At 56.6% G+C, this 103,396-nt stretch carries 103 protein-coding genes and 1 rRNA gene (1 of these 104 only partly in view); 71 read left to right on the top strand and 33 right to left on the bottom strand.

What is annotated here, in order from left to right; all coding sequences use genetic code 11:
- The first annotated feature begins 6 nt into the window (after window positions 1-6).
- The 3 genes from rrf (at window position 7) to APT89_RS12685 (ending at window position 2,161) form a co-directional block, all read left to right on the top strand.
- A 5S ribosomal RNA gene (rrf, locus tag APT89_RS12695) occupies window positions 7-122 on the top strand.
- Between the two features lie 127 nt (window positions 123-249).
- Window positions 250-702: a DUF4385 domain-containing protein gene (locus tag APT89_RS12690; RefSeq protein ID WP_041908646.1), complete on the top strand. Its 453-nt coding sequence runs from the start codon at window positions 250-252 to the stop codon at window positions 700-702.
- A gap of 151 nt (window positions 703-853) precedes the next feature.
- Complete coding sequence (locus tag APT89_RS12685; protein WP_060572553.1) at window positions 854-2,161, top strand: MFS transporter; 1,308 nt, start codon at window positions 854-856, stop codon at window positions 2,159-2,161.
- Here APT89_RS12685 and APT89_RS12680 read toward each other — a convergent pair.
- The 5 genes from APT89_RS12680 to trxC form a co-directional block, all read right to left on the bottom strand.
- Entirely contained in the window at window positions 2,158-2,481 is a 324-nt protein-coding gene (locus APT89_RS12680; protein ID WP_045260160.1) for a YfiM family lipoprotein, read from the bottom strand. The genes APT89_RS12685 and APT89_RS12680 overlap by 4 nt on opposite strands.
- 45 nt (window positions 2,482-2,526) lie before the next feature.
- Window positions 2,527-3,882 carry a CDP-diacylglycerol--serine O-phosphatidyltransferase gene (gene pssA, locus APT89_RS12675; RefSeq protein ID WP_023331103.1) on the bottom strand — a complete coding sequence of 452 codons (1,356 nt, stop codon included), beginning with the start codon at window positions 3,880-3,882 and terminating at the stop codon, window positions 2,527-2,529.
- A 110-nt stretch (window positions 3,883-3,992) separates the two neighbouring features.
- Window positions 3,993-6,656 carry a bifunctional acetate--CoA ligase family protein/GNAT family N-acetyltransferase gene (locus APT89_RS12670; RefSeq protein WP_060572551.1) on the bottom strand — a complete coding sequence of 888 codons (2,664 nt, stop codon included), beginning with the start codon at window positions 6,654-6,656 and terminating at the stop codon, window positions 3,993-3,995.
- 35 nt (window positions 6,657-6,691) lie between these two features.
- A complete protein-coding gene (tapT, locus tag APT89_RS12665; protein WP_041908656.1) occupies window positions 6,692-7,390 on the bottom strand; it encodes a tRNA-uridine aminocarboxypropyltransferase in 699 nt (232 codons plus the stop codon).
- Between the two features lie 69 nt (window positions 7,391-7,459).
- On the bottom strand, window positions 7,460-7,879 hold the full coding sequence (gene trxC / locus APT89_RS12660) for a thioredoxin TrxC (RefSeq protein ID WP_028014108.1): 420 nt from the start codon (window positions 7,877-7,879) through the stop codon (window positions 7,460-7,462).
- A gap of 204 nt (window positions 7,880-8,083) precedes the next feature.
- Here trxC and APT89_RS12655 point away from each other — a divergent pair, with 204 nt between their 5' ends.
- Entirely contained in the window at window positions 8,084-9,184 is a 1,101-nt protein-coding gene (locus tag APT89_RS12655) for a tRNA/rRNA methyltransferase (RefSeq protein WP_041908658.1), read from the top strand.
- A 39-nt stretch (window positions 9,185-9,223) separates the two neighbouring features.
- On the opposite strand, the gene ung is transcribed toward APT89_RS12655, so the two are convergent.
- Window positions 9,224-9,913: a uracil-DNA glycosylase gene (gene ung, locus APT89_RS12650; protein ID WP_023333064.1), complete on the bottom strand. Its 690-nt coding sequence runs from the start codon at window positions 9,911-9,913 to the stop codon at window positions 9,224-9,226.
- Between the two features lie 314 nt (window positions 9,914-10,227).
- Between ung and grcA the strand changes: the two genes are divergently transcribed.
- Window positions 10,228-10,611, top strand: coding sequence for an autonomous glycyl radical cofactor GrcA (gene grcA, locus APT89_RS12645; protein WP_006176733.1), 384 nt, complete (start codon window positions 10,228-10,230; stop codon window positions 10,609-10,611).
- Between the two features lie 52 nt (window positions 10,612-10,663).
- On the opposite strand, the gene srmB is transcribed toward grcA, so the two are convergent.
- Entirely contained in the window at window positions 10,664-11,992 is a 1,329-nt protein-coding gene (srmB, locus tag APT89_RS12640) for an ATP-dependent RNA helicase SrmB (protein ID WP_041908660.1), read from the bottom strand.
- Window positions 11,993-12,124: 132 nt separating this feature from the next.
- On the opposite strand from srmB, the gene trmN reads away from it, so the two are divergent.
- Entirely contained in the window at window positions 12,125-12,862 is a 738-nt protein-coding gene (gene trmN / locus APT89_RS12635) for a tRNA(1)(Val) (adenine(37)-N(6))-methyltransferase TrmN (RefSeq protein WP_028014104.1), read from the top strand.
- Here trmN and nadB read toward each other — a convergent pair.
- On the bottom strand, window positions 12,847-14,466 hold the full coding sequence (gene nadB / locus APT89_RS12630; RefSeq protein WP_045630975.1) for an L-aspartate oxidase: 1,620 nt from the start codon (window positions 14,464-14,466) through the stop codon (window positions 12,847-12,849). The genes trmN and nadB overlap by 16 nt on opposite strands.
- Before the next feature lie 343 nt (window positions 14,467-14,809).
- Between nadB and rseD the strand changes: the two genes are divergently transcribed.
- The 12 genes from rseD (at window position 14,810) to acpS (ending at window position 24,225) form a co-directional block, all read left to right on the top strand.
- Window positions 14,810-14,893 carry a rpoE leader peptide RseD gene (gene rseD / locus APT89_RS24795; RefSeq protein ID WP_231940818.1) on the top strand — a complete coding sequence of 28 codons (84 nt, stop codon included), beginning with the start codon at window positions 14,810-14,812 and terminating at the stop codon, window positions 14,891-14,893.
- Window positions 14,890-15,465, top strand: coding sequence for an RNA polymerase sigma factor RpoE (rpoE, locus tag APT89_RS12625; protein WP_028014102.1), 576 nt, complete (start codon window positions 14,890-14,892; stop codon window positions 15,463-15,465). The genes rseD and rpoE overlap by 4 nt, the downstream gene beginning before the upstream one ends.
- A 31-nt stretch (window positions 15,466-15,496) precedes the next feature.
- Window positions 15,497-16,147: an anti-sigma-E factor RseA gene (gene rseA / locus APT89_RS12620; protein WP_014832926.1), complete on the top strand. Its 651-nt coding sequence runs from the start codon at window positions 15,497-15,499 to the stop codon at window positions 16,145-16,147.
- Window positions 16,147-17,100 (top strand): sigma-E factor regulatory protein RseB, encoded by a 954-nt coding sequence (gene rseB / locus APT89_RS12615; protein WP_041908666.1) that lies wholly within the window; start codon window positions 16,147-16,149, stop codon window positions 17,098-17,100. The genes rseA and rseB overlap by 1 nt, the downstream gene beginning before the upstream one ends.
- A complete protein-coding gene (gene rseC, locus APT89_RS12610) occupies window positions 17,097-17,573 on the top strand; it encodes a SoxR-reducing system protein RseC (protein ID WP_041908668.1) in 477 nt (158 codons plus the stop codon). Before rseB ends, rseC begins: the two co-directional genes overlap by 4 nt.
- Before the next feature lie 185 nt (window positions 17,574-17,758).
- On the top strand, window positions 17,759-19,558 hold the full coding sequence (gene lepA, locus APT89_RS12605; RefSeq protein ID WP_028014099.1) for a translation elongation factor 4: 1,800 nt from the start codon (window positions 17,759-17,761) through the stop codon (window positions 19,556-19,558).
- Window positions 19,559-19,574: 16 nt separating this feature from the next.
- Window positions 19,575-20,549: a signal peptidase I gene (gene lepB, locus APT89_RS12600; protein ID WP_047364182.1), complete on the top strand. Its 975-nt coding sequence runs from the start codon at window positions 19,575-19,577 to the stop codon at window positions 20,547-20,549.
- A gap of 222 nt (window positions 20,550-20,771) precedes the next feature.
- The gene (rnc, locus tag APT89_RS12595) at window positions 20,772-21,452 is read left to right on the top strand and encodes a ribonuclease III (protein WP_003860711.1); all 681 of its coding nucleotides are present in this window, start codon (window positions 20,772-20,774) and stop codon (window positions 21,450-21,452) included.
- A complete protein-coding gene (gene era / locus APT89_RS12590) occupies window positions 21,449-22,354 on the top strand; it encodes a GTPase Era (protein WP_028014097.1) in 906 nt (301 codons plus the stop codon). Before rnc ends, era begins: the two co-directional genes overlap by 4 nt.
- An 18-nt stretch (window positions 22,355-22,372) precedes the next feature.
- Window positions 22,373-23,080 carry a DNA repair protein RecO gene (gene recO, locus APT89_RS12585; RefSeq protein ID WP_028014096.1) on the top strand — a complete coding sequence of 236 codons (708 nt, stop codon included), beginning with the start codon at window positions 22,373-22,375 and terminating at the stop codon, window positions 23,078-23,080.
- A 33-nt stretch (window positions 23,081-23,113) separates the two neighbouring features.
- Window positions 23,114-23,845, top strand: coding sequence for a pyridoxine 5'-phosphate synthase (gene pdxJ, locus APT89_RS12580; protein WP_041908673.1), 732 nt, complete (start codon window positions 23,114-23,116; stop codon window positions 23,843-23,845).
- Window positions 23,845-24,225, top strand: coding sequence for a holo-ACP synthase (gene acpS / locus APT89_RS12575; RefSeq protein WP_060572549.1), 381 nt, complete (start codon window positions 23,845-23,847; stop codon window positions 24,223-24,225). The genes pdxJ and acpS overlap by 1 nt, the downstream gene beginning before the upstream one ends.
- On the opposite strand, the gene APT89_RS12570 is transcribed toward acpS, so the two are convergent.
- A complete protein-coding gene (locus APT89_RS12570; protein ID WP_028014093.1) occupies window positions 24,222-24,482 on the bottom strand; it encodes a YfhL family 4Fe-4S dicluster ferredoxin in 261 nt (86 codons plus the stop codon). The genes acpS and APT89_RS12570 overlap by 4 nt on opposite strands.
- A gap of 46 nt (window positions 24,483-24,528) precedes the next feature.
- Window positions 24,529-25,377: a MurR/RpiR family transcriptional regulator gene (locus tag APT89_RS12565; RefSeq protein ID WP_028014092.1), complete on the bottom strand. Its 849-nt coding sequence runs from the start codon at window positions 25,375-25,377 to the stop codon at window positions 24,529-24,531.
- A 118-nt stretch (window positions 25,378-25,495) separates the two neighbouring features.
- Between APT89_RS12565 and murQ the strand changes: the two genes are divergently transcribed.
- The 4 genes from murQ to tadA are packed head-to-tail and all read left to right on the top strand — an operon-like array spanning window position 25,496 to window position 28,965.
- Window positions 25,496-26,389: an N-acetylmuramic acid 6-phosphate etherase gene (murQ, locus tag APT89_RS12560; RefSeq protein WP_041908675.1), complete on the top strand. Its 894-nt coding sequence runs from the start codon at window positions 25,496-25,498 to the stop codon at window positions 26,387-26,389.
- A gap of 11 nt (window positions 26,390-26,400) precedes the next feature.
- A complete protein-coding gene (locus APT89_RS12555) occupies window positions 26,401-27,762 on the top strand; it encodes a PTS transporter subunit EIIC (protein WP_041908677.1) in 1,362 nt (453 codons plus the stop codon).
- A gap of 3 nt (window positions 27,763-27,765) precedes the next feature.
- On the top strand, window positions 27,766-28,401 hold the full coding sequence (yfhb, locus tag APT89_RS12550) for a phosphatidylglycerophosphatase C (RefSeq protein WP_028014089.1): 636 nt from the start codon (window positions 27,766-27,768) through the stop codon (window positions 28,399-28,401).
- Between the two features lie 24 nt (window positions 28,402-28,425).
- Window positions 28,426-28,965, top strand: coding sequence for a tRNA adenosine(34) deaminase TadA (tadA, locus tag APT89_RS12545; protein WP_032644904.1), 540 nt, complete (start codon window positions 28,426-28,428; stop codon window positions 28,963-28,965).
- Here tadA and mltF read toward each other — a convergent pair.
- Entirely contained in the window at window positions 28,853-30,403 is a 1,551-nt protein-coding gene (gene mltF, locus APT89_RS12540) for a membrane-bound lytic murein transglycosylase MltF (RefSeq protein WP_060572547.1), read from the bottom strand. The two genes, tadA and mltF, sit on opposite strands and share 113 nt — an antisense overlap.
- 267 nt (window positions 30,404-30,670) lie before the next feature.
- Between mltF and purL the strand changes: the two genes are divergently transcribed.
- From purL to glnB, 5 genes are all read left to right on the top strand, one after another.
- Window positions 30,671-34,558: a phosphoribosylformylglycinamidine synthase gene (gene purL / locus APT89_RS12535; protein ID WP_045630983.1), complete on the top strand. Its 3,888-nt coding sequence runs from the start codon at window positions 30,671-30,673 to the stop codon at window positions 34,556-34,558.
- Between the two features lie 533 nt (window positions 34,559-35,091).
- The gene (gene qseE, locus APT89_RS12530; RefSeq protein ID WP_120266918.1) at window positions 35,092-36,516 is read left to right on the top strand and encodes a two component system sensor histidine kinase QseE/GlrK; all 1,425 of its coding nucleotides are present in this window, start codon (window positions 35,092-35,094) and stop codon (window positions 36,514-36,516) included.
- A 4-nt stretch (window positions 36,517-36,520) separates the two neighbouring features.
- Entirely contained in the window at window positions 36,521-37,258 is a 738-nt protein-coding gene (gene qseG, locus APT89_RS12525; protein WP_028014085.1) for a two-component system QseEF-associated lipoprotein QseG, read from the top strand.
- Entirely contained in the window at window positions 37,245-38,582 is a 1,338-nt protein-coding gene (gene glrR / locus APT89_RS12520; RefSeq protein WP_028014084.1) for a two-component system response regulator GlrR, read from the top strand. Before qseG ends, glrR begins: the two co-directional genes overlap by 14 nt.
- A gap of 65 nt (window positions 38,583-38,647) precedes the next feature.
- Window positions 38,648-38,986: a nitrogen regulatory protein P-II gene (glnB, locus tag APT89_RS12515; protein WP_003860685.1), complete on the top strand. Its 339-nt coding sequence runs from the start codon at window positions 38,648-38,650 to the stop codon at window positions 38,984-38,986.
- 51 nt (window positions 38,987-39,037) lie between these two features.
- Here the strand turns inward: glnB and hmpA are convergent, their stop codons facing one another.
- Window positions 39,038-40,228, bottom strand: coding sequence for an NO-inducible flavohemoprotein (gene hmpA / locus APT89_RS12510; protein WP_041908691.1), 1,191 nt, complete (start codon window positions 40,226-40,228; stop codon window positions 39,038-39,040).
- 303 nt (window positions 40,229-40,531) lie between these two features.
- Between hmpA and glyA the strand changes: the two genes are divergently transcribed.
- Window positions 40,532-41,785, top strand: a complete 1,254-nt coding sequence (gene glyA / locus APT89_RS12505; protein WP_025757663.1) for a serine hydroxymethyltransferase — start codon at window positions 40,532-40,534, stop codon at window positions 41,783-41,785.
- Window positions 41,786-41,839: 54 nt separating this feature from the next.
- Here glyA and APT89_RS12500 read toward each other — a convergent pair whose 3' ends face one another.
- Entirely contained in the window at window positions 41,840-42,262 is a 423-nt protein-coding gene (locus tag APT89_RS12500; protein ID WP_028014082.1) for a DoxX family protein, read from the bottom strand.
- A 172-nt stretch (window positions 42,263-42,434) separates the two neighbouring features.
- Between APT89_RS12500 and APT89_RS12495 the strand changes: the two genes are divergently transcribed.
- Window positions 42,435-43,574 (top strand): 3-phenylpropionate MFS transporter, encoded by a 1,140-nt coding sequence (locus APT89_RS12495; RefSeq protein ID WP_028014081.1) that lies wholly within the window; start codon window positions 42,435-42,437, stop codon window positions 43,572-43,574.
- On the opposite strand, the gene csiE is transcribed toward APT89_RS12495, so the two are convergent.
- Window positions 43,575-44,852 carry a stationary phase inducible protein CsiE gene (csiE, locus tag APT89_RS12490; RefSeq protein ID WP_041908697.1) on the bottom strand — a complete coding sequence of 426 codons (1,278 nt, stop codon included), beginning with the start codon at window positions 44,850-44,852 and terminating at the stop codon, window positions 43,575-43,577.
- A 125-nt stretch (window positions 44,853-44,977) separates the two neighbouring features.
- Here csiE and APT89_RS12485 point away from each other — a divergent pair, with 125 nt between their 5' ends.
- Window positions 44,978-45,616, top strand: coding sequence for a DUF1007 family protein (locus APT89_RS12485; protein WP_060572545.1), 639 nt, complete (start codon window positions 44,978-44,980; stop codon window positions 45,614-45,616).
- Window positions 45,607-46,599, top strand: coding sequence for a nickel/cobalt transporter (locus APT89_RS12480; protein ID WP_060572543.1), 993 nt, complete (start codon window positions 45,607-45,609; stop codon window positions 46,597-46,599). Before APT89_RS12485 ends, APT89_RS12480 begins: the two co-directional genes overlap by 10 nt.
- 5 nt (window positions 46,600-46,604) lie before the next feature.
- On the opposite strand, the gene suhB is transcribed toward APT89_RS12480, so the two are convergent.
- Window positions 46,605-47,408: an inositol-1-monophosphatase gene (gene suhB, locus APT89_RS12475; RefSeq protein ID WP_028014077.1), complete on the bottom strand. Its 804-nt coding sequence runs from the start codon at window positions 47,406-47,408 to the stop codon at window positions 46,605-46,607.
- A 132-nt stretch (window positions 47,409-47,540) separates the two neighbouring features.
- Here suhB and trmJ point away from each other — a divergent pair, with 132 nt between their 5' ends.
- The 11 genes from trmJ (at window position 47,541) to sseB (ending at window position 56,263) form a co-directional block, all read left to right on the top strand.
- Window positions 47,541-48,266 (top strand): tRNA (cytosine(32)/uridine(32)-2'-O)-methyltransferase TrmJ, encoded by a 726-nt coding sequence (trmJ, locus tag APT89_RS12470; protein ID WP_028014076.1) that lies wholly within the window; start codon window positions 47,541-47,543, stop codon window positions 48,264-48,266.
- Between the two features lie 216 nt (window positions 48,267-48,482).
- A complete protein-coding gene (iscR, locus tag APT89_RS12465; RefSeq protein ID WP_008502158.1) occupies window positions 48,483-48,974 on the top strand; it encodes a Fe-S cluster assembly transcriptional regulator IscR in 492 nt (163 codons plus the stop codon).
- Window positions 48,975-49,091: 117 nt separating this feature from the next.
- Window positions 49,092-50,306, top strand: coding sequence for a cysteine desulfurase (gene iscS, locus APT89_RS12460; protein ID WP_003860663.1), 1,215 nt, complete (start codon window positions 49,092-49,094; stop codon window positions 50,304-50,306).
- Between the two features lie 24 nt (window positions 50,307-50,330).
- Complete coding sequence (gene iscU / locus APT89_RS12455; protein WP_003860661.1) at window positions 50,331-50,717, top strand: Fe-S cluster assembly scaffold IscU; 387 nt, start codon at window positions 50,331-50,333, stop codon at window positions 50,715-50,717.
- 13 nt (window positions 50,718-50,730) lie between these two features.
- A complete protein-coding gene (gene iscA / locus APT89_RS12450) occupies window positions 50,731-51,054 on the top strand; it encodes an iron-sulfur cluster assembly protein IscA (RefSeq protein WP_003860659.1) in 324 nt (107 codons plus the stop codon).
- A 76-nt stretch (window positions 51,055-51,130) separates the two neighbouring features.
- Window positions 51,131-51,646 (top strand): co-chaperone HscB, encoded by a 516-nt coding sequence (gene hscB, locus APT89_RS12445; protein WP_045260178.1) that lies wholly within the window; start codon window positions 51,131-51,133, stop codon window positions 51,644-51,646.
- A 14-nt stretch (window positions 51,647-51,660) separates the two neighbouring features.
- On the top strand, window positions 51,661-53,511 hold the full coding sequence (gene hscA / locus APT89_RS12440) for a Fe-S protein assembly chaperone HscA (protein WP_047364172.1): 1,851 nt from the start codon (window positions 51,661-51,663) through the stop codon (window positions 53,509-53,511).
- A 1-nt stretch (window position 53,512) separates the two neighbouring features.
- On the top strand, window positions 53,513-53,848 hold the full coding sequence (gene fdx, locus APT89_RS12435; RefSeq protein WP_003860652.1) for an ISC system 2Fe-2S type ferredoxin: 336 nt from the start codon (window positions 53,513-53,515) through the stop codon (window positions 53,846-53,848).
- A 1-nt stretch (window position 53,849) separates the two neighbouring features.
- The gene (iscX, locus tag APT89_RS12430) at window positions 53,850-54,050 is read left to right on the top strand and encodes a Fe-S cluster assembly protein IscX (RefSeq protein WP_059354130.1); all 201 of its coding nucleotides are present in this window, start codon (window positions 53,850-53,852) and stop codon (window positions 54,048-54,050) included.
- A 53-nt stretch (window positions 54,051-54,103) separates the two neighbouring features.
- Entirely contained in the window at window positions 54,104-55,390 is a 1,287-nt protein-coding gene (gene pepB, locus APT89_RS12425) for an aminopeptidase PepB (RefSeq protein WP_060572542.1), read from the top strand.
- Window positions 55,391-55,486: 96 nt separating this feature from the next.
- The gene (gene sseB, locus APT89_RS12420) at window positions 55,487-56,263 is read left to right on the top strand and encodes an enhanced serine sensitivity protein SseB (protein ID WP_032648693.1); all 777 of its coding nucleotides are present in this window, start codon (window positions 55,487-55,489) and stop codon (window positions 56,261-56,263) included.
- Between the two features lie 17 nt (window positions 56,264-56,280).
- Here sseB and APT89_RS12415 read toward each other — a convergent pair whose 3' ends face one another.
- From APT89_RS12415 to APT89_RS12400, 4 genes are all read right to left on the bottom strand, one after another.
- Window positions 56,281-57,051: a MurR/RpiR family transcriptional regulator gene (locus APT89_RS12415; protein WP_028014071.1), complete on the bottom strand. Its 771-nt coding sequence runs from the start codon at window positions 57,049-57,051 to the stop codon at window positions 56,281-56,283.
- On the bottom strand, window positions 57,051-57,896 hold the full coding sequence (gene sseA / locus APT89_RS12410) for a 3-mercaptopyruvate sulfurtransferase (RefSeq protein ID WP_028014070.1): 846 nt from the start codon (window positions 57,894-57,896) through the stop codon (window positions 57,051-57,053). Before sseA ends, APT89_RS12415 begins: the two co-directional genes overlap by 1 nt.
- Window positions 57,897-57,986: 90 nt before the next feature.
- Complete coding sequence (locus tag APT89_RS12405; RefSeq protein WP_060572539.1) at window positions 57,987-59,354, bottom strand: 6-phospho-alpha-glucosidase; 1,368 nt, start codon at window positions 59,352-59,354, stop codon at window positions 57,987-57,989.
- A gap of 12 nt (window positions 59,355-59,366) precedes the next feature.
- Window positions 59,367-60,911 (bottom strand): PTS transporter subunit EIIC, encoded by a 1,545-nt coding sequence (locus APT89_RS12400; protein ID WP_041908714.1) that lies wholly within the window; start codon window positions 60,909-60,911, stop codon window positions 59,367-59,369.
- Window positions 60,912-61,198: 287 nt separating this feature from the next.
- Here APT89_RS12400 and APT89_RS12395 point away from each other — a divergent pair, with 287 nt between their 5' ends.
- The 17 genes from APT89_RS12395 to APT89_RS12315 all read left to right on the top strand — a co-directional run bounded on the left by APT89_RS12395 (window position 61,199) and on the right by APT89_RS12315 (window position 85,515).
- Window positions 61,199-66,151, top strand: a complete 4,953-nt coding sequence (locus tag APT89_RS12395; protein WP_060572537.1) for an alpha-2-macroglobulin family protein — start codon at window positions 61,199-61,201, stop codon at window positions 66,149-66,151.
- 1 nt (window position 66,152) lies between these two features.
- Window positions 66,153-68,480 (top strand): peptidoglycan glycosyltransferase PbpC, encoded by a 2,328-nt coding sequence (gene pbpC, locus APT89_RS12390; RefSeq protein ID WP_060572535.1) that lies wholly within the window; start codon window positions 66,153-66,155, stop codon window positions 68,478-68,480.
- Between the two features lie 88 nt (window positions 68,481-68,568).
- A complete protein-coding gene (locus APT89_RS12385; protein WP_060572533.1) occupies window positions 68,569-70,947 on the top strand; it encodes a DMSO/selenate family reductase complex A subunit in 2,379 nt (792 codons plus the stop codon).
- Window positions 70,944-71,573, top strand: a complete 630-nt coding sequence (locus APT89_RS12380) for a DMSO/selenate family reductase complex B subunit (protein WP_003860631.1) — start codon at window positions 70,944-70,946, stop codon at window positions 71,571-71,573. The genes APT89_RS12385 and APT89_RS12380 overlap by 4 nt, the downstream gene beginning before the upstream one ends.
- Window positions 71,566-72,354 carry a dimethyl sulfoxide reductase anchor subunit family protein gene (locus APT89_RS12375; RefSeq protein ID WP_060572531.1) on the top strand — a complete coding sequence of 263 codons (789 nt, stop codon included), beginning with the start codon at window positions 71,566-71,568 and terminating at the stop codon, window positions 72,352-72,354. The genes APT89_RS12380 and APT89_RS12375 overlap by 8 nt, the downstream gene beginning before the upstream one ends.
- On the top strand, window positions 72,354-73,229 hold the full coding sequence (locus tag APT89_RS12370) for a 4Fe-4S dicluster domain-containing protein (protein WP_028014063.1): 876 nt from the start codon (window positions 72,354-72,356) through the stop codon (window positions 73,227-73,229). The genes APT89_RS12375 and APT89_RS12370 overlap by 1 nt, the downstream gene beginning before the upstream one ends.
- Before the next feature lie 123 nt (window positions 73,230-73,352).
- Window positions 73,353-73,784, top strand: coding sequence for a nucleoside-diphosphate kinase (gene ndk, locus APT89_RS12365; RefSeq protein WP_003860625.1), 432 nt, complete (start codon window positions 73,353-73,355; stop codon window positions 73,782-73,784).
- Between the two features lie 147 nt (window positions 73,785-73,931).
- On the top strand, window positions 73,932-75,098 hold the full coding sequence (locus APT89_RS12360; protein ID WP_060572529.1) for a bifunctional tRNA (adenosine(37)-C2)-methyltransferase TrmG/ribosomal RNA large subunit methyltransferase RlmN: 1,167 nt from the start codon (window positions 73,932-73,934) through the stop codon (window positions 75,096-75,098).
- A 291-nt stretch (window positions 75,099-75,389) separates the two neighbouring features.
- Window positions 75,390-76,397: a cytoskeleton protein RodZ gene (gene rodZ, locus APT89_RS12355; RefSeq protein ID WP_045260189.1), complete on the top strand. Its 1,008-nt coding sequence runs from the start codon at window positions 75,390-75,392 to the stop codon at window positions 76,395-76,397.
- A gap of 26 nt (window positions 76,398-76,423) precedes the next feature.
- Window positions 76,424-77,542 (top strand): flavodoxin-dependent (E)-4-hydroxy-3-methylbut-2-enyl-diphosphate synthase, encoded by a 1,119-nt coding sequence (ispG, locus tag APT89_RS12350; RefSeq protein ID WP_025757688.1) that lies wholly within the window; start codon window positions 76,424-76,426, stop codon window positions 77,540-77,542.
- Between the two features lie 80 nt (window positions 77,543-77,622).
- Window positions 77,623-78,897, top strand: coding sequence for a histidine--tRNA ligase (hisS, locus tag APT89_RS12345; RefSeq protein WP_028014060.1), 1,275 nt, complete (start codon window positions 77,623-77,625; stop codon window positions 78,895-78,897).
- A 13-nt stretch (window positions 78,898-78,910) separates the two neighbouring features.
- Window positions 78,911-79,531 carry a YfgM family protein gene (locus APT89_RS12340; protein WP_028014059.1) on the top strand — a complete coding sequence of 207 codons (621 nt, stop codon included), beginning with the start codon at window positions 78,911-78,913 and terminating at the stop codon, window positions 79,529-79,531.
- A 10-nt stretch (window positions 79,532-79,541) separates the two neighbouring features.
- Window positions 79,542-80,720, top strand: coding sequence for an outer membrane protein assembly factor BamB (gene bamB, locus APT89_RS12335; RefSeq protein ID WP_028014058.1), 1,179 nt, complete (start codon window positions 79,542-79,544; stop codon window positions 80,718-80,720).
- Window positions 80,721-80,832: 112 nt separating this feature from the next.
- Window positions 80,833-82,308: a ribosome biogenesis GTPase Der gene (der, locus tag APT89_RS12330; protein WP_028014057.1), complete on the top strand. Its 1,476-nt coding sequence runs from the start codon at window positions 80,833-80,835 to the stop codon at window positions 82,306-82,308.
- Between the two features lie 300 nt (window positions 82,309-82,608).
- A complete protein-coding gene (locus APT89_RS12325; protein WP_045630992.1) occupies window positions 82,609-84,153 on the top strand; it encodes a peptide MFS transporter in 1,545 nt (514 codons plus the stop codon).
- A 58-nt stretch (window positions 84,154-84,211) separates the two neighbouring features.
- Window positions 84,212-85,246 (top strand): hypothetical protein, encoded by a 1,035-nt coding sequence (locus APT89_RS12320; RefSeq protein WP_060572527.1) that lies wholly within the window; start codon window positions 84,212-84,214, stop codon window positions 85,244-85,246.
- A 47-nt stretch (window positions 85,247-85,293) separates the two neighbouring features.
- Entirely contained in the window at window positions 85,294-85,515 is a 222-nt protein-coding gene (locus tag APT89_RS12315) for a zinc ribbon domain-containing protein (RefSeq protein WP_045630994.1), read from the top strand.
- On the opposite strand, the gene APT89_RS12310 is transcribed toward APT89_RS12315, so the two are convergent.
- The 3 genes from APT89_RS12310 to xseA are packed head-to-tail and all read right to left on the bottom strand — an operon-like array spanning window position 85,512 to window position 88,314.
- Window positions 85,512-85,862 carry a protealysin inhibitor emfourin gene (locus tag APT89_RS12310; RefSeq protein ID WP_028014053.1) on the bottom strand — a complete coding sequence of 117 codons (351 nt, stop codon included), beginning with the start codon at window positions 85,860-85,862 and terminating at the stop codon, window positions 85,512-85,514. The genes APT89_RS12315 and APT89_RS12310 overlap by 4 nt on opposite strands.
- On the bottom strand, window positions 85,863-86,882 hold the full coding sequence (locus APT89_RS12305) for a M4 family metallopeptidase (protein ID WP_028014052.1): 1,020 nt from the start codon (window positions 86,880-86,882) through the stop codon (window positions 85,863-85,865).
- A gap of 58 nt (window positions 86,883-86,940) precedes the next feature.
- Window positions 86,941-88,314 carry an exodeoxyribonuclease VII large subunit gene (gene xseA, locus APT89_RS12300; protein ID WP_060572524.1) on the bottom strand — a complete coding sequence of 458 codons (1,374 nt, stop codon included), beginning with the start codon at window positions 88,312-88,314 and terminating at the stop codon, window positions 86,941-86,943.
- 158 nt (window positions 88,315-88,472) lie between these two features.
- Between xseA and guaB the strand changes: the two genes are divergently transcribed.
- From guaB to APT89_RS12285, 3 genes are all read left to right on the top strand, one after another.
- Window positions 88,473-89,939 (top strand): IMP dehydrogenase, encoded by a 1,467-nt coding sequence (gene guaB, locus APT89_RS12295; RefSeq protein ID WP_014884799.1) that lies wholly within the window; start codon window positions 88,473-88,475, stop codon window positions 89,937-89,939.
- 69 nt (window positions 89,940-90,008) lie between these two features.
- Entirely contained in the window at window positions 90,009-91,586 is a 1,578-nt protein-coding gene (gene guaA, locus APT89_RS12290) for a glutamine-hydrolyzing GMP synthase (protein WP_003860599.1), read from the top strand.
- 192 nt (window positions 91,587-91,778) lie between these two features.
- Window positions 91,779-93,032, top strand: coding sequence for a tyrosine-type recombinase/integrase (locus tag APT89_RS12285; RefSeq protein WP_060572522.1), 1,254 nt, complete (start codon window positions 91,779-91,781; stop codon window positions 93,030-93,032).
- On the opposite strand, the gene APT89_RS12280 is transcribed toward APT89_RS12285, so the two are convergent.
- From APT89_RS12280 to APT89_RS12240, 11 genes are all read right to left on the bottom strand, one after another.
- Window positions 93,029-93,622, bottom strand: coding sequence for an MT-A70 family methyltransferase (locus tag APT89_RS12280; protein ID WP_060572520.1), 594 nt, complete (start codon window positions 93,620-93,622; stop codon window positions 93,029-93,031). The genes APT89_RS12285 and APT89_RS12280 overlap by 4 nt on opposite strands.
- Complete coding sequence (locus tag APT89_RS12275) at window positions 93,619-94,101, bottom strand: class I SAM-dependent methyltransferase (protein WP_060572518.1); 483 nt, start codon at window positions 94,099-94,101, stop codon at window positions 93,619-93,621. The genes APT89_RS12280 and APT89_RS12275 overlap by 4 nt, the downstream gene beginning before the upstream one ends.
- Entirely contained in the window at window positions 94,098-94,256 is a 159-nt protein-coding gene (locus tag APT89_RS23415) for a DUF1317 family protein (RefSeq protein WP_066019140.1), read from the bottom strand. The genes APT89_RS12275 and APT89_RS23415 overlap by 4 nt, the downstream gene beginning before the upstream one ends.
- Window positions 94,249-94,545, bottom strand: a complete 297-nt coding sequence (locus APT89_RS12270) for a PerC family transcriptional regulator (RefSeq protein WP_032634921.1) — start codon at window positions 94,543-94,545, stop codon at window positions 94,249-94,251. The genes APT89_RS23415 and APT89_RS12270 overlap by 8 nt, the downstream gene beginning before the upstream one ends.
- A 109-nt stretch (window positions 94,546-94,654) precedes the next feature.
- Complete coding sequence (locus tag APT89_RS12265) at window positions 94,655-94,903, bottom strand: helix-turn-helix transcriptional regulator (protein ID WP_032634922.1); 249 nt, start codon at window positions 94,901-94,903, stop codon at window positions 94,655-94,657.
- Window positions 94,904-94,952: 49 nt separating this feature from the next.
- The gene (locus APT89_RS12260) at window positions 94,953-95,834 is read right to left on the bottom strand and encodes a RecT family recombinase (protein WP_060572516.1); all 882 of its coding nucleotides are present in this window, start codon (window positions 95,832-95,834) and stop codon (window positions 94,953-94,955) included.
- Complete coding sequence (locus APT89_RS12255; RefSeq protein WP_060572514.1) at window positions 95,831-96,652, bottom strand: PD-(D/E)XK nuclease-like domain-containing protein; 822 nt, start codon at window positions 96,650-96,652, stop codon at window positions 95,831-95,833. The genes APT89_RS12260 and APT89_RS12255 overlap by 4 nt, the downstream gene beginning before the upstream one ends.
- A complete protein-coding gene (locus APT89_RS12250) occupies window positions 96,649-96,948 on the bottom strand; it encodes a hypothetical protein (RefSeq protein ID WP_060572512.1) in 300 nt (99 codons plus the stop codon). The genes APT89_RS12255 and APT89_RS12250 overlap by 4 nt, the downstream gene beginning before the upstream one ends.
- A gap of 7 nt (window positions 96,949-96,955) precedes the next feature.
- Entirely contained in the window at window positions 96,956-98,023 is a 1,068-nt protein-coding gene (locus APT89_RS12245) for a hypothetical protein (protein ID WP_060572510.1), read from the bottom strand.
- On the bottom strand, window positions 98,020-98,169 hold the full coding sequence (locus tag APT89_RS24455) for a hypothetical protein (RefSeq protein WP_192841526.1): 150 nt from the start codon (window positions 98,167-98,169) through the stop codon (window positions 98,020-98,022). Before APT89_RS24455 ends, APT89_RS12245 begins: the two co-directional genes overlap by 4 nt.
- 151 nt (window positions 98,170-98,320) lie before the next feature.
- Window positions 98,321-98,911, bottom strand: coding sequence for a helix-turn-helix domain-containing protein (locus APT89_RS12240; protein ID WP_060572507.1), 591 nt, complete (start codon window positions 98,909-98,911; stop codon window positions 98,321-98,323).
- A gap of 154 nt (window positions 98,912-99,065) precedes the next feature.
- Between APT89_RS12240 and APT89_RS12235 the strand changes: the two genes are divergently transcribed.
- From APT89_RS12235 to APT89_RS24715, 9 genes are all read left to right on the top strand, one after another.
- The gene (locus APT89_RS12235; protein ID WP_032634928.1) at window positions 99,066-99,296 is read left to right on the top strand and encodes a hypothetical protein; all 231 of its coding nucleotides are present in this window, start codon (window positions 99,066-99,068) and stop codon (window positions 99,294-99,296) included.
- A 149-nt stretch (window positions 99,297-99,445) separates the two neighbouring features.
- Window positions 99,446-99,655, top strand: a complete 210-nt coding sequence (locus APT89_RS12230; protein WP_032634929.1) for a hypothetical protein — start codon at window positions 99,446-99,448, stop codon at window positions 99,653-99,655.
- Window positions 99,655-100,422 (top strand): DnaT-like ssDNA-binding domain-containing protein, encoded by a 768-nt coding sequence (locus APT89_RS12225; protein ID WP_060572505.1) that lies wholly within the window; start codon window positions 99,655-99,657, stop codon window positions 100,420-100,422. The genes APT89_RS12230 and APT89_RS12225 overlap by 1 nt, the downstream gene beginning before the upstream one ends.
- A complete protein-coding gene (locus APT89_RS12220) occupies window positions 100,419-101,204 on the top strand; it encodes a replication protein P (RefSeq protein WP_060572503.1) in 786 nt (261 codons plus the stop codon). Before APT89_RS12225 ends, APT89_RS12220 begins: the two co-directional genes overlap by 4 nt.
- Window positions 101,205-101,320: 116 nt before the next feature.
- Window positions 101,321-101,785, top strand: coding sequence for a crossover junction endodeoxyribonuclease RuvC (locus APT89_RS12215; protein WP_060572501.1), 465 nt, complete (start codon window positions 101,321-101,323; stop codon window positions 101,783-101,785).
- Window positions 101,786-101,841: 56 nt separating this feature from the next.
- Window positions 101,842-102,261 carry a hypothetical protein gene (locus APT89_RS24605; protein ID WP_239689086.1) on the top strand — a complete coding sequence of 140 codons (420 nt, stop codon included), beginning with the start codon at window positions 101,842-101,844 and terminating at the stop codon, window positions 102,259-102,261.
- Window positions 102,258-102,452, top strand: a complete 195-nt coding sequence (locus tag APT89_RS12205) for a hypothetical protein (protein WP_060572499.1) — start codon at window positions 102,258-102,260, stop codon at window positions 102,450-102,452. The genes APT89_RS24605 and APT89_RS12205 overlap by 4 nt, the downstream gene beginning before the upstream one ends.
- Window positions 102,449-103,228, top strand: a complete 780-nt coding sequence (locus APT89_RS24600) for an ead/Ea22-like family protein (protein WP_060572497.1) — start codon at window positions 102,449-102,451, stop codon at window positions 103,226-103,228. Before APT89_RS12205 ends, APT89_RS24600 begins: the two co-directional genes overlap by 4 nt.
- A gap of 129 nt (window positions 103,229-103,357) precedes the next feature.
- A protein-coding gene (locus APT89_RS24715; RefSeq protein ID WP_275077726.1) for a hypothetical protein crosses the window boundary here: on the top strand, window positions 103,358-103,396 show its 5' portion. Its footprint extends 84 nt past the window's final position; the window shows 39 of its 123 coding nt (coding positions 1-39); it begins with the start codon at window positions 103,358-103,360; its stop codon lies off the right edge, out of view.

Raw genomic sequence — 103,396 nt, 5'->3', positions numbered from 1 at the left:
AATTTGCCTGGCGGCTTTAGCGCGGTGGTCCCACCTGACCCCATGCCGAACTCAGAAGTGAAACGCCGTAGCGCCGATGGTAGTGTGGGGTCTCCCCATGTGAGAGTAGGGAACTGCCAGGCATCAATCAAGAAGAACCCCGTACCGTAAGGTGCGGGGTTTTTTGCTTTGTGCGCCGGAAAATACCGGGTGGCGGCACCGCCTGACCGTGCCTACAATTGTTAAAACGATTTTAACAATGGTGCCGCTTTGACACGTCCCTTTGATTACCAAAAAGATTTTGCCAACATTAATTTCCGTGACCATGCAGAGCTGTATCAGGTGGGGCGGGGAGAGCAGGGTGTGCTCATGGTGGAACCCTACAAAAGCGAGATCCTTCCGCACTGGCGATACAAAGATGCTGAAGTGGCAGCGCGATCGGCAAAAGAAATTTACGCCCTGTTTGAAGAATATCGTCAGCAAAACGACTTTGTGGGTATGGATATGGCGCGTAAATTCATTCAGATGGGCTATACGCGCGCCAGGCGATACGCCAATCATAAAGGCGGTAAAAAGTACGATGAGAAGCGCCAGGTAAAACCGCTGGATTGCGATCCCGTAAAGGCCGAAGCCGCCGCGGTCTTCAAAAAGTGGTGGGATAAAATTCGTGCAGATGAAGATTATTTGCAGCGAAAAAAGGCGCATCAGCAGAAGTGGGGATAATTACTACGTCCGCTAATAATTCGAGACCTGATCGAGTTCACAAAACGTAATGAAACATATTAGAAACATTTTATTTACCTAACGATTCGTTTTAAATCCGGTTTTACTGTTTGTGGGCAATGGCCCGCAATGTGAGACAGGGGATTTTAAAATGACAGAAACCGTAGCCAGTGCAGATACGGATAACACCAATTTGGCAGGTAAGGATAGCCGTCGTCGGGTTTGGGCAATCGTTGGGGCCTCCTCGGGGAACCTCGTAGAGTGGTTTGACTTTTACGTCTATTCATTCTGTTCACTCTACTTTGCGCATATCTTTTTCCCGTCCGGGAATACCACCACTCAGCTTCTGCAAACCGCAGGCGTTTTTGCCGCCGGGTTCCTGATGCGCCCTATCGGTGGATGGCTGTTCGGCAGGATCGCAGACAGAAAAGGGCGCAAGACCTCCATGCTCATCTCCGTATGCATGATGTGCGTCGGCTCGCTGGTGATTGCCTGCCTGCCCGGATATGACACTATCGGAACATGGGCACCCGCGTTGCTGCTGCTGGCACGTCTGTTCCAGGGGCTGTCGGTCGGTGGGGAATACGGCACCAGTGCGACATACATGAGCGAAGTGGCGGTTGAAGGCCGAAAAGGTTTCTATGCATCATTCCAGTATGTGACCCTCATTGGCGGACAGCTGCTGGCGTTACTGGTTGTGGTGATCCTGCAACAAATCCTTAGCGATGAAGATTTGCACGCCTGGGGCTGGCGCATCCCGTTTGCTATGGGCGCTGCCCTGGCGGTTGTCGCCCTGTGGCTACGCCGTCAGCTTGATGAAACCTCTCAACAGGAGGTCAGGGCGCTGAAAGAGGCGGGCTCGATGAAGGGGCTCTGGCGAAACCGCAAAGCATTTTTGATGGTGTTAGGTTTTACCGCCGCGGGCTCGCTAAGTTTCTATACCTTTACCACCTACATGCAAAAATATCTGGTTAACACCACGGGCATGCATGCAAACGTTGCGAGCGTCGTTATGACGGTGGCGTTACTCGTCTTTATGCTTATCCAGCCGATTGTCGGCGCGCTGTCGGACAAAATAGGTCGCCGCACCTCCATGCTGATCTTTGGCGGCATGCTCACCCTGGGTACCGTTCCGCTTTTGACTGCGCTACAGCAGACAACGTCGCCGTATGCCGCTTTCGCGCTGATCATGGTGGCACTCATTATTATCAGTTTTTACACGGCAATCAGCGGCATTTTGAAAGCGGAAATGTTTCCCGCACAGGTGAGGGCGCTGGGTGTTGGCCTCTCTTATGCGGTCGCGAATGCCCTGTTTGGCGGTTCGGCGGAGTATGTCGCGCTATCGCTTAAGTCGTGGGGCAGTGAAACGACCTTCTTCTGGTATGTCACCGTAATGGGAGCGCTGGCGTTTATTGTCTCGCTGATGCTGCATCGCAAAGGAAAAGGTATCCGCCTTTAATAATGTGCCATCTGCCAGACGGCGTAGCCGGTTGTTGCGCCGGCTACATCCCAGGCGAAATCTTTCCAGCTCCAGCCGCTCCCTGCGGGGCGGCTATCCCATAGTTCTTTTGATGCCCCAAGGCCCACTGAGAACATCAACCCTATCGCCGCGCTACGGTCCCGGCTGTATCCCTGATGCTGCGCGTACTCATTACCGGCTGCAGACAGCATAGCGGAAGCGAGGAAGTGTTGTGCTTTGTCCTGACCGGACCAGCTATCATTGGCCATATGACTGCAGCCAGTCAGAAAGAAAGCGCTCAGTAACAGAGGAATACGCATCAACGGGCTCCATAAAAAAGCCCTGCGGGTAACAGGGCCTGGACATTACAGAATTCGGCTGATAAGTCGGTCAATACGGATACGACGCAAGCGGCGAATCAGCTTGCGAACTTTCACCGGATAATCGGCAATGCTCTGCAGCTCGCGGTAATGATTAACCACCGTGGTGTGCGTGCGAATCAACTCCAGTTCACGCTCACGCTGTGCGGCTAACTCATGCTGCGGGTCATGGATCAGGATCGCGTTTTCCAGATCCAGTCTCCACGCGCGCGGGTTCAGGTTATTACCGGTCAGCAGCATCCACTCATCGTCGACCCACATACCTTTCAGATGGTAACTGTTGTCTTCATCTTTCCACAGACGCACAACCAACTGGTCAGTGTTTACGTAATACTGTAAACGGCTCAGGAAGCGGCGCAGGTTAATTTCATAAAGATAAGGCAGCGCACCGATGATTTTGAACGGCTGATCTTCAGGAATGAAGAAGTCGTTCGCCGTTTTATCCCCGACGATAATTTCCACTTTTTTACCATCGCGCAGCAGCTGAATGATATTACGCACCAGTACGGCAGGAAGGTTAAAGTACGGCGTGCAGATGGTGAGCTTTTGCTCCGCGCACGGCATCAGATGGAAGATCGTTTTATTCAGCAGGCTTGATTTGCCAAGCCCAACCAGCGGAGTAACGGATAACTCTTCGTTGTTTGCGTCGCCCTGAAAATGGTAAACAGCATCGCGGAGCTCCTGGCGGAAGGCGCGAACATCGTTTTTGATTTCCGGGCTCTTAGGGCGCTCGGGATCGTCAAGGCGATTAACGCCACGGCCATGTACCAGGTTTTTATCAACCCAGTTAAACATGATATCGGCCATCTGAGGATTACGGATCAGATGGTAGCGGTCATAGCGATATTTATCGAGCTGATGAAGATAGACATCATTGAGGCTTGCGCCGCTGTAAAGCACGCTGTCATCGATGATGAATCCTTTAAAATGAAGGACGCCGAGCGCTTCGCGGGTATTCACCGGGACGCCATAAACAGGTACATCGACGCCAGGATTTTCCTGCGCCGTGCGGCAATACCAGTCTGCATTGGTGTTTGAAGCGGCCGCGCCAATACGGCCACGCTGGGCGCGATGCCAGTCAACCAGCACGCGAACATCCAGTTCCGGACGCTGACGTTTGGCTTCATAGAGCGCGTTCAGGATCGCACGCCCGCCTTCATCTTGTTCAAGATACAGGGCCACAATGCAAATGCGTCGCGTGGCACTGGCAATCTTTTCCAGAAGCGTCTCCCGAAAATGAGCGGGAGCGTAAAAGAACTCTACATCATCAACTGACTGAGAAATCTTCGGTAGTTGAGCAAGGTGTTGTTGATGTTTATTACGCTTAAATTTTGACAACATCACAGTGCGTTTCTTCTCTGTTCATTGAAGGGTTGTCTGTACCATGCAAACAACATAAGCGGACAATGATACCACCAGTCCCGTCCAAAGTGGGTAACATTTCCAGTAGCTTACTCGGGTTTGTCTGCTGGTGTCAGGCCGAGGGATAAGGCGACAATACCTTCGTCCAGCTGAATATCAACGTCAAATCCGAGTTTTCGCGCCAGGGTCACCATACCGCGATTGTTCGGCATAGTAATGCTATTCAGGCGTAACAATCCGTGATCTCGCGTATAACTGATGAGTTTTTCCAGCAGTCGTCTGCCCAGACCCAGGCCTTTAAGATCGGAGCGCACCAGCACAGCAAATTCCGCGTCAATGTTATCCGGATCGGAAATTGCGCGCGTCACGCCGAGGATCTCATCGCCCCGATCGGAACGTCGAACGGCGACAAACGCCATCTCTCGATCGTAGTCGATCTGGGTCATATTGGCTAAATCATCGTGGGTAAATTCGTTGATTTCGCTAAAGTAGCGATAATAGAGATCTTCTTTCGTAACCTGAGAAATAAAGGCACGCAGCTGCGGTTCATCTTCCGGCAGAATAGGGCGGAACAGGGCGCGTTCCCCATTCTTCATCTCGACCCACTCCTCCAGCTGCAGAGGATACGGACGGATCGCCAGGCGGCTCTCTCTGTCCCCTTCAAATGGCGCGATATCCAGCGTTACGTCCAGCGCCGTAAACTCAGTGCCGGAGGCGAGCAGCGGATGGATATCCAGCCGCTGGATCTCCGCACAATCTACAACCAGGTTAGACACCTGCACCAGGAATTGACTCAACCCGGCAATATCGAGCGGACGCAGGGCGCTGCGGCCACGGATCTTTTTGCTTTTAATCGCCTGAATGATCAGATAGCGCGCCAGATTCATGTTCAGCGGCGGTAGCGCCACCGCGGCCTGTTCCTCTGGACGCCACTCAACGCCGCCTTCCCCCAACATAATGAGCGGGCCGAAGACAGGATCGTGTTCAACCACCACCCGCAGTTCCTGGGCGCCCGCGCGGTGAGCCATGCTTTGCACCAGCAGTCCGTGGATCCGGGCCTGCGGCCAGGCCATTTTGACGCGATCGAAAATGGCATCGGCTGCCTGCTGCACCTCCGTTGCCGTACGCAGGTACAACATGACCCCCTGAACGTCAGACTTATGCGGGATATCGGGGGAACGAAGCTTAAGGGCGACCGGGTAGCCAATCTGTTCGGCTATATGTACGGCCTCAGCGCTGTCGCTGGCGATCCAGGTTGGCAGAGTTTGCATCCCGTAGCTGCCCAGTATGGGCTGCACTTCATGCGTATCAAGCGAGGTCGCGCCTTCTTCAATGGCCTGCTGTAACAGCCGATGAACGTCGACGGTGTTCGCCGTCAGGTTTCCGGGCAAGGCAGGTGTCTCACGCAGCTGTTTCTGGTTGCGGCGATATTCCACCATATGCATAAATGCCGTGATGGTGCCTTCCGGCGTGCGGTAGGTTGGCAGTCCGGCTTCACTGAACAAGCGTCGCGCCTCCTGAGAGGAAAACTCACCGCACCAGTTGGTCAGCAGGGTGACATATTTGCCGCGCGGATGATTTCGTACCGCCTCAATCAGCGCCCGCGCGCTTTCACTGCCCGGCGCGGCCGCGCTGGGGGAGTGGATAATCATCAGCGCATCGAAATCCTGGCTGTCCAGCAAAATGGAGATTGCCCTGATATAGCGATCGCTGCTGGCATCATCGCGCAAATCAAGCGGATTGCCGGGCGTCACGCTTGCCGGAAGCGCCTCTCTGAGGCGTTGCAGCGTCTCTTCACCCAGCGTGGCCAGCTTGCCGTTACGCAGCCAAAGCTCATCCAGCGCCAGCGCGGCAGGGGCCGCGCCATTGCTGACAATCATTAACTTCTCGCCGCGCAGCGGACGCATGTGGCTCAACGTCTCAACGGCGGAAAAAAGCTCGTGTGTATCCTGCACCCGCAGCAACCCCGCGCGCTGAATGGCAGCATCCCAGGCCGGATCCATACCGGAATGAGACTGCAGCAGACGCTGTGCCGCAGGGCTGCGACCGCTTTTGATAACGAGGATCGGTTTATTGCGCGATGCGCTACGCGAAGCGGAAACAAAACGACGGGCGTCGCTCAGGTGCTCAAGATAAAGGAGGATTGCGCTGGTTTTGCTGTCTCGCGCCAGGAAATCCAGCAGTTCGTCAACGTCAATATCCAGGCTGTCGCCCAGAGCAATGAAGTAGGAGAATCCCATTTCACGCTGCTGCGCCCAGTCAAGGATGGTGTTTGAGACCGCAGCCGACTGCGAGATAAACGCCAGCTTGCCTTTACGGATCGGCACCGGGGAGAAGCTGGCGTTCAGCCCCTGCCAGGGCGCGAGCAGACCCAGGCTGTTCGGCCCGAGAATGCGCATCTGATAGCGGCTGGCACAGGCCAGCAGTTCGGGCTGCTGTTCAGGCGGAGACGAGAGAATAATGCAGGTTTTACATCCTTTCTTGCCGAGTGACTCCAGCAGTTCCGGATTGCGTTTGGCGTTTGTACACAGAACGGCGAGATCCGGTACGAAAGGCAGGCTCTCCACGTCCGGCCAGGCAAGCACGCCCTGAACGGCCTTATAAGACGGCGTGACGGGCATAACGGGACCGTTAAATCCTCCGGCCAGCAGGTTGCGCATCATCAGATAGCCTGCACGATCCGGTTTCATTGATGCGCCGATGACGGCAATGGATTTAGGACGGAGTAGCGCTTCTAACCCTCTCTGGCTCATGCAGGCCTCCTGTGAATGCAAGCGACCTGATGATTTTAAACGCTTTCTGTCTCCGTTGCTGTGATGCTGCCCTTATGAACGGTTTTTCCCGCCAGATAGCGCTCCCGGAAGCATGAGAAATGGTTGCTCAGGGCGCCAGCTGCAGCGGTATCTCCTGCTAAATCCAGTAGCGCAATGGCGACTTCGGCAGTGCAGTATTGCCCGTCAGCATGCGCTTCGCGCAGGCGGTAGGCCGAGACGCGGGAAAGATCGACAGAAATAACCGGCAGAGCGTCGAGGTAAGGGCTTTTGCGAAACATTTTCCGCGCTTCGGTCCAGGTACCGTCCAGCATAATAAACAGCGGTGGTTTGCCAGATGGCGGCGCGGTAAGGACCTGACGCTGTTCTCCCGCATAAGATGCCGGGAAAACCACCATCGGCTGGTAGTCCGGGCTTGCCACCTGGTCGAGCAGAGCCTGAGGTGGCTCAGTGCGCGACCACTGAAACGCGGCGGTATCCGGCAGAATATCGGCAATAAGACGCCCCGTATTACTGGGCTTCATCGGCTCGGTATCGAACATGACCAGACAAAAGCGGCTCTCCGCAGTACTTGGGGCCAGCGTCTCGCACAGACACACCTTCAGCGGCAGCAGGCAGCGCTGACAGCGACGTATGCGATTGCCACGAGCAAGAAAGGGGCGAGTCGCGCGCGCAAGGCGTTCGGCGCGTAATTTAAGGACAGCGTTATCAGTCATGGGCGAAATGGAGGAAAAACCCTATTTTCGCAGAGGCGGGAACGGGGCACAAGGTGTGCCCCGGGAATGTTACAGCGATTCGTTTAACCAGCTATCAAAAGGTGCTTTTGGAACCGCACCGTTGAGCATATCGATCACTTCACCATTTTTGAAAATCATGATGGTCGGGATACTGCGAATACGAAAACGTGCGCTTAGCTCGCGTTCGGCCTCGGTATTAACCTTAACGAACCGCATTTTTCCGCTGCGCTCTTCGGCCACATCTTCGAAGATTGGCGCGAAGCTGCGGCACGGACCGCACCATGGCGCCCAGAAATCGACCACCACCGGGAGATCGTCCTTGAGGAGTTTGTCCAGCGTAGCACCCGTCGCGTTAATGACATCGCCATCAAACAATTCATGGCCACAACGTCCGCATTTCGCACCGTCATCCATCCGATCGTCCGGAATGCGGTTTAAAGCCTGACAGTTGGCACATACGGTATTCATAACTAACCTCTGATAGAGCCGTGGGACAGCGGCAGAACGCCGATAATGTTTCTGATATGTTACATATTATCAGTGAGCCTGTATGAAACGACAATGCGTTTTATTCAATGGGAACAATAGTCACAGGCTTTTGTACGAAATTATGGCTATGCGCTGGCACATCGGGTAATCTGCGCGCTTCGCGCAGCGCTGGTGGAGAAAAGCATGAACGACGAAATGAAAAACAAAAGCGGCAAGGTCAAAGTGATGTATGTCCGCAGTGATGATGACTCTGATAAACGCACCCAAAATCCGCGTACCGGAAAAGGTGGCGGGCGTCCAGCGTCCTCTCGTGCAGACGGTGGCCGTCGCCCCGCCCGCGATGACAGAAATAACCGCGGTGATGACCGCAAACGTGATGACCGCAAGCGTGACGATCGCAAGCGCGATGACCGTCCGCGTGATGACTTCTCACGTGATAACGCCTCTCCGTGGCGCACCGTTTCTCGCGCCCCTGGCGATGAGACGCCGGAAAAAGCCGATCACGGCGGTATCAGCGGTAAAAGCTTTATCGACCCGGAAGTGCTGCGTCGTCAGCGCGCGGAAGAGACCCGCGTATATGGCGAGAACGCCTGCCAGGCGCTGTTCCAGAGCCGTCCTGAGTGTATCGTCCGTGCCTGGTTTATCCAGAGCGTGACCCCGCGCTTTAAAGAAGCGCTGCGCTGGATGGCGGCGAACCGCAAAGCCTACCATGTGGTTGATGATGCTGAACTGACAAAAGCGTCCGGTACCGAGCACCACGGCGGCGTCTGCTTCCTGATTAAAAAACGTAACGGCACGACAGTTCAGCAGTGGGTCAGCCAGGCAGATGCCGATGACTGCGTGCTGGCGCTGGAAGACGTGGGCAACCCGCACAACCTGGGCGCAATGATGCGCAGCTGCGCGCATTTTGGCGTGAAGGGCGTGCTGCTGCAGGATGCCGCGCTGCTGGAATCCGGCGCCGCGATCCGTACTGCGGAAGGCGGAGCCGAGCACGTACAGCCGATCACCGGCGACAGCGTTCTGGATGCCCTCGAGCAGTTCCGTAAAGCGGGCTATTCCATCGTGACCACATCCAGCCATGCCGGTACGCCGCTGTTTAAAGCGACGCTGCCGCGCAAGATGGTGCTGGTGTTGGGTCAGGAACGTGATGGTCTGTCTGATGCGGCGCTCTCCAGTTCGGATCTGAGCGTCTCCATCGACGGGACGGGCAATGTGGAAAGTCTGAACGTATCCGTTGCGACCGGCGTGCTGCTGGCCGAGTGGTGGCGTCAGAATAAGGCATAAGCCTCTTATGTGCCGGGCCTGACCCGGTACATTCAAACCCTACTCGCTCTCTGCCGGTAACACAGGCATCCAGTCAATTGGCGTTTCGCCACGTTTTTCCAGCCATTCATTTGCCAGAACAAAATGATTACTGCCAAAGAAACCGCGATGGGCAGAAAGCGGTGACGGGTGCGGTGCCTTCAACACGTGATGACGCTGACGATCGATAATTGCCCCTTTCTTCTGCGCGTGAGAACCCCAGAGTAAAAACACGACCCCTTCACGATGCTCGTTGATAAGGCTGATAACTTTATCGGTAAAAGTTTCCCACCCAAGGCTGGCGTGCGAGTGCGCCTGGCCCGCCCGTACGGTGAGCACCGTGTTCAATAACAGCACGCCCTGGCGCGCCCAGCTTTCCAGATAACCGTGGTTGGGGCGGGTAAACCCGGGCACGGTTCCCTCAAGCTCTTTATACATGTTGAGCAGAGAAGGGGGGATCGCCACGCCTGGGCGTACGGAAAATGCCAACCCGTGCGCCTGCCCAGGGCCGTGATAGGGATCCTGGCCCAGAATGACGACTTTCACATCGCTCAACTCGGTATAGCGAAACGCGTTGAATACATCTTTTTGCGGCGGATAAATCGTTTGCCCGGACTGACGCTCAGCGGCAACGGTACTGAGCGTATTGATAAAATAAGGCTGCTGCTTTTCTTCTGCCAGCACGTCATGCCAGGTTAAAGGTGTCGTCATGTCGCTCTCCTGCGAATCTCAATCTGTCACTAGCTTACCTGTTTAACGCTTGTGAGCAAAATTAGGCGCTGAAATGCGTGCTAAGTCGTTAAATTTATTTTGAAATGATGCAGATTAAGTTGAGCTGATGGAGGTGTGAAATTGATCTAAAGCAATAAATTCAAACCACACACTTTATGTGGTTGGTGTTTTTGTTGATTTAAATCAATAAATCGCCGTGGTGTGAATGATATATATACACACAAGAAACAATGGTTTTACCAATTGGCCGCGTAAGGCCAGCATCAGTTAATGTAGCCTAAGGGAGGCAACACATGATTACAGGTATCCAGATTACCAAAGCGGCAAATGACGATCTGCTCAACTCTTTCTGGCTGCTGGACAGCGAGAAAAATGAAGCGCGCTGTGTGGTTGCGAAAGCGGGTTTTGCTGAAGATGAAATCGTGCCGGTGAATAAACTGGGCGAAATCGAATACCGCGAAATCCCAATGGAAGTGCAGCCGGAAGTGCGCGTTGAAGGGGGTCAGCACCTGAACGTTAACGTGCTGCGCCGCGAAACGCTTATGGATGCCGTTGAGCACCCGGAAAAATACCCACAGCTGACTATCCGCGTGTCTGGTTATGCGGTTCGCTTTAACTCACTGACTCCAGAACAGCAGCGCGACGTTATCGCCCGTACCTTTACTGAAAGCCTGTAAGGCTTCAGCCACGGGGGGGAACAAAAAAGCCGGGGATTACCCCGGCTTTTTCTTACTCTTCAGTCTTCGTTTCCTGCGCGGCAGCGCTTGGCTTACGACGCTTACCAATGTTTTTGGTATCGCGGTGGCGCTGCTTCACGCGCGGCTTCTCTTTTTCTTTCTCTTTTCTCTCAGCACGTTTCGCGAGCGCTTTCTTGGACGGTTTACCCGTCATTTTTTCACTCGGCGCACGTGTGGTTGGGCGCAAGCCATCAATAACGCGCGCTTTCAGCGGCTCGTCAACATAGCGGCCAATTTTCTGCAGCAGCAGGTAGTCATGCGCTTCAACCAGTGAAATTGCAATCCCTTTGCGGCCCGCGCGACCGGTACGGCCAATGCGGTGCAGGTAGGTATCTCCGCTGCGCGGCATATCGAAGTTAATGACATGGCTCACGTCAGGGATGTCGATCCCGCGGGCGGCAACGTCTGTTGCGACCAGCACGTTAACGCGGCCATCGGTCAGGCGCTTAATGCCTTCGGTACGCTTGATCTGCGCCATCTCACCTTCAAGATAGCAGTTGTTGATCCCGGCGTTGCGCAGCATTTCAGCCAGCTCGTGCACGCGCTCGCGCTTACGCACAAACACGATAGTGCGGGTTGCGTCTTCCTGCTTCAGCAGGTGCTTGAGCAGCTCAACCTTATGCTCAAGGTTGTCCGCACGGTAATACCACTGATGGATTTTTTTACGCTCTCGCGTGGATGGCGTCGCAGAGACTTCCACCGGATCTTCCAGCAGACGCTCTGCGAAGTCTTTAATCGCATCCCCTTCAAGGGTGGCAGAGAACAGCATCGTCTGGTTACGCCAGCGCGTTTCACCTGCAATATGCTCGATATCCTGCGCAAAGCCCATGTCCAGCATGCGGTCCGCTTCGTCGAGGATCAGCGTTTCTACCGCGCGGCAGTCGAAGTTCTCTTCTTTAATATACTGCAGCAGGCGGCCCGTCGTCGCGACGACGATGTCCTGGTTTTCGCTGAACACTTCGGCGTGGTTCATATACGCAACGCCGCCGGTGATGGTGGCGATATCCAGATGCGTATTCGCCGCGAGTTCACGCGCGTGATCGGCAACCTGCATGGCCAGCTCGCGCGTAGGCGTCAGGATCAAAATACGCGGCGGGCCAGATTTTTTACGTGGAAAGTCGAGCAGGTGCTGCAACACAGGCAGCAAATAGGCTGCTGTCTTCCCCGTGCCGGTTGGCGCAGAACCGAGCACATCGCGGCCCTCAAGCGCAGGCGGAATGGCCGCTGCCTGAATGGCGGTCGGGCGTGTAAAGCCTTTGCTCTCAAGAGCATTGAGCAGGCTTTCATCGAGTTCAAGTTCGGAAAAAGTCGTTACAGTCATGTTCTACCTCTGTGTGGGGCGCTGATTATAGACGTTACGGCTGTAATCTTCATCTGTTTGTATGGATATCGCTTTGCGGCCACTTCGCTTTCCCCTATGCTACTCCAGTTTCACTTAGAAGGTTGCCCTGACATGTCTCAACTCAAAGCGCAGCTGCGCCGCGATGGTTTTACGTTTAAACAATTTTTTGTCGCTCACGATCGCTGTGCCATGAAAGTCGGTACAGACGGCATTTTACTGGGAGCATGGGCACCTGTCGCAGGTGTTAAGCGTATTCTTGATATCGGTACCGGCAGCGGGCTGGTGGCCTTGATGCTGGCGCAGCGTACTGAAGAGCATGTCACTATTGATGCCGTTGAGCTGGATGCGCAGGCCGCAGGGCAGGCGGGTGAAAACGCGGCCGAGTCACCCTGGGCTGACCGGATAACCGTTAAGTGTGCGGACGTGCTGGCCTGGGCGCCAGAGCAGACGGCGCGTTACGATCTGATTGTCAGCAACCCCCCTTACTACGAGCCCGGCGTGGAGTGCGGTACACCGGAACGTGAACAGGCGCGCTATACCGGTTCACTCGATCACAAAGCGCTGCTCGTCAACGCGGCTGAACTTATCTCAGAAGAGGGCTTTTTCTGCGTGGTGCTGCCAGAAAGTACGGGCAACACGTTTATCGCTACCGCGCAGGAGATCGGCTGGACGTTACGTTTGCGAACTGACATCTCTGATACGGAAGGCCGATTGCCGCACCGCGTGCTGCTGGCGCTTTCGCCAAAAGAGGGTGAGTGTTTTAATGACCGTATGGTGATCCGTGGGCCAGACCAGCGTTATTCCGAAGATTACACGGCTCTGACCCAGGCGTTTTATTTGTTTATGTAAACCTGCGGGGCGAGTATCGACGGGCCGGACTCAGCAAGCCGATCCGGGTAGTCGAGTGTGTAGTGCAAACCGCGGCTCTCTTTACGCATCATCGCGCAGCGAACAATCAGCTCGGCAACCTGCACCAGATTGCGCAGCTCCAGCAGATTATTGGAGACGCGGAAATGGGCATAATATTCATCAATTTCCTGCTGCAGCATCGTAATGCGGCGCAACGCGCGTTCCAGACGTTTCGTGGTGCGCACAATCCCAACGTAGTCCCACATAAACAACCGTAGCTCGTGCCAGTTGTGCTGAATCACTACCAGCTCGTCCGGGTTCTCCACGCGGCTTTCATCCCAGGCCGGTAAACGCTCTGTTTCACGGGCGTAAGGCATGCGCTTCGTGATGTCCTCCGCCGCTGACCAGCCGTACACCAGACATTCAAGCAGCGAGTTAGACGCCATACGGTTCGCGCCGTGTAGCCCGGTATAGCTGACCTCACCAATAGCATACAGACCGTCTACATCAGTGCGTCCGTGATCGTCAACCATCACGCCGCCGCAGGTATAGTGGGCGGCTGGCACAATGGGCACCGGATCGCGTGTTAAATCAATGCCAAGATTGAGCAGCTTTTCGTAAATCATCGGGAAGTGCTGGCGAATGAATTCTGCCGGCTTATGGCTGATATCGAGATACATGCAGTCCACGCCAAGGCGCTTCATTTCGTGGTCGATGGCGCGGGCAACTATATCACGCGGCGCCAGTTCACCGCGGGCGTCAAAGTCCGGCATAAAGCGGGTACCGTCAGGGCGTTTCAGATAAGCCCCTTCGCCGCGCAGGGCTTCCGTCAGCAGGAAATTTCGCGCCTGAGGGTGGAACAAGGCAGTGGGGTGAAACTGATTAAATTCGAGATTCGCCACGCGGCAGCCGGCGCGCCAGGCCATAGCGATACCGTCCCCGGAAGCGATATCCGGATTCGTGGTGTACTGATACACCTTAGAGGCGCCACCTGTAGCCAACACCACAGCCTTCGCCTGACAGGTTTCCACCTTCTCTTTATTACGGTTCCAGACCCACGCTCCCACCACGCGACGCGTGCCGGGCAGGCCTATCTTGTCGGAAATGATCAGATCAACCGCGTTGCTCCGCTCAAGGACCCGGATGTTAGGATGGTTCAGCGCTTTGCTGACCAGCGTGGTTTCCACTTCTTTTCCGGTAGCATCCGCGGCGTGCAGGATGCGGCGGTGGCTATGGCCGCCTTCACGCGTTAAGTGGTAGCTCTCTTCACCGTTGGGCTGAACCTGAGTATCGAATAAAACACCCTGATCGATAAGCCACTGAACGCAATGGCGGGCATTGCTGGCCACAAACTCTGCCGCGTGTGCATCCACGATCCCGGCCCCGGCAATCAGCGTATCTTCCACATGTGATGCAATGCTGTCGGTCTCGTCAAATACCGCGGCAATGCCGCCCTGAGCATAAAATGTGGAGCCTTCACTTATCGGGCCTTTGCTCAGAACGATAACGTTCTGATGTTCAGCCAGGCGCAGCGCCAGAGAGAGACCGGCAGCGCCGCTGCCGATGATCAATACATCACAATGAAGTTCAGGTGTTGTGTTCATGATTGTTGTTTAATTTACTAAACAGTGTTGGGGCAGAATAGCACCTGAATGCGAGATATCGCACGTTTTTTTTAATGAAAGTTGCAATGACTAAACGCACTGACAGGGGTAAACGAAGGGTAAATAAATGAAATTATTTTGCGAAGCAGATCGTTAGCGTCAGATTTTGTGGTGAAATAAAGCCTGTGTTGCGTTACTCTTCTGGCGGGAAAAAGATGTTTCTTGTCAGAAAGTGGTGCGTATCGTGAACAGACTTATAATGAGAGAAAATGAACGGTCTGCGGCGCGATGAACAAAAACAAAGGCGTTACGGAACTTATTGAAGATCAGACACTCTAAGCTGGTGCTTGCTCAAAGTGCGGTAGTTATAGAGTGGCGTTTCGATAACGCGTGGAATTTAGGTTTGGGGAGACATTACCTCGGATGAGCGAGCAGTTAACGGACCAGGTCCTGGTTGAACGGGTCCAGAAGGGAGATCAGAAAGCCTTTAACCTACTGGTGGTGCGCTACCAGCATAAGGTGGCGAGTCTGGTTTCCCGCTATGTACCGTCAGGTGATGTACCTGATGTGGTGCAAGAGTCTTTTATTAAGGCCTATCGCGCGCTGGAATCTTTCCGGGGAGATAGTGCTTTTTATACCTGGCTGTACCGTATTGCTGTCAATACGGCAAAGAATTACCTGGTTGCTCAGGGTCGTCGTCCGCCGTCCAGTGATGTAGACGCTATCGACGCCGAAAACTTCGAAAGTGGCGGTGCGCTGAAAGAAATTTCGAACCCTGAGAACTTAATGTTGTCAGAAGAACTGAGACAAATTGTTTTTCGCACGATCGAGTCACTCCCGGAAGATTTACGCATGGCAATTACGTTACGGGAGCTTGATGGTCTGAGCTATGAAGAGATAGCCGCTATCATGGATTGTCCGGTCGGCACGGTTCGTTCACGAATTTTCCGTGCGCGAGAAGCTATTGATAATAAAGTTCAACCGCTTATCAGGCGTTGACGATAGCGGGATACTGGAAAAGGTATTAGGCATGCAGAAAGAAAAACTTTCCGCTTTAATGGATGGTGAGACGCTGGATAGTGAGCTGCTCAACGAGCTGTCTCATTCTCCCGAAATGCAAGAGACCTGGGAGAGTTACCATCTCATCCGTGACACGCTGCGCGGTGATACCGGAGAGGTTCTCCATTTCGATATCTCAGCCCGCGTGATGGCGGCCATCGAGAATGAGCCTGTTCATCAGACCACTCCGCTGATTCCTGAAGCGCAACCCGCACCGCACCAGTGGCAGAAAATGCCGTTCTGGCAAAAAGTGCGTCCGTGGGCCAGCCAGCTCACCCAAATGGGGGTGGCTGCATGCGTATCGCTTGCAGTTATCGTTGGCGTCCAGCACTATAATACTCAGTCTGAAACTAATCAGCAGCCAGAAGCGCCAGTGTTTAACACACTGCCGATGATGGGCAAAGCCAGCCCGGTAAGTCTGGGCGTACCGGCTGATGCCTCCGCCAGCGGCGGTCAGCAACAGCAGGTTCAGGAGCAGCGCCGTCGCATTAATGCGATGTTGCAGGATTATGAGTTGCAGCGTCGTCTGCACTCTGAACAGCTTCAGTTTGAGCAGGCCCAAACTCAGCAAGCTGCTGTGCAGGTGCCCGGAAACCAAACTTTAGGAACGCAATCGCAGTAATGAAGCAACTTTGGTTCGCCATGTCTCTGATGGCGGGTAGCCTGTTCTTCTCTGCTAACGCCTCGGCTGATGTTTCATCCGGGGCGTTGTTGCAGCAAATGAATCTGGCCAGCCAGTCACTCAATTACGAGTTGGCATTTATCAGCATCAACAAGCAGGGCGTCGAGTCGTTACGCTATCGCCATGCCCGTCTTGATAACCAGCCGCTCGCCCAGCTTTTACAGATGGATGGCCCGCGTCGGGAAGTTGTCCAGCGTGGCAACGAAATCAGCTATTTCGAGCCCGGTCTGGAGCCTTTCACGCTGAATGGCGACTATATCGTTGATTCTCTACCGTCGCTTATCTATACCGACTTCAAACGACTTGCCCCTTACTATGATTTTATTTCGGTAGGGCGTACCCGTATTGCAGACAGGCTGTGTGAAGTGATCCGCGTGGTTGCGCGCGATGGCACACGCTACAGCTATATCGTCTGGATTGATGCGGAAACCAAGCTGCCGATGCGCGTGGATCTGCTCGACCGCGACGGCGAGACGCTTGAACAGTTCCGCGTCATCTCCTTCAGCGTGAACAATCAGGTTGGCAACAGCATGCAGAATCTGGCGAAGGCCAGCCTGCCGCCGCTGCTTTCTGTTCCTGCAGGGGACTCCGCTAATTTCAACTGGGTTCCTTCCTGGATACCGCAAGGCTTTAGCGAAGTGTCCAGCAGCCGTCGTCAGTTGCCCACCATTGATACGCCGGTTGAATCACGCCTCTATTCCGATGGCTTGTTCAGCTTCTCGGTGAATATCAACCGCGCAACGGCAAACAGCGCTGAACAAATGCTTCGTACCGGGCGTCGTACGGTCAGCACCACGGTTCGCGATAACGCAGAAATCACGATTGTGGGGGAATTACCTCCGCAGACGGCGAAGCGCATTTCAGACAGCATTAAATTCAGGGCCGCACAATGATTAAAGAGTGGGCGACCGTCGTCTCGTGGCAGAATGGTATTGCGCTGGTCAGCTGTGATGTTAAAGCCTCATGCAATAGCTGCGCATCCCGAGCCGGTTGTGGCAGTCGCGTGCTGAATAAGTTAGGGCCACAGACATCGCATACGATCTCCGTGCCGAGCGAACAGCCGCTGGTGGCGGGTCAGAAGGTGGAACTGGGCATTATGGAAGGCAGTCTGCTGAGTTCCGCGATGCTGGTCTATCTTTCCCCGCTGGTGGGGCTGTTTGTCATGGGCGGCCTTTTTCAGATGCTGTTTGGTACCGACGTGGCCGCCATGTGCGGTGCTGCTTTGGGTGGCGTAGGGGGATTCTGGCTTGCCAAAGGCATCTCACCGAAGCTCGCCGCGCGCGATGAGTGGCAGCCCGTTATTCTGAGCGTTGCGCTGGCGCCTGACCAACTTCGCGTCGAGACGCTCTCTTCTGAGGCCCGGTGATCCACCGGGCTTTATCATTATTTACATCTCAAAAAAGAAAACGCCATTTCTTCGCGCTATGCTTGGCTCTAAGTGCATTTCCAGGTTGCGGGTATGTAGTGTAGAATGCTGCGTTTTCGCACTGAAAAACGTCAGGCTAAGAACAGCGGCCTCCAGGAATTCGTAAGGCATAATTATTTAACTATATGAAGAACATACGTAACTTTTCGATCATTGCTCACATTGACCACGGTAAGTCGACGCTGTCTGACCGTATTATCCAGATTTGCGGTGGCCTGTCTGATCGTGAAATGGCAGCCCAGGTACTGGACTCCATGGACCTGGAACGCGAACGCGGTATCACCATCAAAGCGCAGAGCGTGACGCTCGACTATAAAGCTTCTGATGGCGAAACCTATCAACTGAACTTTATCGACACCCCAGGCCACGTTGACTTCTCCTATGAAGTATCACGCTCGCTGGCGGCCTGTGAAGGTGCGCTGCTGGTGGTCGATGCCGGGCAGGGTGTTGAAGCCCAGACCCTGGCGAACTGCTACACCGCGATGGAAATGGATCTGGAAGTTGTGCCGGTTCTGAACAAAATCGACCTGCCAGCCGCCGATCCTGAGCGCGTGGCGGAAGAGATTGAAGACATTGTCGGCATTGACGCGACCGACGCCGTACGCTGCTCCGCGAAAACCGGTGTGGGTGTGACCGACGTGCTGGAACGCCTGGTACGTGATATTCCGGCCCCGGAAGGCGACCCGGATGGTCCATTGCAGGCGCTGATCATCGACTCCTGGTTCGATAACTACCTGGGCGTGGTCTCACTGGTGCGTATCAAAAACGGCACCATGCGTAAAGGCGACAAAATCAAGGTTATGAGTACCGGACAGGTCTACAACGCAGACCGTCTGGGTATCTTCACGCCAAAACAGGTTGACCGTACCGAGCTGAAATGCGGCGAGGTGGGCTGGCTGGTCTGCGCGATTAAAGACATCCTCGGCGCGCCAGTGGGCGATACCCTGACCGGCGCGCGTAACCCGGCAGACAAAGCGCTGCCTGGCTTCAAAAAGGTGAAACCGCAGGTTTACGCGGGTCTGTTCCCGGTCAGTTCTGACGATTACGAAAACTTCCGCGATGCGCTCGGCAAGCTGAGCCTGAACGATGCCTCCCTGTTCTATGAGCCAGAAAGTTCAACGGCGCTGGGCTTCGGCTTCCGCTGCGGCTTCCTCGGCCTGCTGCACATGGAGATTATTCAGGAGCGTCTGGAGCGTGAATACGATCTGGATCTGATCACCACCGCACCAACGGTAGTCTACGAAGTAGAAACCACCTCGAAAGAAGTGATCTACGTCGACAGCCCGTCCAAGCTGCCGCCGCTGAACAACATTCACGAGCTGCGCGAGCCTATTGCAGAATGTCACATGCTGCTGCCGCAGGAGTTCCTGGGGAACGTTATTACGCTCTGTATTGAGAAGCGTGGCGTGCAGACTAACATGGTTTACCACGGTAACCAGGTGGCGCTGACCTATGAAATCCCTATGGCGGAAGTGGTACTCGACTTCTTCGACCGTCTGAAGTCTACCTCCCGTGGCTATGCGTCACTGGATTACAACTTCAAACGTTTCCAGGCCTCCAACATGGTGCGCGTGGACGTGCTGATCAACGGCGAGCGTGTGGATGCGCTGGCGCTGATCACCCACAACGACAATGCGCCGTACCGTGGCCGCGAGCTGGTTGAGAAGATGAAAGATCTGATCCCGCGTCAGCAGTTTGACATTGCGATTCAGGCGGCCATCGGTAACCACATCATTGCCCGCTCAACCGTGAAGCAGCTGCGTAAAAACGTTCTGGCGAAGTGCTATGGCGGTGACGTCAGCCGTAAGAAAAAGCTGCTGCAGAAGCAGAAAGAAGGTAAGAAGCGTATGAAGCAGGTCGGTAACGTTGAGCTGCCGCAGGAAGCATTCCTTGCCATTCTTCATGTCGGTAAAGACGGCAAATAACCTTTAAGGAGTTGGCATGGCGAACATGTTTGCCCTGATCCTGGTCATCGCTACGCTGGTGACAGGCCTGCTGTGGTGCCTGGATAAGTTTATCTTCGCCCCAAAACGCCGTGAACGTCAGGCTGCCGCGCAGGCAGCGACTGGCGATGCGCTTGACGCGAAAACCCTGAAGAAAGTTGGCCCGAAACCGGGCTGGCTGGAAACGGGCGCGTCGGTGTTCCCGGTGCTGGCGATTGTGCTGGTGGTACGTTCGTTTATTTATGAGCCGTTCCAGATCCCATCGGGATCAATGATGCCAACGCTGCTGATCGGTGATTTTATTCTGGTTGAGAAGTTTGCCTACGGCATTAAAGATCCGATTTACCAGAAAACGCTGATCGAAACGGGGCATCCGAAACGTGGCGACATCGTGGTGTTTAAATATCCGGACGATCCGCGTCTGGATTACATTAAGCGCGCGGTGGGTCTGCCGGGTGATAAAGTGACCTACGATCCGGTTGCGAAGGAAGTCACCGTTCAGCCGGGCTGCAGCTCCGGTACCGCGTGTGAAAACGCGCTGCCAATCACCTACTCAAACGTTGAGCCAAGTGATTTCGTGCAGACTTTCGCCCGTCGTAACGGCGGTGAAGCGACCAGCGGGTTCTTCCAGGTGCCAAAAGGTGAAACCAAAGAGAACGGCATTCGTCTGGTTGAGCGCAAAGAGACGCTGGGCGATGTCACTCACCGCATTCTGACCGTGCCAATCGCGCAGGACCAGGTGGGGATGTATTACAAACAGCCGGGTCAGCAGCTGGCCAGCTGGATCGTACCGCCGGGACACTACTTCATGATGGGCGATAACCGCGATAACTCCGCGGACAGCCGTTACTGGGGCTTTGTGCCGGAAGCGAATCTGGTGGGTAAAGCAACCGCGATCTGGATGAGTTTTGAGAAGCAGGAAGGCGAGTGGCCGACCGGCGTGCGCCTGAATCGTATTGGCGGAATCCATTAATTCTCAGGAAAAGAACACGTAGCCGCGTTATTTCGCGGCTACGTGAATTATTTCCTCGATAAATCTCTTTGAACTAACGACATCCCCTGTCGTTGTGTATAGAATATTCCCCCGAAGTTTAAGGTTGGCCCTGCAAGGGTGCCACGGCACACGAAACCGCGTTGGTTTTCTCAGGTCGGTTTCGTGTGCTGCATTTTTGACGCATTCATTTATTGGTATCGCATGAACCCCATCGTAATTAATCGGCTTCAACGGAAGCTGGGCTACACTTTTCATCATCAGGAGTTGTTGCAACAGGCATTAACCCATCGCAGTGCCAGCAGCAAACATAATGAGCGTCTCGAGTTTCTGGGTGACTCTATTTTAAGTTTCGTGATTGCGAATGCGCTTTATCATCGTTTCCCGCGCGTGGACGAAGGTGATATGAGCCGCATGCGCGCCACGCTGGTGCGCGGCAACACCCTCGCTGAAATCGCGCGCGAATTTGAACTGGGCGAATGTCTGCGTCTTGGGCCGGGTGAACTGAAAAGCGGCGGCTTCCGTCGTGAATCTATTCTTGCCGATACGGTCGAAGCATTAATTGGTGGCGTGTTCCTGGACAGCGATATCCAGACCGTAGAAAAGCTGATCCTTAACTGGTATCAGACCCGTCTGGACGAAATTAGCCCGGGCGATAAACAAAAAGATCCGAAAACGCGCCTGCAGGAATATTTGCAGGGCCGTCATCTGCCGCTGCCATCCTATCTGGTGGTGCAGGTGCGTGGCGAAGCGCACGATCAGGAATTTACCATCCATTGCCAGGTCAGTGGCCTGAGTGAACCGGTGGTGGGCACAGGTTCAAGCCGCCGTAAGGCTGAACAGGCTGCCGCCGAACAGGCGTTAAAAATGCTGGAGCTGGAATGAGCGAAGAAAAAACCTATTGCGGATTTATTGCCATCGTCGGACGTCCGAACGTCGGCAAATCCACCCTGCTGAATAATCTGCTTGGGCAGAAGATTTCCATCACCTCGCGTAAGGCGCAGACCACGCGTCACCGCATTGTCGGCATCCATACTGAAGGCGCGTATCAGGCAATCTACGTCGATACCCCTGGCCTGCACATGGAAGAGAAGCGTGCCATTAACCGTCTGATGAACAAGGCGGCGAGCAGCTCCATCGGCGACGTAGAGCTGGTGATTTTCGTAGTGGAAGGCACCCGCTGGACGCCGGACGACGAAATGGTACTGAACAAGCTGCGTGACGGCAAAACGCCGGTGATCCTCGCGGTCAACAAAGTTGACAACGTGCAGGAAAAAGCTGACCTGCTGCCGCACCTGCAGTGGCTGGGCAGCCAGATGAACTTCCTGGATATCGTTCCGCTGTCTGCTGAGACCGGCCTGAACGTCGATACCATCGCAGGCATCGTACGTAAGCACTTGCCAGAAGCGATTCACCACTTCCCGGAAGATTACATCACCGATCGCTCTCAGCGCTTTATGGCGTCTGAAATCATCCGTGAAAAGCTGATGCGTTTCCTGGGCGCCGAGCTGCCGTACTCTGTGACGGTGGAGATCGAGCGTTTCCAGAGCAACGAGCGCGGTGGCTACGACATTAACGGCCTGATCCTCGTCGAGCGTGAAGGGCAGAAGAAGATGGTGATCGGCAACAAAGGCGCCAAGATCAAAACCATCGGTATCGAAGCCCGTAAGGACATGCAGGAGATGTTCGAAGCGCCAGTTCATCTGGAACTGTGGGTGAAGGTGAAATCTGGCTGGGCCGATGATGAGCGTGCTCTGCGCAGCCTCGGTTACGGCGAAGATCAGTAACTCAAGACGACGAGTATAATGGAAGGTTGGCAGCGCGCCTTCGTTCTCCATAGTCGTCCCTGGAGCGAAACCAGCCTGATGCTGGACGTCTTCACGGAAGAGTCGGGCCGCGTGCGCCTTGTTGCGAAAGGCGCACGTTCCAAACGTTCTAATCTGAAGGGTGCCCTACAGCCTTTTACGCCGCTGCTGGTTCGCTTTGGCGGGCGAGGGGAAGTCAAAACCTTGCGCAGCGCTGAAGCCGTCTCTCTGGCGCTTCCCCTTTCTGGCATCACGCTCTACAGCGGTCTGTATGTCAACGAGCTCATCTCCCGCGTCCTTGAACATGAGACTCGCTTCTCGGAACTTTTCTTCGATTATCTGCACTGTATCCAGGCACTGGCGGGTGCGACCGGCACGCCCGAACCCGCCCTGCGTCGTTTCGAACTGGCGCTGCTGGGCCACCTCGGGTACGGCGTGGATTTTCTGCACTGCGCAGGCAGCGGTGATGAGGTGGAAGACACCATGACCTACCGCTACCGCGAAGAAAAAGGCTTTATTGCCAGCGTCGTCGTTGATAACAGTACTTTTACCGGACGCCAGCTCAGAGCACTTTATGAACGCGAGTTTCCGGACGCCGACACCCTGCGCGCAGCAAAACGCTTTACCCGGATTGCCCTCAAGCCGTATCTTGGCGGCAAGCCCTTAAAGAGCCGCGAATTATTCAGGCAGTTTATGCCCAAACGTTAGACCACAGCATCAGAAAGAAAACCGAGGATTGTCATGGCTGAATTACTGTTAGGCGTCAACATCGACCACATCGCCACCCTGCGCAACGCGCGCGGTACGGCGTATCCCGATCCGGTTCAGGCAGCGTTTATCGCTGAACAGGCTGGTGCAGACGGCATTACCGTTCACCTGCGTGAAGACCGCCGCCACATTACCGACCGCGACGTGCGCATTCTTCGTCAGACGCTGGACACCCGTATGAATCTGGAGATGGCGGTCACCGAAGAGATGCTGACCATTGCCTGCGAGACCAAACCGCACTTCTGCTGCCTGGTGCCGGAAAAACGCCAGGAAGTGACCACCGAAGGCGGGCTGGACGTGGCGGGGCAGCAGGACAAAATGCGCGATGCCTGCAAGCGCCTGGCGGATGCCGGTATCCTGGTTTCTCTGTTTATCGACGCCGATTTCGCGCAGATTAAAGCTGCAGCCGACGTGGGCGCGCCGTATATCGAAATTCACACCGGCTGCTATGCCGATGCTAAAAACGATGCCGAGCAGGCCAAAGAGCTGGAACGTATCGCCAAAGCGGCCACCTACGCCGCGAGCCTGGGACTGAAGGTTAATGCCGGTCACGGCCTGACCTACCACAACGTGAAGGCCATTGCCGCCCTGCCGGAAATGCACGAGCTGAACATCGGCCACGCCATTATTGGTCGCGCGGTGATGAGCGGCCTGAAAGAGGCGGTTTCAGAGATGAAACGCCTGATGCTGGAAGCGCGTCAGTAATGGCCATTCTGGGCTTAGGCACCGATATCGTCGAAATAGCCCGCATTGAAGCGGTGATTGCCCGGAGCGGCGATCGCCTCGCAAGACGTGTACTGAGCGATAACGAATGGGCCATCTGGGAGGCGCACCAGCAGCCGGTGCGTTTTCTGGCAAAGCGCTTTGCGGTAAAAGAGGCGGCAGCCAAAGCGTTCGGGACCGGCATTCGTAACGGCCTGGCATTTAACCAGTTCGAAGTTTTTAATGATGAGCTGGGCAAACCGAGCCTGCGTCTGTGGGGTGAAGCGCAAAAGCTGGCGGAGAGGCTGGGGGTGAATTATATGCACGTGACGATCGCAGATGAACGCCACTATGCCAGCGCGACGGTGATTATCGAAAGCTAAATTTTGTCCGCGTGGTGCATCAGGACAAATTTATCCCACAGCTGCTCTTCGCTCTCGACGTGTGTCGGATCCTTCAGAATAGTGTTGGGGATCGGGCACACCTTCTGGCAGGTCGGTGTCTCATAGTGGCCGACGCATTCCGTGCAGCGGTCGCTGTTAATCTCGTAAATGCTGTCGCCCATCGAAATCGCCTGGTTCGGGCATTCGGGTTCGCACATATCGCAATTGATGCATTTTTTGGTAATTAACAGCGCCATCAGGAAATTCTCAGAAACAACACAAACTGGGCGGGCATTATACGCGTCAAACCAGTTTCTTTACCAGTTCTTCGCTGTGACGAATGCGCTCAGGCGCGCGCTCCAGATCCTGCTGTACCAGCGCCATAAACAGCAGGTCCGTCAGCATCATTTGTGCGCTGGTGGACGAAATTGCCGCGCTGCGCGTGGCCTGCTCTTCGGCAATGGTATACAAACAGCGCGTTGCCCGCTGCTGCAGCGCATTTGGCGTAAAGCCGGTGATCGCCAGAATTTTGCCGCCGACGCGCAGGGCTTCGTCGGTCGCCATGTTGATCTCGCGGCGCTCGCCGGAGTAGGAGATGGCCAGCAGCAGATCGTCAGGATCCATCGCCTGCACGGTCGCCAGCAGGGCGTGCATATCCTGCTCGACGATGGCGTTAAAACCGATTTTAGTCAGCTTCCAGCCAAAATTACGCGCCACCAGACCGGACGCGCCAATACCGGTCAAAATAATACGCCGCGCCGCCCGCAGCATCGCCACGCTTTCCAGTAATTTCTCTTCGGTATTCACGTCCAGCGTGGCGTGCATGGCCGCCACGTTCTCCTTGATCAGCTTTTCCCCAACCAGACGCATCGGGTCATCGCCGCGGATCTGGTTATGCACCGGCATGGACTGCGGATTCGGGTTACTCACCAGCGCTTCGCTGATTGCCAGCTTAAGAGCGGGAAAACCCTTAAACCCGATCTTCTGGGCAAATTTCACCACGCTTGACTGGCTCACTCCAGCTTCGCTTGCCAGCTGCTGTGAGCTGAGGTGGCGGGCGCGATCGGGCTGAGAAAGCAGAAAATCCGCCAGCTTTTTGTCGCTTTGAGCAAAGCCGGCGTAGCGCTGGCGAATGCGAATTAAACAGTTCATGAGTACTCCCGGCGGAAATGTGATTGTCTGCGCAAAAACGAATTCTGCTCGCCTGAATGAATTTTATATTCCATTATAGTGTGATTATTATGAATTAAAAATTCTTGAGGTACAAAAAATGAATCTTGGCTCACTTGTTTCTGAAACGCGTAACCCGCAAACCATGGATCTGGATGCGCTCTCCACCCTGGAGCTGGTTAACCGCTTTAATCAACAGGATACGCTGGTCGCGCAGGCAGTTAAAGAGACATTGCCAGAGGTGGCGAAAGCGGTCGATGCGGCGGCGGAAGCTCTTAAGGCCGGTGGTCGCATTATCTATATGGGGGCCGGTACCAGCGGGCGTCTCGGGGTGCTGGATGCCTCGGAATGTCCGCCCACCTTTGGCGTTCCGCACGGCCTGGTGGTTGGCCTGATTGCTGGTGGTCCCGGCGCGCTGCTGAAGGCCGTTGAAGGGGCGGAGGACAACAAACAGCTGGGTGAGGATGACCTGAAGGATCTGAACCTGACGGCGAACGATCTGGTGGTCGGCCTGGCGGCATCCGGGCGCACGCCGTACGTCATTGGCGGCCTGGAATACGCCAACCGGACCGGCTGCACGACGGTCGCCATCTCCTGCAACCCCGGCTCGCCGATTGCGCAGGTGGCCGCTATCGCCATCTCTCCGGTCGTTGGGCCGGAAGCGCTCACCGGCTCCACGCGCCTGAAATCCGGGACCGCGCAAAAGCTGGTGCTCAATATGATCTCCACCGGTGCGATGGTGAAGTTCGGCAAGGTCTACCAGAACCTGATGGTCGATATGCAGGCCACCAACGTCAAGCTGGTGGACAGAGCCTGCCGCATGGTGATGGAGGCGACAGGCGCGGGCCGTGAAGAGGCAGAAGCGGTGCTCAGGCAGACCGATCACGACGTAAAACCAGCCATTTTGATGATCTTAAGCGGGCTGGACGCGGCGGCTGCGCGAGCCAGACTTGATGCGCACAACGGCTTCTTACGGGCGGCTTTAGAAAACTAGCAGAGGCGTTTATGGACAAAACAGCAGCGCTCGCCAGCGATATCCTGCAGGGGATAGGCGGGGAGAAAAATATTCAGCGTCTGGAAAACTGCATGACGCGCGTGCGCGTCGAGGTGCATAACGACGACCAGCTTGACGTGCCGGGCCTGAAGAAGCTGTCCGGCGTCAGCGGCTACGTAAAACAGGGGCAGCAACACCAGCTGATCGTCGGGCCGGGCAAGGCGGCGCAGGTTGTCGATGCCATGCGCGCGCTAATGGTCGGCGGTGCAAGCGTGACGGTTGACGACGCTGAACGCACCAAAGCGCAGGCGAAGGCCAAATACAAAGCTCCCATGAGCGATGCGCTGCGACAGCTGGCAAACGTCTTTATCCCGCTGATCCCGGCGTTTATAGCTTCCGGCTTGATCACCGGGATCATCAACATCCTTAAGCGGCCAGATATCGTCGGGGATTTTGCCACGCAGTATCCGAACCTGCTGGGCATTCTCGGGATCTTCGGCAGCGCGGTGTTTGCCATTATGAACATCCTGGTCGGGGTCAATACCGCGAAGGTGTTTGGCGGCTCGCTGGCCATGGGCGGCGTAATGGCAGGGATCTTGTCCAGCCCGCAGCTGGCGCAAATCACGCTGTTTGGCGAGGCGCTCCAGCCTGGTCGCGGCGGGGTGATTGCCGTGCTGCTGGTGGTTATTCTTATGTGCTGGATCGAGAAAAAGCTACGCGCGGTTCTGCCTGGCTCGATTGAGCTTATCCTCAACCCGCTGCTAACCACGTTAATTACCGGTAGCGTCGCGATTGTGGTCCTTCAGCCACTCGGCGGGTGGATCTCTGACGCCATCGCCCACGGCGCGTCTCTGGCTATCGACCGCGGCGGCCTGCTGGTGGGGGCGGTGCTGTCAGGTACCTTCCTGCCGCTGGTGCTGACCGGCCTGCATCAGGGGCTGGTGCCGATCCACGTCGAGCTGGTGCAGGCGCACGGTTATAACGCGCTGCTGCCTATTCTCTCGATGGCGGGCGTCGGGCAGGTGGGGGCAGCGATTGCCGTCCTGATGAAAACCCGCAACGCGCGCCTGAAAAAAGTGATTAAAGGGGCGCTGCCGGTCGGGCTGCTCGGCATTGGCGAGCCGCTGATATTCGGCGTCACGCTGCCGCTGGGTAAACCGTTCCTTGCGGCCTGTCTGGGGGGCGCGGTAGGCGGGGCACTCATCAGCTACTGGAAAGTCGCCACCGTTATCACCTTTGGTCTCTCCGGTTTACCGCTGGCATTAACCATCGTGACCGGAAAAGTCATGCTCTATCTGTTAGGCTATTTAGTAGCGGTGATCGCCGGGTTCCTGTTTACCTGGCTGTTAGGATTCAACGACCCAGAGGAGTAAGGTTTGGCCAATCACGAGCGTCGCGTTGTCTTTTTCGATCTGGATGGAACGCTGCATCAGCAGGATATGTTTGGTACGTTTATGCGCTACCTGCTGCGGCGTCAGCCTCTGAACGCGCTGCTCGTCTTACCGCTCTTACCCCTCATTGGCATCGCGCTGCTGGTAAAAGGCCGGGCGGCGCGCTGGCCGATGAGCCTGCTGCTGTGGGGATGTACGTTTGGCCACAGCGAAGCGCGGCTCAAACAGCTCGAAAAGGAGTTCGCTCTCTGGTTCCGCGGCCACGTTGCCGCGTTTCCCGTGGTGCAGGCGCGCCTGACGAGCTATCTTGACGCCAACGATGCCGATATCTGGCTGATTACCGGCTCCCCGCAGACGCTGGTGGAGCAGGTCTACTTTGATACCCCCTGGCTGCCGCGCGTAAACCTTATCGCCACGCAAATCTCCCGCGGCTACGGCGGCTGGGTCCTGACGATGCGCTGTCTGGGGCATGAAAAAGTGGTCCAGCTGGAAAAACGCATCGGCACGCCGCTGCGTCTTTACAGCGGCTACAGCGACAGCAAGCAGGACAACCCGCTGCTCTATTTTTGCCAGCACCGCTGGCGCGTTACTCCCCTCGGTGAACTTCAGCAACTCGAATAGTCTTATCTGTAAGGGCTGTGTATAATGCCGCCCGCTTTTCGACTGGAGTATCAATCCTTGTCCACCTCAGAACACAATCATGAATACTGGATGCGCCACGCGCTGGCGCTGGCTCAACGGGCCTGGGACGAGGGCGAAGTGCCCGTGGGCGCGGTGCTGGTTCATAACAACCGGGTGATTGGGGAAGGGTGGAACCGTCCTATTGGCCGCCACGATCCTACCGCGCACGCCGAAATTATGGCGCTTCGTCAGGGCGGGCTGGTGCTGCAAAACTATCGTCTGCTTGATACCACCCTGTACGTCACCCTTGAACCCTGCGTGATGTGCTCAGGGGCGATGGTGCACAGCCGAATCGGTACCCTGGTGTTTGGAGCGCGGGATGAAAAAACCGGTGCGGCCGGTTCACTAATGGACGTGCTGGGTCATCCAGGAATGAATCATCAGGTGCAGACTATCGGTGGGGTACTTGCACCAGAGTGTTCGGGGCTATTAAGCGATTTCTTTCGAATGCGCCGTCAGCAGAAAAAGCAACAAAAGGCAGAATTGAAGCTGTCGGATGATTAAGCTCGCCCGGCGCCACAACCGGATAACTTTCCGCCAGCTGTTTTGCCTCTGTTGCCTCTTTCTCTTTCTCCAGCAGATAGCCGACCAGGCTAATCTGATACTTACGTATATTTTCCACGTAGGCGTAGGCTTCATGTCCGCGCGCGTAGCCATACGTCAGCTTGTTGTACCATGGCTTCTGGCTCAGCAGCGGCAGGCGCTGTTTTACGTCTGACCAGCTATCCGGGTTTCCCTTCGTTTTCGCCGTCAGAGCCCGCGCGTCAAGCATGTGCGCGTAGCCCATGTTGTAGGCCGCCAGCGCAAACCAGATCCGTTCCTCATCCGGCACGGTTTCCGGGACTTTAGCCATCATATCCTGCAGGTAGCGCGCCCCGCCGCTGATGCTCTGTTCCGCATCGGTACGGTCGTTAACGCCCAGGCTCAGCGCGGTATTTTTGGTTAACATCATCAGTCCGCGTACGCCCGTTGGCGACGTGGCCTGGGTGTCCCAGTGGGACTCCTGGTACGAGATAGCCGCCAGCAGTTTCCAGTCAATCTCCTGGGCATATTTTTCGAAAAGCGGCTGCAGGTCAGGCAGGACGCTGTCAACCGCGCGCAGGAAGCTGCGGGTGTCAACGTAGTCAAAGTCATCCCCGTGGCCGAGGTACTTCTCCTCAAGTCGCGCCAGCGTGCCGTCTTCATTGATGGTGTTATAAAAATCCAGCATGGCCGCCGAGAGGGTCTGGTCATCGTCCAGATGGGTAAACCAGGTCACCGGCTGTTCGTCCGTCACGTCCAGCGCCACGGCGATTTCAGGATGCACCCGCTGGAACAGGCTGATCGCCACCGAATCGGCGATGGTGTAGGGCAGTTTCTGATCTTTGACCTGCTCCAGCAGCTCCGTTGTGCCGAGTTTAGGGTCAACCGTCCAGCTCAGATCCGGGTATTTTTTCTCCTTTAACTCACGCAGGTCGTCAATCACTACGTGGCCGGGAGCAATCATCAGCTGTTGCGCGTTGATCGAGGCAAGCGTACGCGGGCGCAGGCTCCCGACGCGATAAACCAGTTGCTGGGAAACGGAGTAGTAGGTCGGGCCCGGCTGGTAGTTCTTGCTGCGCTCGCTGTTATAGACCAGCCCGGCAGCGAGGATATCGGCGTTGTTGTTGTCCAGGTCGTCAAACAGCTGGTTGATGTTCTGGCGGACGGTAATTTTAAGCTTCACGCCCAGATAATCGGCAAACTGCTGCGCCAGCTCATAATCCAGACCAATAATTTTGCCGTTGATGTCGCTGTAAATCAGCGGAGAGTTGAGGGTACTGACGCGCAGTTCCCCCCGCTCCTGAATGGCGGCGATACGATTTTCGGCTTTGCCGAACCAGGGGATGGAAGGCCAGAGGGCCACTGCCAGCAGCAACGTTACAATGCCGATGAGCAGATAATTAATCTTTAATTTTTTCAATTAGTTAATTCTCTGCGACGCCGGTTGCCTCAGTCTGCTGTAGCCATGTTAATCATAAGGTTTGTCATTGAATGAGCGGCATTTTGCGTAAACTTGCGCCACTTAGCAACCAATTAGAGAGACAGGTCACATCTATTGTTAAACGCTGAAGTCGATTTTATTTCGACGCAAACGGTTTCGTCGGCGCTCAGGATTCTCTATAATGACGCCCGTTTTCCCCCCTTGCGCACACTGTAAGCGCCCCGGCGCTTCGAAGACGAGAGACTTATGATGGAAATTCTGCGTGGTTCGCCTGCACTGTCTGCCTTCCGTATTACCAAACTGCTGGCACGTTTTCAGGCGGCCGACCTTCCGGTAAGCAATATTTACGCTGAGTATGTCCATTTTGCTGACCTGAATGCCCCCCTGAATGCAGAGGAGCGCGTACAGCTGGAACGCCTGCTCAAGTATGGCCCAAATCTGAGCAGCCATACGCCAACCGGCAAACTGATCCTTGCGACGCCGCGTCCGGGCACCATCTCCCCCTGGTCTTCCAAAGCCACCGACATCGCCCACAACTGTGGCCTGAGCCAGATTAACCGTCTGGAGCGCGGCGTAGCGTACTACGTCGAAGCCTCTACCCTGAGCGACGCGCAGTGGCAGGCGGTTGCGGCTGAATTGCACGACCGCATGATGGAGAGCGTGTTTGCCTCTCTTGATGACGCACAGAAGCTTTTCTCCCATCATCAGCCTGCGCCGGTACAGAGCGTGGACCTGCTGGGGCAGGGCCGTCAGGCGCTGATTGACGCCAACCTGCGTCTCGGCCTGGCGCTGGCAGAAGACGAAATTGACTACCTGCAGGACGCGTTCGTTAAGCTCAACCGCAACCCGAACGACATCGAACTCTACATGTTCGCGCAGGCCAACTCTGAGCACTGCCGCCATAAGATTTTCAATGCCGACTGGATTATCGACGGCGAACAGCAGCCGAAGTCGCTGTTCAAAATGATCAAAAACACCATGGAACAAACCCCTGACCACGTGCTGTCTGCCTATAAAGACAACGCTGCGGTGATGGAAGGTTCCGAGGTGGGCCGCTTCTTCGCCGATCGCGAAGCAGGGCGCTATGACTTCCATCAGGAGCCTGCGCATATTCTGATGAAAGTGGAAACCCACAACCACCCGACGGCCATTTCTCCGTGGCCGGGTGCGGCGACCGGCTCCGGCGGCGAAATCCGTGACGAAGGGGCGACCGGTCGTGGGGCGAAACCCAAAGCGGGTCTGGTCGGTTTCTCCGTCTCCAACCTGCGCATCCCTGGCTTTGAACAGCCGTGGGAAGAAGATTTCGGCAAGCCAGAGCGCATCGTGACCGCGCTGGATATCATGACCGAAGGCCCGCTGGGCGGCGCGGCGTTTAACAACGAATTTGGTCGTCCGGCGCTGAACGGTTACTTCCGTACCTACGAAGAGAAGGTGGACAGCCACAACGGCGAAGAGCTGCGCGGCTACCACAAACCGATCATGCTGGCAGGCGGGATCGGCAACATCCGTGCCGATCACGTGCAGAAAGGCGAGATCGTCGTCGGCGCGAAGCTGATCGTGCTGGGCGGCCCGGCGATGAACATCGGTCTGGGCGGCGGCGCGGCCTCCTCTATGGCCTCCGGCCAGTCTGATGCGGATCTCGACTTCGCGTCCGTGCAGCGTGACAACCCTGAGATGGAGCGTCGCTGCCAGGAAGTGATCGACCGCTGCTGGCAGCTGGGCGATGCCAACCCGATTCTGTTCATCCACGACGTGGGCGCGGGCGGTCTGTCCAACGCCATGCCGGAGCTGGTGAGCGACGGCGGTCGCGGTGGCCGTTTCAACCTGCGCGATATCCTGAGCGATGAGCCGGGCATGAGCCCGCTCGAAATCTGGTGTAACGAATCCCAGGAGCGCTACGTGCTGGCGGTTGCGGCCGACCAGCTGCCGCTGTTTGACGAGCTGTGCCGCCGCGAACGCGCGCCGTATGCCGTCATCGGTGAAGCGACCGAAGAGCAGCACCTGACTCTCAGCGACACCCATTTCGACAACCAGCCTATCGATCTGCCGCTGGACGTGCTGCTCGGTAAAACGCCGAAGATGACCCGCGACGTAACAACCCGTAAAGCGGCGGGCAAAGCGCTGGATCGCCAGGGCATTACCGTGGCGGAAGCGGTCAACCGCGTGCTGCACCTGCCGGCGGTGGCAGAGAAAACCTTCCTGGTGACCATTGGCGACCGTACCGTTACCGGTATGGTGTCGCGCGATCAGATGGTTGGCCCGTGGCAGATCCCGGTGGCGAACTGCGCCGTGACCACCGCGAGCCTCGACAGCTACTACGGCGAAGCGATGGCACTGGGCGAACGCACCCCGGTGGCGCTGCTGGACTTCGCCGCCTCTGCACGACTGGCGGTCGGTGAAGCGCTGACCAATATCGCGGCGACGCAGATTGGCGACATCAAACGTATCAAACTTTCCGCGAACTGGATGGCGGCAGCCGGTCACCCTGGTGAAGACGCTGGCCTGTATGAAGCCGTGAAAGCGGTGGGTGAGGAGCTGTGTCCAGCCCTCGGCCTGACCATTCCGGTGGGCAAAGACTCCATGTCGATGAAAACCCGCTGGCAGGAGGGTAATGAGCAGCGCGAGATGACGTCTCCGCTGTCGCTGGTGATCACCGCGTTTGCCCGCGTGGAAGACGTGCGCCATACCGTTACGCCGCAGCTGGCGACCGAAGATAACGCCCTGCTGTTGATTGATCTGGGTAAGGGCCACAACGCGCTGGGCGCCACCGCACTGGCGCAGGTTTACCGTCAACTTGGCGACAAGCCAGCCGACGTGCGCGACGTGGCGCAGCTAAAAGGCTTCTACGACGCAATTCAGGCGCTGGTGGCACAGCGCAAGCTGCTGGCCTACCACGACCGTTCCGACGGCGGCCTGCTGGTGACCCTGGCAGAGATGGCCTTCACCGGCCACTGCGGCGTTGAAGCGAACATTGCCACGCTTGGCGAAGACCGCCTGGCGGCGCTGTTTAACGAAGAGCTGGGTGCGGTGATTCAGGTTCGCGCCGCAGACCGCGAGGCGGTGGAAGCGATTCTGGCGAAGCACGGTCTGGCAGACTGCGTCCACTATCTCGGGAAAGCCGTTCAGGGCGACCGCTTCGTCATTGAGGCCGACGGTCACGCCGTGTTCAGCGAAAGCCGCTCACGGCTTCGCATGTGGTGGGCAGAAACCACCTGGCAGATGCAGCGCCTGCGCGATAACCCGGAATGCGCCGATCAGGAGCATAACGCGAAAGCGAATGACCAGGATCCTGGCCTGAACGTGAAGCTCTCCTTCGACATCAACGAAGACATCGCTGCGCCGTACATTGCGACCGGCGCGCGTCCGAAAGTGGCGGTGCTGCGCGAGCAGGGCGTTAACTCCCACGTTGAGATGGCGGCAGCCTTCCACCGCGCGGGCTTTGACGCTATCGACGTCCACATGAGCGACCTGCTGGCCGGGCGTACCGGTCTGGAAGATTTCCATGCGCTGGTGGCGTGCGGCGGTTTCTCCTACGGCGACGTGCTGGGCGCAGGCGAAGGCTGGGCGAAGTCCATTCTGTTTAACAGCCGCGTGCGCGACGAGTTCGAGACCTTCTTCCATCGTCCGCAAACCCTGGCGCTGGGCGTGTGCAACGGCTGCCAAATGATGTCTAACCTGCGCGAGCTGATCCCGGGCAGCGAAGCCTGGCCACGCTTTGTGCGCAACCAGTCCGACCGCTTCGAAGCGCGCTTCAGTCTGGTTGAAGTGACTCAGAGCCCGTCTCTGCTGCTGCAGGGGATGGTTGGCTCTCAGATGCCAATCGCCGTTTCCCACGGCGAAGGTCAGGTAGAAGTGCGCGATGCGGCCCATCTGGCGCAGCTCGAGAGCAAAGGCCTGGTGGCGCTGCGCTTTGTCGATAACTTCGGCAAGGTCACGGAAACCTATCCGGCGAACCCGAACGGCTCCGTCAATGGTATTACGGCGGTGACCAGCGAAAGCGGTCGCGCGACCATCATGATGCCGCACCCTGAACGCGTGTTCCGTACCGTGAGCAACTCCTGGCACCCGGAAAACTGGGGCGAGGACAGCCCGTGGATGCGTATCTTCCGCAACGCGCGTAAACAGCTGGGTTAAGATGTAAAGCAGGTACTTTATAGGCCCGGTGAGCGTAGCGCCACCGGGTTTTTTTATGCGTGTCGCAAAATTGCGACAAAGAGGGTATAGGGCTGTCTCCAATTGGAGACACTTAACTTATTGATTTATATATGGCAGGACAGGTTCCCGTTAAGGTGTTGCTTAATAGCGACACTTAGCCTGGAAATCATTCAGCGCACAACAAATAGATTAAAACAATAAAAGATATATATTTCAATGTGTTAATATTTTGTTTTGCATTCTGGCATGGGTGTTGCATAATATTGACCAGTGGCTCATTCACCTTCTTATGTCAGCCCCTTCGGGACGTGCTACATAAACTTCGAATGACGCACAAAAAGGTGCCTGCCGTCCAACTACTGATCATAGCGATGCTTTATCAGGCCAGGGCGAAACGTCGAGTTAGGCACCGCCTTATTCCATAACAAAGCCGGGTTTTTACCCGGCTTTGTTGTATCTGAAGGGCAGACTCAGTTACGCTCTCCGTAAACCCCCATGAAGAGAGTAATGCGTTGAAACGCTGGCCCGTTTTTCCCCGCTCCCTGCGACAGCTCGTGATGATGGCCTTTCTGCTGATCCTGCTGCCGCTGCTGATCCTCGCCTGGCAGGCATGGCAGAGCCTCAACGCGCTGAGTGCCCAGGCGGCGCTGACGAACCGCACCACGCTTATCGATGCCAGACGCAGTGAAGCGATGACCAACGCCGCGCTGGAGATGGAGCGTAGCTATCGTCAGTACTGCGTGCTCGACGATCGGACGCTGGAGAAGGTGTACCAGAGCCAGCGCAAGCGCTACAGCGAAATGCTGGATGCCCACGCGGGCGTGCTGCCGGACGACAGGCTGTATCAGGCGTTACGTCAGGATCTGAACGATCTCGCGCAGCTGCAGTGCCAGAACAGCGGCCCGGATGCGGCTGCCGCCGCGCGCCTTGAGGCATTCGCCGCCGCCAATACCGAAATGGTGCAGTCAACGCGCACGGTCATTTTCTCTCGCGGCCAGCAGCTGCAGCAGGAGATTGCCGAGCGCGGCCAGTTCTTCGGCTGGCAGGCGCTGGTGCTGTTCCTGGTGAGCCTCGGGCTGGTGCTGCTCTTTACCCGCATGATCATCGGCCCGGTAAAGGGTATTCAGCGTATGATCAACCGCCTGGGGGAGGGGAAATCGCTCGGGGATACGGTTGCCTTTAAAGGCCCGCGCGAGCTGCGATCCGTCGGTCAGCGCATTATCTGGCTATCCGAGCGCCTGGCGTGGCTGGAATCCCAGCGTCATCAGTTCCTGCGCCATATTTCCCATGAGCTGAAAACCCCACTGGCCAGCATGCGTGAAGGAACGGAACTGCTGGCGGACGAGGTGGCAGGGCCGCTTACGCCGGAGCAGAAAGAGATTGTCGAAATTCTAGACGCCAGCAGCCGCAACCTGCAAAAGCTGATCGAGCAGCTTCTGGATTACAACCGCAAGCTGGCTGACGGGACGGTGGTACTGGAAGAGGTGGAGATTGAGCCACTGGTGGATATGGTGATCTCCGCCCATAGCTTGCCGGCAAGAGCTAAAATGATGCATACCGGGGTGGAGCTGAAGGCGCCGACCTGCCTGGCTGAACCCATGCTATTAATGAGCGTTCTGGATAATCTTTACTCCAATGCGGTGCACTATGGTACTGAATCCGGTAACATTTATATCCGAAGTTATACGAAGGGCTCCCGGGTGTTTATTGACGTCGCAAACACCGGCACCCCGATCCCCGATGACGAAAAAACCATGATCTTCGAACCCTTTTTCCAGGGGAGTCATCAGCGGAAAGGCGCGGTAAAAGGAAGCGGTCTGGGATTAAGCATTGCCCGGGACTGCATACGACGCATGCAGGGTGAGCTAAACATTGCCACGGACGAACGTTCAGATGTTTGCTTCCGTATTGAACTGCCCCTGAGCCGGAAAAATTAATAAAATGAATCTATATCTGGTGAGTATGTCACACGTCTTTTTCCGCGCCATACGCGCGGTGTTTTCCAGCAAAGCGGGTCGCCTGAGTCTACCCTGTTTAGTTCTGGCGGGGTGCGTTTCCCATGCGCCGCAAAGTGCGATAAGCGGTAAACAGGAAGACAAATGGCCCGATAACCAGCTGGCGGATTTCCTCTCTACCCGCTGTGAGGATATCTGGAATCTGTCAGGGCATGATGTCGAAAATAACCCGCTGTTCTGGCTGCGCGGAATAGACTGCGCCCAGCGGCTTGCGCCGGTAGACGCCCGCATGAAGGCGGCGATGCTGGATGAAGACACCTGGCAGGACGCTTTCAAGCGTGGGATTTTACTGGCCGATGCGAAAATTACCCCCGTTGAACGTCGGGCCAACGTGACCCGTCTGGACACGTTTGTGATCAATCTTCCCGCACAGGTGCGCCCGGTATACCAGCTCTGGCGGGATGGGCAGACGTTACAGCTGCAGCTGTCTGAAGAGCGCTCCCGCTACAGCAAGTTACAGCAGTCAACCGACAGCGAGCTGGATACGCTGCGCCAACAGCAACAGCATTTACGTACTCAGCTGGATACCACGACGCGAAAGCTGGAAAACCTGACCGATATCGAAAGACAGCTCTCGTCGCGTAAATATCAGCCCGGTAGTTCATCTGCTGCACCGGACAGCGATATGCCGAAACAAGAGGATGTGAAGCATGACGAGCCGTAAACCAGCCCATCTCTTACTGGTGGATGACGATCCCGGCCTGTTAAAGCTGCTGGGGATGCGTCTGGTGAGTGAAGGCTACACCGTGGTGACCGCGGAAAGCGGGCAGGAGGGGCTTAAAGTCCTCAGCCGCGAAAAGATTGACCTGGTGATCAGCGACCTGCGGATGGACGAAATGGATGGCATGCAGCTGTTCGCCGAAATCCAGAAGCAGCAGCCTGGCATGCCGGTCATTATCCTGACGGCGCACGGGTCAATCCCGGATGCCGTCGCCGCAACCCAGCAGGGCGTGTTCAGCTTCCTCACCAAGCCGGTAGATAAAGACGCGCTCTACAAAGCTATCGACAGTGCGCTGGAGCACGCCGCGCCCTCCGGAGACGACGCATGGCGTGAATCTATCGTCACCCGCAGCCCGATAATGCTGCGTCTGCTTGAGCAGGCGCGAATGGTCGCACAGTCAGACGTCAGCGTGTTGATTAACGGCCAGAGCGGAACCGGGAAAGAGATCCTGGCGCAGGCGATCCACAACGCCAGCCCGCGCAGTAAAAATGCCTTTATCGCCATTAACTGCGGTGCCCTGCCAGAGCAGCTTCTTGAGTCTGAACTTTTTGGCCATGCCCGCGGCGCATTTACCGGCGCGGTAAGCAGCCGGGAAGGGCTGTTCCAGGCCGCGGAAGGCGGCACGCTGTTCCTCGACGAAATTGGCGACATGCCTGCGCCGCTGCAGGTCAAACTGTTGCGCGTACTTCAGGAGCGCAAAGTGCGCCCGTTGGGCAGCAACCGCGATATTGATATTAACGTGCGAATCATTTCCGCCACCCACCGCGACTTGCCCAAAGTGATGGCCCGCAACGAGTTCCGTGAAGATCTCTACTACCGTCTGAACGTGGTGAACCTGAAGATCCCGGCGCTGGCGGAGCGTGCGGAAGATATTCCGCTGCTGGCGAATCACCTCCTGCGCCAGGCGGCAGATCGGCATAAACCGTTCGTGCGCGCCTTTTCGACTGATGCGATGAAACGGCTGATGGCCGCCAGCTGGCCGGGTAACGTGCGCCAGCTGGTGAACGTGATTGAGCAGTGCGTGGCGCTGACGTCCTCGCCCGTTATCAGCGACGCGCTGGTTGAACAGGCGCTGGAAGGGGAGAACACGGCCTTGCCGACGTTTGCGGAAGCGCGTAACCAGTTCGAGCTGAACTATCTGCGCAAGCTGCTGCAGATCACCAAAGGCAACGTGACCCACGCGGCGCGGATGGCCGGACGCAACCGCACCGAGTTCTATAAGCTGCTCTCACGCCACGAGCTGGAAGCAAACGATTTTAAAGAGTAATGCCGTATGGTACTGTGAGCAATCGATTACGAGGCAGCTTACAGGCAAGAGTTTAAGGACCCACCATGAAAAAGATTGATGCGATTATTAAACCTTTCAAACTGGATGATGTACGTGAAGCGCTGGCGGAAGTAGGCATCACCGGGATGACCGTGACGGAAGTGAAAGGTTTTGGTCGTCAGAAGGGCCACACCGAGCTTTATCGTGGCGCAGAGTACATGGTCGACTTTCTGCCGAAAGTGAAAATTGAAATCGTGGTCAGCGACGATATCGTCGATACCTGCGTGGATACCATTATCCGCACGGCGCAGACGGGCAAAATTGGCGACGGGAAAATCTTCGTCTTTGACGTGGCGCGCGTGATCCGTATCCGTACCGGCGAAGAAGACGACGCCGCGATTTAACCATTTGCCACCCGGCGAAAAAAAAGCCCCTCAAACGAGGGGCTTTTTGCGTTACAGCACCTTATGCGGCCCGAAACATTCGTAATGAATGTTGTCTTTATTCACGCCCAGCTCAACCAGCTGCTTCGCGGCATACTGCATAAACGCCACGGGTCCACAGACGTAGAACTGCATTTCCGGCGCGCTAAACGCCCCTTCCATCTGGCTTAAATTCATCAGTCCTTCGCTGTCAAAGCGTGCGGCAGTGCGGTCTGCCTCCGTCGGCAGGCGATACCAGGTATGCGCGGTGAAACGCGGCAGGGTCGCTCCCAGCGCTTTCACTTCATCCGCAAAGGCGTGCACGTCGCCGTTCTCCGCTGCGTGGAACCAGTTAACCTGCGCGCTGTGGTTGGCTTTCGCCAGCGTATCCAGCATCGCCAGCATTGGCGTTTGGCCTACGCCCGCGGAGATCAGCGTGACCGGGGTATTGGTTTCAATGGCCATAAAGAAGTCGCCCGCCGGCGCGGCCAGATGAACCACGTCGCCCACGCTCGCTTCGTTATGCAGCCAGTTGGATACCTGACCGCCGTCCTCGCGCTTCACCGCAATGCGGTAGCCTTTACCGTTTGGTTTGCGGGTCAGAGAGTACTGGCGGATCTCCTGGTGCGGGAAGCCTTCAGGCTTCAGCCATACGCCCAGATACTGGCCCGGCTGGTAATCGGCCACCGGCTGGCCGTCAACCGGCTCAAATTCAAAACTGGTGATAAGCGCGCTGCGCGGCGTTTTCTCGACGATACGGAAGGCGCGCGTTCCTTCCCAGCCGCCGTTCTTGCTGGCGTTTTCGCTGTAGATCTGCGCTTCACGGTTGATAAACACGTTTGCCAGCACGCCGTAGGCTTTACCCCAGGCGTCCAGCACCTCCTGGCCCGGGCTGAACATTTCGTCCAGCGTTGCCAGCAGGTGAGTGCCGACGATGTTGTACTGCTCGGGTTGGATCTGGAAGCTGGTGTGCTTCTGCGCGATTTTTTCCACCGCAGGCAGCAACGCCGCCAGGTTTTCGATATTGCTGGCGTAGGCCGCGATGGCGTTGAAAAGCGCTTCACGCTGATCGCCGTTACGCTGGTTGCTCATATTGAAAATCTCTTTGAGCTCCGGATTGTGCGTGAACATGCGATCGTAGAAATGGGCGGTAAGTTTAGGGCCGGTTTCCACCAGCAGGGGAATGGTGGCTTTAACGGTAGCGATGGTTTGAGCGTCGAGCATGGCAGCTTCCTTCTGATATTACCTAATGATGTATTTTAAATGCATCTTATAAAAAATACCCATGCTTTGTAAATGGTTCTTTGCAAGATGAAAAATACGCATCACAAACCTGAAAAGAAATCCGCTGGAAATAGTGAGATCTTTATTCCTCAAACCCTTGCGTGGCGTGAAGGAAAACGTTTGCGTAAAATCGTTTGTCAAGACCTGTTATCACAGAACTATTCAGTTATACTGTTGCCCGTCGTCCAACAGGACTGCCTTTTCAGGCCAAAATTTACTTGTTAGCTGAGTCAGGAGATGCGGATGTTAAAGCGTGAAATGAACATTGCCGATTATGATGCCGAACTGTGGCAGGCTATGGAGCAGGAAAAAGTACGTCAGGAAGAGCACATCGAACTGATCGCCTCCGAAAACTACACCAGCCCGCGCGTGATGCAGGCGCAGGGCTCTCAGCTGACCAACAAATACGCTGAAGGTTACCCGGGCAAGCGCTACTACGGCGGTTGCGAATACGTTGATATCGTCGAGCAGCTGGCGATCGACCGTGCGAAAGCACTCTTCGGCGCTGACTACGCGAACGTTCAGCCGCACTCCGGCTCTCAGGCTAACTTCGCTGTTTACACCGCGCTGCTGCAGCCGGGCGATACCGTTCTGGGTATGAACCTGGCGCAGGGCGGCCACCTGACTCACGGCTCCCCGGTTAACTTCTCCGGCAAACTGTACAACATCATTCCTTACGGTATTGATGAGTCCGGTAAAATTGACTACGAAGACATGGCTAAGCAGGCTAAAGAGCACAAGCCGAAGATGATCATCGGTGGCTTCTCTGCTTACTCCGGTATCGTTGACTGGGCAAAAATGCGTGAAATCGCAGACAGCATCGGCGCGTACCTGTTCGTTGACATGGCGCACGTTGCGGGCCTTATCGCCGCAGGCGTTTACCCGAACCCGGTTCCTCACGCTCACGTTGTGACCACCACTACTCACAAAACCCTGGCGGGTCCACGCGGTGGCCTGATCCTGGCGAAAGGCGGTGACGAAGAGCTGTACAAAAAACTGAACTCTGCTGTGTTCCCAAGCGCGCAGGGCGGCCCGCTGATGCACGTTATCGCCGCAAAAGCGGTCGCGCTGAAAGAAGCGATGGAGCCAGAGTTCAAGGTGTATCAGCAGCAGGTTGCTAAGAACGCCAAAGCGATGGTGGAAGTGTTCCTGAACCGTGGCTACAAAGTGGTATCCGGCGGGACTGAAAACCACCTGTTCCTGCTGGACCTGGTTGATAAGAACCTGACCGGTAAAGAAGCTGACGCTGCCCTGGGCCGCGCCAACATCACCGTGAACAAAAACAGCGTGCCAAACGATCCGAAGAGCCCGTTCGTGACCTCCGGTATCCGTATCGGTTCTCCGGCCGTGACGCGTCGCGGCTTTAAAGAAGCGGAAGTGAAAGAGCTGGCTGGCTGGATGTGTGACGTTCTGGACAACATCAATGACGAAGCGGTTATCGAGCGCGTCAAAGGTAAAGTTCTGGATATCTGCGCACGCTTCCCGGTATACGCATAATTCCTCTGCTTTGCAGAAATAAAAAAGGCCGCGCTTGCGGCCTTTTTTTATGGCTTAACGTCGGTCCAGGGAAATGGCCCCCGGTCCCACAATCGCCAGCAAAATAAACGCGCCAGCAATACTGACGTTCTTGTAGAAATTAATCATATTCGGCACAACCGCATCTCCGGTCATATCCCAGTAGTGGTGACCGATAATCGCCGTGCCCAGCGTATAGAAGACAAAGAGCACCGCGAGGGGGCGGGTGAAAAAGCCGAGCACGATCAGGATAGCGGCGGGAACCTCCATTACTACGGCGATAATGGCCGCCAGCATCGGCATGGGGGCGCCGAGCGACGTCATATACTGAACGGTGCCGCTAAAACCCGTCAGCTTGGGATAGCCAAAAATAATAAACAGGACAACGATGGCAATTCGGGCAATCAATAGCAGGAAGGAGCGTGAGGAGCCGAAATCGAAATAACGTAAGCTGTTCATGGCAAACGACCTCTTCAGGCGATGTCTTTTAAACGTAATACAATTTTGCCGCTCACGCCATACGCCGACCGGCTGTCCATGACGTTAATTTATCGTTAATTTATAGCGCGCTAACGACTTGCTAAAGTGCAGGATAAACGCCAGACTATCGCCTCCATTTCGGGAGGGATTCATGGTCTTGCATTCCACGCGCTGGCTGGCGCTCAGCTACTTCACCTACTTCTTTAGCTACGGTATTTTTCTGCCTTTCTGGAGCGTCTGGCTTAAGGGAATTGGTTTGACGCCAGAAACCATTGGCATCCTGCTGGGCGCGGGGCTGGTGGCGCGTTTCCTCGGAAGCCTGCTGATTGCCCCCCGCGTCAGCGATCCCTCCTTATTGATTAAAGCGGTGCGCATTCTGGCCCTGCTGACGCTGGTCTTCGCGGCCTGCTTCTGGGTCAGCCACCAGTTTGCCTGGCTGATGGTGGTGATGGTTGGCTTTAATCTGTTCTTCTCCCCGCTGGTGCCGCTGACGGATGCGCTGGCGAACACCTGGCAAAAGCAGATCACCATGGATTATGGCCGTGTGCGCCTCTGGGGATCGATTGCCTTCGTGATCGGCTCTGCGCTGGTGGGGAAACTGGTCAGCCTTTACGACTACCGCGCGATTCTGGCGCTGCTGAGTATCGGTATTGCCTCGATGCTGCTGGGCATGCTGCTGCGCCCGTCGGTGATGCCGCAAGGGGAGAGTCGCCATCAGGAGAGCGCCGGCTGGCCCGCCTGGCGGAGCCTGGTGGCCCAGAGCTGGCGTTTTCTGGCGTGCGTCTGTCTGCTTCAGGGGGCGCATGCGGCGTACTATGGCTTCAGCGCCATCTACTGGCAGGGGGCGGGCTACTCGGCCTCAGCGGTCGGTTACCTGTGGTCGCTGGGGGTGGTGGCAGAAGTCATTATTTTCGCCCTCAGCAAAAAGCTGTTCCGCCGCTTCGGCGCGCGCGATCTGCTGCTGCTTTCCGCGGTCTGCGGCGTGGCGCGCTGGGGGATTATGGGCTGGACGACCGAACTGCCGTGGCTGATTATGGCGCAGATCCTTCACTGCGGCACCTTCACCGTGTGCCACCTGGCGGCGATGCGCTATATCGCGGCGCGCGAGGGCGGGGACGTGATCCGTCTGCAGGCGGTCTACTCTGCGGTGGCGATGGGCGGCAGCATTGCGGTGATGACGGTCTTTGCGGGCTTTCTGTATCAGCATCTGGGACACGGCGTGTTCTGGGTCATGGCGCTGGTGGCGCTCCCGGCGATGTTTGTTCGACCGAAAGTGGCCGCGCGCGCCTGATTACGATTCCAGCATGGCGCGAATATGTTCCTGCTGCTGCGCGTTAAGCGATTCAACCGCGTGGATCAGCGGCGGCGAGAACAGCGGCAGCACGGTAGGATAGGGGGTGACAACCAGCGCGGCTTCGCGCGGTGCCCCCTCTTTCTGGAACGCCTGCAGCGTCAGATAGCGAATGTTGAGCGGCAGCAGGGTTAATTCGCGCAGCTGCTGTTCAATCACCTCCTCACAGGATTTATCCTCCCCGGTCAGCAGCACTACCTGTTTTTCATGCAGATCGGTCTCCTGCATCAGCCAGGCGCCGAAAATAACCGCTACCAGCGCCATCTCTTCATCGGAGAACCGCAGCCCAAATTCGGCTTCCAGCTCAAAGAGTGCCTCTTTCGTGGTGCGTAACAGCCGGGGATAGAGACGGTGAATTTCCTCAGGCAGGCTATTGTCGATGCCGATCTCAAACAGCGAGCGGTCCAGCGCCTGAGCCAGATGGATATACAGCTGATCGGTCAGCCCCTGCTCATCGCTGAAGTTCATCCCGGTCTGGGAGCGGAAACGGGCCACCATGCGCACAATGGCGCGGCGGAGGCGCTGATCCTGCTGGTGTTTATCAAGCACCGGATCGGGCGTGCGGAGCATCATAAACAGCAGCGCCAGAAACAGCTGCTCGTCCACGTGCGCGCCCTGCGGCACGCGCCGCTTCCAGTGACGAACAATCTCCTGCGCCGTAAAATACTCTCCCCGCGACTGGGTCCAGCTGCGCTGCGCGTGGGAAAACTGCGGCGTATTCCCTAAGTGGTGCTGGATGAGGCAGTATTGCAAGTAGAGCTGTAAGAACTGGACGTCCCGGCATTCAAACTGACGCTGCAGCTTGCGTGAGCAGAAGCCGATCAGCGCCCGCAGATTAGCATCGTCGTAGAGCGGCCGCGCGATGCCGTGCTGTTTAAGCGCAGTTTTTAAGGCTGGGGTAAACTGGTGCGAGACAAACTGCGGACAAAGGCGGAGCGCCCTGCGCAGCCAGTGCAGCAGACATAAACGCTGATTCAGGGCAGTGCCTTCAATTCGGTAGCTACCGTCATGGTGCGTGACGATATCCAGCCGGTGATAGCGCTGGATTTCATCGCGCGTCTCGGCTATATCTTGCCGTGCCATGACCTCGTCCACGCCGTTGGCAGCGATTATGCTCTGTGCGGTGACGGCAGCATCGGGCAGGTAAAGCATCAAAAGCACCTGGCAGCGGCGCTGCGAACTGGAAAGCACAGATGGAATTTCAAGCGTCGTCATCATCTGTCGGGTATCCAGTGTGAATGTTTGATAAGAATAGCTAAAGGATGGGCGCTGAAAAGCGCGCCGGCAGGCCTTTCAGTCAGGATTGCTGGGGAACATCACAGAATTTTTGACGTGAGGAATTGATGCAGACAGTTAAACAAAATGCGATGGCGTTATTTTTGGCGGTTATCACCTTTACCGCCAGCGCACATCCTCACAGTTTTATCAGCCTGAAAACCGAGCTGGTCACCGACGGCACGCAGCTGAGCGGCCTGAAAATGCGCTGGACGATGGATGAAATCACCTCGGCGGATCTGCTTTATGATGCGGGTAACGCGAAGCCCGGCGACGAAATCTGGAAAAAGCTGGCGGCAGAAGTGATGGCCAACGTGCTCGGGCAGCACTACTTCACCGAGTTCTGGCATAACGGACAAAAGGTGAAGTTCCTCGATCGCCCGACAGAATACGGCATGTCCCGCGACGGACATCAGGCGGTGCTGACGTTCGTGCTTCCACTGGCGCATCCGCAGCCGCTGGCAGGACAAACCTATACGTTTTCTACCTTTGATCCAACGTACTACGTCGATATGAGCTACGCCGAGGACAGCGACGTGCAGCTTCCTGCGTCGTTGCAAAAAACCTGCAACATTACGGTTCACACCCCGAAGCCCAGCGAAGAGACGCTGAATTTTGCTGTCTCTCTTGATAAAGAGGATGCCCCACCGGAGGACATGGAACTGGGTAAACAGTTTGCGCAGAAGGTAACGTTACAATGTCAGTGATATCCTCTCCGGTACGAAAGCCGCGCCGCTGGCTGCACCTCTGGCCGCTGGCGCTTTTTCTACTGCTCGCCGTTTGCGGTTCGCTCTGGCTGTGGCAGGCCTGGCCGCAGGTGATGATGAAAAGCATCATCTGGCAGCGTGAGGTCAACCAGCAGATGAGCGGGCTGCTGAAGGCGGTGGCGGAGAACCCGACCAAAGCGGGCGGTTCTCTGCTGGCGTTCAGCTTTATCTATGGCGTGCTGCACGCGCTGGGGCCGGGGCACGGCAAAATCGTCATCACCACCTGGCTTGCCACCCATCCGTCGAAGCTGAAATCAAGCATTGGCCTGACGCTGGCCTCTTCGCTGCTTCAGGGGGGCGTGGCGATTGCGCTGGTGGTGGTTGTGCTTTCGCTATTACAGCTTCCCGCGCGCAAGCTGCACCTGAGCAGCTTCTGGCTGGAGAAGGGCAGCTATGCGCTGGTCGGCGTGCTGGGGCTGATCCTCTGCTGGCGGGCACTGAAAAAGCTGCGCGCGCTGCTGCAAAAGCCCAAATTCAAAACCTTTACGCCGCACCACGTTCATGATGAACACTGCGGCTGCGGGCATCAGCATCTGCCGACGCAGGAACAATTACAGAGCGGTGACGACTGGCGCGCGCGGCTGATGATAGTTCTCTCTATGGGGATGCGCCCGTGCTCGGGGGCAATCATGGTGCTGCTGTTCAGTAAAGTGATTGGGGTGTTCGGCTGGGGCATGCTCTCGGCGCTGGCGATGGCGGCAGGAACCTCTCTCACCATTTCGTCTTTGGCGTTGCTGGTTCACAGCTTCCGTCAGCTTGCGGTAAAACTCAGCGGCAATAAAACGCCGGTACTGTGGCGGCAGGTAGGATGGACAACGCTCGCGCTGGCGGGGGGAGTGATTCTGCTGGTGGCGGCGGTAACGATGTGGATGAGCGCGGCGCCGTTTAGCACCCTCTCCCCTTTGGGGAGAGGGCTGAGATGAGGAGATTAACGCTTCAGCGCATCGCTCAGCTCGTCACGCATGTTGGCCAGCATGGCTTTAACAACGCGTGGGTTACCCGCAACGATGTTGCCGGTGGTCATGTAGTTGTGGCCGCCGGTGAAGTCGCAAACAATCGCGCCTGCTTCACGTGCGATCAGCTCGCCCGCAGCGAAGTCCCACGGCTTCAGTGACAGTTCGAAGTAACCGTCAACGCGGCCGGTTGCCACGTAGGCCAGATCCAGCGCAGCAGAGCCGGTGCGACGGAAGTCCGCGCATTCGGTGAACAGCTTGCCCAGGATATTCATATAGGTGGTTGCGTGCTGCTTCGCCTTGAATGGGAAGCCGGTCGCCAGGATGGTGCCGTCCAGATCGCGTGCATTGCTGCAGCGCAGACGGTAGCCGTTCAGCTGTGCGCCCTGACCGCGGGTCGCGGTGAACAGTTCGTTACGCATTGGATCGTAAACAACGGCGACTTCAGTACGGCCTTTAATGCGTACTGCGATTGACACAGAGAAGTGTGGCAGGCGTTTAACGAAGTTGGTGGTGCCATCCAGTGGATCGATAACCCATTGAACATCCTGATCGGTACCTTCATGTTCACCGCTTTCTTCGGTGATGATGGTGTGCTGCGGGTAAGATTTGCGGATCGTTTCGATAATGATCGCTTCTGCGGCTTTATCGACGTTAGTCACGAAATCATTGCTGCCTTTCTGGCTGGTTTCTACGGAGTCTGGCGTTTCGTAGTGTTTGGCAATTACATTACCCGCCTTGCGCGCTGCGCGCACGGCGATGGTCAGCATCGGATGCATCGGTCTCTCTCACTGGATGTTAAAGAACAGGAAAATCGGCGCAGAGTATAGCAGCGGGATCGGATTATGTCTCCCGTTTATGATAATATGCCCGAATATTCTTCAGACACTGAACCCAGACATCTAAAAATTATGCTGCAAAACATTCGAATCGTGCTGGTCGAAACATCGCACACCGGCAACATGGGCTCCGTTGCCCGCGCTATGAAAACCATGGGCTTAACGAACCTGTGGCTGGTTAATCCGCTGGTGAAACCAGACTCTCAGGCTATCGCCCTGGCGGCAGGGGCCAGCGACGTGATCGGCAACGCGCAGATCGTTGATACCCTCGACGAAGCGCTGGCCGGCTGCAGCCTCGTTGTCGGCACCAGCGCGCGTTCACGCACGCTGCCGTGGCCGATGCTGGATCCGCGCGAATGCGGCCTGAAAAGCGTCTCAGAAGCAGAGCAGGCACCGGTTGCGCTGGTGTTTGGCCGCGAGCGCGTTGGCCTGACCAACGACGAACTGCAGAAGTGCCACTACCACGTGGCAATTGCCGCCAACCCGGAATACAGCTCGCTGAACCTGGCAATGGCGGTGCAGGTAATCGCCTACGAAGTGCGCATGGCGTGGCTGGCGACGCAGGAGAAGCAGGCAGAACCGAAAGAAGAGACGGCCTACCCGCTGGTGGACGACCTTGAGCGTTTCTACGGTCACCTGGAGCAGACGCTGCTCGCTACCGGCTTCATCCGTGAAGGCCACCCTGGCCAGGTAATGAACAAGCTGCGCCGCATGTTTACCCGCGCGCGTCCGGAAAGCCAGGAGCTGAACATCCTGCGCGGAATCCTGGCGTCGATTGAACAGAAGAATAAAGAGTAGTGCCGATTTCCCCCTCTCCTCGTGGGAGAGGGTTGGGGTGAGGGCATCAGGCCGCACCTATATTATGAAGGCACAGAAGGTTAAATACCTGACTAAAACAGTCAAGTAAATAGTTGACCATTTTAGTCAGGAATGTCAGACTTGGCCCTGCTATGCAATACCCCCATTTTACAATAAAAAACCCCGGGCAGGGGCGAGTTTGAGGTTAAGTAAGACATGAGACTGACATCTAAAGGGCGTTATGCCGTGACCGCGATGCTGGACGTTGCGCTCAACTCCGAAGCGGGCCCGGTTCCGTTGGCTGATATTTCTGAACGACAAGGGATCTCCCTCTCTTACCTGGAACAGCTGTTCTCCAGACTGCGTAAAAATGGACTGGTGTCCAGCGTTCGTGGCCCGGGCGGCGGTTATCTGCTGGGTAAAGACGCGGGCAGTATTGCGGTTGGCGAAGTGATTAGCGCGGTGGATGAATCCGTTGACGCAACCCGTTGCCAGGGTAAAGGCGGCTGCCAGGGCGGCGATAAGTGCCTGACCCACGCGCTGTGGCGCGATCTGAGCGACCGTCTGACCGGCTTCCTGAACAACATCACCCTCGGTGAACTGGTCAATAACCAGGAAGTTCTGGACGTATCAGGTCGTCAGCACAGCCATGATTCACAACGCAGCACCCGCGCGCAGGACGCTATCGACGTCAAATTACGCGCGTAATAAAACGATAAGTATTTCAGAATCAGGCCGGGGTGGTCACACCCCGCGTACTCGGTCGTACATCCAGCCGGTTGCCTGATTCCTTGCATTGAAGCGATGTACGGAGTTTATAGAGCAATGAAATTACCGATTTATCTCGACTACTCCGCAACCACGCCGGTGGACCCGCGTGTTGCCGAGAAAATGATGCAGTGTCTGACCCTGGACGGAAACTTTGGTAACCCAGCTTCCCGTTCACACCGTTTTGGCTGGCATGCTGAAGAGGCGGTGGATATCGCCCGTAATCAGATTGCTGACCTGGTGGGTGCCGACCCGCGTGAGATTGTTTTCACCTCCGGTGCGACCGAATCCGACAACCTGGCGATCAAAGGTGCAGCCAACTTTTATCAGAAAAAAGGCAAGCACATCATCACCAGCAAAACCGAACACAAAGCCGTGCTGGACACCTGCCGCCAGCTGGAGCGTGAAGGTTTCGAAGTGACCTATCTGGCGCCGCAGAGCAACGGCATTATTGACCTGAAAGAGCTCGAAGCGGCGATGCGTGACGACACCATCCTGGTCTCCATCATGCACGTTAATAACGAAATCGGCGTCGTTCAGGACATCGCCACCATCGGCGAAATGTGCCGCGCGCGCGGTATCATCTACCACGTGGACGCGACCCAGAGCGTGGGCAAACTGCCTATCGACCTGAGCCAGCTGAAAGTAGACCTGATGTCCTTCTCCGGCCACAAAATCTATGGCCCGAAAGGGATCGGCGCGCTGTACGTTCGTCGTAAGCCACGTATCCGCATCGAAGCACAGATGCACGGCGGCGGTCACGAGCGCGGCATGCGTTCCGGTACGCTGCCTGTTCACCAGATCGTGGGCATGGGCGAAGCGTACCGCATTGCGAAAGAAGAGATGGAAACCGAGATGGCGCGCCTGCGCACGCTGCGTAACCGTCTGTGGGACGGCGTGAAAGATATGGAAGAAGTGTATCTGAACGGCGATCTCGAGCAGGGCGCGCCGAACATCCTCAACGTCAGCTTCAACTATGTTGAAGGCGAATCGCTGATCATGGCGCTGAAAGACCTGGCCGTTTCTTCCGGTTCTGCCTGTACGTCTGCAAGCCTGGAGCCATCCTACGTGCTGCGCGCGCTGGGTATGACTGACGAGCTGGCACACAGCTCTATCCGTTTCTCTTTAGGTCGTTTCACTACCGAAGAAGAGATTGACTACACCATCAAGCTGGTTCGTAACTCCATTGGCCGTCTGCGCGACCTTTCTCCACTGTGGGAAATGTTCAAGCAGGGCGTGGATCTGAACAGCATTGAATGGTCACATCACTAATCGGTATATAAGGAGAATTCAATCATGGCATACAGCGAAAAAGTTATCGATCATTACGAGAACCCGCGCAACGTTGGCTCTTTTGACAACAGCGATGAATCTGTCGGTAGCGGCATGGTTGGTGCGCCGGCGTGTGGCGACGTAATGAAGTTGCAGATTAAAGTCAACAATGAAGGTATCATTGAAGACGCGCGCTTCAAGACCTACGGCTGCGGTTCTGCAATTGCGTCCAGCTCCCTGGTCACCGAGTGGGTGAAGGGCAAGTCTCTGGACGAAGCACAGGCAATTAAGAACACGGATATTGCTGAAGAACTCGAACTGCCGCCGGTGAAAATTCACTGTTCAATTCTGGCAGAAGACGCGATCAAAGCCGCCATTGCGGATTACAAAAGCAAACGTGAAGCAAAATAATTGAGGTTTGAGTATGTCGATTACCCTTAGCGACAGCGCTGCCGCGCGAGTAAGCTCTTTTCTGGCGAACCGTGGTAAAGGCTTTGGCCTGCGACTGGGCGTACGTACCTCCGGCTGTTCTGGTATGGCTTACGTACTGGAGTTTGTTGACGAGCCGGCGTCTGATGACACCGTGTTTGAAGACAAGGGCGTGAAGGTGGTGGTCGATGGCAAAAGCCTGCAATTTCTCAACGGCACTCAGCTGGACTTCGTAAAAGAAGGCCTGAACGAAGGGTTCAAATTCACGAACCCGAACGTCAAAGACGAGTGTGGTTGCGGCGAAAGCTTCCACGTTTAACCGCGCGTCATCCGAAACCCCACCGTGGCTTTGCTGCGCGTGGGGTTTGTTCTAACAGGCTACCCCTGAGATTGTTATGGATTACTTCACTCTCTTCGGACTACCCGCTCAATACCCGATCGATCTTCAGGCGCTGACGGTCCGTTTTCAGGATCTGCAGCGTCAGTATCATCCGGATAAATTCGCCAGCGGGACGCAGGCAGAGCAGCTGGCTGCGGTATCGCACTCCGCGACCATCAACCAGGCCTGGCAGACGCTGCGCCATCCGCTGGCGCGTGCAGAATATCTGCTCTCGCTCCACGGCTTCGATCTGGCGAGCGAACAGCACACCGTGCGCGACACCGCGTTTCTGATGGAACAGCTGGAGCTGCGCGAAGAGCTGGATGAGATTGAACAGGCCAAAGACGAAGCGCGTCTGGAACGTTTTATCACGCGCGTGAAGGGCATGTTCGATACCCGCCATCAGCAGATGGTGGAGCAACTGAACAACGAGACCTGGGACGTGGCGGCAGACACTGTGCGCAAACTCCGTTTTCTCGATAAACTGCGAAGCAGCGCTGAACAACTCGAAGAAAAGCTGCTCGATTTTTAATTTCGGAAGCAATTATGGCCTTATTACAAATTAGTGAGCCTGGCTTAAGCGCCGCACCGCACCAGCGTCGTCTGGCGGTCGGTATTGACCTGGGCACCACCAATTCCCTCGTGGCGACCGTGCGCAGCGGCCAGGCGGAAACGCTGGCCGACGAGCAGGGCCGCCATCTGCTGCCTTCCGTGGTCCACTACCAGCAGCAGGGTCACGCGGTCGGCTATGACGCCCGCGCCAACGCCGCGCGCGATCCGGCCAACACCATCAGCTCCGTAAAGCGCATGATGGGCCGCTCGCTGGCCGATATCCAGACCCGCTACCCGCACCTGCCGTATCAGCTGCAGGCCAGTGAAAACGGTCTGCCGATGATTGCCACGGCGGCCGGCCTGCTGAACCCAATTCGCGTGTCTGCTGACATCCTCAAAGCGCTGGCGGCGCGCGCGACGGCGACGCTCGGCGGCGATCTGGACGGCGTAGTGATCACCGTTCCGGCCTATTTTGACGACGCACAGCGTCAGGGCACCAAAGACGCTGCGCGTCTGGCGGGCCTGCACGTGCTGCGCCTGCTGAACGAACCGACGGCGGCGGCGATTGCCTACGGCCTCGACTCCGGTCAGGAAGGGGTGATTGCGGTTTACGACCTCGGCGGCGGTACCTTTGATATTTCTATCCTGCGCCTGAGCCGCGGCGTGTTTGAAGTGCTGGCGACCGGCGGGGATTCCGCGCTCGGCGGCGATGATTTCGACCATCTGCTGGCGGACTACTTCCGCGAGCAGGCGGGCATCAGCGATCGCAGCGATGCGCGCGTTCAGCGCGAACTGCTGGATGCGGCCATCGACGCCAAAATTGCGCTGAGCGATGCGCAGTCGGTCAGCGTTAATGTCGCAGGCTGGCAGGGTGAAATCACCCGCGACCAGTTCAGCGAGCTGATTGCGCCTCTGGTTAAACGCACCCTGCTGGCCTGCCGTCGCGCATTGAAGGATGCGGGCGTGGAGGCTGACGAGGTGCTGGAAGTGGTCATGGTGGGCGGCTCAACGCGCGTGCCGCTGGTGCGCGAGCGCGTGGGCGAATTCTTTGGCCGCACGCCGCTGACCTCCATCGACCCGGACAAAGTGGTTGCCGTCGGTGCCGCTATCCAGGCCGATATTCTGGTTGGCAACAAGCCGGACAGTGAAATGCTGCTGCTGGACGTCATCCCGCTGTCTCTCGGTTTAGAAACCATGGGCGGCCTGGTGGAGAAAGTGATCCCGCGTAACACCACCATTCCGGTGGCGCGTGCGCAGGAGTTCACCACCTTCAAAGACGGCCAGACCGCGATGTCCATCCACGTGATGCAGGGCGAGCGCGAACTGGTGCAGGACTGCCGCTCTCTGGCGCGCTTTGCGCTGCGCGGTATCCCGGCGCTGCCGGCGGGCGGGGCGCACATTCGCGTCACCTTCCAGGTGGATGCGGACGGCCTGCTGAGCGTCACGGCGATGGAAAAATCCACCGGCGTGGAGTCGTCTATCCAGGTGAAGCCGTCCTACGGTCTGACCGATGGCGAAATCGCCTCCATGATCCAGGATTCAATGAGCTACGCCGAGCAGGATGTGAAGGCGCGTATGCTGGCTGAACAGAAAGTTGAAGCCGCACGTGTGCTGGAAAGTCTGAACGGGGCGCTCGCTGCCGATGCCGCGCTGTTAAGCGCCGCCGAGCGTCAGGTGATTGACGAGGCTGCCGCGCGCTTACGCGCAGTCGCCGAAGGCAATGACGCTGACGCAATAGAAGAAGCCATTAAAAACGTTGATAAACAAACCCAGGACTTCGCTGCTCGCCGCATGGACAAATCTGTCCGCGTCGCGCTGAAAGGCCAGTCCGTGGACGAGGTTTAATATGCCAAAGATTGTTATTTTGCCTCATGCGGACCTCTGTCCGGATGGTGCTGTTCTGGAAGCGAAGACCGGTGAAACCATTCTCGATGTTGCCCTGCGTGCAGGTATCGAAGTGGAACACGCCTGTGAAAAATCCTGTGCCTGCACCACCTGCCACTGCATCGTGCGTGAAGGTTTCGACTCTCTCGCCGAGAGCACCGAAGACGAAGACGACATGCTGGATAAAGCATGGGGTCTGGAGCCAGACAGCCGCCTGAGCTGCCAGGCCGCGGTGACCGATGAAGATCTGGTCGTGGAATTCCCACGCTACACCATCAACCACGCACGCGAGCATTAATATGGGACTGAAGTGGACAGACAGCCGTGAAATCGGCGAAGCGCTCTACGACGCGAACCCGGATCTCGATCCCAAAACCGTACGATTCACCGACATGCACCAGTGGATCTGCAATTTAGAGGATTTCGACGACGATCCAAACGCATCCAATGAAAAAATTCTGGAGGCGATTCTGTTAGTCTGGTTAGATGAAGCAGAGTAAATCACTTAACGGGCTGCCTTCAGGCGGCCCGTTTGCTAATAAGGATAAATAAAATGACCGAAGCGATGAAGATTACGCTCTCTACGCAGCCCGCCGACGCGCGCTGGGGCGAGAAAGCCAGCTACAGCATCAACAACGACGGTATCACCCTGCACCTGACGGGCAAAGATGATTTAGGTCTGATCCAGCGCGCCGCGCGTAAAATTGACGGCCTGGGCATTAAGCATGTCTCGCTGGAAGGCGAAGGTTGGGATACTGACCGCAGCTGGGCGTTCTGGGCGGGCTACAAAGGCCCGAAAGGCACCCGCAAAATTGAGTGGGCGAACCTCAACGAAGCCGGTCAAAAAGAGCTGGAAAGCCGCCTGAAAATTATCGACTGGGTGCGCGACACCATTAACGCCCCGGCGGAGGAGTTAGGCCCTGAGCAACTGGCGCAGCGTGCGGTTGACCTGCTGTGCGGCGTGGCGGGGGATAACATGTCCTACCGCATCACCAAAGGTGAAGATCTGCGCGAGCAGAACTACATGGGCATTCATACCGTGGGCCGTGGCTCCGAACGTCCTCCGGTCCTGCTGGCGCTGGATTACAACCCAACCGGCGATAAAGAAGCGCCTGTCTTTGCCTGCCTGGTCGGTAAAGGTATCACCTTCGACACCGGCGGCTACAGCCTGAAGCAGAGCGCATTCATGGATTCCATGAAGTCCGACATGGGCGGCGCGGCAACCATCACCGGCGCGCTGGCATTCGCCATCACCCGCGGTCTGAACAAGCGCGTGAAGCTCTACCTGTGCTGCGCGGACAACATGGTGAGCGGCAACGCCTTCAAGCTGGGCGACATCATTCGCTACCGCAACGGTAAAAATGTCGAAGTGATGAACACCGATGCCGAAGGCCGTCTGGTGCTGGCCGATGGCCTGATCGACGCCTCTGCCCAGAAGCCAGAGCTGATTATCGACATGGCGACCCTGACCGGCGCGGCGAAAACCGCTCTGGGCAACGACTACCACGCGCTGTTCAGCTTTGACGACAAGCTGGCCGCTCGCCTGCTGGCAAGCGCGGCTGCGGAAAACGAACCGTTCTGGCGTCTGCCGCTGGCCGAGTTCCACCGCAGCCAGCTGCCGTCTAACTTTGCCGAGCTGAATAACACCGCGAGCGCGGCGTACCCGGCGGGTGCAAGTACCGCAGCAGGCTTCCTGTCGCACTTCGTTGAGAACTATCACGAAGGCTGGCTGCACATCGACTGCTCCGCAACCTACCGTAAGGCGGCAGTTGAGCAGTGGTCCGCGGGTGCGACCGGTCTGGGCGTGCGTACCGTGGCGAACCTGCTGACGGCTGAGTGATCTTTTTTGCCCGGCGGCGCTGCGCTTGCACGGGCCTGTGGTTTTGTAGGCCGGGTAAGCAAAGCGCCACCCGGCGTTTATTGAAGTAGCCAAACTATGTCAGATACCAAAAACGAATTAGAAACCCTGCTGGAACAGGCGGCGACCGAGCCCGCCCACCGTCCAGCATTTTTCCGCACGCTACTGGAATCCACCGTCTGGGTACCGGGCACCGCGGCGGAAGGTGAGCAGGTTGTCGAAGACAGCGCGCTGGATCTGCTGCACTGGGAGAAAGATGACGGCACGTCGGTTATCCCGTTCTTCACTTCATTGGAAGCGTTGCAGGAAGCGGTAGAAGATGAACAGGCGTTCGTGGTGATGCCGGTGCGCACGCTGTTCGAAATGACGCTGGGCCAGACGCTGTTCCTTAACGCTAAGCTGCCAACCGGGAAAGAGTTCACCCCGCGCGAGATCAGCCACCTGATTGGTGAAGAGGGCAATCCGCTCAGCACGCAGGAAGTGCTGGAAGGGGGCGAAACGCTGCTACTGTCTGAGGTGGCCGAGCCGCCTGCGCAGATGATCGATTCCCTGACAACGCTGTTCAAAACGCTCAAGCCCGTCAGGCGCGCGTTTCTCTGCTCCATTAAAGAGCGCGCGGACGAAAAGCCGGTGCTGTTGATCGGTATTGAAGCCGATGGCGATTTCGACGAGATCGTTCAGGCGGCGGGAAGCGTGGCCACCGACACGCTGCCGGGCGATGAGCCGATCGATATCTGTCAGGTGAAAAACGGTGAGAAGGGCATCAGCCATTTTATTACCGAGCACATCACGCCGTTCTATGAGCGTCGCTGGGGCGGCTTCCTGCGCGATCTCAAGACCAACCGCATCATCTGATTACGGCGGGGTGAATGTCACCCCGTTGCCTCCAGCAGCAGTAAATCCATCAGCAGCACCAGATTCGACTCAAAGGACGTCACGCCCGCGGCTTCGGCAGCGAAGTGCACCGCCTCGTCATACAGCGCAAAGTGCACGTCCGCCATGCCCGCCAGCGTATTGGCCGAGGCGCGGGTAAAGGCGACGACCGTCATGCCGACGTTTTTGGCAATCCGCGCCTTATCCAGCACCTGTTCCGTTTCGCCGCTGCGGGAGACGGCAATAAATACCTGATAACGCGCAGCGTTGCTGAGAAAAATGTTTCGGCTGTCCCCCGGCCCGGAGATGAACGCCGTTTTGCCCAACACCTGCAGCTTCTTGGTCAGGTATTCGGCAAAGAGATAGGAAAACCCGGCCCCGTAGAGAAAAAAGCTCTCTTTCTGCCGCAGCAGGTCGGCGAACTGCTGGCGCTTCTCCTGCGTGATCCACTGGAAGGTGTGCTGATAGTTAGCGATAAACTGATTAAACAGCGCCGGGAGCTCAGGAAGGGATTGCGCCTGAGCGGCAATATGCGGCGTGTCGGAGAGCAACTGCTTGCAGTGCCAGATAAACTCACTAAAGCCGCTAAACCCCAGCTTCTGACACAGCCGCATAATGGTGGCGGTAGAAACAAACGTCGCCTGCGCCAGTTCGCGCACCGTGATGTTGCCCACCAGCAGCGGATGCTCCGTCAGGTGGGCGAGGACGCGATACTCCGCGCGGGTCAGGGACGCCCCGCGCGTTAACAGCGTGGCCAGGCGGTTATCCATTATTTCGCCGGTTCAACTGGCAGATCGTCACGCGCCCCCCATTCGCTCCAGGCGCCGTCGTAGAGCGTAACGTCGTTGACGCCGAGGGTGGCGAGCGCCAGGATCACCACGCAGGCCGTCACGCCGGAGCCGCAGCTGGCAATAATCGGGCGATGTAAATCCACGCCCGCGCGGTCAAATATGGCACGCAGCTCGTCGGTAGTTTTCAGCTCGCCCTCAAACACCAGGTCGCCCCACGGCACGTTCAGCGCACCTGGAATATGGCCTCGTCTCAGCCCTGGACGTGGTTCATCCGCTTCAGCGTTAAAGCGTGGTGCAGGGCGCGCATCGACGATTTGCGCCGTCTTTTCATGGCTCGCGACCAGTACGTCGGTGAGGCGCTTCACCACGTTAGCGTCGAACGTCGCGTCGAACTCGCCTTCCGGCAGCGTCACGTCGCCCTGCTGGAGCGGCAGCTCGTCACGCTTCCAGCCCGCCAGACCGCCCGCCAGAATCGAGACTTTTTCCACGCCAAACTGTTTCAGCATCCACCAAGCGCGCGGCGCGGAGAACAGATTGCCTTCATCGTAAACAACAAGATGTTTGTCTTTGCTGACGCCCAGCTCGCGCATCGCCACGGAAAACGCTTCCGGGCGCGGCAGCATGTGCGGCAGGGGAGAGGTATGATCGGAGAGGGCTTCGATATCAAAAAATACCGCGCCAGGCAGATGCCCTGCGCGGTATTCACCGGGAACGTCACGATGTTCCTGGCCCGGCGGGGCCATACGCGCGTCAATAATCTGGACTTCCGGATCGTCGCCGTGCTCAATCAGCCAGTCGGCGGCTACAAAATATGAGGTGGACATGGGTTGCCTCCATTCTTTTCCGTAAAAAAGGATTGTCGGTGTTTTTTCTGACACCGACAAGCAAACCACGTTCAACTCGCGAGCAAGCCCCTATTTTTTCACCGTTTCGCCGTCCTGCCAGGCTTTTTGCAGCGCAGGCCAGTAGTCGCGGTTGGCTTCTATCATCTCATCCAGAATCGCTTTTGCGTGCTCCATGGTGGGCACGGTGCGGTTGAGGGTGAACGCCTGAAGCGCTTTCTCATAGCTGCCTTCGATGGTCGCCTCTACGAGCAGTTGTTCAGACGCCAGCTGCTGTTGCAGCAGGGTCTGGTGGAACAGCGGTACCAGCCCCACGCGCACAGGCTCCGGCCCTTCGGAGGTGATATAGGCGGGTACTTCCACCACCGCATCATAAGGCAGGTTGGTAATCGCCCCGCGGTTCTCCACCATTACCAGATGGCGTTGGCGCAGGTTAAAGGCCAGCGAGCAGGCGACATCGACGATAAACTCGCCGTGAACGCCCACGTGGAAGGCATCCGGTAAAATCCCGGTGTGCTTGTATTCTTCGGCTGCGGCGAACAGCTTTTTCTCGCGCCCGTCCATCACTTCATTGGCGCGGGTATAGTCCGGGTTCTGATGCTCCACAATCTGGTTCGGCATCAGGTAATACTGCAGGTACGGGTTCGGCAGGTACTCCGGGAAGTTATCCATAATCGGCTTGATGTTGCGCCAGGTTTTAACCCACGAAGGATCCGAGTGCTGCGGATCGGTTTTTGCGGCATCTTCCGTCAGCAGGCCAAACTTCGCGATATGTTTACGCAGCTCCGGTAATTTGTCCTCGCCGTCCACCAGCACGCGGGTAAACCAGCCGAAGTGGTTCAGGCCAAAGTAGTCCACCTCCAGTTTGCGACGATCGACACCCAGAATGGCCCCCATATTACGCATCGCCGCGACCGGCATATCGCAGATGTTCAGCACGCGAGCATTTGGTCGCAGGCGTCGCACGCCCTCCGCGACGATCGCCGCCGGGTTGGAGTAGTTCACGATCCAGGCTTTCTCATGCGCGTAGCGATCCACCAGATCGATAAGCTCGACCATCGGCAGGATCGTGCGCAGTCCGTAGGCCAGCCCGCCGGGGCCGCAGGTCTCCTGGCCGACGACGCCGTGACGCAGCGGGATCTTCTCATCCTGCTCGCGCATTTTGTACTGGCCGACGCGCATTTGGGCGAAAACGAAATGCGCGCCGCTGAAAGCCACTTCCGGGTCACTGGTGACGGTAAATTTGATGCTCTGACTGTGGTCGCGAATCACTTTCTCAACCACCGGCGCAATGGTGTTCTGACGCGCCTCGTCAATGTCATAGAGGCGGATTTCGGCCAGCGGGAAATCCTGCAGGCGCACCATCAGGCTTTTCACAATTCCCGGCGTGTAAGTGCTGCCGCCGCCGGCAATCGACAGAATGAATGGGGGTGTAAACATCTTTAGCTCCTTTCAGAGAAACGTCTCAACGGCTTCTCGCATTTTTTTGACGTGCAGCCCGTAGACCACCTGAACGTTGTTACCTTGTTTGATAACCCCTTTCGCGCCGGTCGCCTTCAGGCGCGGCTCGTCGATGATGGCAACATCCTTCACCGTGACGCGTAAGCGGGTGTAGCAGTTATCCACAACCTCAATATTTTCCCGGCCGCCCAGGCCCACCACGATGGACTCGCCCAGCCCGTCGTTATTGCCTTTCGCCTGGTACTCCTGCTTGCTGTAGAGGCGTGTCTCCTGATCTTCATCCTCACGGCCCGGCGTTTTCATGTTGAAACGCAGGATCAGGAAGCGGAACACCACGAAGTAGAGGGCAAACATGATCAGCCCAACCACGATGTACATCGGCCAGTTGGATTTCTCGGTGCCGAGCGGCAGGTTGTAGAGAATGAAATCGATAATCCCGTTGGCGCCGATGGCATGAACGCCCAGCAGCGAGAACAGCATCATGCCAATACCGGTCAGGACCGCATGCACCACGAACAGCAGCGGGGCGACGAACAGGAAGGAGAATTCAATCGGTTCGGTCACGCCGACCAGCAGCGAGGTCAGCGCCGCCGGGATCAGAATGGCTTTCGCAACGGCTTTACGCTCCGGCTTCGCGGTCATGTACATCGCCAGCGCGGCGGCGGGCAGGCCGAACATCTTGCTGATGCCGCGCGCGTCCCACACTACCGTGCTGCTGAGCTGCTTCACGTCCGGGCAGGCCATCTCGGCGAAGTAGATATTGCGCGCCCCCTGATAAGCCGTGCCGCACACCTCCTGCGTGCCCCCCAGTTCGGTATACAGGAACGGCGTATAAACCAGATGGTGCAGGCCGGTCGGCACCAGAATGCGCTCAAGGAAACCGTAGATCGCCACCCCGAACGGGCCGGAGCCTTTAATTGCCAGCGCCAGGGCGCTAATGCCGTGCTGGGCAAACGGCCAGAGTTCGCTCATTACCACGCCGAGCAGCATAGAGACGGGCAACATGACAATGGCGACAAAACAGTGGCCGGAGTAAATCGCCATCGCGCCGTTAAACTGTACGCCGGAGTATTTGTTGTACAGATAACCGGAGAGTGCCCCGGTCAGGATCCCGGCGAAAACGCCCATCTCCAGCACCTGAACGCCCAGCACCATGCTTTGCCCCGCAGCTTTCATCTGCTCAGCAGGGGCCAGCTCGCCCTGCAGCTGCAGCGTCACGTTCATGGCGTTGATAAACACCACGAAAGTCACCAGACCAATCAGCGCCGCGTAGCCTTTATCGCGCGTCGCCAGACCAATCGGGATCCCGACGGCAAACACCAGCGCCAGGTTGACCAGCACCGACACGGCAGATTTGGCGATCAGCTGGCCGATACTCTGGATAAGCGGATGACCAAGGAACGGCAGGTATTCGGCCAGGTTACCGTTGCCCAGCACATTGCCAAAGGCGATAAACAGACCGACAATCGGTAAGATAAGTACCGGTCCGTATAATGATTTTCCGAAATTTTGTAGGGCGTTCACGGCTCGTTTCATGGCTTTCTCTCTTTTTGAACCGCGCACTCGGGGTGCGTCATGGTCATAAAACTAGCAGGCTCTGAGCGAACATATCCAGCTATCTTCTTGTTTTAAAAACAAATGACGTAAAAGGTAACATGTGACGTTATGCGTTGTGATCGCGGTTCCATCCCGGTGTAGCGGCGTGATGCCATTCTGCGAGGCGCTTTCCAGATTCTTAAATTGGACTTTTTGTATTAACGAAACTTGCGGATAATACTTATCCGGACGACGACCAACAGGCCCCCTCAGGCCAGGGACACAGGATGAAACCGTTTCGCTTAGCCGCGATCTCTCTCGCGCTGCTCACCACCTTTACGCTTGTCGGCTGTGATAACAGCGACGATAAACCTCAGGCTGCGGCTCCCGCAGCATCCACCGCATCAACACCGAAAGCCGCGGAAAAGCCCGACGCTGAAAAGCTGGCTAAAATGGCCGCCCAGAGTCAGGGAAAAGCGCTGACTCTGCTTGATGCGTCTGAGGTGCAACTGGACGGCGCCGCTACGCTGGTGCTGACCTTCTCTGTCCCGCTGGATCCGGAACAGGATTTCGCGAAGACGGTTCACGTCGTGGATAAGAAAAGCGGCAAAGTTGACGGGGCGTGGGAACTTGCGCCTAACCTGAAAGAGCTGCGCCTGCGCCATCTGGAGCCAAACCGTAATCTGGTTATCACCGTGGATCGTGGCCTGGTGGCGCTGAACAAAGCGACCTTTGGCATTGATTATGAAAAAGCCCTGACCACGCGAGATATAGAGCCGTCGGTCGGTTTCGCCAGCCGCGGCTCGCTGCTGCCGGGCAAAGTGGTGGAAGGGCTGCCGGTGATGGCGCTTAACGTCAACAATGTGGACGTCAATTTCTACCGCGTGAAGCCGGAATCGCTGGCCTCGTTTGTCAGCCAGTGGGAGTACCGCAACTCGCTGACCAACTGGGAATCTGACAATCTGCTGAAGATGGCGGAACTGGTCTATACCGGTCGTTTTGACCTCAACCCGGCGCGCAACACGCGTGAAAAACTGCTCCTGCCGCTTAAAGATATCAAGCCGCTTCAGCAGTCCGGCGTTTATATCGCCGTCATGAACCAGGCAGGGCACTACAACTACAGCAATGCCGCAACGCTCTTTACCCTGAGCGATATCGGTTTGTCTGCTCACCGCTATCATAACCGGCTGGACATTTTCACCCAGAGCCTGGAAAACGGTGCGGCGCAGTCCGGCGTCACCGTCACGCTGCTGAATGACAAAGGTCAGACGCTCGCCGAAGCCAGCAGCGACGCCGACGGCCATGCGAAGCTTGAAACAGACAAAGAAGCCGCGCTGATCCTCGCCAGCAAAGACGGCCAGACTACGCTGCTCGATCTCAAGCTCCCAGCGCTCGACCTGGCAGAGTTCGACATCGCCGGTAGCCCCGGCTTCAGCAAGCAATTCTTTATGTTTGGCCCACGCGATCTTTATCGTCCGGGTGAAACGGTGATCCTTAACGGCCTGCTGCGCGACAGCGACGGAAAACCGCTTCCCGATCAGCCCGTGAAGCTTGACGTGCTGCGCCCGGACGGCCAGGTGGCACGCACGATCGTTGTTCAGCCTGAGAACGGCCTCTACCGCTTCAACTACCCGCTGGATAGCGGCGCGCAGACCGGCATGTGGCATATTCGCGCCAATACGGGCGATAACCAGCAGCGCCTGTGGGATTTCCACGTCGAAGATTTTATGCCCGAGCGTATGGCGCTCAATCTGACGGGACAAAAAGCACCGGTTTCCCCACAGGCTGAGGTGGACTTCAACATCGTGGGCTATTACCTGTATGGCGCTCCGGCCAACGGCAATTCTCTTCAGGGCCAGCTTTTCCTGCGTCCGCTGCGTGAGGCCGTTGCTGCGCTGCCCGGCTTCCAGTTTGGTGATATTGCGGAAGAAAACCTGAGCCGCAGTCTGGATGAAGTGCAGCTTACGCTGGATGAGCAGGGGCACGGGCAGGTCACCATCGAAAGCCAGTGGAAAGAGGTACACTCGCCTCTGCAGCTGATCCTGCAGGCGAGCCTGCTGGAATCAGGCGGCCGTCCGGTGACGCGCCGCGCGGAGCAGGCTATCTGGCCGGCGGCGCAACTGCCGGGTATCCGTCCGCAGTTCGCCAGTAAGGCGGTCTACGACTACCGTACCGATACCACCGTCAACCAACCGATCGTCGACGAGAACGGTAACGCCAACTTTGACATCGTCTATGCCGATGCCAGCGGCGCGAAAAAAGCGGTATCCGGTTTGCAGGTACGCCTGATCCGTGAACGCCGCGACTATTTCTGGAACTGGTCCGAGAGCGAAGGCTGGCAGTCTCAGTTTGATCAAAAAGATCTGATTGAGGGCGAGCAGGAGCTTAGCCTTAAGGCCGATGAAACCGGCAAAGTCACCTTCCCGGTGGAGTGGGGCTCATACCGTCTGGAAGTGAAAGCGCCTGATGATGTGGTCAGCAGCGTGCGCTTCTGGGCAGGTTACAGCTGGCAGGATAACAGCGACGGCACGGGTGCGGCGCGCCCTGACCGCGTGACCCTGAAACTGGATAAACCGGCCTATCAGCCAGGCGATACCATCCAGCTGCACATTGCAGCGCCAGCCGCAGGCAAGGGCTATGCGATGATCGAGTCCAGCGAAGGGCCGCTGTGGTGGAAAGAGATCGACGTACCGGCAAACGGGCTCGATCTTTCCATTCCGGTGGATAAAGCCTGGAAACGTCACGATCTCTATCTCAGTACACTGGTGGTGCGTCCTGGCGATAAATCCAAATCCGCCACGCCGAAGCGCGCGGTTGGTCTGCTGCATCTGCCGATGGGCGACGAAAATCGCCGCCTGAACATTGCGCTGGATAACCCGCAAAAAATGCGTCCAAACCAGACGCTCTCTGTGAAGGTGAAGGCCAGCGTGAAAGAGGGGGCGGTTCCGCAGAAAGTGAACGTGCTGGTGTCGGCGGTGGACAGCGGCGTGCTGAACATTACCGATTACGTTACGCCAGATCCATGGCAAGCCTTCTTCGGCCAGAAGCGTTACGGCGCGGATATCTATGATATCTACGGCCAGGTCATTGAAGGGCAGGGCCGCATGGCCGCGCTGCGTTTCGGTGGTGACGGCGATGAACTCAAGCGCGGCGGTAAACCGCCGGTGAACCACGTCACCATTATTGCCCAGCAGGCTCAGCCGGTTACGCTGGATGCCAACGGAGAAGGCACCGTTACGCTGCCGATTGGTGATTTCAACGGCGAACTGCGTCTGATGGCGCAGGCGTGGACGGAAGATGATTTCGGCAGCAGCGAAAGCAAGGTTGTGGTGGCCGCGCCGGTTATTACCGAGCTTAATACTCCGCGCTTCCTGGCAAGTGGAGATACCTCACGGCTGACGCTGGATCTCACTAACCTGACCGACAAACCGCAATCGCTGAACGTCGCCCTGAGCGCGACAGGCAAACTGTCACTGGAAGGTGTACAGCCGCAGCCGGTTCAGTTGCCGCCGGGCGCGCGCAGTACCCTGTTTATTCCGGTGCGTGCGCTGGAGGGTTATGGCGACGGTGAGGTGACGGCACAGGTTACCGGCCTGGAGCTTCCGGGCGAAACCTTTGCCCCGCAGCAGAAAAGCTGGAAAATCGGCATTCGTCCGGCGTTCCCGGCGCAGACGGTCAATACCGGTGCCATGCTGAATCCCGGCGAGTCTTGGACCGCACCGGCGCAGCACAGCAACGGTTTCTCTCCCGCCACTCTGCAGGGACAACTGCTGCTGAGCGGCAAACCACCGCTCAACCTGGCGCGCTATATTCGTGAACTGCAGGCGTATCCGTATGGCTGCCTGGAGCAGACCACCAGCGGCCTGTTCCCGTCACTCTATACTAACGCCGCGCAGCTTACCGCGCTTGGTATAAAAGGAGATACCGATGACCAGCGCCGTGCTGCCATTGATATCGGGATCTCCCGTCTGCTGCAGATGCAGCGTGATGATGGCGGTTTTGCCTTGTGGGATAAAAACGGGCCTGAAGAGTACTGGCTGACCGCCTATGTGACTGACTTCCTGGTGCGCGCGGGCGAGCAGGGTTATAGCGTACCTGCCGATGCGGTGAACAACGCCAACAACCGACTGCTGCGCTATCTGCAGGATCCGGGCATGATGTCTATCCGCTACAGCGACGACACCCAGGCCAGCAAATTTGCCGTGCAGGCGTATGCCTCGCTGGTGCTGGCGCGTCAGCAAAAAGCCCCGCTGGGCGCGCTGCGTGAAATCTGGGATCGCCACGCTCAGGCCGCCTCCGGGCTGCCGCTGATGCAGCTGGGTATGGCGCTCAAACTGATGGGCGACGCGCCGCGCAGCCAGCAGGCGCTGGATCTGGCGCTCAAAACGCCGCGCAACGACAGCAAAACATGGATGGCCGATTACGGCAGCCCGCTTCGCGATAACGCGCTGATGCTCTCCCTTCTGGAGGAGTATAAATTGCTGCCGGATGCGCAAAATACGCTGCTGATTGCTCTTTCTGAACAGGCATTCAGCCAGCGCTGGCTATCCACCCAGGAGAGCAATGCGCTGTTCCTGGCCGGACGTTCGCTGCAAACCCTGTCAGGCGCATGGCAGGCGAAAACCTCCCTGTCTGATACCGCATCAGGCGGCGATAAGGCGCAGGTACAAAACGTAAGCGGCGACCAGCTTGGTGCGCTTCAGGTAACCAATACCGGCACGGCACCGCTGTGGGTGCGTCTGGACAGCACCGGCTATCCGGAATATGCGCCTCAGCCAAGTTCCAACGTGCTGCAGGTTGAACGTCATATCCTGGCAACGGACGGCAGCAGCAAATCGCTCTCTTCGCTGAAGAGCGGTGAGCTGGTGCTGGTCTGGCTTGAAGTGAAAGCCAGCCAGAACGTGCCGGATGCGCTGGTTGTGGATCTCCTCCCGGCTGGTCTGGAGCTGGAAAACCAGAACCTGGCGAGCAGCAGCGCAAGCCTGCAGGACAGCGGCAGCGAAGTGCAGAACCTGCTCAGCCAGATGCAGCAGGCGGACATTCAGCACATGGAGTTCCGCGACGACCGCTTTGTGGCCGCCGTGCCGGTAAACGAAGGTCAGCCGGTTACGCTGGTTTATCTGGCCCGTGCCGTAACGCCGGGCACCTACCAGGTGCCGGTTCCGATGGTGGAGTCTATGTACGTTCCGCAGTGGCGGGCAACGGGTGCGGCCAGCGGCCCGCTGATTGTTGTTCCGTAATATGTTGATAGCGCGTCTGACACGCTCCCGCTGGCTTTGGCTGGCGGGAGCGCTTCTCGTTTTAGGGGGGCTGATTGTCGCCGCCGACCGCCTGTGGCCGCTGCCTCTGAAAGAGGTTAACCCCGCACGAGTTGTGGTGGACGAGAAGGGCGCGCCGCTCTGGCGTTTTGCCGACAGCGAAGGCATCTGGCGCTACCCGGTGACCATTGAAGAGGTTTCTCCCCGTTATCTTGAGGCTCTGATCCAGTACGAAGATCGCTGGTTCTGGGAGCATCCGGGCGTAAACCCGCTCTCTGTTCTGCGCGCCGCCTGGCAGGATCTCAGCTCCGGAAGAGTGGTTTCGGGAGGAAGCACGCTTACCATGCAGGTGGCACGCCTGCTGGATCCGCATCCGCGCACCTTTGGCGGCAAAATTCGCCAGCTCTGGCGGGCGATGCAGCTGGAATGGCACCTCTCTAAGCGTGACATTCTTACGCTCTATCTCAATCGTGCTCCGTTTGGTGGCACGCTGCAGGGCGTGGGAGCAGCAAGCTGGACCTACCTTGGGAAACCCCCGTCGCAGCTGAGCTACTCCGACGCGGCGTTGCTGGCGGTACTGCCGCAGGCACCCAGCCGTCTGCGCCCGGATCGCTGGCCCGAGCGGGCCGAAGCGGCACGCAACAAAGTGCTCGATCGCATGATGATTCAGGGCGTCTGGTCAGCAAAGCAGGTGAAGGAGTCCCGTGAAGAGCCGGTATGGCTGGCTCCCCGGCAGATGCCGCAGCTGGCGCCGCTCTTTGCACGCATAATGCTCGGCAAAAGCCGCGACACAAAGATTGTCACTACGCTGGATGCCGGACTGCAACGGCAGCTGGAAGAGCTGGCGATGAACTGGAAATCCCGCCTGCCGGCACGCAGTTCGCTGGCGATGATCGTGGTCGATCATACCGACATGAAGGTGCGCGGCTGGGTCGGCTCGGTGGATATCAACGATGACACGCGTTTCAGCCATGTGGATATGGTTAACGCGATCCGATCCCCGGGCTCGGTATTGAAACCGTTTATCTACGGTATGGCGCTGGATGATGGCCTGATCCATCCCGCCTCGCTGCTTCAGGACGTGCCCAGAAAAACCGGTGATTATCGCCCGGGAAATTTTGACAGCGGGTTCCACGGGCCGGTCAGCATGAGTGAAGCGCTGGTGCGCTCGCTCAACCTGCCAGCCGTCCAGGTGCTGGAAGCCTACGGTCCCAAACGGTTTGCCGGGATGCTGAGTAACGCAGGCCTGCCGCTGATCCTGCCTGCCGGAGCGCAGCCGAATCTGTCGCTGATCCTGGGTGGCGCAGGCGCGAGGCTGGCGGATATCGCCGCCGCGTACAGCGCCTTTGCAAGGCATGGCAAGGCGGGCCGGCTGCGCTTACAGCCGGGCGACCCGCTAACTGAACGCCCGCTGTTATCGCCAGGTTCGGCGTGGATTATTCGCCGTATTCTGGCGAATGAAGCGCAGCCGCTGCCGGACAGTGCGCTGCCGCAAATTGCGCCGCTGGCGTGGAAAACGGGCACCAGCTATGGCTACCGCGATGCCTGGGCCATCGGTCTGAATGCCCGGTATGTAATAGGTATCTGGACAGGGCGACCTGACGGCACGCCGGTAGCGGGGCAGTTTGGTTTTGCCAGCGCGGTTCCGCTATTAAACCAGGTGAATAACCTGCTTCAGTCACGCTCGACAATAGACGAGGCCCGCCTGCCGCGCGATCCGCGCCCGGAAAGCGTTGGGCGGGGCGTGATCTGCTGGCCGGGCGGCCAGTCGCTGCCGGAAGGCAGTGAAAACTGTCGGCGTCGTCTTTCGACCTGGCTGCTCGAAGGGAGTGAACCACCCACGCTGCTGCTGCCGGAACAGGAAGGTATTCGCGGCATTCGTTTCCCGGTCTGGCTGGATAAAACGGGCAAGCGTGTGGCGGCAGATTGCCCTGATGCCACAGAAAAAGTTCTCGACGTCTGGCCGCTGCCGCTGGAGCCGTGGCTGCCCGCAGCGGAAAAAAGGGCTGCGCGTCTTCCTGCGAGATCGACGCTCTGCCCGCCGCTGGATAATAACAATGCAGCACCGCTTATGATTTCGGGTATCAGAGAGGGGGCTGTTATTAAGCGACTCCCTGGTGAAGGGAACGTGACGCTATCTGTTATTACGACTGGAGGAGAAGGTGGGCGCTGGTGGTTTTTAAATGGAGAACCGTTAGAAGGCCGCAATAATACTCATTCATTAAAATTATATTTGCCTGGCGAATATCAATTACTTGTAATGGATGACTCAGGACAAACGGCGACGGTGAATTTTGAATTAGACCGTTAAGTGTTACCCCCGAAGAGTTAGTTTGATAATTATCAATATTCGTTCCTGAAAAAAAACGAGAATGCGTTTTTATTTTAAGGAACGAGCAATGAAGAAAAATAAAAATCAGGGAGAGGGGCTTATTCCCGCGCTATCCCGGCGTCATTTTATTCAGGCAGGGTCGGCGCTCGCCGCCCTTCCTTTTGTAGCGACAACAGGTAAAGCACAGGCACAGAGTGCAGCGGCAACACACGCGACGCCTGAAGAAAAAGTGGTGCAAACCTGCAGCACGTTTGACTGCGGCGGCAAATGTGATATTCGCGCTCACGTCAGCGAGGGCGTAGTCACGAGAATTTCAACGCGTCCGGATAATGAACTGGATCCTCAAATGCCTGTTATGCGCGCCTGCGTTCGTGGCCGCGCTTATCGGAAATTTGTTTATCATCCCGATCGGCTTAAATATCCAATGAAACGCGTGGGTAAACGTGGTGAAGGAAAATTCGAGCGTATTAGCTGGGACGAAGCCACCACGCTTATTGCGAATCAATTAAAAAAGATTACACAAAAATACGGCGCTGCCTCACGCTATGTGCATGTGGGCACTGCGGTATCCGGCGGAACGTTTTCCGGCGATAAAATGGTTCGTCGTCTGCTCAACTTAACCGGCGGCTATCTTGAAAGCTATCACTCGGTCAGTATGGGCAACACGGCGGCAGCCACGCCGTATACCTACGGCACCGCCGCCAGCGGCAGCTCTCTGGACACGCTGCTGGATACCAAACTGGTCATTCTCTGGGGACATAACCCGACGGAAACGATCTTTGGTCACAGCAACTACTTCTATCAGAAGATGAAGCAAAACGGCACGCGCTTTATCGTTGTCGATCCGCGCTATTCCGATACGGTTTCCTCTCTTGCCGACCAGTGGATCCCGCTACTTCCCACAACAGACAACGCCCTGATGGACGCCATGATGTACACGATCGTCACGGAGAACCTGCACGATCGCGACTTCATCCAGCGCTATACCCTGGGCTTTGACGAAGCATCCATGCCGGAAGGCGTTCCGGCCAATGAATCCCTGATGGCTTATCTGAGCGGCGCAAAAGATGGCGTGGCGAAAACGCCCGAGTGGGCAGAGAAAATCACCCACGTGCCTGCGCAGACCATTCGTCAGCTGGCGCGCGACTACGCAACCACCAAACCCGCTGCGCTGATCCAGGGCTGGGGACCGCAGCGCCATAACTGCGGCGAGCGCACCGCGCGCGGCTCGACGTTACTGGCAACGCTGACGGGTAACGTTGGGGTGAAGGGCGGCTGGGCGGCAGGCTATGGCGGCTGCGCTAATCGTAAATTTGCTGCCGGGCCGGAGATGCCGGATAACCCGGTAAAAGCCAAAATATCGGTGATGAACTGGGTGCAGGCCGCCGATGATGCTTCTAAGGTAACGGCGGAAGACGGCCTGAAGGATGCAGAGAAGCTGGACAGTAATATCCGCATCCTGTTTTCGCTGGCGGGAAATTATCTGGCTAACCAGAACCCGGATCTGCATCAGGCGACGCGCGTGCTGGAAGACGAGTCGAAAATCGAGTTTATCGTGGCAAGCGATCTGTTTATGACGCCGAGCGCCCGATACGCCGATCTTCTCCTGCCGGAAACCAGCTTTATGGAACGCTGGAATATCGGCGAAACCTGGGGCACGGCAAGCTATCTGATCCTGTCGGAAAAGCTGATTGAACCTGAATTCGAACGCCGTTCAGACTACGACTGGCTGCGGGAAGTTGCTGCTAAGCTTGGCGTCGAACCTGCATTCAGCGAGGGCCGTGACGAAAAAGCGTGGATTGAGCACATCTGGGAGCAGACACGGCTCTCCATGCCAGATGAAAACCTGCCGGACTTCGCGACGCTACAAAAGACGCGCCAGCATCTTTTCAAAAGCGCGCCGTTCGTCGCTTTTGAAGACAATATTCGCGATCCGCAAAATCATCCGTTCCCGACGCCGTCCGGGAAAATTGAGATCTTCTCGAAGCGTCTGTTCGACATGCACCATCCGGAGATTCCGGCGCTGTCGCACTACGTGCCCGCCCACGAAGGGCCGGAAGACGAACTGGCGAAAACCTTCCCGCTGCAGCTGATCACCTGGAAAGGCAAAAACCGTGCTAACTCAACCCAGTACGCCAACCCGTGGCTGATTGAGGCGCAGCAGCAAAAGCTGTGGATCAACCCACAGGACGCGCAAAAGCGCGGCATTTCCCAGGGGGATACCGTGCGCATTCATAACGCGCGCGGCATTTGTGAAATTCCGGCTGAAGTCACGCCGCGCATCATTCCGGGCGTTGTTGCCATGCAGGCAGGCGCCTGGTGGCAGCCGGACGAACAGGGCGTCGATAAAGGCGGCTGCGCGAACGTGCTCAGCTCTGCCCGTATTACCGCGCTTGCGAAAGGGAATTCCCATCAAACCATGCTGGTGGAGGTAACAAAAGCATGAGTCAGTTTAAACACTATGCGCCGGTGAGCGATAAACAGCTGGGTTTCTATATTGACTCTTCCCGCTGCTCGGGCTGCAAGGCATGCCAGGTGGCGTGCAAAGATAAAAACAACCTTGAGGTCGGACGTCGTTTCCGTCGCGTATACGAAGTCAACGGCGGGAATTTCATCCCAACCGGGCAGGGCGGCGTTAGCAACAACGTTTTTGCCTACACGCTCTCTATTTCCTGTAACCACTGTGCGGACCCGATCTGCACCAAAAACTGTCCGACCACCGCAATGCACAAGCGTCCGGGCGACGGCATCGTGCGCGTCGATACGGACAAGTGCGTTGGCTGCGGCTACTGCGCGTGGTCTTGCCCTTACGGCGCGCCACAGCTCAACGAGCAGACCGGGCAGATGTCCAAATGCGATTTTTGCGTGGATCTGCAGGCAAAGGGCGAGCAGCCCGTCTGCGTGGCAACCTGTCCGCTTGAGGCGATCAAATTTGGGCCTATTGATGAACTTCGGGCGAAATACGGTGCGGTATGCGATGTGAAGGGCTTGCCTGATTCCTCGATTACAAAACCAAACCTGGTGATCAAAGCGCATCAGGGCGCAGAGAAAGAGGGGAAACGTCATGCATGAGTTACCGCTGCTGATTTTTACGCTGTTCCTGCAGGGATCGGTTGGCGTGACGCTCTGGCTGGCGTTCGGGGGGGCGCATACTACACCGCGTAGCGCGCTGCTGCCTGCCGCTGGGGCGTTTGTGCTGGCGAGCCTGGGGCTGCTCGCCTCAGCGCTGCATATGGGCTATCCGCTCAACGCCCTGAACGCGCTACGCCACGTTTCCAGTTCGTGGCTGAGCCGCGAGATTATCTTCGCCAGCCTTTACCTGGCGGCGCTTGGCCTCGCCGTGCTGCTGATGTTTTCCAATAAGCCAGGCTGGAAGCTGCTTTTGGCCGTGGCGGGTCTTGTCGGGCTGGTGGACGTGTTCTGCATGGCACAAATCTACATGCACGCGTCCGTGGTGACCTGGAAGCACATTAACACGCTGGTACTGTTTATCGGCTCGGTGGGTATCATCGGTTCAGCCTGCATGGCAGTTGGGATGCGTTCCCAGACTACCCTGCGTGCGGCGGTTGTCATTATCACGCTGGTGGTGCTTGTGCGTCTGGTGATGCAGCCCGTCTGGCTGGCAGACATCACTGCCATGGACAATACCGTGGTGACGTTCCCTCACGCACCGCTACGGATGCTCGAACAACTGCGCGCGGTACATCTGCTGAGCTGGTGCGTTTCTGTTGCGGGTCTGCTGTGCTTTGCTGCGGGCGGCTTAAGAGCGGCACGCGGCTCAATGCTGCTGGGCAGCGCCTTACTGATTGTGGGTGAGCTGATGCTGCGCTTCGTTTTCTTCAGTATTGGCTGATGGGCAGATTGACGTTTGCCCCGGCGATGGACGTGACGCATGCGTGCGTCCGTCGCCGTTTTCGCCACGCTTCCTGTTGCGCCTGCGCGGACGTTTGTCCAGCGCAGGCTTTTTCTTTTACGGAAACCGGCGTCTCGGTTGATGAAAATCGCTGTATTGAATGCGGTGACTGCCTGTTCGTCTGCCCCTCCGGGGCCATTACCGGCATCGCGCCGCGAAAGCGATTTCTGCGTGGAGATACCCTTGTTGGGCCTTTTACTGAACGCGCACCTGGGGTGAATGAGCTGCTGCTGTGGCACGCGCAACGCCAGGTTCGTTTTATCAGTATCGACGCAGAGCAATACCCTGACTGGCTGCTGGCGCTTGCCCGGCTTAATCTTGCGCTTCGTCGCCGTGGTGAAGCGGAGTGGGGGTTTAAGCTCATACCGATCGGCGAGGTGAATATCGCTCGTCGTGCGTTGATGCACGTTCCCCGCGAGGATGTAAAAGCCTGTCGCGTTTCCCCGGGGCCGCGGGAGCTGCGCAGGGCATTCTCGACATTTAGCGAGTCAGATATCGCACTCGATATTAATAAGTGCGTGCTGTGCGGTGCGTGCTGGCGAAGCTGCCCGGAAAACGCGATTCGGTTTGAGAACGCCGCGCTGGTGGTGGAGACCGGGCGCTGTACCGGCTGCGGTGGCTGTGAGGCAGTATGTCAGCACGAGGCGATAAACGTCGCAGAAACAGATGGACCGGCAAAAAACGTGGCCACTCCCGCATATAAAGCAGTTTGCCTGACGTGCCAGCGCCAGTTCTGGTCATTTACGCCTGATGAAAAGCAGTGCCCGCTCTGTTTACGCCATCAACACGGTATGCGAAATCCGGCCTGTTGCTAATCTTCGTCTCATTTTAAAAAAATGTTATGCAGAACCATAGGCAATGGCGCTATTGCTCTTTATAATCCGCGCCACACCATACTCAGGTATGCAAAACAACAGAACATTTTACAGAGGTTATCAATGGCTATTGAACGTACTTTTTCCATCATCAAACCAAACGCGGTGGCAAAAAACGTTATTGGCAGCATCTTCGCTCGCTTTGAATCAGCAGGGTTTAAGATCGTTGGCACCAAAATGCTGCACCTGACCGTTGAGCAGGCTCGCGGTTTCTACGCTGAGCACGAAGGTCGTCCATTCTTTGACGGCCTGGTGGAGTTCATGACCTCCGGTCCAATCGTGGTCTCCGTGCTGGAAGGCGAAAACGCAGTACAGCGTCACCGCGATCTGCTGGGTGCAACCAACCCGGACAACGCGCTGGCAGGTACCCTGCGCGCTGACTACGCGGACAGCTTCACCGAGAACGGCACCCACGGTTCCGACTCCGTTGAGTCTGCCGCACGCGAAATCGCGTTCTTCTTCGCTGAAGGCGAAGTGTGCCCGCGCACTCGCTAATAATTTCGTAAATGCCGCGTGCAAACGTGGCATCCCTGCGCCAGACTTTGTACAATGCAACGCCCCGGACGAGCAGATTGCTTACCGGGGCGTTTCTTTTCAACCCACCAAGGGCCACAACGTGTAACAACGAGGCCGGAAAAAATTATGTCTGAACTAGTGAATACCTCCGAAGTCGCCATTCCTGCGGTTCCCAATAAAAATGGAAAAATTAACCTGCTGGACCTGAACCGTCAGCAGATGCGCGAGTTCTTTAAAGATATGGGTGAGAAGCCCTTTCGTGCCGATCAGGTAATGAAATGGATGTACCACTACTGCAGCGACAACTTTGATGAGATGACCGACATCAACAAAGTGCTGCGCAACAAGCTCAAAGAAGTGGCCGAAATCCGCGCGCCGGAAGTGGTGGAAGAGCAGCGCTCGGCAGACGGCACCATCAAATGGGCGATTGCCGTAGGCGATCAGCGCGTTGAAACCGTCTACATCCCGGAAGACGATCGTGCCACGCTGTGCGTCTCTTCTCAGGTGGGCTGTGCGCTGGAGTGCAAATTCTGCTCTACGGCTCAGCAAGGTTTTAACCGTAACCTTCGCGTGTCTGAAATCATCGGTCAGGTCTGGCGTGCCGCGAAGATCGTGGGTGCGGCAAAAGTGACCGGCACGCGTCCGATCACCAACGTGGTAATGATGGGGATGGGCGAACCGCTGCTGAACCTGACCAACGTGGTGCCGGCGATGGAAATCATGCTGGATGACTTCGGTTTTGGCCTGTCCAAGCGCCGCGTGACGCTGTCTACCTCAGGCGTTGTGCCTGCGCTGGATAAGCTCGGCGACATGATTGACGTTGCGCTGGCTATCTCCCTGCACGCGCCAAACGATGAAATTCGTGACGAAATTGTACCGATTAACAAAAAGTACAATATCGAAACCTTCCTCGCTGCCGTGCGTCGCTACCTGGAGAAATCCAACGCAAACCAGGGCCGCGTCACCATCGAGTACGTGATGCTGGACCACGTCAACGACGGTACTGAGCACGCGCATCAGCTGGCTGAACTGCTGAAGGATACGCCATGCAAAATCAACCTGATCCCATGGAACCCGTTCCCGGGCGCGCCGTATGGCCGTAGCTCGAACAGCCGTATCGACCGTTTCTCCAAGGTGCTGATGGAGTATGGTTTCACCACCATCGTGCGTAAAACCCGCGGTGATGATATTGATGCTGCATGCGGACAGTTGGCCGGTGACGTCATTGACCGTACCAAACGTACCCTGCGTAAACGCATGCAGGGCGAGACTATTGCGGTTAAACCTGTTTGATTATTATGCATCACGGCGCATTATCTACGCTGTGATGCATAATCTGACTGAATAATCAGTCAGATTCGTGACGTTTGATTAATAATTACGGTGCGTTTCATATGAGTTTCGGGCAGTATGTAACGACGTAACAACAGTTTAGCCACGCGGGCAGAGCTGCACTGTCATCTACCGGCTGACAGTCTTATACTGTCTGTTCAAGGTTAACTGACCTGAAGTTTCGCGGTGCGGGCGGCATTGTGACTCACCGGCACCTGAACCCTTTTTTTCACGTACCAGTAGTTGTAGCGAATGAATACTGAAGCCACTCACGACCAACATGAAGCACTCTCCACTGGCGTTCGTCTTCGCAACGCCCGTGAACAACTCGGACTCAGCCAGCAAGCTGTTGCAGAACGCTTGTGCCTGAAAGTTTCCACGGTTCGCGATATTGAAGAAGATAAGGCGCCTGCCGATCTGGCTTCAACATTTCTGCGCGGCTATATCCGCTCTTACGCAAAACTGGTGCACATCCCCGAAAACGAATTACTGCCAATGATGGAGAAGCAGGCACCGGTTCGTGCAGCAAAAGTTGCCCCGATGCAAACTTTCTCCCTGGGGAAACGTCGTAAAAAACGTGATGGCTGGCTGATGAGCTTTACCTGGCTGGTGCTGTTTGTTGTTGTCGGCCTGACCGGCGCATGGTGGTGGCAAAACCACAAGGCGCAGCAGGAAGAGATCACCACTATGGCCGATCAATCCTCCGCTGAACTCAATCAGGCGAGCAATGGTGGTGCCCAGAGCGTTCCGCTGAACACCGACGGTGCGGCGGCCTCAAGCGAGCCGCAAACAACGGCTCCGGCAACCGATGCAGCACAGGCTCCGGCCGCAACGGCGAACACCGCTGCGCCTCAGGCTCAGGATCAAAACGCGGTCGTCGCCCCTTCTCAGGCAAATGTCGATACTGCGGCGAACGCCCCTGCACCGACTCAGCCGGCGAACAACGCCGCGGCGTCCCTGCCGACCGACCCGGCGGCAACCGCCGCGCCAGCCGCCGATCCAAACGCGCTGGTGATGAACTTCACGGCCGACTGTTGGCTGGAAGTGACTGACGCGACAGGTAAAAAACTGTTCAGCGGCCTGCAGCGGAAAGATGGCACGTTAAACCTAACGGGTCAGGCACCTTACAAACTTAAAATCGGCGCTCCGGCAGCGGTACAGATCCAGTATCAAGGAAAACCTGTCGACCTGAGCCGCTTTATCAGAACTAACCAGGTTGCACGTCTTACCGTTAATGCCGAACAATCAGCAGCACAGTAACAGACGGGCAACGCGGGAGATTTTTCATGCATAACCAGGCTCCGATTCAACGTAGAAAATCGAAACGGATTTACGTTGGGAATGTGCCAGTCGGCGATGGGGCACCTATCGCCGTCCAGTCGATGACCAATACGCGCACCACGGATGTGGAAGCAACGGTCAACCAAATCAAAGCATTAGAGCGTGTAGGCGCGGACATTGTCCGCGTCTCAGTGCCCACGATGGATGCCGCTGAGGCGTTCAAGCTGATCAAACAGCAGGTCAGCGTGCCGCTGGTTGCAGATATCCACTTCGACTACCGTATCGCGCTGAAAGTTGCTGAATACGGCGTTGATTGCCTGCGTATTAACCCGGGCAACATCGGCAATGAAGAACGCATTCGCATGGTGGTTGACTGCGCCCGCGACAAAAACATTCCAATCCGTATCGGCGTGAACGCCGGCTCTCTGGAAAAAGATCTGCAGGAAAAGTATGGCGAGCCAACGCCGCAGGCGCTGCTCGAATCCGCCATGCGTCACGTCGATCATCTGGATCGTCTTAACTTCGATCAGTTCAAGGTCAGCGTTAAAGCCTCTGACGTTTTCCTGGCCGTTGAATCGTATCGTCTGCTGGCAAAACAGATCGACCAGCCTCTGCATCTCGGGATAACCGAAGCGGGCGGCCTGCGTAGCGGTTCGGTGAAGTCTGCGATCGGCCTGGGCCTGCTGCTCTCCGAAGGGATCGGCGACACCCTGCGCGTCTCGCTGGCGGCGGATCCGGTAGAAGAGATCAAGGTCGGTTTCGATATTCTGAAATCGCTGCGTATCCGCTCGCGTGGGATCAACTTCATTGCCTGCCCAACCTGTTCGCGTCAGGAATTTGACGTGATCGGCACGGTGAATGCCCTGGAGCAGCGTCTGGAAGACATCATCACCCCGATGGACGTCTCCATCATCGGCTGTGTCGTGAACGGTCCGGGTGAAGCGCTGGTCTCAACCCTGGGCGTAACCGGCGGTAACAAGAAAAGTGGTCTCTATGAAGATGGCGTTCGTAAAGATCGTCTGGATAATAGCGACATGATTGACCAGCTTGAAGCCCGCATCCGCGCCAAAGCCGCGATGATGGACGAGACACAGCGCATCAGCGTTCAGCAGGTTGAAAAATAACGTGATGGGAAGCGTGCCGCTTCCCATGTATGATTGAACCCATTCTTTGGGTTTTTTTTGTATATAGAAAGAGAATAAACGTGGCAAAAAACATTCAAGCCATCCGCGGCATGAACGATTACCTGCCTGGCGAAACCGCCATCTGGCAGCGCATTGAAGGCACGCTGAAGCAGGTGCTCGGCAGCTACGGTTACAGCGAAATCCGTTTGCCGATTGTAGAGCAGACCCCGTTATTCAAACGCGCGATCGGTGAAGTGACCGACGTGGTTGAAAAAGAGATGTACACCTTTGAGGACCGCAACGGCGACAGCCTGACCCTGCGTCCGGAAGGTACGGCGGGCTGCGTACGCGCCGGCATCGAACATGGTCTTCTGTACAATCAGGAGCAGCGCCTGTGGTATATCGGCCCGATGTTCCGCCACGAACGTCCGCAGAAAGGTCGTTATCGCCAGTTTAACCAGCTGGGTGTGGAAGTCTTTGGCCTGCAGGGCCCGGACATCGATGCCGAACTGATTATGCTGACCGCCCGCTGGTGGCGCGCCCTCGGTATCTCTGAGCACGTTTCGCTGGAACTGAACTCAATCGGTTCTCTGGAAGCGCGCGCTAACTACCGCGATGCGCTGGTGGCGTTCCTGGAGCAGCATAAAGAGAAGCTGGACGAAGACTGCAAACGTCGCATGTACAGCAACCCGCTGCGCGTGCTGGATTCCAAAAACCCTGATGTTCAGGCGCTGCTGAACGATGCCCCTGCGCTGGGTGACTACCTGGACGACGAGTCTCGCGAACACTTTACCGGCCTGTGCAAGCTGCTCGAAGCGGCGGGCATTGCCTACACCGTGAACCAGCGTCTGGTGCGCGGTCTGGACTACTACAACCGCACCGTGTTTGAGTGGGTAACCACCAGCCTCGGTTCTCAGGGCACCGTGTGTGCCGGCGGCCGTTATGACGGTCTGGTTGAGCAACTGGGTGGCCGTGCCGCGCCTGCGGTTGGCTTCGCGATGGGTCTTGAGCGACTTGTTTTGCTGGTTCAGGCAGTTAATCCGGAATTTAAAGCAGATTCCGTTGTCGATATATACCTGGTGGCTTCAGGCGCGGAAACGCAGTCTGCGGCGATGCAGCTTGCCGAACGCGTGCGCGATGCGCTGCCGGGCGTTAAGCTGATGACCAACCATGGCGGCGGCAACTTCAAAAAACAGTTTGCTCGTGCCGATAAGTGGGGCGCAAGTATTGCACTGGTGCTGGGCGAGTCCGAAGTGGCTAACGGCGAAGTGGTAGTAAAAGACCTGCGCTCTGGTGAGCAGACAACGGTAACGCAGGACGGCGTTGCGGCGCACTTGCGCACTCTATTGGGCTAAGGAGAAAGACGGCGTGGAAATGTACGAGAACGAACACGATCAGGTCGACGCGATTAAACGCTTCTTTGCTGAAAACGGCAAAGCGCTGGTTGTTGGGGTTATTTTAGGTGTGGGTGCGCTGGTGGGCTGGCGTTACTGGAACAACCATCAGGCGGATTCCGCGCGCGGCGCGTCCCTGTCCTATGAAAATACCGTTAGCGCGATTCGTGCCGACCAGCCGCAAACGCTGGCTGCGGCAGAGAAATTTGCCGCTGACAACAAAAACACCTACGGTGCACTGGCAGCGCTGGAAGTGGCTCAGCAGTACGTTGATAAAAACGAACTGGATAAAGCCGCTGCTCAGCTGTCTCAGGGCCTTGCTGCTGCCAGCGATGAAAACCTGAAAGCGGTGATCAATCTGCGCCTGGCACGTATTCAGGTTCAGCAGAAAAAAGCTGACGACGCGCTGAAAACGCTCGATACCATCAAAGGCGAAGGTTTTGCTGCCATCGTTGCCGATCTGCGCGGTGAAGCACTGCTGAGCAAAGGTGACAAAGCGGGCGCGCGTAAAGCGTGGCAAGCTGGCGTAGAGAGCAAAGCGTCACCTGCGCTGAGCGAAATGATGCAGATGAAAATAAATAATTTGTCCGTCTGAGAGGGACCCGATGCAATTGCGTAAATTACTTCTGCCAGGACTGCTTTCTGTTACGTTATTAAGTGGTTGTTCACTGTTCAGTGGCGAAGAAGACGTTGTGAAAATGTCCCCACTGCCGACGGTTGAAAACCAGTTTACCCCATCCACCGCGTGGGATGTCTCCGTGGGCAGTGGGATTGGTGATTTCTATTCCAACCTTCATCCTGCGTATGCAGACAGCGTTGTCTATGCCGCTGACCGCAAAGGTACCGTGAAAGCGGTGAACGCCGATGACGGCAAAGAAGTGTGGTCCGTTAACCTGGCGGAAAAAGACGGCTGGTTCTCCCGTAAACCTGCACTGCTGTCTGGCGGTCTGACCGTTTCCGGTGGTCACGTGTACGTGGGCAGCGAAAAAGCGCAGGTTTACGCGCTGAATGCCAGCGATGGTTCTGTTGCATGGCAGACCGCCGTAGCCGGTGAATCCTTGTCACGTCCGGTCGTGAGCGACGGGCTGGTGCTGATCCATACCAGCAACGGCCAGCTTCAGGCGCTGAATGAAGCGGACGGCCTGGTGAAATGGACCGTTAACCTGGATATGCCTGCGCTCTCTCTGCGCGGTGAATCCGCACCTGCAACCGCATTTGGCGCTGCCATTGTGGGTGGTGACAATGGTCGCGTGAGTGCCGTGCTGATGCAGCAGGGCCAGATGATCTGGCAGCAGCGTATCTCGCAGGCCACTGGCTCAACGGAAATCGACCGCCTGAGCGACGTAGATACTACTCCGGTTATCGTTGACGGTGTGGTTTACGCCCTGGCCTATAACGGCAACCTGACCGCGCTGGACCTGCGCAGCGGCCAGATCATGTGGAAACGTGAGCTGGGCTCTGTGAATGATTTCATCGTGGACGGTAACCGCATCTATATGGTTGACCAGAACGATCGCCTGCTGGCGCTGAGCACCGAAGGCGGCGTGACGCTGTGGACGCAAAGCGATCTGCTGCACCGTCTGCTGACCGCGCCAGTGCTGTACAACGGTAGCCTGGTGGTTGGCGACAGCGAAGGCTATATGCACTGGGTTGATCCAGAGAATGGCCGCTTCGTGGCGCAGCAGAAAGTGGACGGTTCAGGCTTCCTGACCGACCCGGTTGTGGCTGACGGCAAACTGCTGATTCAGGCAAAAGACGGCACGCTGTACGCGATCACGCGTTAATTACCCGGCGGTTGTAGTATACTAAACGGCTCCTGTTCACTCAGGAGCCGTTTTGACATTTTTAAAAACGCCGCGAATGCGACGTTTATTTGAATTTTATGAGGCTTCAAACATGGTACCTGTGGTCGCGCTTGTCGGGCGCCCTAACGTTGGAAAATCCACTCTTTTTAACCGTTTAACACGCACCCGTGATGCGCTGGTTGCGGATTTCCCGGGGCTGACGCGTGACCGTAAGTACGGTCGTGCAGAGGTGGAAGGACGCGAGTTCATCTGTATTGATACCGGCGGTATTGATGGCACAGAAGACGGCGTTGAAACCCGCATGGCGGAACAGTCCTTGCTGGCGATTGAAGAAGCAGATGTTGTGCTGTTCATGGTGGATGCGCGCGCTGGCCTGATGCCGGCGGACTCCGCAATCGCTAAGCACCTGCGTTCTCGCGAAAAGCCAACTTTCCTGGTGGCGAACAAAACTGACGGCATCGATGCCGATCAGGCTATCGCGGACTTCTGGTCTCTGGGCATGGGGGATATCCACCCGATTGCGGCATCGCATGGCCGCGGTGTGACCAGCCTGCTGGAAACCGTTCTGCTGCCGTGGGTGGACGAAGTGAACCCGCCGGAAGAGGTGGACGAAGACGCCGCATACTGGGCGCAGTTCGAAGACGGTGAAGAGGGCGAAGAAGAAGAGCCTGAGGATGACTTCAACCCGCAGGATCTGCCGATCAAGCTGGCTATCGTCGGTCGTCCAAACGTAGGTAAGTCTACGCTTACTAACCGTATTCTGGGTGAAGAGCGCGTGGTGGTTTACGACATGCCGGGCACTACGCGTGACAGCATCTACATCCCGATGCAGCGCGATGAACGTGAGTATGTCCTCATCGACACCGCCGGTGTACGTAAGCGCGGAAAAATCACCGACGTGGTGGAAAAATTCTCCGTTATCAAAACCCTGCAGGCGATTGAAGATGCCAACGTGGTGCTGCTGGTCATCGACGCGCGCGAAGGTATCTCCGATCAGGATCTCTCTCTGCTCGGCTTTATCCTCAATAGTGGGCGCTCACTGGTCATCGTCGTCAACAAGTGGGACGGCCTGAGCAATGAAGTGCGCGAGCAGGTGAAAGAGACCCTGGACTTCCGTCTGGGCTTTATCGACTTTGCCCGCGTGCACTTCATCTCTGCGCTGCACGGCAGCGGCGTCGGTAACCTGTTCGAATCCGTGCGTGAAGCCTACGACAGCTCCACCCGTCGTCAGAGCACCGCCATGCTGACCCGTATCATGAATATGGCAGCGGAAGACCACCAGCCGCCGCTGGTGCGCGGTCGTCGCGTGAAGCTGAAATATGCCCACGCCGGTGGCTATAACCCGCCAATCGTGGTGATTCACGGCAACCAGGTGAAAGACCTGCCGGATTCCTACAAGCGCTACCTGATGAACTACTTCCGTAAATCGCTGGACGTGATGGGCACGCCTATTCGTATCCAGTTTAAGGAAGGGGAAAACCCGTTCGCCAACAAGCGCAACACACTGACGCCGAACCAGATGCGTAAGCGTAAGCGTTTGATTAAGCACATTAAGAAAAGCAAATAATCATTGCCGATCTCACAAAGGCCCGCGTTTATCGCGGGCTTTTTTTTGGCCCAATCATACCGTCGGTTCTCTCTGTGTGAAGTCAATCACTATTCACTCCCAACCATCTTTAAATCCAGAAAAGTAGACAATCGTCGAATTTTCATCTTAAAGTCCCTGGTCCGGTACTAGACAAAACTAGCGACTGGTTATCAAATGGTTAACTAACTTTTCGCCGCATGTAAAAAATCGGTCAGATACGTAACTGGCCGGCGTACCTGCTGGTGTTTACAAGCACGACACATACCTTTCGGGAGAATTATGCAATCCTCTGTTAATCACAAAGAGAGCCGAACCTTCTTCGGCCATCCTTATCCGCTCGGTTCGCTGTTCTTTACCGAGATGTGGGAGCGTTTCTCGTTCTACGGCATTCGCCCGCTGCTGATCCTGTTTATGGCCGCCACCGTCTATGACGGCGGGATGGGGCTGGCGCGCGAAAACGCCTCGGCGATTGTCGGTATTTTTGCCGGCACCATGTACCTGGCCGCACTGCCGGGCGGCTGGCTGGCGGATAACTGGCTCGGCCAGCAGAGAGCCGTCTGGTACGGTTCGATTCTGATCGCGCTCGGCCACCTGTCGATTGCGCTGTCAGCCATCATGGGCAACAACCTGTTCTTTATCGGCCTGATGTTCATCGTGCTCGGCTCTGGCCTGTTCAAAACCTGTATCTCGGTGATGGTCGGCACCCTGTATAAAAAAGGCGATGCGCGTCGTGACGGCGGTTTCTCGCTGTTCTACATGGGCATTAATATGGGCTCGTTCATCGCCCCGCTGATTTCCGGCTGGCTGATAAAAACCCACGGCTGGCACTGGGGCTTTGGTATTGGCGGCATCGGGATGCTGGTGGCGCTGATTATCTTCCGCGTGTTTGCGGTTCCGGCGATGAAGCGCTACGACAGCGAAGTCGGTCTGGACTCGACATGGAACAGCCCGGTGGTGAAGCGCAACGGCGTGGGCGTCTGGCTGCTGGCGCTGGCGGCAGGCGTGGCAACGCTCGTGACGCTGATCGCGCAGGGCGTGATTGTCATTAACCCGGTCGCGGTAGCCAGCGTGCTGGTCTACGTAATTGCGGCGTCTGTTGCCCTCTACTTCATCTACCTGTTCATCTTCGCGGGCCTGAACCGCAAAGAGCGCGCCAGGCTGCTGGTCTGCTTTATTCTGCTGGTCTCCGCCGCGTTCTTCTGGTCCGCGTTTGAGCAGAAGCCAACCTCGTTCAACCTGTTTGCCAACGACTACACTAACCGCATGATCGGTGATTTTGAAATTCCGGCGGTGTGGTTCCAGTCGATCAACGCCCTGTTCATCATCCTGCTGGCCCCGGTGTTCAGCTGGGCATGGCCAAAGCTCGCGAGCATGAACATTCGCCCGAGCAGCATCACCAAGTTTGTTATCGGTATTCTGTGTGCGGCAGCGGGCTTTGGCCTGATGATGCTGGCGGCACAGAACGTGCTGAGCAACGGCGGGGCGGGCGTGTCGCCGTTCTGGCTGGTGGGCAGTATCTTAATGCTGACGCTGGGTGAGCTGTGCCTGAGCCCGATCGGTCTGGCGACCATGACCCTGCTGGCGCCGGAGAGAATGCGCGGCCAGATGATGGGGCTGTGGTTCTGCGCCAGCGCGCTGGGTAACCTGGCGGCGGGCCTGATTGGCGGTCACGTGAAGGCCGACCAGCTGGATATGCTGCCGGATCTCTTCGCGCGCTGCTCCATCGCGCTGCTGATTTGTGCCGCAGTGCTGATCGTCCTCATTGTTCCGGTGCGCCGCATGCTGGAAAATGCACAAACTAAACCGGCAGCTAGCGCCTCATAAACCTCAGTGTGCCGGGGCAGGCGTTATGCCCCGGCACTGTACTTCCTGAGGTGAAACCATGCAGTTAGGATTTGTTGGTCTTGGTGCGGTAGTGGAAACAGCCTATCTGCCCGCACTACGTAATCTGTTCGATGGCGCTGTTCGTTGTTTCGGCTTTGATGTTCTCCCCGCAAAGCACCCTGAAGGCGTTACGCGCTGCGCCTCGCTTGCTGCGCTTTTAGCCACCCCGCTGGATACCCTTTTTATTACCACCGCATCGCTGCACCACCTTGAGGTGCTTGAGCTGGCGATTGCCTCGCCGGTTCCGCGGATTGTGATTGAAAAACCGATTGTCGCCACGCTTCCTCAAATCGAAAAACTCAACACGCTGCTGGCAACACCCGGCGTGGCGTCGCGCGTGCTGGCGCTCGACCACTGGATGGCGCGCATCGAAACGGTGAAGCGGTCGCTGGTCGGCCATATATCTGACATTGCCAGAATCGAAGGTTTTTTGCAGGAGCCGAGCGGATATAACGCCGCAGGGGAACCCATCGCGCTCAATTTCGCGACCGGAGAACCGGATACCAGAACGCTTCGCCACCCGGACGGCGTGATTCTGGATATCGGAACGCACGTGCTGGCGATGCTGCGTGAAACGCTGCGCTATCTGGGCGGTCAGGACGATATGACGCTGCAGATGGTAACGGCTAAAGACCGCCTGGGCCACGATATTGCAAAGGGTGACCTGACCACCGCGGAAGGCGAGGCGCACTTGCAGGGAACCATCAGCGGCGTGCCGGTGGGCATCTGGCTTAATAAATACGCGGGACCCGCGGGCGGGCAAAAGGGCCTGCGTCTCTATTTACGCGACGGGCGCATTATCAACTACGACCGACTCGGTGCGGAAGATGTGCTGGAGCTAGTTAAAGGTAAGACTATTCAGCGCTGGCATATCCCCGGCACGATCTACGAACGCTGTCTTGCCGGACATATTCTTGGCGCAAACAGTCTGTTTGAGCGCGATCCGCAGGAGGTGAGCCGCACAACGCGCCGCAGGATCGATGAGGTGGCGCTGCTGCTGACCTTGCAGCAACAGTTGCGTGGCCCGCACTGAAGACGTGGTAAAATTATCGCAGACCTGAACGCCCTGAAGGAGACACCATGACCATTACCTGCCCGGATTGCCAGGCACAGCTTGAACCCCTGAACGGGGCGGCGCACTGCGACAGCTGTAATAAAGATATTGCGCTCGAAGCCCGCTGCCCGGAGTGCCATCAGCCACTCCAGGTCTTAAAGGCCTGCGGGGCGGTGGACTATTTCTGCCAGAACGGCCACGGCTTAATTTCTAAAAAGCGCGTGGAGTTTGTCCTGGCCGAAGATTAATCGCACACGCAGTCTTCGCCTTTTTTCCACAGCTCGACCAGCGACTCGGGCGCTTCCTGCTCAGGTACCAGCACGATGATATCGGCGTAGTGCGCCTGATTTTGGCCGGTCCAGATAATCTGGATGCGGAAATAGCGCTGGTCACCGCTGCCGGGTGACGACGTCTGACCCGGCGGCTGACCGCGTGGAAAGGCCTGCTCCAGGATGCTCACCAGGCGCTGGCGCTGGGCCTCATTAAGCGAGGAGAGCGCGATGGTACGCTGGCCGCTCAGCTTAGGAATAAAAGCGACGCCGCCTTCCCGGGCCAGCTCAACCACGGCGTCATCCGTCAGTTCCGGAACCTGCATTTACAGCACTCCCACCTGTTCCCAGGCCTGTTTTATCGCCGCCCCAACGTCGCTACCGGAGCGTTTCTCTCCGTGCGCTATCGTCAGTTTTGCGAAGGCATCAAAATCCGCATCCTGCGCCAGATTGCGATCGCAAACCGTGTCGTACCAGGCATAACCGGCTTTTTCCCAGGCGTAACCGCCGATTGCCGTCGCGGCCAGGTAAAACGCCCGGTTGGGGATGCCGGAGTTAAGATGGACGCCGCCGTTATCCTCGCGCGTTTTGATGAAATCTTTCATGTGCGCGGGCTGCGGGTCTTTGCCGAGCAGGGGATCGTCGTAGGCGGTGCCGGGTTCAGACATGGAGCGCAGCCCTTTGCCGTTAATGCCCGCGGCCAGCAGCCCTTCACCAATCAACCAGTCTGCTTTATCGGCGGTTTGCTTGAGATGGTACTGTTTCACCAGCGAACCAAACACGTCTGACAGGGACTCATTCAGCGCGCCCGACTGTTCAAAATAGATTAGCCCGGCTTCGGTCTCGGTGACGCCGTGGCTCAGCTCGTGTGCCACCACGTCGATGGCAATCGTAAAGCGGTTAAAGATCTCCCCGTCGCCGTCGCCAAACACCATCTGCTGACCGTTCCAGAAGGCGTTCTGATATTCCCGACCATAGTGAACGGTGCCGGTCAAAATCAGCCCCTTATTATCGAGCGAATCGCGCTGATATTCTTTCCAGAAGAAATCATGGGTGATACCCAAATAATCGTACGCCTCGTCCACGGCCACATCGCCATTCGACGGCTGGCCCTCGTAACGCACCTGGGTACCCGGCAGCTCCTGGGTCTGTTTCGCATCGTAGATATCGCGCTCAAGCTGACCGGCTTTATTCACGTGCGGCGCGGCGGGTTTGCCCGGCATATGCGCCATCAGCGTCTGGACGTGGGTTAAGGTCTGACGGGCATAGCGCTGCTGCGGTTCGGAACCGCTTTCGATAATACGACGAAGAATATAAGGGGGAATAACGCTACGAAGATGGGACATGCTGCTCTCCTTATTAAAAAAGGGAATAGCAGCAGTATAGTAAGTAACCGGCGAAGAATTATCCGGTTTTGCACTGACGCGTCTTTTTCACCGGTTTAATTGATTTCACTTCGCTTTCCACCCAGCCGTCAGACAGGCGGGTGGTAAGAACGTCACCGGTGTTCACCTGTTTGGTTTGCTTCAGCACTTTGCCGTCCGCTGCCGTCGTTACGCTATAGCCGCGCGCCAGCGTGGAGAGGGGGCTGACGGCTTCCAGATGGGTCACCGCGTTGCCAAAACGCTCACGTGTGGTGCTCAGGCGCGCCCGGAGAGTCTCCGCCAGACGATATTCCAGCTGCTGAATGCGCGTTTGCGCACGATAGATTTTCGGCTGCGGATTCTGCTGGTTCAGGCGCTGGGTCACACGCTGCTGGCGAGTCACCGCGCGCTTAAGCTGATTATCAAGCGCAAAGTTCATGCGCTGACGCAGGCGTTCCAGCACGGTCTGCTGACGCGCCAGACGAAGCTGCGGGTGCTGCTGCTGAAGACGGTGATGAAGCTGGGTAAAGCGGCGGGTACGGTTGGCAAGGAAGTAGTCCATCGCCATCTCAAGACTCTGCTGGCCGTACTGAAGCTGACGCAGCAGCTCCAGCTGGTTACGGCTCACCACTTCCGCCGCCGCGGACGGGGTAGGCGCACGCAGATCCGCAACAAAATCCGCGATTGTCACGTCCGTTTCATGCCCGACGGCGCTCACCACGGGGATATCGCTTGCAAAGATTGCCCGCGCCACGCGCTCGTCGTTAAAGCTCCACAGGTCTTCCAGCGAGCCGCCGCCGCGCCCGACGATCAACACGTCACACTCCTTACGCGCATTTGCCAGTTCAATGGCGCGTACAATCTGGCCTGGCGCATCGTCACCCTGAACGGCGGTCGGGTAGATGATGACGGGCAGGGAAGGGTCGCGACGCTTAAGCACGTGCAAAATATCGTGCAGCGCTGCACCGGTTTTCGAGGTGATGACCCCAACGCAGTGGGCGGGTAAGGGCAGCGGTTTTTTGAACTGCTGGTCGAACAAACCTTCCTCAGAGAGTTTGGCTTTAAGCTGTTCGTACTTCTGCTGCAGCAGACCTTCGCCCGCAGGCTGCATGCTCTCGACGATAATCTGATAATCACCGCGCGGTTCATACAGGGTTATATTGGCGCGAACCAGAACCTGCTGGCCGTGCTGCGGACGGAACGTCACGCGACGGTTGCTGTTGCGGAACATCGCGCAGCGCACCTGGGCGGTATCGTCTTTTAAGGTAAAATACCAGTGTCCGGAAGACGGTTGCGTGAAGTTTGAGATTTCACCGCTGATCCAGACCTGCCCCATTTCCTGCTCAAGCAGCAAACGCACCGTCTGATTAAGGCGGCTGACAGTATAAATTGAGGGGGATTGAGAGGATAACATGTGAGCGGGATCAAATTCTAAATCAGCAAGTTATTCAGTCGATAGTAACCTGCTGAGAGGCATTCGCAAGCATTTTTTCAAAAAAGTGTAGATGCAATCGGTTACGCTCTGTATAATGCCACGGCAATATTTAACCACCCAGGTCAGAGATATTGCCCATGCTACGTATCGCTAAAGAAGCACTGACGTTTGACGACGTCCTCCTCGTTCCCGCTCATTCCACCGTTCTGCCGAATACTGCCGACCTCAGCACGCAGTTGACGAAAACCATTCGTCTGAACATTCCTATGCTCTCCGCGGCAATGGACACCGTGACTGAAGCGCGCCTGGCTATCGCCCTGGCACAGGAAGGCGGCATTGGCTTTATCCACAAAAACATGTCTATCGAACGTCAGGCAGAAGAAGTTCGCCGCGTGAAGAAGCATGAGTCCGGCATCGTGTCCGATCCTCAGACTGTTCTGCCAACCACTACCCTGCACGAAGTGAAAGCCCTGACCGAACGTAACGGCTTTGCCGGCTACCCGGTAGTGACCGAAGACAATGAACTGGTGGGCATCATCACCGGTCGTGACGTGCGCTTCGTGACTGACCTGAACCAGCCTGTCAGCGTCTACATGACGCCAAAAGAGCGTCTGGTGACCGTCCGCGAAGGCGAAACTCGCGACGTGGTGCTGGCAAAAATGCACGAAAAACGCGTTGAGAAAGCGCTGGTTGTGGATGCGAACTTCCACCTGCGCGGCATGATCACCGTTAAAGATTTCCAGAAAGCAGAACGTAAACCGAACGCCTGTAAAGACGAGCATGGCCGTCTGCGCGTCGGCGCTGCCGTAGGCGCGGGTGCAGGTAACGAAGAGCGCGTTGACGCGCTGGTGGCGGCGGGCGTTGACGTCCTGCTGATTGACTCCTCTCACGGCCACTCCGAAGGCGTGCTGCAGCGTATTCGTGACACCCGTGCAAAATACCCTGACCTGCAGATCATCGGCGGCAACGTGGCGACGGGCGCAGGCGCTCGCGCGCTGGCTGACGCCGGCTGCAGCGCGGTGAAAGTGGGTATCGGCCCTGGCTCTATCTGTACCACCCGTATCGTGACCGGCGTGGGCGTTCCGCAGATCACCGCGGTTTCTGACGCGGTTGAAGCGCTGGAAGGCACCGGTATTCCGGTTATCGCTGACGGCGGTATCCGCTTCTCTGGCGACATCGCTAAAGCCATCGCCGCGGGCGCTGCTGCCGTAATGGTAGGCTCCATGCTCGCTGGTACCGAAGAATCCCCGGGCGAAATCGAACTCTACCAGGGCCGTTCTTACAAATCTTACCGTGGAATGGGCTCCCTGGGCGCGATGTCCAAAGGTTCCTCTGACCGTTACTTCCAGACCGATAACGCTGCTGACAAACTGGTACCGGAAGGTATCGAAGGCCGCGTGGCCTATAAAGGCCGTCTGAAAGAGATCATTCACCAGCAGATGGGCGGCCTGCGTTCCTGTATGGGTCTGACCGGCTGTGGTACCATTGACCTGCTGCGTACTAAAGCGGAATTCGTACGCATCAGCGGCGCGGGTATCCAGGAGAGCCACGTTCACGACGTGACGATCACCAAAGAGTCCCCGAACTATCGTCTGGGCTCCTGATTTTTCTTCGCCCGACCTCGTGTCGGGCGATTTATTTAATCTGTTTCACTTGCCTCGGAATTAGCGTCAATGACGGAAAACATTCATAAACATCGCATTCTCATCCTGGACTTCGGTTCTCAGTACACTCAGCTGGTGGCGCGTCGCGTGCGTGAACTGGGCGTTTACTGTGAGCTCTGGGCGTGGGATGTCACGGAAGCACAGATTCGCGAATTCAATCCAAGCGGCATCATCCTGTCCGGCGGCCCGGAAAGCACCACCGAAGAGAACAGCCCGCGCGCGCCGCAGTACGTGTTCGAAGCGGGCGTGCCGGTATTCGGCGTCTGCTACGGCATGCAGACCATGGCGATGCAGCTGGGCGGTCACGTAGAAGGCTCTAACGAACGTGAGTTCGGCTACGCGCAGGTTGAAGTTGTCACCGACAGCGCGCTGGTGCGCGGTATCGAAGACTCCCTGACCGCAGACGGCAAGCCGCTGCTGGACGTGTGGATGAGCCACGGCGACAAAGTTACCGCCATCCCGTCTGACTTCGTGACCGTTGCCAGTACCGAAAGCTGCCCGTTCGCCATCATGGCGAACGAAGAAAAACGCTTCTACGGCGTGCAGTTCCACCCGGAAGTGACCCACACCCGTCAGGGTATGCGCATGCTGGAGCGCTTCGTGCGTGACATCTGCCAGTGTGAAGCCCTGTGGACCCCGGCAAAAATCATCGACGACGCCGTGGAGCGTATCCGCCAGCAGGTTGGCGATGACAAAGTGATCCTCGGCCTCTCCGGCGGCGTGGACTCCTCCGTCACCGCGATGCTGCTGCACCGTGCCATCGGCAAAAACCTGACCTGCGTCTTCGTGGACAACGGTCTGCTGCGTCTGAACGAAGCGAAGCAGGTCATGGACATGTTCGGCGACCACTTCGGTCTGAACATCGTTCACGTGGAAGGCGAGCAGCGCTTCCTGGACGCGCTGAAAGGCGAGAACGATCCGGAAGCGAAACGTAAGATCATCGGTCGCGTCTTCGTCGAAGTGTTCGACGAAGAAGCGCTGAAGCTGGAAGACGTGAAGTGGCTGGCGCAGGGTACCATCTACCCGGACGTGATCGAGTCTGCGGCCTCCGCAACCGGTAAAGCGCACGTCATCAAATCTCACCACAACGTGGGCGGCCTGCCGAAAGAGATGAAGATGGGTCTGGTTGAACCGCTGCGCGAGCTGTTCAAAGACGAAGTGCGTAAAATAGGTCTGGAACTGGGTCTGCCGTACGACATGCTCTACCGTCACCCGTTCCCGGGTCCGGGTCTGGGCGTGCGCGTGCTGGGCGAAGTGAAGAAAGAGTACTGCGACCTGCTGCGTCGCGCGGACGCGATCTTCATCGAAGAGCTGCACAAAGCTGACCTGTACAACAAAGTAAGCCAGGCGTTCACCGTGTTCCTGCCGGTTCGCTCTGTAGGCGTCATGGGCGATGGCCGTAAGTACGACTGGGTTGTCTCCCTGCGTGCGGTGGAAACCATCGACTTCATGACCGCGCACTGGGCGCATCTGCCGTATGACTTCTTAGGCCGCGTGTCTAACAGAATAATCAACGAAGTCAATGGGATATCGCGAGTCGTATATGACATCAGCGGTAAGCCACCGGCTACGATTGAGTGGGAATGATGTATAGCTAGCTCATAGCTCATCATATCTATTCATTTTAATATCTAACCCTCTGTAATTGCAGAGGGTTTTTGTTTATATCTACTCATATCTATTCACTCTACACCACATTTTTCGTCGGTACAGGTGACGGTATTACCCGAAAGGTATACTCTCGTACCGACAAAAACATGGATGCATTACGGGTGAATTATGCTTACCGATACCAAACTGAAAAACCTGAAGCCGCAAGAGAAACTTTATAAGGTTTCCGACCGTGACGGCCTGTATGTCGCCGTGCTCACGTCAGGCTCTGTCTCGTTCCGCTACGACTACCGCATCAACGGCCGCCGGGAAACGCTGGTGATCGGCCAGTATGGGCGTGACGGTATCAGCCTGGCAGAAGCACGCGAGGAACTCATTGCCGCCAAAAAGTTGCTGAAGGCAGGCCAGTCGCCCGCTGCGGCGAAACGAGACGGTATTAAAAAAATACGCGGTGCGGAGACGTTTGCGGTACATACCGACGCGTACATGAAGCACGTCACCCTAGCTGACAGCACCAGAGCCATGAAGCAGGCGGTAATTGAGCGTGATATTTTCCCCGCGCTAGGCAATAAAGTGATGGAAGAAATAAGCACTGTAATGGTCAGAGACCTGTGCGATAAAATCCTGGCTCGTGGTGGCCGTGCAACTGCGGTGCAGGCCAGGCAAATAATTCACAGCGTCTATCGTTACGCTAACGATCGCGGGCATGGATATGTCAATCCAGCAGCATCTATAAATCCGACCTCGATAGCAATCTTCAGGCCAAAGGTGCGAACATTAACCCCTGAGGAAATTGGCACGCTGTTTCGCGCGCTGGATAAAGTAAGCACACTCCCTACCCTGAAACTTGCCGTTAAACTGGTGCTTCTAACACTGGTTAGAAAAAGCGAGTTCACACTTGCGACATGGAAAGAAATTGATTTCCGCAAGGGTACATGGTCGATACCTGCCGGGAGGATGAAGGCTGGTCGCGATCACGTAATCTATCTCTCCAGCCATGCTCAGGATCTAATGGTTGGACTTCAGATGTGCGCTGGCGGAAGTGAATACCTTTTGCCAGGGCGTTACGACATAACGAAACCGCTGTCTAACGCTGCGCTAAATTCTGTTATCGACCGGGCCATTGAAGTTGCAAACAAAAATGGCGAGGAGTTACAGCCTCTCTGTGTTCATGACCTGCGCAGAACTGGCAGCACGCTATTACACGAGGCAGGATATCCGTCTGACTGGATAGAAAAAGCGCTGGCTCATGAGCAGAAGGGCGTGCGCGCGGTGTACAACAAAGCGGAGTATGCCCGGCAGCGCGCCTATATGTTGCAGCAGTGGGCAGATATGGTTGATTCATGGATTAACGGGGAGCACACCGATCTGGTGCCGTTCTCCCCTTCGAAGTTTGAGAAGTGGATGGAGTCGCAGGATTAAGCGGCCTCCGCTTTTATAATGTCAACCGCGCATCCTGGCAGTAGCTGCACCGCCGGACCTTCGCACTGGTTGCCCCATACGTCAAAACCATGCGACGACTGCCGGGCGAATAGCTCGATGCGCGGCACATCACCTAGTAACTGAACCAGTTTTTCCCGTATCACGTCAGGCTTGCGCGAGTTCTCCAGGCGCGGCGCCGTGACGTGCTGGCAGATCGAGGCGTCCATGCGCGCCGGCAGTTTGCCTCGCACCGCAAACAGACAGTCTTCGCTGTTCGCCCTGGTCATGTGGCCCATTCCGATCGAGCTGTTGCCTTTGTGCTTGTTCGTCTTGTGCCAGGTGAATCCCTTCATTGTCATCAGGCGGAATCCCCACGCCTCGATAACCTTCAGCGCTTCAACCGGCTGAGTCGGAACCCACCACATAGCCAGCAGGCAATCTTCGGCAGCCAGATCCCAAACGGGCAGGCGGCAGATATCCAGTACGTTCATGACCGGGTATTTGAACCCGGCACCGCGGTTCCCGTCTGCTGCTTTGTCGCGGTATACCCAAGGCGGATCTGCGTAGATAAGAGTGTATTTTCCGGTCATGCTGCACCGCCTTTCACGAAAATTACCCAGTGGGTTTTGTCAGACTTTCCGGTGCGCTGCCAGATGACCGGCTTCTCATCGGTAAGCGCCAGGATATTGCTTACCGGGATCTGCGTTTCGTTCCATTTGAAGATGAGTACGCCGTGTGGCCACAACACACGAAATGCTTCTGCGAATCCTGCGCGCAAATCATCTCGCCACGTTTCTTTGTTGAGCCGCCCGTACTTTTTACCCATCCACGCTTTATCGCCGACGCGCTCGAGGTGCGGGGGATCAAATACGACGACAGGGAAAGTGTTATCAGCAAAGGGAAGGGCACGGAAATCTGCAATAAGGTCCGGGCTGATAACTAACTGGCGGCCGTCGCAAAGTTCATGCTGCTCGGAGCGGATATCACTGAAAACCGCGCGCTCGTCCTGCTTGTCGAACCAGAACATGCGTGACCCGCAGCACATGTCCAAAATCGTTGCGTCAGTCATGCTGCCACCTTCTTGCTGTTCATCAGCTCAGCCAGGCGCTGAGCCTTCAATGGGTTTCTGATAACCTGGCCGCCGGGTGCCAACCACCCGCGGCGCAGAGATGAATAAACCAGCGTGATACTGCCGACGCGGATATTGTCGTGAGGGTTAGTCATACACCACCCCGCGACATCCGATCCCGCTGTAGTCCAGGTGCGGGGTGCGGTTACCTTTGGTGATGCACTGCTGGCGGCGCACCGCGATACGGGCTCGCTCTACTTCTCCTACGGCCGCATCCAGGCACTGGAGCCAGAGGCGGGCCGCGATGCGGTAATGCCCACGGCGCTCGCGCTCGATGGCGCGGCTTTCGATCTCCATTGCTTCCGGGGTTACTGCCACCACTCTTTCAACACGGCGCTGCGAGACGTAGTCTTCGTGATAGCGCTCAAGCTTCGTCTTTTTCATTTGATCCAGACCTCTCAACTGATAACTGACGCTACCCACATCAGGTAGGCCACTATGGTCAGGCACAGATACACCTCTGACCATCTGTCGATATGCCTTCCGAGCGCCTTCATGCTGCTGCACTCACGGGGCGATACACGCGGCGGTCAACTGGCGGCTTTTTTCCGGTGAACGTCGCCGGACTTGCCGCCTTACGTTTATCCAGCCAGGCTTCAACTTCGCTCTGGTCCCACGCGCAGCGGCGATCGGTGATCCAGAAACGGGACGGGAATTCGCCAGCCTGTTCCAGGCGGTCAATCGTGCTCCATGACAGTGGCACCACCGCCAGGAGTTCCTTCTTACCAAATGCACCTTTCATAAATACCTCTCTTGGTTGCAGGTGTGGCGCCGTGGCGCCACGGTGGTGATTACATAGGGACTTCGTTCAGCTCATCGCGGCGGATGGTGTAAACGTCAGTGGCTTTAGCCAGTCGGTCATCATCGTTGGCGAGCTTTTTGGCAACGTATTTGTATGCGTTGTCCAGATCCTTCAGCGTGTTGTAGCCCATCGCTGCGTCAGTGAAAGCGCACAGAATTTCTTCCGGGTCGCGGTCATCGCTGCTCTTTGGTTTCTCTTCCTGGTGCTGCTCAGGCTTAGAGTTGATCAGCTTGTTCATACCGGATGCGGTGGCAGGAGCAGGCGTGATATCGCGCTCAACACGCGGTGCCGTCTCCTGCAATTCGTCAGGGGTATACACACCAAGCAGGACGTCAGGAGCATTAAGGCGAGCCCAGCGCTTAACGCACAGGTATGCGAGCTGCTGGCGAGGATCCTGCTCCCACAGAGGGGAGTTACGCACACCAGCCTGTGCCATGCTGATCGTCAGCTCGCGCGGCTCTGATTCCCCTTTTAGGGTCGCCCACACGGTTACGGTCAGGTTCGGCGACTTGTCGGTTTTCCCGCTGACGCGCGACCAGTCACCATCCCAGCGATAATTCAGACGTGTTGCCAGCAGATTGGAGGAAGACACAACCGCGTTAACCAGTTGCGCTTCATAGCCCAGCGTGCCGTTAACAACGTGAGTTTTCTGCGCCACGGCGAACGGGTTCATTCCCCATTGCGCCGCCTGCATGGTCACTGCCAGGCAGTCGGAAGGTTTGCCAGCAAGATGCGCCGGAACGGTAGCTTTACTGGCTGCCATCAGCTCTGCGAAGCGCACCAGTTGATTCATGCCTTCCGGGCTGAAGATTGCCGCAGCAGTGCCAACGGTAGCGCCAGGCTGCGATGTGATTGCGATGTCGTTGCTCATACGTACATATCCTGTTTGCGTGCCCACTCAGGGCGTTTAATAATTTCAAATCCACCCCAGTCGCCCGTTTCACGGCACTGGTGGAAGGTATTCAGATCCCGGCGGAACAGTGCGTGCCCGGCATCTACGTCCGGCGCATCCAGTTCGAACACACGAACCGGGTAGCGCCCGCAGTCGATGGTTTCGCTCACTGCCAGGAAGAAGAATCCGTGCGGCTCACCGGTAGTCTGCTGCGCGCCTTCGCGGTACATGGCGTCCTGAACGTGGTACCGGAATTCCTCGACGTGGCGGGCGAACCGCTCCATGTCCGCCACTTTCTTCACGTCCAGCAGCACCGGGTGATACTTCAGGCGCTTGTCCGGGCGTATGCGGCACAGCTCGCCAGTCTCCGGATCCGTCCAGTAATGCGATGCTTCGCAGAAACCTTCAGCTTCCAGAAGCCACCGCGCCGCCGGGTGTGCCATCGCGCTGTCGCGCATCAGTTGCAGCTTACGGCCCTGCTCAGCGTCCATTACCGTCATGCCCATTCCCGCAACATCATTCAGGAACGCAGCCTCATCCTCTTTGCCGGCGGTAGTGCGACGGTTGAACTGCGGCGCCACGATGAAACGCTTATCGAATTCTTCCGGCTCCAGCAGCAGGCAGTGCAGGGCGGTTCCCATGTCCAGCGCCTTCAACTTTTCGGTGTCGACCGGCGCGGATTTCTGCCACTGCAACAGGGCCGGGCTCAGCGCCACCATATCCAGCTGCGACTTACTCACGCCGTCGCCGGCGTGGTAATCCTCGTTGCTGATGTCGAAATAGATGCCAGGTTTCACGCCGCGTTCCTCGCCGTATCCAGTTGGTCAGCCAGATCCCACTTCGCGATGATGCTGGTCAGCGCGGCCTGGTATGCTGCGAGTGCCTCTTCGAATTCCGGGCTCATCATCAGCTCTTCGAGAATCTCGGTGCGCACGCCTTTGCGCTCCAGCTCGTAGAAAGGTTTCTGCAACTGGTGGTACTTGATGGCGTCGATCAGCTCTACCTGCCGCTCGTAATGCAACTGGCTCAGCTGGTAGTCGCTGTCGATGCTGGTCATGATTTTTTTCAGGTTATTAATCTGCTGAGTGTTCATGAGCACCTCAGTATTTAATTGTCTGACCGGAAACTTTTCCGGAAGCGAAAGAAACCAGGCATTTTTCAGCCCATTCAATTGGAATTCCCTGCTTCACCAGATCGGCAATAACCTGGCGATTGACGGTGCGGCGATGCTCTTTGTCAGCAGCGCGGCGCGCTTCTTCATCGGCGATGCGTTTCTGTTCTGCCAGGCGTGCAGCTTCCACTTCTTCCTGGTGGCGGCGCTCCGCTGCGATAGCAGCGTTCTTTTCCTGCTCGGCTTTTTCCGCAGCAGCTTTTGCTTCACGCTCTGCTTTCTGCTGGGCTTCAATTTTTTCGCGCTCTGCGCGTTCAGTTGCAGCTCTGGATTCAGCTTCACGGCGTGCAGCAGCATCAATCTCTGCCTGTGCTTTTGCTTCTGCATCACGCTTAGCCTGTTCAGCAGCTTCCCGGCGGATAGCCTCTTCATGCTCAAGGCGTGCTTTTTCTTCGGCCTCTTTACGCAGGCGTTCCAGCTCAGCAGCTTCATGCTCGCGCTTTTGTGCCACTGCCAGCGATGCTTCCAGCTGCTGAATGGTTGAGTCTTTAGCCACTCCAGCCTCTGCTGCACGTTCCTGCCATGTTTCATCAAGCACCACGGATTTAGCTTCCTGAATGCGAGCCTGTATATCAGCAGATGGCAGGTAGTTACCGGCGGTGTCGATCACGTCAGCCAGTGCACGCAAATCAACAAGACGCTGCTGCAGGGCTTCAGTGCGTGCCTTTTCCGCGTCTTCCCACTCGGTAAGAGGGCGGCGTACTTCATCGCGAAGCTGATCGCATTCAGTCACGAAGCGGCGCAGCTCGGCCTCAACCACTTTCGGTTGTTCCTTCAGGCGTTTCAGGTAATCACGGCCTGGCTTTTCAACGGCCGTTTTGCTGCGTGATACCTGGGCAGCCAGGGATGCGATACGGGCGCGGCCTTTTGCGGTGCTCAGGTCAGGAACCTCTTTGACGCCTTCACGGATCTGTTCAAGGAATTTATCAAGACCGTTTTCTACGTAGATGCTTGGCGCCAGGTCCGGCGCGATTTCGATGATTGCTAATTCACTCACTTGCTCACCCCCATATCCATTTCAGTTTTGAATGCCATCTTGGTGACAAACGCCCAGTTGATGGCCTCATGCAGAGTGCGGCACTTGGTGCTCATCAGCCCGCACGCCGTAACGCAGTACCAACCGTTGATGATTTTCCACTGCATAATTCGTTACCTCAGTGTTACCGTTGAGGTAATAATTATCCTTATATGGTTTGAAGTCAATAGGTATGATTATAAATAATTACCCTAAAGGTAATGATAAGGGCAATAAAAAAGCCGCTCAATGGCGGCTTAGTATCTGAAATGTATGGAGTTATTCTTGCGTTTTACCGTTCTGAACAATCACGAAATCGACGTAGCTCTCGATCTTACTTTTTTCGCTCTCAGGTAACAATGCGTAGCGGGCCCGGTCGTAATGGATGGTCGCCGGGTCGCGAGGATGGATGAGCAGCTCATAACCGCGACGCCCGAACGCGCTGGCGATCGCCTCCAGGGTGGAGATGGAAACGCTAACCTCATTGTTCAGCATGCGCTGGATTGTCGCCTGGGCAACTCCGGACGCTTTCGACACCTTGCCCTGAGACGACAGGTCGCGGTTGTTCTGCATCCACGCTTCGAGGTTATGCGCCGCCAGCTGGCCGATATCGGAAGGGGTGATCTCCTCCTGCGGTATGGCAACGGCAGATAATGAGTGGTCGATGTCCAGCCAGTTGGTTGGCTTGTTAGCCGCTTTCTCAATCTTGCGCGCTACCGTGTCGCCGACAACCTTCTGCCCTCGGGCCCAGCGGTTCACCAGGTTTGCCTGAGTTCCCAGTTTTTCCGCCAGACGAGTCTGCACCCCGTTAAAGTCACGGTCGATGATATCGTTAATATTCTGCCTGCGGATATCCTGAATACTTTTCATGCTCTGGTGAATCGCCTCATATATGAATTAGTTAGTGGTTCAATTAAAAGCGAATTTACCTCACAGGTAAATGCACCTCACAGGTAACAAACCTTGATTTTTATTACCTTCTGGGTGAATATTTGTTATCTGAAATTAATATCAGGCAATAGCTATGAGCGAGAACGAAAAATTCGACTTCAAAAAACACTGGTTGCAGCTCACTCCTGATGAGCGAAATGCCTTTGCTGACGAGGCCGGAACGACCAGCCACTACATCCAGACGCATCTGACAGGCCGTCGGAAAATGCCCGGTAAGACATTGATGAATGGGCTATTTAAGGCATGTAAGCAACGCGGGTGGGTCAGAACGAAGCCGGAACTGGCTATCTTCTTCTACGAATAAAACCTCTTTCAAACCCCCATCAGGCCGCCTTCTGGCGGTCTTTTCATATCTATTCAGTCCTCTCAGGTAATAATGATCCGAATATGGTTGATCTTTTTTCGGCCATCGCACAAAATCATCGTAACCATAACCAGAATCTGAGGTGAAGTGTGGAGATTATCACTCGTATGTCAGCTGCAAAGGCTGGACTGAAGCGTTATTACACCGGGAAACAGTGTAAGCGAGGCCATGACAGCGAGCGCTGGGTTTACAACGGCCATTGTGTGGAATGCACCATGGAGTCAAACCGCAGGCGCCAGGCTGAGATTAAACGGATTATGGATGAAGCTGCGAAAGGCAACGTGCCGGAGGTGATCTGATGGCGCGCATCCGCACAATTAAGCCTGAGTTCTGGACAGACGAGGATATGGCAGAGCTTTCAGAACCGGCATGCCTTTTAGCGATTGGATTGCTGAATTATGCCGACGATGAAGGGTACTTCAACGCCAACCCTAAACTGATAAAAGCGGCTGTATTTCCCATCCGTGAACCGTCCGTTCCTATTCCGGTACTGATACAGGAGCTTTCCAACTGTGGTTATTTGTCCATGTTTTCCACCTCAGATGGCAAGCAATTTGGGGCAATTACAAACTTCCTCAAACATCAGGTCGTAAACAAGCCAAAGGAAAGCAAAATCAAATGCTTACCTCTTATACCGTATGAGTACGGTACTTATACCGGACAAGTACCATTAGGAATGGATCAGGGATCAGGGATCAGGGAAAGTAAAACCCCTCTCTCTGCGCGCGAAGAAATTCAAATCCCTCCTGTTGTCGTTCCAGGTATCGGAGAACCGATCGGCAAATTCACCATGCATGAAAACTGGCAGCCGTCAGATGACTTTGTCATGCGCGCCAGAATGTGGGGGCATGCATTACCTGCTGACGGATACAAGAAATCTGATCTGATTGAATTCATCACCTACTGGATGGCAGAAGGCAATGTGATGCAACACGTGCAGTGGGAGCAGAAGTTTGCCCGGCTGCTGATGAACAGGAAAAAAAGAGCGGCAGGAAAGCGCGGTGACAGCTCTGACGATGACGTACCACACTGGAACAGCCCAGAGGGCTGGAAGGATTTCTTATGAGTAACGTATTCGCAGCAATTCAGAATCGTGATGCTGGTGCTCTGGCTCGCATGATGGGCCCTGACAATCATCATGACCAGCAGGACAACGTTGTAAACATGAGCGCCGAGCGTCTCGTCGATGCCCTGTTCAAGCAGCTTAAGCAGCTCTTCCCTGCGGCCGAGCAGACAAACCTGAAGACCGTGCAGCAGGAAACCGACGCGAAGCGCCAGTGGATCGCCGCATTTGCCGAAGGTGGGATCCGTACCCGCGAGCAGGTGTCGGCAGGCATGCGCCATGCCCGTGCCAGCGAATCACCGTTCTGGCCGTCTCCGGGTCAGTTCATCAAGTGGTGCAAGGACAGCAAGATGGTGCTGGGAGTGAGCATCGAGGACGTAATGGGGGAGTTTCACCGTTACGCCAAAGAGAAAAGCTTCCAGCCTGGCGGCCCGGAGCGGTTCCCGTGGCGCCACCCGGTCATGTACTGGATTGTGTGCGATACCCGCCGTGCGATGTACCAGCGCCAGCTGAGCGAGATTGAAGTCGAGAAGCATGCGCGCAAGCTGCTGGAGGAATGGGCTGCAAAAGTGGCGGCCGGTCACCAGATTCCGGATCCGGTTCTCAGCATCCAGGCGAAGCCAGAGCCGATACAAACGCCAGTGGACACAGGGGGTAGTGCGTACCACCCTCCCGGCAAAAGCTTCGGATGCATGCCGAACGCTGCCACCCTGGGAGGGCTGACACCGGCCCAGTGGCTGATGGAGGAATACCGGCGAGGGAAGGAGGCAGGACTCATCAGGTAGCACCAGCGCGGCAGCGCATTTTTTTACGCCTGACAATTACCTTGCAGGTAACAAAATATGCGCATAGCTATTGATTTTAACTCTAATGTGGATTTAAATTACCTAAGGGGTAAATCATGACAGCAGTTTTAGGGATTGACCCGGGATGCAGCGGCGCGCTGGTTCTCGTAACTGAACAGGGCGGCTACATCGACCACCTGGCAATGCCAACCATCAAGGTCGGCACAAAGTCCAGGGTGAACGGCGCAGCGGTGGCTGCATGGGTTAGGCAGTACGGAATCACTCATGCGTACCTTGAGCAGGTCGGTGCAATGCCCGGGCAGGGAACGGCAAGCATGTTCACGTTCGGGCATGCAGCTGGCGTAGCGGAGGGGATCCTTCAGGGTCTCAGCATTCCGTACACGCTGGTGACGCCGCAGGCCTGGAAGAAGTCAGCCGGGCTTATCGGCAGCGACAAGGACGCAGCGCGCAGCAGGGCTATTCAGCTTTACCCGGAACTCAGGGTGCTGGATGCCAAAGCGAAAGGCCAGGCCATTGCGGATGCGCTGTTAATCGCGAGGTATGGGATCGGCGTTAAATAACGATCCTTTTTGATATCAACGTAATCAATAACTTATACGGGTAAGCGGGGGTAAAGATGAAACCGAGTTATGAAGAATTGGAAGCCAGATGCGCGGCGCTGACTGCGGAAAGCTCGACTACAAATGAACGGTTACAAAGACTTATCCATATTATCAACAATGCCGACAACAGTTATTGCATGTGTGGAGAAGCAATGGAAACCCACACGCACGGTGGTTGTGGACACCCGACGGGAATGTTTGATTATCACTATGACAAGTGGCTGGAGTCAGTCAAGCAAACCCCGGCGACAGACTCTTTCCTGGCTGAAGTGCGTACCAACGCTATCAAATCCGCACTCAACGATTGTACGGAGTGCCTCGATAGGGATTGCATCATGGACTTGCTCGGTATCAGTTATGAAGATGCTGCACTCCGTGAAGCGGGTGCTATGGCACTGCATGATGCGTTACTTCGCAAAGGAGCGCAGTCATGAGCAATAAAACAAAAATCACTGGTGAGCGTTACGCATCAGATCACGGTCAGTATCTGAAAAGCGGAGGTGAGTGGTACGCGCTCATGACTGATCTGAAATGGCATAAGAAAGTTATGTATCCACGCGTTCTGGCCACCCTAAAACTAGTCGAAAGCAATGCGTCAATCAACGTGTGGGAGGCCGCCCAATGAGCAACATCGACAAACGCGCATTACGTGAAGCGGCTGAAAAGGCGACGCCGGGTGTATGGGTTTACCTCCCGAAAAATACCAGCATTGAATACGACTACGGTAGCGATGACTCTCAGGGCTCAGTCACCTACATGGATAGCGGTGATTTCACGCAAAAGCAGACTGATCTGAATGGAGCCTTCATCGCCGCAGCCAACCCCGCTAATGTGCTGGCGCTGCTGGATGAGCTGGAAGCAAAAGACGCGAAAATAGCCAACCTTACCGCCGAACTCGATGCTCTTCGTGAAGGCGCGCGGGCATCGCTTGAAGCGGAGGCTGTGGGTTACTTCGGAAGATTCGACGCGGATGACGAAGACCTGATCGACCAGTGCAGCCCAAACATCAGTGGAGCTTTCCCGCTCTACGCCGCCCCGCCAGCGCCGGTAGTGCCGGATAAAATTACATCGGCCAATGCGCCTGAAGTTTTCGAGATTGCTACTGAAGCTGAACGTCTTGGATTGCGGGGCGCCTATGCATCATACGCTGTTGGTTGGAACGCCTGCCGCGCCGCCATGCTTCAGGGTGCCGGTGAAAACTCTCCTGTGGTGCAGGATGGTTTACCCGCAGTATGCGCTGAGGCTTATCAGGTTGTTGGTGTCATGGCCGAGGCGCTTGGTGTTTTCGATGATGCGTCTATTCAGAAGGTCATGGACAACCTTGCACAGCAAAAACTTGTTCACTGTGATGTGTTGCCATTCTCCCTTCCAGCAGCACCGCAGCAGGAGGTGAAGTCGTGAACCGTAAATTCTGGCTAGTGTACCTGTTGATTATCGCTTCAGTATGTGTGTTCGTTGCTGGCTTTGAATTTAACTTCATAACATTTTCTGGTGTTGGGCTATTCGGAATGTTCATATCCGGGATTGTTATTGGCGACCACGGAGGAAGATTCGGATACTTCGGGGGCG

Source organism: Enterobacter sp. 50588862 (assembly GCF_001462935.1).
Classification (GTDB): Bacteria; Pseudomonadota; Gammaproteobacteria; order Enterobacterales; family Enterobacteriaceae; genus Enterobacter; species Enterobacter bugandensis.
Note: the sequence above shows the minus strand (reverse complement) of the source record. Positions and strands in the feature narration are given on the sequence as shown.

Excerpts from the sequence above, each read along its gene's own strand:
- APT89_RS12685 (WP_060572553.1), top strand. The coding sequence starts at position 854 with ATGACAGAAACCGTAGCCAGTGCAGATACGGATAACACCAATTTGGCA.
- APT89_RS12680 (WP_045260160.1), bottom strand. The coding sequence starts at position 2,481 with ATGCGTATTCCTCTGTTACTGAGCGCTTTCTTTCTGACTGGCTGCAGT.
- pssA (WP_023331103.1), bottom strand. The coding sequence starts at position 3,882 with ATGTTGTCAAAATTTAAGCGTAATAAACATCAACAACACCTTGCTCAA.
- APT89_RS12670 (WP_060572551.1), bottom strand. The coding sequence starts at position 6,656 with ATGAGCCAGAGAGGGTTAGAAGCGCTACTCCGTCCTAAATCCATTGCC.
- tapT (WP_041908656.1), bottom strand. The coding sequence starts at position 7,390 with ATGACTGATAACGCTGTCCTTAAATTACGCGCCGAACGCCTTGCGCGC.
- trxC (WP_028014108.1), bottom strand. The coding sequence starts at position 7,879 with ATGAATACCGTATGTGCCAACTGTCAGGCTTTAAACCGCATTCCGGAC.
- APT89_RS12655 (WP_041908658.1), top strand. The coding sequence starts at position 8,084 with ATGAACGACGAAATGAAAAACAAAAGCGGCAAGGTCAAAGTGATGTAT.
- ung (WP_023333064.1), bottom strand. The coding sequence starts at position 9,913 with ATGACGACACCTTTAACCTGGCATGACGTGCTGGCAGAAGAAAAGCAG.
- grcA (WP_006176733.1), top strand. The coding sequence starts at position 10,228 with ATGATTACAGGTATCCAGATTACCAAAGCGGCAAATGACGATCTGCTC.
- srmB (WP_041908660.1), bottom strand. The coding sequence starts at position 11,992 with ATGACTGTAACGACTTTTTCCGAACTTGAACTCGATGAAAGCCTGCTC.
- trmN (WP_028014104.1), top strand. The coding sequence starts at position 12,125 with ATGTCTCAACTCAAAGCGCAGCTGCGCCGCGATGGTTTTACGTTTAAA.
- nadB (WP_045630975.1), bottom strand. The coding sequence starts at position 14,466 with ATGAACACAACACCTGAACTTCATTGTGATGTATTGATCATCGGCAGC.
- rpoE (WP_028014102.1), top strand. The coding sequence starts at position 14,890 with ATGAGCGAGCAGTTAACGGACCAGGTCCTGGTTGAACGGGTCCAGAAG.
- rseA (WP_014832926.1), top strand. The coding sequence starts at position 15,497 with ATGCAGAAAGAAAAACTTTCCGCTTTAATGGATGGTGAGACGCTGGAT.
- rseB (WP_041908666.1), top strand. The coding sequence starts at position 16,147 with ATGAAGCAACTTTGGTTCGCCATGTCTCTGATGGCGGGTAGCCTGTTC.
- rseC (WP_041908668.1), top strand. The coding sequence starts at position 17,097 with ATGATTAAAGAGTGGGCGACCGTCGTCTCGTGGCAGAATGGTATTGCG.
- lepA (WP_028014099.1), top strand. The coding sequence starts at position 17,759 with ATGAAGAACATACGTAACTTTTCGATCATTGCTCACATTGACCACGGT.
- lepB (WP_047364182.1), top strand. The coding sequence starts at position 19,575 with ATGGCGAACATGTTTGCCCTGATCCTGGTCATCGCTACGCTGGTGACA.
- rnc (WP_003860711.1), top strand. The coding sequence starts at position 20,772 with ATGAACCCCATCGTAATTAATCGGCTTCAACGGAAGCTGGGCTACACT.
- era (WP_028014097.1), top strand. The coding sequence starts at position 21,449 with ATGAGCGAAGAAAAAACCTATTGCGGATTTATTGCCATCGTCGGACGT.
- recO (WP_028014096.1), top strand. The coding sequence starts at position 22,373 with ATGGAAGGTTGGCAGCGCGCCTTCGTTCTCCATAGTCGTCCCTGGAGC.
- pdxJ (WP_041908673.1), top strand. The coding sequence starts at position 23,114 with ATGGCTGAATTACTGTTAGGCGTCAACATCGACCACATCGCCACCCTG.
- acpS (WP_060572549.1), top strand. The coding sequence starts at position 23,845 with ATGGCCATTCTGGGCTTAGGCACCGATATCGTCGAAATAGCCCGCATT.
- APT89_RS12570 (WP_028014093.1), bottom strand. The coding sequence starts at position 24,482 with ATGGCGCTGTTAATTACCAAAAAATGCATCAATTGCGATATGTGCGAA.
- APT89_RS12565 (WP_028014092.1), bottom strand. The coding sequence starts at position 25,377 with ATGAACTGTTTAATTCGCATTCGCCAGCGCTACGCCGGCTTTGCTCAA.
- murQ (WP_041908675.1), top strand. The coding sequence starts at position 25,496 with ATGAATCTTGGCTCACTTGTTTCTGAAACGCGTAACCCGCAAACCATG.
- APT89_RS12555 (WP_041908677.1), top strand. The coding sequence starts at position 26,401 with ATGGACAAAACAGCAGCGCTCGCCAGCGATATCCTGCAGGGGATAGGC.
- tadA (WP_032644904.1), top strand. The coding sequence starts at position 28,426 with ATGCCGCCCGCTTTTCGACTGGAGTATCAATCCTTGTCCACCTCAGAA.
- purL (WP_045630983.1), top strand. The coding sequence starts at position 30,671 with ATGATGGAAATTCTGCGTGGTTCGCCTGCACTGTCTGCCTTCCGTATT.
- qseG (WP_028014085.1), top strand. The coding sequence starts at position 36,521 with ATGAATCTATATCTGGTGAGTATGTCACACGTCTTTTTCCGCGCCATA.
- glrR (WP_028014084.1), top strand. The coding sequence starts at position 37,245 with ATGACGAGCCGTAAACCAGCCCATCTCTTACTGGTGGATGACGATCCC.
- glnB (WP_003860685.1), top strand. The coding sequence starts at position 38,648 with ATGAAAAAGATTGATGCGATTATTAAACCTTTCAAACTGGATGATGTA.
- hmpA (WP_041908691.1), bottom strand. The coding sequence starts at position 40,228 with ATGCTCGACGCTCAAACCATCGCTACCGTTAAAGCCACCATTCCCCTG.
- glyA (WP_025757663.1), top strand. The coding sequence starts at position 40,532 with ATGTTAAAGCGTGAAATGAACATTGCCGATTATGATGCCGAACTGTGG.
- APT89_RS12500 (WP_028014082.1), bottom strand. The coding sequence starts at position 42,262 with ATGAACAGCTTACGTTATTTCGATTTCGGCTCCTCACGCTCCTTCCTG.
- APT89_RS12495 (WP_028014081.1), top strand. The coding sequence starts at position 42,435 with ATGGTCTTGCATTCCACGCGCTGGCTGGCGCTCAGCTACTTCACCTAC.
- csiE (WP_041908697.1), bottom strand. The coding sequence starts at position 44,852 with ATGATGACGACGCTTGAAATTCCATCTGTGCTTTCCAGTTCGCAGCGC.
- APT89_RS12485 (WP_060572545.1), top strand. The coding sequence starts at position 44,978 with ATGCAGACAGTTAAACAAAATGCGATGGCGTTATTTTTGGCGGTTATC.
- APT89_RS12480 (WP_060572543.1), top strand. The coding sequence starts at position 45,607 with ATGTCAGTGATATCCTCTCCGGTACGAAAGCCGCGCCGCTGGCTGCAC.
- suhB (WP_028014077.1), bottom strand. The coding sequence starts at position 47,408 with ATGCATCCGATGCTGACCATCGCCGTGCGCGCAGCGCGCAAGGCGGGT.
- trmJ (WP_028014076.1), top strand. The coding sequence starts at position 47,541 with ATGCTGCAAAACATTCGAATCGTGCTGGTCGAAACATCGCACACCGGC.
- iscR (WP_008502158.1), top strand. The coding sequence starts at position 48,483 with ATGAGACTGACATCTAAAGGGCGTTATGCCGTGACCGCGATGCTGGAC.
- iscS (WP_003860663.1), top strand. The coding sequence starts at position 49,092 with ATGAAATTACCGATTTATCTCGACTACTCCGCAACCACGCCGGTGGAC.
- iscU (WP_003860661.1), top strand. The coding sequence starts at position 50,331 with ATGGCATACAGCGAAAAAGTTATCGATCATTACGAGAACCCGCGCAAC.
- iscA (WP_003860659.1), top strand. The coding sequence starts at position 50,731 with ATGTCGATTACCCTTAGCGACAGCGCTGCCGCGCGAGTAAGCTCTTTT.
- hscB (WP_045260178.1), top strand. The coding sequence starts at position 51,131 with ATGGATTACTTCACTCTCTTCGGACTACCCGCTCAATACCCGATCGAT.
- hscA (WP_047364172.1), top strand. The coding sequence starts at position 51,661 with ATGGCCTTATTACAAATTAGTGAGCCTGGCTTAAGCGCCGCACCGCAC.
- fdx (WP_003860652.1), top strand. The coding sequence starts at position 53,513 with ATGCCAAAGATTGTTATTTTGCCTCATGCGGACCTCTGTCCGGATGGT.
- iscX (WP_059354130.1), top strand. The coding sequence starts at position 53,850 with ATGGGACTGAAGTGGACAGACAGCCGTGAAATCGGCGAAGCGCTCTAC.
- pepB (WP_060572542.1), top strand. The coding sequence starts at position 54,104 with ATGACCGAAGCGATGAAGATTACGCTCTCTACGCAGCCCGCCGACGCG.
- sseB (WP_032648693.1), top strand. The coding sequence starts at position 55,487 with ATGTCAGATACCAAAAACGAATTAGAAACCCTGCTGGAACAGGCGGCG.
- APT89_RS12415 (WP_028014071.1), bottom strand. The coding sequence starts at position 57,051 with ATGGATAACCGCCTGGCCACGCTGTTAACGCGCGGGGCGTCCCTGACC.
- sseA (WP_028014070.1), bottom strand. The coding sequence starts at position 57,896 with ATGTCCACCTCATATTTTGTAGCCGCCGACTGGCTGATTGAGCACGGC.
- APT89_RS12405 (WP_060572539.1), bottom strand. The coding sequence starts at position 59,354 with ATGTTTACACCCCCATTCATTCTGTCGATTGCCGGCGGCGGCAGCACT.
- APT89_RS12400 (WP_041908714.1), bottom strand. The coding sequence starts at position 60,911 with ATGAAACGAGCCGTGAACGCCCTACAAAATTTCGGAAAATCATTATAC.
- APT89_RS12395 (WP_060572537.1), top strand. The coding sequence starts at position 61,199 with ATGAAACCGTTTCGCTTAGCCGCGATCTCTCTCGCGCTGCTCACCACC.
- pbpC (WP_060572535.1), top strand. The coding sequence starts at position 66,153 with ATGTTGATAGCGCGTCTGACACGCTCCCGCTGGCTTTGGCTGGCGGGA.
- APT89_RS12385 (WP_060572533.1), top strand. The coding sequence starts at position 68,569 with ATGAAGAAAAATAAAAATCAGGGAGAGGGGCTTATTCCCGCGCTATCC.
- APT89_RS12380 (WP_003860631.1), top strand. The coding sequence starts at position 70,944 with ATGAGTCAGTTTAAACACTATGCGCCGGTGAGCGATAAACAGCTGGGT.
- APT89_RS12375 (WP_060572531.1), top strand. The coding sequence starts at position 71,566 with ATGCATGAGTTACCGCTGCTGATTTTTACGCTGTTCCTGCAGGGATCG.
- APT89_RS12370 (WP_028014063.1), top strand. The coding sequence starts at position 72,354 with ATGGGCAGATTGACGTTTGCCCCGGCGATGGACGTGACGCATGCGTGC.
- ndk (WP_003860625.1), top strand. The coding sequence starts at position 73,353 with ATGGCTATTGAACGTACTTTTTCCATCATCAAACCAAACGCGGTGGCA.
- APT89_RS12360 (WP_060572529.1), top strand. The coding sequence starts at position 73,932 with ATGTCTGAACTAGTGAATACCTCCGAAGTCGCCATTCCTGCGGTTCCC.
- rodZ (WP_045260189.1), top strand. The coding sequence starts at position 75,390 with ATGAATACTGAAGCCACTCACGACCAACATGAAGCACTCTCCACTGGC.
- ispG (WP_025757688.1), top strand. The coding sequence starts at position 76,424 with ATGCATAACCAGGCTCCGATTCAACGTAGAAAATCGAAACGGATTTAC.
- bamB (WP_028014058.1), top strand. The coding sequence starts at position 79,542 with ATGCAATTGCGTAAATTACTTCTGCCAGGACTGCTTTCTGTTACGTTA.
- der (WP_028014057.1), top strand. The coding sequence starts at position 80,833 with ATGGTACCTGTGGTCGCGCTTGTCGGGCGCCCTAACGTTGGAAAATCC.
- APT89_RS12325 (WP_045630992.1), top strand. The coding sequence starts at position 82,609 with ATGCAATCCTCTGTTAATCACAAAGAGAGCCGAACCTTCTTCGGCCAT.
- APT89_RS12320 (WP_060572527.1), top strand. The coding sequence starts at position 84,212 with ATGCAGTTAGGATTTGTTGGTCTTGGTGCGGTAGTGGAAACAGCCTAT.
- APT89_RS12315 (WP_045630994.1), top strand. The coding sequence starts at position 85,294 with ATGACCATTACCTGCCCGGATTGCCAGGCACAGCTTGAACCCCTGAAC.
- APT89_RS12310 (WP_028014053.1), bottom strand. The coding sequence starts at position 85,862 with ATGCAGGTTCCGGAACTGACGGATGACGCCGTGGTTGAGCTGGCCCGG.
- APT89_RS12305 (WP_028014052.1), bottom strand. The coding sequence starts at position 86,882 with ATGTCCCATCTTCGTAGCGTTATTCCCCCTTATATTCTTCGTCGTATT.
- xseA (WP_060572524.1), bottom strand. The coding sequence starts at position 88,314 with ATGTTATCCTCTCAATCCCCCTCAATTTATACTGTCAGCCGCCTTAAT.
- guaB (WP_014884799.1), top strand. The coding sequence starts at position 88,473 with ATGCTACGTATCGCTAAAGAAGCACTGACGTTTGACGACGTCCTCCTC.
- guaA (WP_003860599.1), top strand. The coding sequence starts at position 90,009 with ATGACGGAAAACATTCATAAACATCGCATTCTCATCCTGGACTTCGGT.
- APT89_RS12285 (WP_060572522.1), top strand. The coding sequence starts at position 91,779 with ATGCTTACCGATACCAAACTGAAAAACCTGAAGCCGCAAGAGAAACTT.
- APT89_RS12280 (WP_060572520.1), bottom strand. The coding sequence starts at position 93,622 with ATGACCGGAAAATACACTCTTATCTACGCAGATCCGCCTTGGGTATAC.
- APT89_RS12275 (WP_060572518.1), bottom strand. The coding sequence starts at position 94,101 with ATGACTGACGCAACGATTTTGGACATGTGCTGCGGGTCACGCATGTTC.
- APT89_RS23415 (WP_066019140.1), bottom strand. The coding sequence starts at position 94,256 with ATGACTAACCCTCACGACAATATCCGCGTCGGCAGTATCACGCTGGTT.
- APT89_RS12270 (WP_032634921.1), bottom strand. The coding sequence starts at position 94,545 with ATGAAAAAGACGAAGCTTGAGCGCTATCACGAAGACTACGTCTCGCAG.
- APT89_RS12265 (WP_032634922.1), bottom strand. The coding sequence starts at position 94,903 with ATGAAAGGTGCATTTGGTAAGAAGGAACTCCTGGCGGTGGTGCCACTG.
- APT89_RS12260 (WP_060572516.1), bottom strand. The coding sequence starts at position 95,834 with ATGAGCAACGACATCGCAATCACATCGCAGCCTGGCGCTACCGTTGGC.
- APT89_RS12250 (WP_060572512.1), bottom strand. The coding sequence starts at position 96,948 with ATGAACACTCAGCAGATTAATAACCTGAAAAAAATCATGACCAGCATC.
- APT89_RS24455 (WP_192841526.1), bottom strand. The coding sequence starts at position 98,169 with ATGCAGTGGAAAATCATCAACGGTTGGTACTGCGTTACGGCGTGCGGG.
- APT89_RS12240 (WP_060572507.1), bottom strand. The coding sequence starts at position 98,911 with ATGAAAAGTATTCAGGATATCCGCAGGCAGAATATTAACGATATCATC.
- APT89_RS12235 (WP_032634928.1), top strand. The coding sequence starts at position 99,066 with ATGAGCGAGAACGAAAAATTCGACTTCAAAAAACACTGGTTGCAGCTC.
- APT89_RS12225 (WP_060572505.1), top strand. The coding sequence starts at position 99,655 with ATGGCGCGCATCCGCACAATTAAGCCTGAGTTCTGGACAGACGAGGAT.
- APT89_RS12220 (WP_060572503.1), top strand. The coding sequence starts at position 100,419 with ATGAGTAACGTATTCGCAGCAATTCAGAATCGTGATGCTGGTGCTCTG.
- APT89_RS12215 (WP_060572501.1), top strand. The coding sequence starts at position 101,321 with ATGACAGCAGTTTTAGGGATTGACCCGGGATGCAGCGGCGCGCTGGTT.
- APT89_RS24605 (WP_239689086.1), top strand. The coding sequence starts at position 101,842 with ATGAAACCGAGTTATGAAGAATTGGAAGCCAGATGCGCGGCGCTGACT.
- APT89_RS12205 (WP_060572499.1), top strand. The coding sequence starts at position 102,258 with ATGAGCAATAAAACAAAAATCACTGGTGAGCGTTACGCATCAGATCAC.
- APT89_RS24600 (WP_060572497.1), top strand. The coding sequence starts at position 102,449 with ATGAGCAACATCGACAAACGCGCATTACGTGAAGCGGCTGAAAAGGCG.